Source organism: Paenibacillus sp. WLX1005, from assembly GCF_046603685.1.
GTDB lineage: Bacteria > Bacillota > Bacilli > Paenibacillales > Paenibacillaceae > Saccharibacillus.
Genome location: NZ_CP176756.1, coordinates 1285932 through 1401274 on the forward strand (window position 1 = coordinate 1285932; position 115343 = coordinate 1401274).

101 protein-coding genes, 2 tRNA genes, 3 pseudogenes and 1 riboswitch (2 of these 107 cut by a window edge) are annotated in these 115343 nt (G+C 46.3%); of the genes and pseudogenes, 70 read left to right on the top strand and 36 right to left on the bottom strand.

From position 1 onward, the window contains the following. Together ACE3MZ_RS05535 and ACE3MZ_RS05540 are read right to left on the bottom strand one after the other, a co-directional pair. Nucleotides 1-629: the 5' portion of an MFS transporter gene (locus ACE3MZ_RS05535; RefSeq protein ID WP_411345478.1), read on the bottom strand. It extends 628 nt beyond the left edge of the window; the window shows 629 of its 1257 coding nt (coding positions 1-629); its start codon is at nucleotides 627-629; the stop codon falls past the left edge of the window. Nucleotides 630-1203: 574 nt separating this feature from the next. Then, nucleotides 1204-2166: a S8 family peptidase gene (locus ACE3MZ_RS05540; RefSeq protein WP_411345479.1), complete on the bottom strand. Its 963-nt coding sequence runs from the start codon at nucleotides 2164-2166 to the stop codon at nucleotides 1204-1206. Between the two features lie 507 nt (nucleotides 2167-2673). Here ACE3MZ_RS05540 and ACE3MZ_RS05545 point away from each other — a divergent pair. From ACE3MZ_RS05545 to allB, 5 genes are all read left to right on the top strand, one after another. Further along, entirely contained in the window at nucleotides 2674-3363 is a 690-nt protein-coding gene (locus tag ACE3MZ_RS05545; protein WP_411345480.1) for a GntR family transcriptional regulator, read from the top strand. A gap of 263 nt (nucleotides 3364-3626) precedes the next feature. Beyond that, complete coding sequence (locus tag ACE3MZ_RS05550) at nucleotides 3627-4370, top strand: ABC transporter ATP-binding protein (RefSeq protein WP_411345481.1); 744 nt, start codon at nucleotides 3627-3629, stop codon at nucleotides 4368-4370. Between the two features lie 77 nt (nucleotides 4371-4447). Then, nucleotides 4448-5266, top strand: coding sequence for an ABC transporter permease (locus tag ACE3MZ_RS05555; RefSeq protein ID WP_411346709.1), 819 nt, complete (start codon nucleotides 4448-4450; stop codon nucleotides 5264-5266). A gap of 114 nt (nucleotides 5267-5380) precedes the next feature. Further along, a complete protein-coding gene (locus ACE3MZ_RS05560; protein WP_411345482.1) occupies nucleotides 5381-6454 on the top strand; it encodes an ABC transporter substrate-binding protein in 1074 nt (357 codons plus the stop codon). A 148-nt stretch (nucleotides 6455-6602) separates the two neighbouring features. Further along, nucleotides 6603-8084 (top strand): allantoinase AllB, encoded by a 1482-nt coding sequence (allB, locus tag ACE3MZ_RS05565; RefSeq protein ID WP_411345483.1) that lies wholly within the window; start codon nucleotides 6603-6605, stop codon nucleotides 8082-8084. 342 nt (nucleotides 8085-8426) lie between these two features. Here allB and ACE3MZ_RS05570 read toward each other — a convergent pair whose 3' ends face one another. The 8 genes from ACE3MZ_RS05570 to queC all read right to left on the bottom strand — a co-directional run bounded on the left by ACE3MZ_RS05570 (nucleotide 8427) and on the right by queC (nucleotide 16376). After that, nucleotides 8427-9293 carry a hypothetical protein gene (locus ACE3MZ_RS05570; protein ID WP_411345484.1) on the bottom strand — a complete coding sequence of 289 codons (867 nt, stop codon included), beginning with the start codon at nucleotides 9291-9293 and terminating at the stop codon, nucleotides 8427-8429. Between the two features lie 167 nt (nucleotides 9294-9460). Continuing rightward, nucleotides 9461-9595: a hypothetical protein gene (locus tag ACE3MZ_RS05575; RefSeq protein ID WP_411345485.1), complete on the bottom strand. Its 135-nt coding sequence runs from the start codon at nucleotides 9593-9595 to the stop codon at nucleotides 9461-9463. A 248-nt stretch (nucleotides 9596-9843) separates the two neighbouring features. Further along, nucleotides 9844-10569 (bottom strand): acetolactate decarboxylase, encoded by a 726-nt coding sequence (budA, locus tag ACE3MZ_RS05580; RefSeq protein WP_411345486.1) that lies wholly within the window; start codon nucleotides 10567-10569, stop codon nucleotides 9844-9846. Nucleotides 10570-10614: 45 nt separating this feature from the next. Continuing rightward, nucleotides 10615-12249 carry an acetolactate synthase AlsS gene (gene alsS / locus ACE3MZ_RS05585; RefSeq protein WP_411346710.1) on the bottom strand — a complete coding sequence of 545 codons (1635 nt, stop codon included), beginning with the start codon at nucleotides 12247-12249 and terminating at the stop codon, nucleotides 10615-10617. Between the two features lie 1291 nt (nucleotides 12250-13540). Next, complete coding sequence (queF, locus tag ACE3MZ_RS05590) at nucleotides 13541-14038, bottom strand: preQ(1) synthase (protein WP_367054385.1); 498 nt, start codon at nucleotides 14036-14038, stop codon at nucleotides 13541-13543. A 132-nt stretch (nucleotides 14039-14170) separates the two neighbouring features. Next, complete coding sequence (queE, locus tag ACE3MZ_RS05595) at nucleotides 14171-14989, bottom strand: 7-carboxy-7-deazaguanine synthase QueE (RefSeq protein WP_411346711.1); 819 nt, start codon at nucleotides 14987-14989, stop codon at nucleotides 14171-14173. Between the two features lie 170 nt (nucleotides 14990-15159). Next, complete coding sequence (gene queD, locus ACE3MZ_RS05600; protein ID WP_411345487.1) at nucleotides 15160-15648, bottom strand: 6-carboxytetrahydropterin synthase QueD; 489 nt, start codon at nucleotides 15646-15648, stop codon at nucleotides 15160-15162. Continuing rightward, nucleotides 15645-16376, bottom strand: coding sequence for a 7-cyano-7-deazaguanine synthase QueC (queC, locus tag ACE3MZ_RS05605; RefSeq protein ID WP_411345488.1), 732 nt, complete (start codon nucleotides 16374-16376; stop codon nucleotides 15645-15647). The genes queD and queC overlap by 4 nt, the downstream gene beginning before the upstream one ends. Before the next feature lie 217 nt (nucleotides 16377-16593). Then, nucleotides 16594-16637, bottom strand: a riboswitch (PreQ1 riboswitch). 254 nt (nucleotides 16638-16891) lie between these two features. Here queC and ACE3MZ_RS05610 point away from each other — a divergent pair. From ACE3MZ_RS05610 to ACE3MZ_RS05620, 3 genes are all read left to right on the top strand, one after another. Beyond that, nucleotides 16892-17935 carry an ABC transporter substrate-binding protein gene (locus ACE3MZ_RS05610; RefSeq protein WP_411345489.1) on the top strand — a complete coding sequence of 348 codons (1044 nt, stop codon included), beginning with the start codon at nucleotides 16892-16894 and terminating at the stop codon, nucleotides 17933-17935. Nucleotides 17936-18226: 291 nt separating this feature from the next. After that, nucleotides 18227-18526: a hypothetical protein gene (locus ACE3MZ_RS05615; protein ID WP_411345490.1), complete on the top strand. Its 300-nt coding sequence runs from the start codon at nucleotides 18227-18229 to the stop codon at nucleotides 18524-18526. A 717-nt stretch (nucleotides 18527-19243) separates the two neighbouring features. Next, complete coding sequence (locus ACE3MZ_RS05620) at nucleotides 19244-19843, top strand: hypothetical protein (protein WP_411345491.1); 600 nt, start codon at nucleotides 19244-19246, stop codon at nucleotides 19841-19843. 139 nt (nucleotides 19844-19982) lie between these two features. Here the strand turns inward: ACE3MZ_RS05620 and ACE3MZ_RS05625 are convergent, their stop codons facing one another. The 3 genes from ACE3MZ_RS05625 to ACE3MZ_RS05635 all read right to left on the bottom strand — a co-directional run bounded on the left by ACE3MZ_RS05625 (nucleotide 19983) and on the right by ACE3MZ_RS05635 (nucleotide 22028). After that, the gene (locus ACE3MZ_RS05625) at nucleotides 19983-20663 is read right to left on the bottom strand and encodes a glyoxalase (protein WP_411345492.1); all 681 of its coding nucleotides are present in this window, start codon (nucleotides 20661-20663) and stop codon (nucleotides 19983-19985) included. Between the two features lie 103 nt (nucleotides 20664-20766). Next, the gene (locus ACE3MZ_RS05630) at nucleotides 20767-21474 is read right to left on the bottom strand and encodes an AIM24 family protein (protein ID WP_411345493.1); all 708 of its coding nucleotides are present in this window, start codon (nucleotides 21472-21474) and stop codon (nucleotides 20767-20769) included. A 149-nt stretch (nucleotides 21475-21623) separates the two neighbouring features. After that, complete coding sequence (locus ACE3MZ_RS05635; protein WP_411345494.1) at nucleotides 21624-22028, bottom strand: hypothetical protein; 405 nt, start codon at nucleotides 22026-22028, stop codon at nucleotides 21624-21626. Between the two features lie 447 nt (nucleotides 22029-22475). On the opposite strand from ACE3MZ_RS05635, the gene ACE3MZ_RS05640 reads away from it, so the two are divergent. Both ACE3MZ_RS05640 and ACE3MZ_RS05645 read left to right on the top strand, forming a co-directional pair. Beyond that, a complete protein-coding gene (locus tag ACE3MZ_RS05640; RefSeq protein WP_411345495.1) occupies nucleotides 22476-22640 on the top strand; it encodes a hypothetical protein in 165 nt (54 codons plus the stop codon). A 235-nt stretch (nucleotides 22641-22875) separates the two neighbouring features. After that, a complete protein-coding gene (locus ACE3MZ_RS05645; RefSeq protein WP_411345496.1) occupies nucleotides 22876-23712 on the top strand; it encodes an EcsC family protein in 837 nt (278 codons plus the stop codon). A 327-nt stretch (nucleotides 23713-24039) separates the two neighbouring features. Here the strand turns inward: ACE3MZ_RS05645 and ACE3MZ_RS05650 are convergent, their stop codons facing one another. Continuing rightward, a complete protein-coding gene (locus ACE3MZ_RS05650; protein WP_411345497.1) occupies nucleotides 24040-24576 on the bottom strand; it encodes a hypothetical protein in 537 nt (178 codons plus the stop codon). A gap of 230 nt (nucleotides 24577-24806) precedes the next feature. Here ACE3MZ_RS05650 and ACE3MZ_RS05655 point away from each other — a divergent pair, with 230 nt between their 5' ends. Then, the gene (locus tag ACE3MZ_RS05655; protein WP_411345498.1) at nucleotides 24807-25523 is read left to right on the top strand and encodes a metal-dependent hydrolase; all 717 of its coding nucleotides are present in this window, start codon (nucleotides 24807-24809) and stop codon (nucleotides 25521-25523) included. Nucleotides 25524-25806: 283 nt separating this feature from the next. Here ACE3MZ_RS05655 and ACE3MZ_RS05660 read toward each other — a convergent pair whose 3' ends face one another. Together ACE3MZ_RS05660 and ACE3MZ_RS05665 are read right to left on the bottom strand one after the other, a co-directional pair. Beyond that, on the bottom strand, nucleotides 25807-26220 hold the full coding sequence (locus ACE3MZ_RS05660; protein WP_411345499.1) for an ImmA/IrrE family metallo-endopeptidase: 414 nt from the start codon (nucleotides 26218-26220) through the stop codon (nucleotides 25807-25809). Nucleotides 26221-26319: 99 nt separating this feature from the next. Beyond that, nucleotides 26320-26757 (bottom strand): helix-turn-helix domain-containing protein, encoded by a 438-nt coding sequence (locus ACE3MZ_RS05665; protein ID WP_411346712.1) that lies wholly within the window; start codon nucleotides 26755-26757, stop codon nucleotides 26320-26322. Between the two features lie 436 nt (nucleotides 26758-27193). On the opposite strand from ACE3MZ_RS05665, the gene ACE3MZ_RS05670 reads away from it, so the two are divergent. The 18 genes and pseudogenes from ACE3MZ_RS05670 to ACE3MZ_RS05755 all read left to right on the top strand — a co-directional run bounded on the left by ACE3MZ_RS05670 (nucleotide 27194) and on the right by ACE3MZ_RS05755 (nucleotide 42986). Further along, nucleotides 27194-27646 carry an ArpU family phage packaging/lysis transcriptional regulator gene (locus ACE3MZ_RS05670; RefSeq protein WP_411345500.1) on the top strand — a complete coding sequence of 151 codons (453 nt, stop codon included), beginning with the start codon at nucleotides 27194-27196 and terminating at the stop codon, nucleotides 27644-27646. Nucleotides 27647-27987: 341 nt separating this feature from the next. After that, complete coding sequence (locus ACE3MZ_RS05675; protein WP_411345501.1) at nucleotides 27988-28470, top strand: hypothetical protein; 483 nt, start codon at nucleotides 27988-27990, stop codon at nucleotides 28468-28470. Nucleotides 28471-28853: 383 nt separating this feature from the next. After that, complete coding sequence (locus tag ACE3MZ_RS05680; RefSeq protein WP_411345502.1) at nucleotides 28854-29723, top strand: hypothetical protein; 870 nt, start codon at nucleotides 28854-28856, stop codon at nucleotides 29721-29723. A gap of 46 nt (nucleotides 29724-29769) precedes the next feature. Next, nucleotides 29770-30120, top strand: coding sequence for a hypothetical protein (locus ACE3MZ_RS05685; RefSeq protein ID WP_411345503.1), 351 nt, complete (start codon nucleotides 29770-29772; stop codon nucleotides 30118-30120). 1 nt (nucleotide 30121) lies between these two features. Beyond that, on the top strand, nucleotides 30122-31579 hold the full coding sequence (locus ACE3MZ_RS05690; RefSeq protein WP_411345504.1) for a phage tail sheath family protein: 1458 nt from the start codon (nucleotides 30122-30124) through the stop codon (nucleotides 31577-31579). A 61-nt stretch (nucleotides 31580-31640) separates the two neighbouring features. Next, entirely contained in the window at nucleotides 31641-32048 is a 408-nt protein-coding gene (locus ACE3MZ_RS05695) for a phage tail tube protein (RefSeq protein ID WP_367054442.1), read from the top strand. A 256-nt stretch (nucleotides 32049-32304) separates the two neighbouring features. Further along, nucleotides 32305-32739: a phage tail assembly chaperone gene (locus ACE3MZ_RS05700; protein WP_367054445.1), complete on the top strand. Its 435-nt coding sequence runs from the start codon at nucleotides 32305-32307 to the stop codon at nucleotides 32737-32739. A 207-nt stretch (nucleotides 32740-32946) separates the two neighbouring features. Then, on the top strand, nucleotides 32947-34791 hold the full coding sequence (locus ACE3MZ_RS05705; protein WP_411345505.1) for a hypothetical protein: 1845 nt from the start codon (nucleotides 32947-32949) through the stop codon (nucleotides 34789-34791). Between the two features lie 34 nt (nucleotides 34792-34825). Continuing rightward, on the top strand, nucleotides 34826-35470 hold the full coding sequence (locus tag ACE3MZ_RS05710) for a LysM peptidoglycan-binding domain-containing protein (protein ID WP_411345506.1): 645 nt from the start codon (nucleotides 34826-34828) through the stop codon (nucleotides 35468-35470). Continuing rightward, nucleotides 35467-36450 (top strand): phage portal protein, encoded by a 984-nt coding sequence (locus ACE3MZ_RS05715; protein WP_411345507.1) that lies wholly within the window; start codon nucleotides 35467-35469, stop codon nucleotides 36448-36450. The genes ACE3MZ_RS05710 and ACE3MZ_RS05715 overlap by 4 nt, the downstream gene beginning before the upstream one ends. Before the next feature lie 31 nt (nucleotides 36451-36481). Beyond that, entirely contained in the window at nucleotides 36482-36853 is a 372-nt protein-coding gene (locus ACE3MZ_RS05720; RefSeq protein WP_411346713.1) for a hypothetical protein, read from the top strand. Beyond that, on the top strand, nucleotides 36846-37304 hold the full coding sequence (locus tag ACE3MZ_RS05725) for a DUF2634 domain-containing protein (RefSeq protein ID WP_411345508.1): 459 nt from the start codon (nucleotides 36846-36848) through the stop codon (nucleotides 37302-37304). The genes ACE3MZ_RS05720 and ACE3MZ_RS05725 overlap by 8 nt, the downstream gene beginning before the upstream one ends. A gap of 1 nt (nucleotide 37305) precedes the next feature. Further along, complete coding sequence (locus ACE3MZ_RS05730) at nucleotides 37306-38445, top strand: baseplate J/gp47 family protein (protein WP_411345509.1); 1140 nt, start codon at nucleotides 37306-37308, stop codon at nucleotides 38443-38445. 106 nt (nucleotides 38446-38551) lie between these two features. After that, nucleotides 38552-39151, top strand: coding sequence for a YmfQ family protein (locus ACE3MZ_RS05735; RefSeq protein WP_411346714.1), 600 nt, complete (start codon nucleotides 38552-38554; stop codon nucleotides 39149-39151). Continuing rightward, on the top strand, nucleotides 39151-40404 hold the full coding sequence (locus tag ACE3MZ_RS05740) for a phage tail protein (protein ID WP_411345510.1): 1254 nt from the start codon (nucleotides 39151-39153) through the stop codon (nucleotides 40402-40404). The genes ACE3MZ_RS05735 and ACE3MZ_RS05740 overlap by 1 nt, the downstream gene beginning before the upstream one ends. A 24-nt stretch (nucleotides 40405-40428) precedes the next feature. Further along, nucleotides 40429-40827 (top strand): annotated as a pseudogene (locus tag ACE3MZ_RS05745) (holin family protein); the annotation flags it as partial. A 716-nt stretch (nucleotides 40828-41543) separates the two neighbouring features. Continuing rightward, the gene (locus ACE3MZ_RS05750) at nucleotides 41544-42500 is read left to right on the top strand and encodes a glycoside hydrolase family 25 protein (RefSeq protein ID WP_411345511.1); all 957 of its coding nucleotides are present in this window, start codon (nucleotides 41544-41546) and stop codon (nucleotides 42498-42500) included. A gap of 201 nt (nucleotides 42501-42701) precedes the next feature. Next, nucleotides 42702-42986, top strand: coding sequence for a holin (locus tag ACE3MZ_RS05755; RefSeq protein ID WP_411345512.1), 285 nt, complete (start codon nucleotides 42702-42704; stop codon nucleotides 42984-42986). 387 nt (nucleotides 42987-43373) lie between these two features. Here the strand turns inward: ACE3MZ_RS05755 and ACE3MZ_RS05760 are convergent, their stop codons facing one another. Next, nucleotides 43374-45248 carry a 5'-nucleotidase C-terminal domain-containing protein gene (locus ACE3MZ_RS05760; protein ID WP_411345513.1) on the bottom strand — a complete coding sequence of 625 codons (1875 nt, stop codon included), beginning with the start codon at nucleotides 45246-45248 and terminating at the stop codon, nucleotides 43374-43376. Between the two features lie 478 nt (nucleotides 45249-45726). On the opposite strand from ACE3MZ_RS05760, the gene ACE3MZ_RS05765 reads away from it, so the two are divergent. From ACE3MZ_RS05765 to ACE3MZ_RS05785, 5 genes are all read left to right on the top strand, one after another. Beyond that, on the top strand, nucleotides 45727-47370 hold the full coding sequence (locus ACE3MZ_RS05765) for an ABC transporter substrate-binding protein (RefSeq protein ID WP_411345514.1): 1644 nt from the start codon (nucleotides 45727-45729) through the stop codon (nucleotides 47368-47370). A 124-nt stretch (nucleotides 47371-47494) separates the two neighbouring features. After that, nucleotides 47495-48499, top strand: a complete 1005-nt coding sequence (locus ACE3MZ_RS05770; RefSeq protein WP_411345515.1) for an ABC transporter permease — start codon at nucleotides 47495-47497, stop codon at nucleotides 48497-48499. A gap of 11 nt (nucleotides 48500-48510) precedes the next feature. Beyond that, entirely contained in the window at nucleotides 48511-49407 is an 897-nt protein-coding gene (gene nikC / locus ACE3MZ_RS05775) for a nickel transporter permease (protein ID WP_411345516.1), read from the top strand. Nucleotides 49408-49660: 253 nt separating this feature from the next. Next, nucleotides 49661-51079, top strand: a complete 1419-nt coding sequence (locus tag ACE3MZ_RS05780; RefSeq protein ID WP_411345517.1) for a deoxyguanosinetriphosphate triphosphohydrolase family protein — start codon at nucleotides 49661-49663, stop codon at nucleotides 51077-51079. Between the two features lie 31 nt (nucleotides 51080-51110). Further along, nucleotides 51111-52052, top strand: a complete 942-nt coding sequence (locus ACE3MZ_RS05785; RefSeq protein ID WP_411345518.1) for an MsnO8 family LLM class oxidoreductase — start codon at nucleotides 51111-51113, stop codon at nucleotides 52050-52052. A gap of 637 nt (nucleotides 52053-52689) precedes the next feature. On the opposite strand, the gene ACE3MZ_RS05790 is transcribed toward ACE3MZ_RS05785, so the two are convergent. After that, on the bottom strand, nucleotides 52690-53643 hold the full coding sequence (locus ACE3MZ_RS05790; RefSeq protein WP_411345519.1) for a D-2-hydroxyacid dehydrogenase: 954 nt from the start codon (nucleotides 53641-53643) through the stop codon (nucleotides 52690-52692). A gap of 251 nt (nucleotides 53644-53894) precedes the next feature. Between ACE3MZ_RS05790 and thpR the strand changes: the two genes are divergently transcribed. The 11 genes from thpR (at nucleotide 53895) to tsaD (ending at nucleotide 69089) form a co-directional block, all read left to right on the top strand. Then, nucleotides 53895-54464, top strand: a complete 570-nt coding sequence (gene thpR, locus ACE3MZ_RS05795; RefSeq protein WP_411345520.1) for an RNA 2',3'-cyclic phosphodiesterase — start codon at nucleotides 53895-53897, stop codon at nucleotides 54462-54464. 404 nt (nucleotides 54465-54868) lie between these two features. Continuing rightward, nucleotides 54869-55579 (top strand): cell wall hydrolase, encoded by a 711-nt coding sequence (locus ACE3MZ_RS05800; protein ID WP_411345521.1) that lies wholly within the window; start codon nucleotides 54869-54871, stop codon nucleotides 55577-55579. Between the two features lie 120 nt (nucleotides 55580-55699). Next, complete coding sequence (locus tag ACE3MZ_RS05805) at nucleotides 55700-56386, top strand: metal-dependent hydrolase (protein ID WP_411345522.1); 687 nt, start codon at nucleotides 55700-55702, stop codon at nucleotides 56384-56386. Between the two features lie 645 nt (nucleotides 56387-57031). Further along, nucleotides 57032-61633, top strand: a complete 4602-nt coding sequence (gene gltB, locus ACE3MZ_RS05810) for a glutamate synthase large subunit (RefSeq protein WP_411345523.1) — start codon at nucleotides 57032-57034, stop codon at nucleotides 61631-61633. A gap of 634 nt (nucleotides 61634-62267) precedes the next feature. After that, on the top strand, nucleotides 62268-63401 hold the full coding sequence (locus ACE3MZ_RS05815; RefSeq protein ID WP_411345524.1) for an ABC transporter ATP-binding protein: 1134 nt from the start codon (nucleotides 62268-62270) through the stop codon (nucleotides 63399-63401). Then, the gene (locus tag ACE3MZ_RS05820; protein ID WP_411345525.1) at nucleotides 63394-64182 is read left to right on the top strand and encodes an ABC transporter permease; all 789 of its coding nucleotides are present in this window, start codon (nucleotides 63394-63396) and stop codon (nucleotides 64180-64182) included. Before ACE3MZ_RS05815 ends, ACE3MZ_RS05820 begins: the two co-directional genes overlap by 8 nt. A gap of 476 nt (nucleotides 64183-64658) precedes the next feature. Next, nucleotides 64659-66089, top strand: a complete 1431-nt coding sequence (gene cls / locus ACE3MZ_RS05825) for a cardiolipin synthase (RefSeq protein ID WP_411345526.1) — start codon at nucleotides 64659-64661, stop codon at nucleotides 66087-66089. 105 nt (nucleotides 66090-66194) lie between these two features. Beyond that, the gene (gene tsaE / locus ACE3MZ_RS05830; RefSeq protein ID WP_411345527.1) at nucleotides 66195-66695 is read left to right on the top strand and encodes a tRNA (adenosine(37)-N6)-threonylcarbamoyltransferase complex ATPase subunit type 1 TsaE; all 501 of its coding nucleotides are present in this window, start codon (nucleotides 66195-66197) and stop codon (nucleotides 66693-66695) included. Next, a complete protein-coding gene (gene tsaB, locus ACE3MZ_RS05835; protein WP_411345528.1) occupies nucleotides 66692-67495 on the top strand; it encodes a tRNA (adenosine(37)-N6)-threonylcarbamoyltransferase complex dimerization subunit type 1 TsaB in 804 nt (267 codons plus the stop codon). The genes tsaE and tsaB overlap by 4 nt, the downstream gene beginning before the upstream one ends. A 17-nt stretch (nucleotides 67496-67512) precedes the next feature. Further along, nucleotides 67513-68031 (top strand): ribosomal protein S18-alanine N-acetyltransferase, encoded by a 519-nt coding sequence (gene rimI, locus ACE3MZ_RS05840; protein WP_411345529.1) that lies wholly within the window; start codon nucleotides 67513-67515, stop codon nucleotides 68029-68031. Continuing rightward, nucleotides 68028-69089 carry a tRNA (adenosine(37)-N6)-threonylcarbamoyltransferase complex transferase subunit TsaD gene (gene tsaD / locus ACE3MZ_RS05845; RefSeq protein WP_411345530.1) on the top strand — a complete coding sequence of 354 codons (1062 nt, stop codon included), beginning with the start codon at nucleotides 68028-68030 and terminating at the stop codon, nucleotides 69087-69089. Before rimI ends, tsaD begins: the two co-directional genes overlap by 4 nt. A 627-nt stretch (nucleotides 69090-69716) precedes the next feature. Here the strand turns inward: tsaD and ACE3MZ_RS05850 are convergent. Next, complete coding sequence (locus tag ACE3MZ_RS05850) at nucleotides 69717-71666, bottom strand: ABC-F family ATP-binding cassette domain-containing protein (protein ID WP_411345531.1); 1950 nt, start codon at nucleotides 71664-71666, stop codon at nucleotides 69717-69719. Between the two features lie 482 nt (nucleotides 71667-72148). Here ACE3MZ_RS05850 and ACE3MZ_RS05855 point away from each other — a divergent pair, with 482 nt between their 5' ends. The 8 genes from ACE3MZ_RS05855 (at nucleotide 72149) to groL (ending at nucleotide 78949) form a co-directional block, all read left to right on the top strand. Continuing rightward, the gene (locus ACE3MZ_RS05855) at nucleotides 72149-72811 is read left to right on the top strand and encodes a 5-formyltetrahydrofolate cyclo-ligase (protein WP_411345532.1); all 663 of its coding nucleotides are present in this window, start codon (nucleotides 72149-72151) and stop codon (nucleotides 72809-72811) included. A gap of 125 nt (nucleotides 72812-72936) precedes the next feature. After that, on the top strand, nucleotides 72937-73467 hold the full coding sequence (gene moaC, locus ACE3MZ_RS05860; RefSeq protein ID WP_411345533.1) for a cyclic pyranopterin monophosphate synthase MoaC: 531 nt from the start codon (nucleotides 72937-72939) through the stop codon (nucleotides 73465-73467). Nucleotides 73468-73523: 56 nt separating this feature from the next. Further along, nucleotides 73524-74021: a molybdenum cofactor biosynthesis protein B gene (locus ACE3MZ_RS05865; protein ID WP_411345534.1), complete on the top strand. Its 498-nt coding sequence runs from the start codon at nucleotides 73524-73526 to the stop codon at nucleotides 74019-74021. Between the two features lie 246 nt (nucleotides 74022-74267). Beyond that, entirely contained in the window at nucleotides 74268-74507 is a 240-nt protein-coding gene (gene tatA, locus ACE3MZ_RS05870; RefSeq protein ID WP_411345535.1) for a twin-arginine translocase TatA/TatE family subunit, read from the top strand. Nucleotides 74508-74660: 153 nt separating this feature from the next. Further along, a complete protein-coding gene (tatC, locus tag ACE3MZ_RS05875) occupies nucleotides 74661-75413 on the top strand; it encodes a twin-arginine translocase subunit TatC (protein ID WP_411345536.1) in 753 nt (250 codons plus the stop codon). 72 nt (nucleotides 75414-75485) lie between these two features. Then, nucleotides 75486-76670 (top strand): small-conductance mechanosensitive channel, encoded by a 1185-nt coding sequence (locus ACE3MZ_RS05880; RefSeq protein WP_411345537.1) that lies wholly within the window; start codon nucleotides 75486-75488, stop codon nucleotides 76668-76670. Nucleotides 76671-76910: 240 nt separating this feature from the next. Continuing rightward, a complete protein-coding gene (groES, locus tag ACE3MZ_RS05885) occupies nucleotides 76911-77192 on the top strand; it encodes a co-chaperone GroES (RefSeq protein WP_411345538.1) in 282 nt (93 codons plus the stop codon). Between the two features lie 128 nt (nucleotides 77193-77320). Beyond that, nucleotides 77321-78949, top strand: a complete 1629-nt coding sequence (gene groL, locus ACE3MZ_RS05890) for a chaperonin GroEL (protein ID WP_411345539.1) — start codon at nucleotides 77321-77323, stop codon at nucleotides 78947-78949. Between the two features lie 380 nt (nucleotides 78950-79329). Here the strand turns inward: groL and ACE3MZ_RS05895 are convergent, their stop codons facing one another. Together ACE3MZ_RS05895 and ACE3MZ_RS05900 are read right to left on the bottom strand one after the other, a co-directional pair. Continuing rightward, nucleotides 79330-79749 (bottom strand): LysM peptidoglycan-binding domain-containing protein, encoded by a 420-nt coding sequence (locus ACE3MZ_RS05895; RefSeq protein WP_411345540.1) that lies wholly within the window; start codon nucleotides 79747-79749, stop codon nucleotides 79330-79332. A gap of 375 nt (nucleotides 79750-80124) precedes the next feature. Continuing rightward, entirely contained in the window at nucleotides 80125-80898 is a 774-nt protein-coding gene (locus tag ACE3MZ_RS05900) for a sporulation protein (protein WP_411345541.1), read from the bottom strand. Between the two features lie 283 nt (nucleotides 80899-81181). Between ACE3MZ_RS05900 and ACE3MZ_RS05905 the strand changes: the two genes are divergently transcribed. The 3 genes from ACE3MZ_RS05905 to ACE3MZ_RS05915 all read left to right on the top strand — a co-directional run bounded on the left by ACE3MZ_RS05905 (nucleotide 81182) and on the right by ACE3MZ_RS05915 (nucleotide 83657). Then, nucleotides 81182-82864: a methyl-accepting chemotaxis protein gene (locus tag ACE3MZ_RS05905; protein WP_411345542.1), complete on the top strand. Its 1683-nt coding sequence runs from the start codon at nucleotides 81182-81184 to the stop codon at nucleotides 82862-82864. Nucleotides 82865-82962: 98 nt separating this feature from the next. Beyond that, nucleotides 82963-83433, top strand: a complete 471-nt coding sequence (locus ACE3MZ_RS05910) for a sporulation protein (RefSeq protein WP_411345543.1) — start codon at nucleotides 82963-82965, stop codon at nucleotides 83431-83433. 59 nt (nucleotides 83434-83492) lie between these two features. Further along, complete coding sequence (locus ACE3MZ_RS05915) at nucleotides 83493-83657, top strand: hypothetical protein (RefSeq protein WP_411345544.1); 165 nt, start codon at nucleotides 83493-83495, stop codon at nucleotides 83655-83657. 185 nt (nucleotides 83658-83842) lie between these two features. On the opposite strand, the gene ACE3MZ_RS05920 is transcribed toward ACE3MZ_RS05915, so the two are convergent. From ACE3MZ_RS05920 to ACE3MZ_RS05935, 4 genes and pseudogenes are all read right to left on the bottom strand, one after another. Further along, a complete protein-coding gene (locus ACE3MZ_RS05920) occupies nucleotides 83843-84781 on the bottom strand; it encodes a glycine betaine ABC transporter substrate-binding protein (protein WP_411345545.1) in 939 nt (312 codons plus the stop codon). A gap of 208 nt (nucleotides 84782-84989) precedes the next feature. Beyond that, a pseudogene (locus ACE3MZ_RS05925) lies at nucleotides 84990-85796 on the bottom strand (glycine betaine ABC transporter substrate-binding protein); the annotation flags it as partial. Nucleotides 85797-85998: 202 nt separating this feature from the next. Further along, a complete protein-coding gene (locus tag ACE3MZ_RS05930) occupies nucleotides 85999-86835 on the bottom strand; it encodes an ABC transporter permease (protein WP_411345546.1) in 837 nt (278 codons plus the stop codon). Next, the gene (locus tag ACE3MZ_RS05935; protein WP_411345547.1) at nucleotides 86828-88030 is read right to left on the bottom strand and encodes a quaternary amine ABC transporter ATP-binding protein; all 1203 of its coding nucleotides are present in this window, start codon (nucleotides 88028-88030) and stop codon (nucleotides 86828-86830) included. The genes ACE3MZ_RS05930 and ACE3MZ_RS05935 overlap by 8 nt, the downstream gene beginning before the upstream one ends. Before the next feature lie 459 nt (nucleotides 88031-88489). Here ACE3MZ_RS05935 and ACE3MZ_RS05940 point away from each other — a divergent pair, with 459 nt between their 5' ends. Next, the gene (locus tag ACE3MZ_RS05940) at nucleotides 88490-89041 is read left to right on the top strand and encodes a GbsR/MarR family transcriptional regulator (protein ID WP_411345548.1); all 552 of its coding nucleotides are present in this window, start codon (nucleotides 88490-88492) and stop codon (nucleotides 89039-89041) included. Between the two features lie 412 nt (nucleotides 89042-89453). Continuing rightward, on the top strand, nucleotides 89454-92726 hold the full coding sequence (locus ACE3MZ_RS05945) for a S8 family serine peptidase (RefSeq protein ID WP_411345549.1): 3273 nt from the start codon (nucleotides 89454-89456) through the stop codon (nucleotides 92724-92726). Between the two features lie 162 nt (nucleotides 92727-92888). On the opposite strand, the gene ACE3MZ_RS05950 is transcribed toward ACE3MZ_RS05945, so the two are convergent. The 3 genes from ACE3MZ_RS05950 to ACE3MZ_RS05960 all read right to left on the bottom strand — a co-directional run bounded on the left by ACE3MZ_RS05950 (nucleotide 92889) and on the right by ACE3MZ_RS05960 (nucleotide 95468). Continuing rightward, complete coding sequence (locus tag ACE3MZ_RS05950; protein WP_411345550.1) at nucleotides 92889-93410, bottom strand: hypothetical protein; 522 nt, start codon at nucleotides 93408-93410, stop codon at nucleotides 92889-92891. Nucleotides 93411-93592: 182 nt separating this feature from the next. Further along, nucleotides 93593-93916 (bottom strand): DUF6171 family protein, encoded by a 324-nt coding sequence (locus ACE3MZ_RS05955; RefSeq protein ID WP_411345551.1) that lies wholly within the window; start codon nucleotides 93914-93916, stop codon nucleotides 93593-93595. 64 nt (nucleotides 93917-93980) lie between these two features. Beyond that, nucleotides 93981-95468 carry an alpha-N-arabinofuranosidase gene (locus tag ACE3MZ_RS05960; RefSeq protein WP_411345552.1) on the bottom strand — a complete coding sequence of 496 codons (1488 nt, stop codon included), beginning with the start codon at nucleotides 95466-95468 and terminating at the stop codon, nucleotides 93981-93983. 180 nt (nucleotides 95469-95648) lie between these two features. Here ACE3MZ_RS05960 and ACE3MZ_RS05965 point away from each other — a divergent pair, with 180 nt between their 5' ends. Continuing rightward, nucleotides 95649-96599: an ArsR/SmtB family transcription factor gene (locus ACE3MZ_RS05965; protein WP_411345553.1), complete on the top strand. Its 951-nt coding sequence runs from the start codon at nucleotides 95649-95651 to the stop codon at nucleotides 96597-96599. 161 nt (nucleotides 96600-96760) lie between these two features. On the opposite strand, the gene ACE3MZ_RS05970 is transcribed toward ACE3MZ_RS05965, so the two are convergent. The 5 genes and pseudogenes from ACE3MZ_RS05970 to ACE3MZ_RS05990 form a co-directional block, all read right to left on the bottom strand. Then, nucleotides 96761-98137 (bottom strand): arabinan endo-1,5-alpha-L-arabinosidase, encoded by a 1377-nt coding sequence (locus tag ACE3MZ_RS05970; RefSeq protein WP_411345554.1) that lies wholly within the window; start codon nucleotides 98135-98137, stop codon nucleotides 96761-96763. Further along, nucleotides 98134-98980 (bottom strand): annotated as a pseudogene (locus ACE3MZ_RS05975) (carbohydrate ABC transporter permease). The gene ACE3MZ_RS05970 and the pseudogene ACE3MZ_RS05975 overlap by 4 nt, the downstream one beginning before the upstream one ends. Nucleotides 98981-99050: 70 nt before the next feature. Continuing rightward, the gene (locus ACE3MZ_RS05980) at nucleotides 99051-99989 is read right to left on the bottom strand and encodes a carbohydrate ABC transporter permease (RefSeq protein ID WP_411345555.1); all 939 of its coding nucleotides are present in this window, start codon (nucleotides 99987-99989) and stop codon (nucleotides 99051-99053) included. A gap of 247 nt (nucleotides 99990-100236) precedes the next feature. Continuing rightward, entirely contained in the window at nucleotides 100237-101604 is a 1368-nt protein-coding gene (locus tag ACE3MZ_RS05985) for an ABC transporter substrate-binding protein (RefSeq protein WP_411345556.1), read from the bottom strand. A gap of 132 nt (nucleotides 101605-101736) precedes the next feature. Continuing rightward, a complete protein-coding gene (locus tag ACE3MZ_RS05990; RefSeq protein WP_411345557.1) occupies nucleotides 101737-103251 on the bottom strand; it encodes an alpha-N-arabinofuranosidase in 1515 nt (504 codons plus the stop codon). A gap of 733 nt (nucleotides 103252-103984) precedes the next feature. On the opposite strand from ACE3MZ_RS05990, the gene ACE3MZ_RS05995 reads away from it, so the two are divergent. The 8 genes from ACE3MZ_RS05995 to ACE3MZ_RS06030 all read left to right on the top strand — a co-directional run bounded on the left by ACE3MZ_RS05995 (nucleotide 103985) and on the right by ACE3MZ_RS06030 (nucleotide 112120). Then, nucleotides 103985-104470, top strand: a complete 486-nt coding sequence (locus tag ACE3MZ_RS05995) for a Fur family transcriptional regulator (protein WP_411346715.1) — start codon at nucleotides 103985-103987, stop codon at nucleotides 104468-104470. A 315-nt stretch (nucleotides 104471-104785) separates the two neighbouring features. Further along, a complete protein-coding gene (locus tag ACE3MZ_RS06000) occupies nucleotides 104786-106027 on the top strand; it encodes an SPFH domain-containing protein (RefSeq protein ID WP_411345558.1) in 1242 nt (413 codons plus the stop codon). Next, nucleotides 106027-106779, top strand: a complete 753-nt coding sequence (locus ACE3MZ_RS06005) for a hypothetical protein (protein ID WP_411345559.1) — start codon at nucleotides 106027-106029, stop codon at nucleotides 106777-106779. The genes ACE3MZ_RS06000 and ACE3MZ_RS06005 overlap by 1 nt, the downstream gene beginning before the upstream one ends. Before the next feature lie 68 nt (nucleotides 106780-106847). Beyond that, a complete protein-coding gene (locus ACE3MZ_RS06010) occupies nucleotides 106848-107408 on the top strand; it encodes a hypothetical protein (protein WP_411345560.1) in 561 nt (186 codons plus the stop codon). Between the two features lie 273 nt (nucleotides 107409-107681). Continuing rightward, on the top strand, nucleotides 107682-108863 hold the full coding sequence (gene alr, locus ACE3MZ_RS06015) for an alanine racemase (RefSeq protein WP_411345561.1): 1182 nt from the start codon (nucleotides 107682-107684) through the stop codon (nucleotides 108861-108863). Between the two features lie 224 nt (nucleotides 108864-109087). Further along, nucleotides 109088-109369, top strand: a complete 282-nt coding sequence (locus tag ACE3MZ_RS06020) for a CopG family ribbon-helix-helix protein (protein WP_411345562.1) — start codon at nucleotides 109088-109090, stop codon at nucleotides 109367-109369. A gap of 3 nt (nucleotides 109370-109372) precedes the next feature. Next, on the top strand, nucleotides 109373-109723 hold the full coding sequence (locus ACE3MZ_RS06025) for a type II toxin-antitoxin system PemK/MazF family toxin (protein WP_411345563.1): 351 nt from the start codon (nucleotides 109373-109375) through the stop codon (nucleotides 109721-109723). A gap of 171 nt (nucleotides 109724-109894) precedes the next feature. Continuing rightward, complete coding sequence (locus ACE3MZ_RS06030) at nucleotides 109895-112120, top strand: Tex family protein (protein ID WP_411345564.1); 2226 nt, start codon at nucleotides 109895-109897, stop codon at nucleotides 112118-112120. A 411-nt stretch (nucleotides 112121-112531) separates the two neighbouring features. Here the strand turns inward: ACE3MZ_RS06030 and ACE3MZ_RS06035 are convergent, their stop codons facing one another. Then, entirely contained in the window at nucleotides 112532-112897 is a 366-nt protein-coding gene (locus ACE3MZ_RS06035) for a hydrolase/acyltransferase (protein WP_411345565.1), read from the bottom strand. Nucleotides 112898-113115: 218 nt separating this feature from the next. Between ACE3MZ_RS06035 and ACE3MZ_RS06040 the strand changes: the two genes are divergently transcribed. The 3 genes from ACE3MZ_RS06040 to ACE3MZ_RS06050 all read left to right on the top strand — a co-directional run bounded on the left by ACE3MZ_RS06040 (nucleotide 113116) and on the right by ACE3MZ_RS06050 (nucleotide 113799). After that, nucleotides 113116-113601: a SprT family protein gene (locus ACE3MZ_RS06040; RefSeq protein WP_411345566.1), complete on the top strand. Its 486-nt coding sequence runs from the start codon at nucleotides 113116-113118 to the stop codon at nucleotides 113599-113601. A 24-nt stretch (nucleotides 113602-113625) separates the two neighbouring features. Next, nucleotides 113626-113701 (top strand) — tRNA-Asn (locus tag ACE3MZ_RS06045). A gap of 6 nt (nucleotides 113702-113707) precedes the next feature. Beyond that, a tRNA-Ser gene (locus tag ACE3MZ_RS06050) sits at nucleotides 113708-113799 on the top strand. Between the two features lie 279 nt (nucleotides 113800-114078). Here the strand turns inward: ACE3MZ_RS06050 and ACE3MZ_RS06055 are convergent. Both ACE3MZ_RS06055 and ACE3MZ_RS06060 read right to left on the bottom strand, forming a co-directional pair. Then, nucleotides 114079-114954: a Cof-type HAD-IIB family hydrolase gene (locus ACE3MZ_RS06055; RefSeq protein ID WP_411345567.1), complete on the bottom strand. Its 876-nt coding sequence runs from the start codon at nucleotides 114952-114954 to the stop codon at nucleotides 114079-114081. After that, nucleotides 114951-115343: the end of a DeoR/GlpR family DNA-binding transcription regulator gene (locus ACE3MZ_RS06060; protein WP_411345568.1), read on the bottom strand. The gene runs 393 nt beyond the window's last position; 393 of the gene's 786 nt are visible here — the last part of the coding sequence; its start codon lies off the right edge, out of view; it ends in the stop codon at nucleotides 114951-114953. The genes ACE3MZ_RS06055 and ACE3MZ_RS06060 overlap by 4 nt, the downstream gene beginning before the upstream one ends.

Sequence of the window (115343 nt, forward strand, 5' to 3'; positions counted from 1 at the left end):
GATGTATCGCGCAATGTATTGCCATACCAGCGAGCGATAAAGATTTGTACGATAATTCCTGCTGCCGCCACTCCGGTAAATCCAATCGCGCCGAATTGTCCATATGGTACGAAGATCAGTGACGTTAATAGCGGAGCCAGCGATTGTCCAGCATTGCCACCAACCTGAAAGATCGACTGTGCCAACCCGCGCCGACTACCTGCCGCCAGATTGGATACTTTGGAGCCTTCCGGGTGAAATGCCGCTGAGCCAAGCCCGACAAACACAACTGCAACGAGCACCGCTGTATACGTATCTGCCAGCGCTAACAGCAGCATCCCGGTAAATGTAAACGCCATGCCGATAGGCAACAGCGCTGGTGTCGGTCTTTTATCAGAGAATAGCCCGACAAATGGCTGCATTATAGAAGCGGTAAAGTTAATCGTAAACGCGATCCAGCCAATCTGCGTATAATTGAGATTCATCGTTTCCTTTAAAATCGGGAAAATTGCCGGAATCACAGATTGCATCGAATCATTGAATAGATGCACAAGCGAGATCGCCAGCAGTACGCCAAAAATCGTACGTTTTATCGGTGGCTGAGTGGTCTGCTGTCCGGCAGTCGTTTTGGATAAACTAGAAGAAGACACATGCAAGACTCCTTTGCTATAAATGGATTGGATAGAAACAGCATCTTATGTATGAAGCGTAGGGAAAGCAGTACAGCTGTAAACGAGCAGATGGCTACCTGTCATCGTCGGTGAAGATGGTTTTCAGTATACCAGAATTTTGAGGAAAAATTACAAATTTGTACAAATAAATATATGAATACAGACATATGAACATGACGATTAAATAGATGAAGTAGATACACGGCAGATAACAAGGAATGGATGCAGAAGTAGAGATGCAGTGGAGATGCAAGAGTGGAATGGAAAAGTGGATGTGTAGAAATCATACCTGATACTGTCATCATCTATAAAAAGCCGCAATCCACACAAAACAAAGCCGTAATACATCAACAACATCAACACAATCGGTGATCATAAAAATAGCAGCAAAAAAGCGGAGTATGTAATCATTCTTCGCTTTTTTTGCTGCTATTTTGTACCATTTTACAGAACTCAGAACTCAGAACTCAGAACTCAGAACTCAGAACTCAGAACTCAGAACTCAGAACTCAGAACTCAGAACTCAGAACTCAGAACTCAGTAGTTGATGGGTTCAGCTTTGCAGTATACTCGCTACTCGTTGCGGCTCAAATACTTCTTTCAATTCTTCCAATGCCGTCAAATACAGAAATCCATTTCCTTCCGAGCGCGCTGGATATCCAAGCGGAATCGTGCGTCGTACCAGCTGTGCATACAGCTCCGGCTCACTCAATAAACGCTCAAATTCAGCGTTAGCAATATTTTTGATCAGTGCCAGTGCACCAGATACGTGCGGAGTTGCCATTGATGTACCGCTCAGGGTAGCATAACCGCCGTTCAGATAGGTTGATTGAATATCTTCACCGGGTGCGACCAGATCGACTTCTTTGTTTGTATTGGAAAAGCTCGATGTTTGCCGTGCCAGATTGACCGAGCCGACGCTGATCACTTCATTGTAGTAACCGGGATATCCGTATTCATCGGTATCCGGGTTGGCGTCGCCTTCATTCCCGGCGGCGCATACAACCAGAATATTGTTATCGACTGCCTCTTGAATCGCTTTGTGCATATCAGGTACATCTTCGGGGCCGCCGAGTGACATGGAGATCATATCGACCTTCTGCTCGACAGCGTAACGAATGCCACTGATAATCCATTCATATTGCCCGGAACCTTCATGATTGAGCACTTTGATGATTAGCAGACTGGCTTCCGGCGCCACACCTACAACACCAGTACCATTTGCAATGGCGGCAATTGTACCGGCGACATGAGTGCCATGACCGTTATGATCTTCGTATACGTCAGCATTGCTGTCATCGTCATTGGTAAAATTGCGACCGCCGATAATACGTCCCTTTAGATCGGGATGATCGGTATCGCAGCCTGTATCCAGAATGGCGACGGTGATGCCTTTCCCTTTGTTCTGCGACCATACCTCTGGTGCCTGAATCAAATCCACGCCACGCGGCGTCTCACTTACCTGCTCCGCTTGTGCTTTAACCTGATACGGAATCACACGCATTTGACGTTCCATAATAAAGCCTCCTGTTCTATTGGTTTGTTCCCGACCTTGTATGTGCAATCTGTGTTGAGCTAGAGAGAATGGAAGGAAGTAGCGACATGCAGGATGAATGTATTTCATTACAAAGCATCGGTATAGAGTGGAATGGGTAGATTGAGATATGTCTTTTCTTTGTATAGATGCGTTGTAAACGGACGACGAGAAGGAAAACGGCTTGTCCATGGCATGATCCCTATTCATCGCCAACATCCTGCTAACCATAATTATCCATTCCATGCGTGAAGAAAACAACAAAATGGATCGGAATAGACAGGGAAATCATAGTAATAACAAATGATAAGTTAAAATAGATGACATGAATATTATTTTTAGCAAATAAAACAAAAGATAATGGGATGAATAGTGCATATTTATAGATTATAGTTATTTTATATGTAAACTATATTGACGTTATAAACAGAATCGGACTATAATCCGTGTAAATAAAACATACATGAAACTGAAGAGCGAGGGATATCAATGGCGCTGGAACAGGAGCAGGAGATATATCAGGCGATCAAGCAGGCCATTATTGAGCAGAAGATGCGACCGAATATGCAGCTGGTGGAAGAAGTGTTGGCAGAATCATTTGGCGTTAGCCGTACGCCGGTGCGTAATGTGGTACGACGATTAGCAGCGGAGAAGCTAGTAACGATCATCCCTTACAAAGGTGCATTTGTCTCATGCCCGACGATTGATGAAGCCAAGCAAGTATTCGAGATGAGGCGAGTGATCGAAACGGCAGTTGTACGCAAGGTGTGTGAGCATTTGGGCGATGAGCAATATCAATTGCTACACCAGCTCATTCGGGATGAACACGATGCCCAGCATCACGGTAATATTTTCGCAGCGATTCGCATTACAGGAGACTTTCATCTGCGGCTGGCAGAAGCGTCAGGCAATGAATACTACTCCAGATATTTGGAAGAACTGATCTCGCTGTCTTACGTCATTATCGCCTTGTATGGTGAGCAGAAGACGAAGTGCTGTGACGATCATCAGCTAATATTGGAAGCCATTCGCAGTGGACAGACGGAGCAGGCGGAACAGTTGATGAATGACCATTTGCTAGAGATCGAACAGGCATTGAAGTTTGAAGAGCAATATGAACGACCGTCGTCATTAAGCGATATTTTCCCACATCATGTTCGGATGACAAGCCTTTCTTAAAGGAGGGTACTGCCAGTTTTCCGCTGATTATGAGGATGATTGCTTTCATAATCTGAAGCATCGGCTAGCATTGTCCATCACTGTACACAAGATTGTATACAATCTTGGATTCAAAAGTGACAGGTATTGTATGCAAGATTGCATGGATGGATAAACGACTGAAATTGCTAGGAAGAACTACCAGCTAATCCTAACATCCAATATCGATGTTTGATAAGAATGCCCATCGTCACTGTGTTTAATTTGATGAAAGAGGTGGTTGTATGAAACTGATCGTGGAGCATGTGCAGAAGAAGTTTGGTGAGCGGACGATTTTGGAAGATATTAATCTGACGGTGAACGACAATGAATTTATTTGTATTCTTGGTCATAGCGGCTGCGGCAAATCGACATTGCTCAATATGGTAGCGGGCTATATGTTCCCTGACGAAGGCAGTCTGAAAATGAATGGCAAAGTCATCGAAGGACCTGCAAGAGAGCGTGGCATGGTATTTCAAGATCACGCGCTATTTCCTTGGTACACCGTACTGGAGAATGTAGCGTTCGGACCAGAAGTGCAAGGAACACCAAAGCCGCAGGCACGCGATATAGCGATGGACTTTTTGAAAATGGTCGGTCTGGACGCGTATGCGCATCATTATCCAGCAGATCTGTCGGGCGGTATGAAGCAGCGTGTCGGCATTGCCAGAGCGCTTGCTAGTCATCCAGATGTATTGCTAATGGACGAGCCGTTTGGCGCACTTGATATTCTCACCCGTGATCTGATGCAGCGGGAACTGCGCAGAATCTACGAAAAGCTCAAAACGACGATCCTGTTCGTCACGCACAGCATTAGCGAAGCAGTCTATCTGGCAGATCGCATCGTCGTAATGAAGCATGGAGCGATTGCCGAGATTTTTGAAGTGAATATGCAGCATCCGCGTACGTTTGAGACACCGGGCTTTGGCGAGATGATGGGCAAGATTGAGCGTCTGCTGATGGAAGATGAAGAGGAGGTATTGTTATGAACGAAGTTCCGACAACACTGGGCAAAGGCGGCAAGACATCCCAGCCAGTTCCCGTATCACCACCAGTCGCCAAGAAAATGTCATTGGATCTCAGCGTATGGAAAAGCGCACTCCCATACATATTGTTCTTCGTCATCTGGGAAGCATTCTCGCGCCTTAATATGGAGATCAAGCTGTTCAATCCGCTGTTCCTGCCTGCACCGTCACTGCTGCTGCACGATGGCTGGGCGCTAGCCAAAACCGGTATCATCGTCGATAGTCTGATTGCCAGCTCCATTCGTATCTTCGCTGGATTCGCGCTCGGCGCAGTAGCGGCGGTCATTCTGGCAGTGTTGATCAGCAAGTTTGCTACGCTGGAACGCTGGATTTCACCGATTTTGACATTGATAAGTCCGATTCCGTCGCTCGCCTTGCTGCCGCTGTTCATTATCTGGTTCGGCATTGGTGAATTTCCGAAAATTATGCTGATTGCTTGGACGACCTTTGTACCTGTGCTAGTGAACACGGTGGAGGGCTTCAAATCTGTTCCGTCTACATTGATCCGCTCTGCACTCAGTCTGGGTGCATCAGAGCGCAACGTATTTACCCGTGTAATGATTCCATCCGCTGTACCGAATCTGCTCATTGGCGCACAGATCAGTCTGGGGTTGTCCTTTTCCGCACTGATCGTATCCGAAATGATGGGTGCCGATTCTGGGCTAGGCTACATGATTGTCGATGCGCGCAACTATTTTAAAGTAACGAATATGTTTGTCGCTATCATCCTGATCGGGATTGAATACAGCATCTTCTCCATTCTGCTCAAACTGCTGGAACGTAAAGTACTCAGCTGGCGCAAAGGCGGCATGGGACAAGCTGTGGAGAAAGCCAGAGTGGTAAAATCCGCCAAACGTTGAGTTTGAGTTTGCACTGACTGCACAATCAAGGGAACTATACCATACCGGCATGGCACCATACATCGAGGGTATCCAAATATACAGGTTATGACCATTATTGGAGGGGGAAACAGAATGAAAACAAACTGGTTGAAAATGATTTCCGGCGTAACGATGGCGGCTTTGCTGGCAACAGCGTGTTCAAGCGGAGGTGCAAGCAGTGATACGAGCGCAGCCAACAGCTCGGCTTCGGCGAATAGTGGATTGGAACAAACGGATGTCACATTGGTAGGGGTACGGGATGCACAGATCTCCTCACAGCAGATCATTGCCGATAAACTGGGCTATTTTAAAGAAGAAGGCTTGAATGTGGAGAGCAAGCTGATCGAGAGCGGACCAGACATTGGACCAATGATCTCCGGCGGTAGTGCACCAGTCAGTGTGCAGACGAACTTTATGGACATTATTTTGAAATCGAATAATATTGGCGTCAAAGTTGTTTCACCGTTAGCTCAAATCGCGGGTACACAAGCGGTAGTCGGTTCTGCCAATCTGCAATTGAACTCTGCCAAAGATCTGGAAGGCAAAACGATTGGGATTCCGAACGGAGCAGATGTGAAGATCGCCATCGACAATATGGGCAAAGAACTGGGTGTCGATGTGAGCAAGATCAAATTCGTGAATCTGGCACCAAGTGATGCCGTAGCAGCACTGCAAAATGGTTCGATTGATGCGATGGCAGCATGGGAGCCATTTATCACCAAAGCGATTCAAGGCGGCGGTAAGTTCCTGTTCAGCGGTACGAAGAGCGAATTGCCTGACAAAAAAGGCGATGTGAACTGGATGAGCGTGCATACGACGATGCAAGTGACAGACGACTATTTGCAGGAAAATCCGAATACGATCAAAGCAATCCTGCGTGCATTGGAAAAAGCGACTACGTACATTAACGATCACCGTGAAGATGCCATCAAAATCCTCGCACCAGAGCTTCATCTGACCGAAGACGAGCTGAAGCAAATTATGGATCGCAATGTGTACTCGATGGAAGTGGACGATTCGTATGTAAATGGTAGTAACGGAGCAGCGGTTGGCAACTATCTGTTGTCAGTTGGAAATATTACGTCCATTCCTGATCCAGCATCGTATCATGACCTGAGTTTGCTGGAGCAAGTCGATTCGAAGCTGGTCAAAGCACAGATCAAGTAAGTCGTACGCTATCGTATTACCCTGCAACGCATCTCAGTACTGCACGATACACGATAGAGTGTAAGCAACCACGCAAGAGAACATTATTCAGCCACAATACAGACATAGCAATCGTGATATTCATTTTGCAGAAGGGAGTGTATCTTGTATGGACAAGCTGGATATGATCATTCGAGGCGGAACCGTCGTCTTTCCCGACCGGGTGGAACACTGCGATATCGGTATTCGCGACGGCTGTATCGTACAGATCGGTTCATTGGATGAAATCGATGCTTCTGCTCAACATACTGTCGTAGATGCAACCGGGCTGCATGTGGTGGCAGGCATGATCGATGCGCATGTGCATCTGAACGAACCGGGGCTAGGCGATTGGGAAGGATTCGTTACCGGTTCGTCGGCACTTGCCGCCGGTGGCTGCACGATGTATATGGATATGCCGCTTAATGGCATTCCGCCAACCGTAACGACCGCCGCTTTACAGCAAAAAGTCGCTGCCGCTCAGAACCGCACGTATATTGACTATGCGTGCTGGGGCGGATTGGTGCCGGGGAAGCTAGAGCATCTGCAAGCATTGAGTGACGCCGGAGTATGCGGGTTCAAGGCATTCATGTCTGCACCCGGCGACCCGGACGAAGAAGCGTTCCGCAATGTAGACGATGTGACGTTGTTGGAAGGCATGCGCATCATTGCACGTACCGGACGTATACTCGCACTGCATGCCGAGCATGAACCAACCGTATCGGCGCTGACGGCAGAACGTCTGGCAGCTGGTCAAACAACACCTGCTGATTATACGTCCTCTCGTCCGATCGCCGCTGAAATCGCTGCGGTAGAGCAGGCATTGAGCTATGCAAGGCAAACGGGATGCCGTCTACATTTTGTGCATATTAGCAGTGCGGAAGCTGTACAGATCATTACACAGGCAAAAGGCGAGGGCATGGATGTCACACTGGAAACCTGTCCGCATTATTTAGCAATGACCGATCAGGCACTGGAACATATCGGTGCCACTGCCAAATGCGCACCGCCACTACGCAATGAGTCAGAGCAGGAGCAGCTATGGCAATGTATCGCGCAGGAGCAGATCGATATGATCACTTCGGATCATTCGCCTTGCCCGACTGAGCTGAAAAGCAATGCCGCTCATATGTTTGACGCATGGGGCGGTATCTCTGGAGCACAACATTCGTTGGAGTTAATGCTGGACGAAGGGCATCTGCGTCGCAATGTACCATTGCCGTTATTGACTCGGCTGTTATCGCTACAACCAGCACAGCGCTTTGGGCTTCTTCCCTACAAAGGCGTAATTGCTGAAGGTGCACATGCTGACCTGGTGCTGGTCAATTTACAGCAGGGATATACGATTGAAGCTGAGCATCTGTACTATCGTCACAAGCACAGCCCGTATGTTGGACGCAAGCTAAACTGCCGGGTGGAACAGACGATTAGCCGTGGAACCATCGTATACAATGTACAGCACGGAATGATCGGTCAACCGCAAGGACAGCTTATTTCCATTCCTGCTTCGCAACCGAAGGACACGCAAGAATATCATCTGCATCATCAAAATGAACACCAAGTCGTCCAGAGTACGTATTCTGCAACATCGCTTCAGTACAACCAAAAGTAATGATTCATAATGTAAGCATCACAAAAGAAGCAAAGTCCCAAACAACCAGCTAACGGTTATGTGGGACTTTGCTTTGTTGATCAGCATAATAACCAGACCAAGCAGTCCAAAAAAATGGCAACCCATAGCAGCGAATTGCCCCATACAAAGTTGGTTTTGATTCTTATGATGTTGGCAATCACACTCAACACCAAACCACATGTAAGCACTCTTTTTCCAAGCTTCATACATAGGCTCCTTTATACTTTGATATCGTTCCGTCCTTGTACTGATGTGGCATGCTAACGATTCAGAATGAGTATGATCGCAATATGCAATCATGTTGATCACCTAATTTCAATGTTACATATGCTTTAAGCCATTGTACCGTTTCCCCAACGTTTTGTATCGCATCGTACGGATTTGCTCCAACCGATGGAAATTATCCGCAAACGAGATTCCAGCTGGTTTCAATCCTTCGCCAAAATCGTTCTTATACTTCAACATCGCTTCCGGGTACAATCCAATCACATGAATCTGGTTCCAGTTCGGCGCATCTGGATGCTGCATATAGACGTTCACCGTTTCTAGTGCAATCATACAATAACACCAGCGCTTATGCTCCAATATATAGTTCATAGCAGGTCCATTATTCGTAATCATAATATCGCGAAACTCATCCAAATACGGCTGCTGCACATCTACATACTCCACCGCGAAAAAGGGCTTGAGCTTGCGTTTATGTACATGTTCTGGCGGATACGGAAAGTGCGAAGCAGGCGTACTAACCAACAGCTCTTGACGAACGACCGTAACCAAAGCATCCATTGAGGCAGAGGCAGAGGCAGAGGCAGAGGCAGAGGCAGAGGCAGAGGCAGAGGCAGAGGCAGAGGCAGAGGCAGAGGCAGAGGCAGAGACAGAGGCAGAGGCAGAGGCAGAAGCAGAAGCAGAAGCAGAAGCAGAAGTAGAAGTTTGCTGCTGCAACGCCTGTGCTTGTTCTGCATGCTCCACTCCGATCAGCTCCAGTACATTCCAAGTCGGGAAATCGCCTTCTTTTTCAGCGGTAATACGTAGTGTGTATAGCTCATGACTATGAATCAAACCTTGCTGTACCTGCTGCTGCCGCTGCGGTTGAATATGAGTTTGATAATGATAAAGATATGATTTTAATGTGGAACGCGGCACCAACCGACTTTCCGCATAGTAGAACTGGTTATCCTGTGCTTGCATAACCAAACCTCCCTAATATGAAATGAATAACCTTCTGCACGATCGCTCTTGCTGTCACTGCATTATGTAGTTACGTGATATTGTAGATTATCCTCATTAGCATTAGTGTTATCTCTTTATTGTAAACTGTCCAACAACGGAGCGGATGTCAAACAGACAAACTGTACTCAAATGGTCATTTTCGTCCAAACTGTGAAGAACCAACCGAAGAACCAACCGAAGAACCAACCGAAGAACCAACCGAAGAACCAACCGAAGAACCAACCGAAGAACCAACCGAAGAACCAACCCTCTACTTGCAACCAATCTCTTGTAATGAGGGCTTGCACGACTTCGTACCAACGATGACTCCATAAAAAAGACTCCCTTCCATATTAGAAAGGAGCCTGCACTAATATTATTCTTATTTTCTCTCTCTATCCCTGCATCTATTTATGTTGTCGTACCTGTATCGCCACATCTCAATCGGTCAGCCAGACTACAACAATCCAGCAGAATGCTAACGATTCAGGTCCAGCAAGATCGCAACATGCAATCCATCCATGTATACTCAGGCGCCAGCTCCTGCACCTTCCGCAGTCAGAATCGCCTGTTCCAGATCCGGCGTTGCCAGATCGGCTTTCAGATAGTTGTCGTCGCTTGGTAGTAGTAGATTGAAATGCTCACTGCTGCAAATGGAGATTTTGCATTTCTCGACCACAAAGTCCAGCACATGACCGCCACCATTGCGCTCGTCGTTAATAAAATGCAGATGATACCCGGCTACGCCAATGCCTTGCGCAAATGCTGGTGTCCAGAAACCAGCAATCACACCATTTACCCGGTCAAAATGGAAGGACGATTGCGATTTGGTTACTTCTACAAATGGTTTGTACGGCTTGGTCTGATGCGTTACTGTTCGTGTATTCACCTCACGGAACGTGCCTTCGATCCGAATCGCATGGAAAATATTCGGACTGGATAGGCGATCGTTCAGCACCTCTTCCAGCTGATGACGAGTAAATGTTCCGTTCAATTCAAACGACTGCTCCGGTTCAAAATACGTTACCGTCGAAAATGGCGTCGATTCTTGCAACTCGACTTTACGAGCTGTACTGTTTGGATAGAGATGATAGTACGAGCCGTCAAATGCGATCATTTCCCCGTCCAGCTGATGAAAGGTTCCGATGCCAAAGTCTCCGTATGTTTGCAATTCCTCAAATGTAATCGCTCCGTCGTATAGTCCGCTGAGTAGTGCGACCATGGTGGAAGCCTGATAGACGACATGATTGCTCATTATGATGATCTCCTTTTTATATCAATTATCCGTTTCGTTTGCTTATCAGTTGGTCGTTCCCGGTAGTAGTTTTTGACCCAGTTTGATATTGTCTTTGTAGTCGATCGGTACATCAATCACGACCGGACCTTGTTGCTGCAATGCTTCACGCAGTACCGTTTCCAATTCGCCCGGGGAATAGACACGCATCCCTTTAGCGCCAAAGCTTTCAGCGTATTTGACAATATCCACATCGCCAAAATGCACACCGGATGTACGTCCATATTTCATTTCCTGCTGGAACGCAACCATATCATAAGTGCCGTCATTCCACACAATATGTACCATTGGCGTTTGCAGACGGACAGCCGTTTCCAGCTCCATCGAAGAGAATAGGAAGCCGCCATCCCCGGAAATGGAAACGACTTTCTCATGCGGATTCACCAGTCCTGCGGAAATTGCCCACGGCAGTGCTACGCCAAGCGTTTGCATCCCGTTACTGAACAGCAGGCGACGCGGCTCATACGAGCGGAAGTAACGCGCCATCCAGATGTAGTGAGAGCCAACGTCGCAGGTCACTGTTACATCGTCACCGATCAGCTTACGCAGCGTCTGGATAAAGAACAACGGATGCACGCGGTTGTTATCCGACGAAGTGTAAGAGATATCATCCTGATTCAGTTTGTTTTGCAGCGGAGACAATATATCTTTTGCTTCGGTGGATAGCTTCAGACTTTCCAGTTTGGGCGTGAGAGCTTCCACATTGAGCGCAATATTGCCGATAAGCTCTAGCTGTGGTTGGTAGTCCATATCGATATCGGCTTTGCGGTTATCCAGATGATACACGAGACGCCCGCCGCCTTTGTTCCACAAATATGGATCATATTCAATCGGATCGTATCCGATGGTTAGTACGAGATCGGCTTGTTGCAGCAGCAGATCGCCCGGCTGATTACTGAATAGACCGACTCGACCGTAGAAATGATCGACCAGATCACGGGAGATTGCACCTGCTGCTTGGAACGTTTCTACTACTGGTAGATCAGTGTGGCGAAGTAGTTGGCGTACGGCTGCTGTTACTTCCGGTGTACTTGCTTTCATACCAAGCAGCAGGACGGGGAGTTTGGCGTGACGAATCTGTTCTGCCACTTCGTCGATAAAAGCGGCTGGCGCTGTACCGAGTTGCGGCATACGCAGTGGTGCCAGTTCAAATGGCTGTGCTTCACTCAGCAATACGTCGGTTGGTAAACTGACAAATGCCGCTCCGGGCTGCGAAGAAGAAGCTTCGCGGAAGGCGTTGGTGATCGCTTCGACCACATTGTCGGGATGACCGACTTCGACGCTATATTTGGTTACCGGTGCGAACAGCCCGGCATTATCCATCGATTGGTGTGTACGTTTCAAGCTGGCAGTGCGTGGAACTGCACCGGCAAGAGCAACAACTGGATCACTTTCGGAATTGGCAGTAACTAGCCCAGTGACCAGATTGGATGCGCCCGGTCCCGAAGTTACGAGACATACGCCTGGTTTGCCAGTCAATCGTCCGATAGCAGCAGCCATAAAAGCAGCATTTTGCTCATGGCGACATACGATCAGCTGTGGTCCGCGTTCTTGCAGCACGTCAAATACCGGATCAATCTTCGCACCCGGAATCCCAAAAATATACTGTACATCTTGCGCGATCAGCGCATCTACGACCATATCCGCTCCTGTATTGCGGCGAGTAATAGTCGGATTGGCAGAAGCGGCATCCGTCTGATGCTCATCCGGCATCTGCAACTGATCCGCGGCAACCGATTGATTCTGTTGCGGCCGGGCAGGGGCAGATACCGAAGCGGCAGGTGCCTCCGATTGCTGCAATTTCATTTCCTCTACGTGGGTTTGTTCGGATGTTGCTATTTTTGTACTCAAGCTCTCCATCTCCTTTGATTTTGTAGTTTCTTGCTGGTCATATGCAAAAGAACAGCAGGGTCTGAATACACAATGAAATAGGTTTCTCTTTTTCTGAATATACATGTAAATATGGAAAAGAGTACATATCTATTCTATTCCCATAAAAAGTAAAATCAATAGTTAAAATTTGAATTATTAACTGGAAGCGATAACAAAAAGAGAAGGAGTCCAAGATAGATAACATAGAACAAAGATAGGAGATAGTTCACGCTTACATGAGGAAAAATGAACGAATTTGAATGGAAATGGCTTTTTTTGAGAAATTTATAAGAGGTTTATACAAGTGGAGTAGTATGTAATACATTAAAAAGCGATATACAAGAGTAGATATTCATTTTACAATTTCCAGTTTTTTATTCTGAATTTAATATTGATCAAAGGTTAGGAGGGGCAAATATTATAAATTTCTATCTGTAAGATTCATGTATTCTTCTCAAAAAAGATGAAAAGGTGCAAATATATTACGTATTAAAGCGTAGCACAAAACAAGGTTTGTATATAATATATTTCTTCTTAAATATAATAAAATTGCACTTTGTAGATACATGATATTTCGCACAATATATACATTGAAAGTAGAACGAGCCAAACAAATATGCCACCTATTCAGAATAAACAAAGTACGCAGCAAGGAGTATGTCGGGATTCATCTGTGAGTCGCCCATGTATATGTATGAATGTTGGCGATCACAAGATGAAGTATTTCTATTCAATAATACGGAATCTTTTCATAGGTTACATAAGAAAAACGAATACATAGAAAAGCGCCTGTTGGAATCCGTAAAGTACCAAAAACATCTTGTGTACGATACTTCATCAAACAGGCGCTTATTTAAGCGTCATAATCTATTCTATTCAAATAGTAACTATATCGTGTGTATATCTGTTTACGTCCTCGACATAGAAGAACATACTTTAAACGCAAACGCAAACGCAAACGCAAACGCAAACGCAAACGCAAACGCAAACGCAAACGCAAACGCAAACGCAAACGCAAACGCAAACGCAAACGCAAACGCAAACGCAAACGTGTTACGGCTTAGCGGTTGTCGATCGTCTCCGGGTACATATCGTGGTTCATCATGCGATGTTCTGCCATTTGCTCATACTTCGTGCCCGGTTTGCCGTAGTTGGTGTACGGATCAATCGAGATACCACCGCGCGGAGTAAATTTGCCCCATACTTCGATATAACGCGGGTCCATCAGCTTCACCAGATCGTTGAGGATGATGTTCATGCAATCCTCGTGGAAATCGCCATGATTGCGGAAGCTGAACAGATACAGCTTGAGCGATTTACTTTCTACCATTTTCTCATCTGGAATATAGCTGATATAAATAGTCGCAAAATCTGGTTGACCCGTAATCGGACACAGACTCGTAAACTCCGGGCAGTTGAATTTTACAAAATAATCGCGGTACGGATGCTTGTTGTCAAAGCTCTCCAAAATACTTGGATCGTACTCAAATGTATATTTCGTGCCCTGATTGCCGAGCAACGTCAGATCTTGCATTTCGTTTTCCTGTCTGCCTGCCATGGTGTGCAAAGCTCCTTTTTGTAAATAAAATAGTGTCGTTATATAAATACCGCATAGCGATGGCAGTGGCTGGGTGATACATTATCCTCCAGCATATCCCATGCCCACCATCGCATTGTCCATGATATATCATTACACGCCGCGTTTGTTACCCCAGACGAGCGTATGCAGCTGCGGCAGGATACGCGCATCGTTGAACGCGGGACGCTCCATCGCCTGATCGATCAGCCATTCGTACCGATGTAGCAGGGAGGAGGCGATATCGTCGTCCGCACTTACCACATCAGGATTCCCGGTTTGCATGTAAAAAGGAAGAGAGGGATAACGCTGATGCACCTGCTGCGCATAATCCAGATCGGCTTCGTCGAAAATTACAACTTTCAAGCTGACTGCCTGCTCTACAGCTGGCAACTCATCGCCATCCTCATCTGCAAACATAATTTGCTGCATCATCTGATCTACCGGATTCCGGCGCAGACGACCAACAATATCATCCAGCACATCAAAATCCGTCGTCATACCAGAACTTGGTGGCTTTGGCGAAATAGTCACGTCGTTAATATTCAGCAGCCAATCCTGCCAGCGCGAGCCTTGCGTTTCCACAGCGGTACGGATATTGTGCTGACGCAACAAATGCACTAGCTCGCCGATGGAACCTAGCAATGCTGGATTCCCACCGGAAATGGTCACATGGCTGAAGCGGTCGCCGCCAACGGCTTTCAATTCATCCCATACATCCTGTGCACTCAGTTTACGAATCTGGTCTTTGGCACTGCCATCCCACGTAAACGCCGAATCACACCAGCTGCAACGATAATCGCAGCCAGCGGTACGCACGAACATCGTTTTTTGCCCGATGACCATGCCTTCGCCCTGTACGGTGGGTCCGAAAATTTCCAGTACCGGAATCGTAGCAGCGGCTTTAGGGGATGCATTACGAGCAGATGACATATTCGAGCGATTATCAGATGGCGTAGCGTGACTATTGTCAGTATGGAGTGTGTTCATTTCGCTATGTTTGGCATGCAACGAGCCGGAATCAGGCAGTTTGTTTTCTTTTGTATTGGATATGGAAGCTGTCGCCTGTTCTGTTGCTGGACGAGTATCTTCCCAAACTTTACTCATGAGAACATCCACTCCCGTCTTGCTTCGGCATAGCTGGTCGGTGTCTCATACAGCTGTACGAATTCCGTCCGTCCGCCTTCCACCTGACTGCGATATGGCTCGCTTTGTAGCGCTTGCTCCATTTGTTCAAACAGCCAGACGACCATATTCTCGGCGGTCGTATTCATTGGTGGTAATGTTTCATTCAAATAGCGGTGATCCAGATACGTTTCGATCTGTTCTTTCCAAATGGTTTTGATATCGCCAAAATCGACGACGATCCCATTCTCGCTTGGCATGCCGCTAATGCCGAAGATTACTTTATACGTATGCCCGTGCAGATTCATACATTTGCCTTCATACGCATGCAAATGGTGCGCTGCATCGAACGTGAATTCTTTGTTGACCAGCACCCGTTTGCGATGGTAGCGGAGCTGTTCGTGCGTAATGTCTGTGCCAAACTGCTGTAGCTGCTCGACAATACGAAACGGTCCGGGTTGACTCATGATGATTGTCCTCCTTGTGAAGGAGTGACTTCGGAATCGTCCAGCTCCATCATGATGCGATTGCTGGAGGAGACGGTTGCGCGTTCCTGCATATATTGATCCAGACCAGCTTTGCGCAGTTTGCATGCCGGGCATTCGCCGCAGCCGTCGCCGATGATGCCATTGTAGCAAGTCAGCGTTTTCTCGCGGATATATTGGAAAGCGCCTAGATCGTCTGCCATTTTCCACGTTTCTGCTTTGTCCAGCCACATCAGTGGCGTATGAATCACGAATTGGTGATCCATCGACAGATTGAGCGTCACGTTGAGCGATTTGACGAAAATATCACGGCAGTCCGGGTATCCGCTAAAGTCCGTTTCGCAGACGCCGGTAATAATATGGCGTGCGCCTTTTTGTTTGGCAAGAATAGAAGCAAAGCTCAAGAATAGCAGATTGCGTCCATCTACAAACGTGCTTGGCAGCTCGCCTTCTTCATGTGTAATCTCGATATCTGAGCGAGTCAGCGCATTCGGTGCCAGCTGGTTGAGCAGACTCATATCCAAAATCGTATGCTCCACACCTTGCTCGGCAGCGATTTGCTGGGCGACTTCAATCTCTGCACTGTGGCGTTGTCCATAGTTAAACGTAACAACTTCCACCTCGGCAAATGTTTGTTTTGCCCAGAACAGGCAAGTGGTGCTATCTTGACCACCACTAAATACGACAACTGCTTTTTCATTTTTAAGCATGACAAAATCTCTCCATTTCCTTAAAGGGATAATCAGATAAGCAACGAACCATTCATTTCAAATGTCGTCTCTGTTGTCCTTCGGGAAGCGAGAGATCCATGAACTTGGTCTATAGGCATTTGGACAATGCAAAAACAAACCTGACGATGTGCCGCAAAAATTACGACTGTCTACCATTAAAAATAGGCATTGTCGCAACAGACATATCCATTTCAGGTGGGTTTTAGTTTTTTATAGAGGGAGTTCGCGAACCTCTCCCGCGTAGTACCGTAGCGAACAACGATCAGTGCAATATAGGACTGACGAAGTGCTGTATGGTGCGACGACGGATTTTCTTCTGTTCAGGATGCGGCTCAAAAACCGCTTTACCAGTATAGCATATTTACGTGCCGATGAAAGGAGATTTTGCTTCGATATATCGGGAGTTTGGACGGGTAGTTTGAAACGCGAAAATAAGGAATGAATCTTATGGTATGATATAAATGAGAATATTTATCATTTAGAGGAGGTACATAATGAATGTAACAAATCGTATTCGCCAATCTGCTTATCTCAAAGGAATGACGCTAGTCATGTTAGCGTTTGGATTGCTTCTAGTTGGATGCAGTACACAGTCCGAAGGATCAACATCAAGTAGCGCGCAGTCGAACAATGGAGGTACAACAGCTGAGACGATACAGGTACAGCACGCGTTTGGTACAACTGCTATTCCGGCGCATCCAGAGCGCATTGCTTCGTATAATTTGGAGGATATGCTGTTATCGCTACATGCACCGCTTGTAGCAGCAGTATCCGCAGGTGAAGATTACTATCTGGCGGATCAGTTGGATCAGCTTCACGTACCGATCCTGAATATGAATGGCGGCACGTCCAATCTGGAAGCTTTTATCAACGCAACGCCCGACCTGATCGTCGCAAGTGCTGCGATTGACCAGACGACATATGAGCAATTGAGCCAGATTGCTCCGACGATTGTATATGACCGCGAAAATTGGAAGCAATCCATCGTCGAACTGGGCAACGTATTAGGGTTGGAGCAGCAGGCACAAACCGTGCTGAAGCAGCATGATGAACAGGTGGCTGCAACCAAAAAAGCTGTTACCAAGGCTACTGGCAAAGGCAAAACCGTTGCGTTCCTGCGCACCACTGCTAAAGAAATCCGTTTATACCTGCCGGGTTATACCGATAGCCAAGGAACGGAGCTGCCCGGTTACGGCGGCATGCTGTATAACGATCTGGGTTTTACACCACTGGATACGATCCTTCAATTGCAAAAGCAAAACCCGACCAAACAAAATGTCACCGTATCACTGGAAACATTGCCCGATCTGAACGCCGACTACGTATTTGTCACAACAGGCAGCGCCGGCGGAACGGCCGCTGACCGTCAGCAGGATCAACAGCAATTCAAAGAACTCAGCGCCTCACCACTCTGGCAATCATTACCCGCGATCAAACAGAACCATCTGTTTACCGTCGATGCCCGTCACTGGATCAGCACCGGACCGATTGCGGATGAAATGAAGATGGATGATGTGACAAAAACGTTAGGCATGTGATCGTTTTGAATATATTGTAAGATTCTATCAAGTCAAATCATCAGTTACAGATTGTATAGTCTGTCTGATGATTTGGCTTTATTTTTTGAGGCAAGCCAATGGATGTAGCATTATTATATGAAGATTCTCGAAAACAGTAGTCACAGGAAACGAAAACAAAAGGTTAGCATATCTATATTGATAAAATGCTAAATCTACCAACCATAGCCACAGCCTACCCATTTACGCTATACTGTCATAGGAGAATGTGACTGACACCGAAAATTTACATTATGGAAAGGCGGACATTAGATGCTGACCATTCATATTCGTCATAAGCAACTGGAAAAGCTAGAGGAGCCAGATAAAGGATACTTGGGTCGTGTGGAGCTGGAAGTAGAAGGGCATGCAGAGCCGTATGAATTGACCCTCTTTTCCAAGCGTGGTCATGACTGGGATTACAGTCTGCACTTTTTGAACGAACCTGGTAAAGAAGAAGAGATTGAAGCGGTAGAGCAGATCATCGAGGAAAATGATGATGAATTTGACCGGATTATTGAAGCAATCTGGTCGGTATATCCGGGTGAGGACAAGCCAAAAGATTATCGCTAAGATGACATGGTGATGCACAACGGCAATCCTTTATCATTTCTAAGTAGAGATGTTAAAGTAATTGGTTGCCGTTAAGCTACCATATAGATGTAGATACTATTCAGACAGCAATGATTCGACAAAAGATAGATACATAAAAAATACAATCCAAAAGACATGCGCCTAAAGTTTGGTTTCTATGAAAATAACGAAAAAAAGAGATATCCGCAAAAAACTTAGATTCTGAGCTATATACTTATCATGAGATGACGCAAAATTGCTATATTACACATTTTTTGCCTGTTCAGCTTTGCTCAAGATGGGTATATAAGACTAGCGTTTGCATGTGTGTGTAGTGATAATATGACAAATATCATCATTATTTTAAACACGGTGTCTTTAGACTCAGGATTTTTGGTATGTATGCCTGTTATATTTAGTAATACCCGGATGATACGTAAATCCGAAAGTAGCATGGAATAAGAAACGGTGTGAAAATCAGGTGCAGTTGGGGACAGCAATATTAAAACTGTGCAAGATTGGATACATCGTTTGATTCATACCGGGTCAGTATGGGGAATTGGACATTTGTATTTGCAAATGAAGGATACAACAACACTGTACGCATAAATAGCAGGGTATTTGAACAATCATATGTGTAAAAGAATAGTTCATGCGCGACAAAAAGGGACGTTAAACAATGCCAATCTGATGGATTGTCCAGAGAGGAGATTAATAATGATCAGTTTTTTTCGCAATAAAACGATTCCGTTAGCCGATCAATGGAGCAAATTGCAGGAAGCTGCAATCCAGCTCAAAAATGATATAAGTATAGAGCAAGTAATTCATGGCAATTCGATGTCCTGGTATGAGGAACGACCGTATACCAATCTGTTGATTTCACTCGGGGAGAAAGTGTGCCAAGACGAGCTTGATCTGGATTGCACATATCCGACCGACCAGATCTGGTATGTAGACTTGCAAGAAGTCGAAAGTACGGATCTGTATACGCAGCTTGCGGAACGCCTCGTTGCCATGACGGGCGGCGAACTGAATATGACCCATATTCGCAGTTGTTTGGATCATGAGCATAGCAATGTTATGTTCAGCTTCTTGCATCATGGGGAACGGATGGAATGGGATATTCAGTATTACAGCGAATGGGTAGACAAGTCATTTTTTGACCGGATCATTAAGCTGAATCGCCAACGTGGGGATGAGCGTGAATTTGTGTATATGACACTTGGGCAGCACTTGCTCATTGCCTATATCGACCCACAGCAATTCAAAACATTAAACAAGATCGTAGAACCGAAATTTAATGTTTGGAAACTATGATCCTTATCTGTAGATGAGCATGAGGGGATGGAACGAGAAATACAGCGTTTCATGTCATGAGCGTTCCATTTCATACAGATGCCAAAAAGCACAACCGGATGCAGTGTAGACTGTTATCGGTTGTGCTCTTTTGTGTGCGTTAAGAAGGGAGATACGTACATTCTAGCTTGCCTTCATCGTCGAGATCTAATTGCAGACTATGATCAAATTGGATTGTTAATGGATGGATTTCGGATAATTGATGGGAGAAAAACCAGCGTCGCCCTACAGGGCCGAGCAACAAATATGCATCCATGCTTCCGACAAAATTCAATCGTTGTTCATCGATTAATTCAAGTTGTATAGGCATATTGGCTTTGTGTAACAAATTAGCAGTTGCCAATACGGAAGGAGTCGTGATGTTGATTTCACCAATGCTTTGTATAGAGGCAGGTGTGAAGTCATTCAGATCAGTTGGTGCATGCTGTTGACGGGCGATACATTCTACAATATTTCCAGCGGGATCTTCAAAATAACAAGAATACGAATTGAAGAATTCGGAATGTGTATCATCCTGACCTTCTTCAGTGGATAATGGTGTTGTTTTGGCGATCCAAGCTTTCGCCTGCTCCAGATGATTTGCTGCAATATTGATAGCAAAATGATAAAAAGGTTTTGTTCCGTTTGTCACTTCTTTGAACTCCAACCTACTAGTGCCAAACTGTATCGTAAATCCGGAAGATTGCAACTGTACGATATCTTTGCCAAATACCTGTACATAAAAATCATGCATTGGTTTGATTGCAGCAGTATATAAAATAAGGTGTTGAATGCGGAACATGATATAACACTCCTTTGTAGATACGATTGTACAGGGATGCAAAGCGCAAATTTACCGCAGGTATTCTGGTTAAATGGAGCCAGCAAAGCAACTGGCGAACATATCATTTTATAAAAATACCGCCAAACGGAATCACTTCGCGCAGGATGCGTTTGAACAGGCTGTTATCCTCCAGATGCTCGGCAAGCTCGCCGTTATCGTGTCCAGTCTGGATCAGAACAGAGCCGTGCCCTGTTATTGCCCACTGATATTGCATATGCTGACTGGCGAGATGGTTGCCGTATACGCTCAGCTTGAGCGTGGCATTTTCCGGATAAGCAAGCAGGCTACGCGCATCGACATAGATAGGCTGCGTCGGATGCAGCTTCATATCGATCACCGCACCACGAGTCAGCAGACCGATTTCACCTTCGCCGCCAAACTTCACTTTGATAACGTCACGAGTAATCAGGATGTTTTTCAGCTTGAGCAGTCGCGTTTGCATAGTAATGCCGGACGTATAATAGAACAAATGGCGAAAATCATACAGCAGATCGCTACCAGCATCAATCTGGATAGGAATCAAACTGAATCCGGGCGGCAATGAAGTGACAAATCGGCAAGGACCGGTAAAATCGGCACGGATCAGATTGCGTTTGCGGTACATGCCTTTCACATCCATCAGTCGGTCATTACGTCCAGCTGATGGACCTTCGTAGGCAATAATTTGACTCGGATGCAGCAGATGAAGTTTCTCGGCGTCCGCCAGATTGACGATCACCGCCTGTCCGCTATGCGGAAGTGTTGAGGATTGCTGCCATTCCAGTTGCAAGGGGGTGCCCTCCTTTGTATCCAGTATAAGAAAAGGTAGAGATACATTCATGATCATCATCTGAACAATCATTCATAAGTATAGTAAGACAAGAATACCACGGGCGGTGGAGAGCATACCATTGTTCATGGCAAATAGCCGCCGTATGCTTAACGGCGGCGTAGTCCGAAGCGAACGAGCCGAGTAAAAATGAACCAGAGCAGTACTAGACCGATAGCGGAGAAGAGCAGGATTTTCCAGAAACGAGCGCTGGCTGCACGTTCGGCTTCTGCCTGTTGCAGCTGCTTGATCGTCTGGGACAGTAATTCGTTTTGCTCCGCCAGACGTACATTCTCATCGCGATACGTTTGTATATTTTGCTGAGCCTGATCCAGCTGGTTTTTAGCTTGGTCGTAATTTTGCTTGAGTTCATTCACTTCCTGCGGAAGTTCAGTAAAACTTTGAATGCCTTCCCACCAGCTACTGGCTTGCGCGGCTTGTGCAGGTAGAAGTAGATTGGAACAGAGGAGCGTAATGCTCAAACCGGCGGACCAAATCAGGGATTTCCATTTCATAAAAGATGAATGCCCTCCTTTGCTAGGCAGAAGTAACGTTAATATATACGAAAATAATCATAAAACGATGCTGAATCTCTCATATTTTCATTATACATGTCGATAATATATATTGACATTATTCAAAATGTAGAGTAAAGTATGCTAAATCTTCCATGCACGTCTCTTTTATGTCATGAGATCTGACACTGGCTGCTGGCGAATCCAGTCATCTGATCCTTATGCACGTAATAGCTGACACTGATAGCTAGCAACTTTCTGCTGAATGTTTAACTTGTAGATAGACAGGGTATAAATGATGTGTCCCACCTGTCTCTTTTTTGCAGCCATGATATCTATTAAACCTCCTGATCCTTAGAATAAACGATAAGCAAAGTATAGGCTTTGCATATATAAGCAACAGACCAACAATAACGTATTTTTCAATACACTAGGAGTGAAACACACATGCATGAAACAAACTTTGATCCTAACTTCAAAAAAGTAATGATTACTGTAAATGGCGAGCCAGTCGGCAACGGTCTGGTGATCGACCGTATCACATACGCACCTGTACGCGAGCAAGAGCTTGTCAATGAAGCTGCACCAAAACCGACAGCACCGATGCTGTAAAGGTATAACGTACCCCGAATAAGCGTGCTCATTCGGTAAATGATTGATATACAGGTTATGAAGTACAGTCGCACACCTTTATGGTGCTGCGGCTTTTTCATTTCGATGAATAGGACGACAAGTTGCGGCACAAGATGACACCAAGATGTTTTAACATAGGCGCTTCGGTATAATAGACAGTAGGGCAACACGGATTCAACACTTGGTACATAGACAGAGCTGGAGGGATCAGACGATGGATATACAGGAAACTCGTAAACAACTGGAACACGAACTGGAGCAGGTCAACAAATGGGAGAAGGAACAGCGCGGCACATCGATTTTGGACAAAATCGGTCGCATTCCATTTGCGCTACTGGATCGACTGACACCCAAATTTATTCGTGAAAAATTAGGAGTTGCTCTGAATGAGATCGGACGCTTTATTCAAAATGGCGGCGCCTATCTGATCTCTCCCAAAGGCATTATGCAAAAGCTGGCGACACTTAGCGGGCAAAAGGATGCAGTGTTAAAGCCAAAGGATGTCGCTCAGTTGCCGCTAGAAATTATGGACAAAGCGGCGCTGGACCTGTCTCGCAGTCGCTCGAATCTGGCAGCGCTCGAAGGAGCCGCTTCCGGTATCGGTGGTATTTTTACCATTGCGGCGGATATTCCGGCGATGATCGGCATTTCGCTGAAGGTGCTGCAAGAAATTGCTCTGTGCTATGGATATTATCCAGATGATCCGCAGGAACGTTTATTTATTCTGAAATGTCTGCAATTTGCTTCTTCAGATGTAGTCGGCAAGAAGGCAGTATTGCAGGAGCTTGCTGATTTTGAGAAGGCGGATACGGGTAAACAAGTATTTTCGCAAATTCAAGGCTGGCGTGAAGTAGTCAATTCTTATCGGGATAACTTTGGCTGGCGCAAGCTGTTTCAGGCTGTGCCGATTGCCGGAATTCTGTTCGGATCGTTTGTGAACAAGAATTCGCTTGATAGTGTAGCAGAGGCTGGACGGATGCTGTATCGCAAACGTCGTATTTTGGAAAGATTGAATGAGCTGAATCAACCAGTCACCGGGCAGAACGCCTGATTCACAAAGGAAAACGAAATATAGGATAGAATGAAAAGCCGATATGTGCGCATTTGTGCATGCTATCGGCTTGTTTATTTCCATATGGCGAACATATGTGCTATAATGGACGAAGCATCCAGATGGCAATGGTTGTATTGCCATTTGGCGACGTGTCTGTCATGGTCGCGCATGACGGAACAGATTCAGATAGATTTCGAAATGATGGAACAAATATGAGCAAATTATGGCAACACGTCTATGGAACATTTCCGAAGTGTACGCTTCATCGCAGATTGTCCCCCTGCTGATGTAAAGAGAAGAGCTGCACATATAATGAGCATCTCATCAATGTACAGCTCTGACGACACTGCCGGATGACGTCAAAGCGCCAACCTGCATAGCAAGAATGGTATGATCCGGGTAACCCGGGTGATGCTCGGCAAAGACAATCTCGATCCCTTTGTTATGCCTTGCATTGCACCAGATTTGACGTAGCTTCCCTTGTTCGCGCACACTGGAAGACAGAATATAGCTGTCTGGATCACTAGTGAACGATTGTAATGTATCCAGAAAGGCATTCCAGCTAACCTGGCGTTTGAAATGGTCAGATGTCTGAGAGTAGACAGTCTCGTAGTTACCTTGCATGATGCTGTCAGGCAATTGCTCGGGTGGAAGCGGGTATTGTTCGTTATATACAGGTGTTGCCTGATGATAACGGGATATTGGAACTGGTTGCTGATCAGACTGTTGCTGTCCGCCAAGCGGATGAGAAAGTGTAAGTTGGAGATCGTTGGCTGTGCTTATAGAGCTGCAACCTGCCAGCAGAATAGTGGCGAGTATGCCGCCTGAGGCTATCCAATGCCCTTTCCGCATTTGCTTCATGATAAAGACGCTCCTTATCGCCCGAAACGATATACCGGGCAGTAGTAGATCAGACATGCTGAATATCATCGTGGTGTATCTTAACCATACTACAGATGAGTAAGTGATACGTACTTATATCCAAAATTTAACACTAAGTTTAAAATATTGAAACATTAAATTTACACACATCATCTTGCGAGCGCAGCTGTCGTAACAGCAAGTGTTTTTGAAAGGAAGTTGTATTCATCATGATGGGCAAATCCCATTTTATTATTAGTACAGGGCTGACCGTATCGATCATGACGATGGTTGGTGTTCCTGTTACTTCTGCTGCTGTAGTAGCTGCCGCTGTTAGTTCTTTATTACCCGATATTGATGAGCCGAATTCACTCTTGGTTTCCAAGACATTGTCGGAGCCGATTTTGCGGATTTTGCAGACGATTATGCTAGGTGCAGTAGTGTGGATTTTGTGGAAAGGTTTGCTGGGCATGCCTTGGGATATTGGCATTGCCGTGGCGGTCGTATTCGTAGCCTTTTTGCCGTTACGTTCGTTGCGCAAATTCGTGATGTTTCTGATCGGTGTGGGCATTATATTGTACGGGCATGAGATTGCGCCGTGGAATTATATGGGCGGCAGTCTGCTGATCATTTGTACCTTTTTGCCACATCGTGGATTAACGCATACGATTTATGGCACGGCAGCATGGACAGCGTTGTTATATGGGACAACGGCACATACCGGCAATAGTATCTGGATTGCTGGTGGAGTCTCGTATTTTCTGCATCTGCTAGCAGACTCGTTAACCAACCGCGGAGTGAAGCTACTGCCACCGCTAAAATGGAGACTTCGCTTCAATCTGATGAGCACAGGGACACGTAAAGGTTCGGCAGTAGAGAATGTATGTATTTTGCTAACGATCATTATCGCTGGACTGGTGTTTTTGCCGAAGCTGACTGGTGGTTGAGTTGTGGGATACCAGATACTGCATACTGGTGGATACTGGATATCATGTAATAGATCACAAATGACAGATACCTGATAACAGACAACAGATAAGAGTTGCAAGAGTAGGGACAGCATCGGTAAGACAAGATTAGCTATGTTGAAGAGAATAGTAGTAAGTGAAATATACAATAAAAACAAAAGAAAAAAGCCCTGCCGTGACTGTATCATTCTCGTTTAACAGAGCAGAATGACAGAACAGAAACGGCAGGGCTTTGTAGTTACATAATGGAACGTATGTTCGATTACAGATCAAAAAAATATAGCATTTCACGAGGAATGCCAGTACGCATGGCGAATGCTTCCAATGTCTCGTCGTCACGCTGCTCACGTCCGGTCGTTAGTAGGGTAATGGCAAAAGAGTTTGCCTGACGCTCCATTTTGCCCGGCCAGAAATACGAATGCTCTTCCAAGAAAAAGCGGCTAAGTCCTTTGTGTAAACGGTCGTGACCGAGTTCGTGAGCGCAGACAAACCGCTGCCACTGCGGAGACAGCCCGTGATTGATGACGATAAAGCGCCGTCTTAGTTTGGTGTAGTACAGACCTTTGGTTGATTTGCCAAGATCCATGTAACGAATATGTATGCCGAGCGCTTCAGCAATGTCAAAAGGGCAATTGGTTTGGTATTGATGCACCAGCCTGGCTGCGATATCATCCATCGGTATGATTCACCTCGATATAAGCGTTTGGTTTGGAGCGCCGTTGTCTCCCTAAGAATAGGGCAACCGGGCGCGATGGTGTGCGTGTATAAAACCGGCTTACGATTGGCGCCTGTCATCACCTGCAACAGGTTTGCGTTTGTTCATATGCTTCGCTTCCCAGAATAGTCCGGTTAATACATCCTTGATCCGCTGCTTGTCTTCATCATCCAGCGGAACGCCATCAAACATCAATTCACCATCTTCCTCCAGCATTTTCTTAAAATCACGTTTGTCTCTGGAGCTTGCCCATTCTGGAATCTGCGCAGTCTCCTCCGGATGCAGATAACCGGCATGATCCATCATTTCCGCATAAGGCACATGTAGCGCCTGCGATAGCTTTTCAATCGTTTGCGGCTTGGGAACACCGCGCTTGCCATTTTCGATGCGCGAGATTTGTGAGGTACTGATCCCAGCAATATCGGCGAGCTGATTGATGCTCCAACTTTTTTGTTCGCGTATTTGCTTTAAATAACTTCCAAATGAAGGATTATCCACGGACATAACACCCTTTCTCCAGACACGATAAAAAGAAAGCAATCTACCGATGCATATTGCCGGTTTGCGAATACGTATCACATGTTGTCTTACCATGTTACTATAACCCATTATTGCCATTAGGTAAACAATGGAAATCCACTCTTTGCCAAAAGGCACAAATGCAGGAGCAAGAAGTAGATAAATGAAGATTTTCCCGTAAAAAGCAACTATTTTGGCAGTTTACGATCTCTATACTTTCGTGTTATCTTAAATATACGAAATGCGAACAAAATACGAACATTAACAAAAAATTGGAATTTTATTGTGTTGAAATGCGTAATAACTGGTTATATTTATATCATCATTGCCAAAAGGCAAAGATTGAATAGAGTGAATATGGATGGAATAGATTGAGCTTGAAGTCTTCATTATTATACTAAAGGAGTGTTGTACAATGAACCCTATGATTTCCCTACCGCAATTGGATCGTCGCCAAACTCGTAATGCCGTCGAAGCGGTATTTGAAAAATATCGGATCTACAAAACGATTACGTTTGAAATTCGCGAAACTTCTATGACTGCTTCCTATGAAGCAAGAATGCACGGACCGACTAACGTGACTGGTGACCAGACGGCTGGGGCTGCCATTTATAATGTAGATACACCGGCTGCACGTCGTGCATATTGTGAGCGCGTTGAAGCAATTGTGGATCGGTTGAGCGAACGTGAGCAATTGCTCATTCGGGAACGTTATCTCAAGCAGGATGATGTGTTCGATTATAAAGTATACAGTCACCTGTTCGATCCGCCGATTAGCAAAGACACTTACGTTAAAATTCGCAGCCGTGCTTTTTACAAGCTGGCACTGGCGCTGGCGGATAGCGGCATGATGCGACTGCCTGTCTAAGGTTAGATGCAAGGTGATGTACACAAGGCGCTCCATAGAAGTTTGGAATTTACAATGTCATTCCATTGCTTGGATGTAGTGGAAGAAGATGAGCAATTAGAGGTTTGCCGAAGTGTACAGGCTGTCCCAGGGTGGGACAGTCTTTTTGTTTGTATTGATTCGCAAGCTATGTATACAGGTTATGTACAAGTAAGGCAAAGGACGGATGAATACAATTCCATATTATTTTAGCGGAAAACATAGCATATATTCTGATTTTATGTTATTTTATGGTAAAAATATAGATGATCTTACATACATGTATACAATGTAAATTTATGATAGATAGGGGTATCGGTTCAGTGAAAAGCGAATTACCTGCCGCTGCCATGATGGTGAAGCGGTTCCGGTCTACAACGTATAGCCACCGGGCATGGCTATTTGATAGTACAATCGCAGCGCTATTCGTTAGTCTGCTGGGCGCACTGTATTTGAGCTTTGCTCTGCAACAGACGGTGCTGGCGCTACCAGATCGATTGCAGGAGCATCTGCTGCTGTTTTTGTTTTTCTTTATTCCATTGTTAGTTTATACACTTGTGATTCTTGCCCCGCTAAATCGGGGCTTGCGGACGTTAGTACGACAGGTGCCATTGCAGTTTCTTCTATTTAATATTGTAGCGCTGCCGTTTACATGGCTCATTATTCAGATTCTGCCACTACCAGCAGTAGTAGATTCGCCGATGATGTTATGGTTTATTCCAGTGTTTGCGCTGATCTCGTATTTGTATGCAGGTTTATTTTTGAGTCAGGCGTCGGTGGGGCATGATGAGACTGAGGCGCAATAAATCTTGTTCGGAATTGTATACATGTTGAACTCTAGATTTGAATTCTATATAAATGAAGCAAAATACCCGTCATCTGGCGGGTGTTTTTTGTTAAAAGCCTGATATAGCAGGATCTCCCCGTTTTGATCGCAAAATAGCGCTCTACATCCGCTGCAAAACATCTAATAACCGTCCTTTTTCCGTCTACAACACCGTCTCCATTAGGAGAAATCCAGTGTAAGATTGTATTATCGGAAATGAAGCAAAAGAGCACAAACGACCGAAAGCACATACGCTAATGTACAGGACTGGCATAGGAAGCCGGTTCTTTTTTATGCGGTCATACTGGCTCTTTTCTTCCTCTCCGTTGTTGATGTAGCAGCTATTCATTTTGTAAAAAGGAGGTGAGTATCATCCCTAAGATCAGGGCAACCCTCAAAGCCAAACTGGCTGAGCTGATTCCTGCCTGGTCTGGCAAGGTACTGGATATCCAGTTGCCGGATGTCGGATTGAGCGGCGCCAGTGCAGTCATTACGTTTGCTGAGGAAGTGCAGAAATCGTCATGGGCAGGTTATCGGCGGATTGTGAAAATTTGGCCGTATGCTTTGCCTGGCTCTGGTGGCATGGAGCAGGTGGAAGCCTGGTGCGAGACGTTGATCCAAAAGCTGCATAATACGCGGCTGGTAGACGATGCAGGCGAAGCCTTTACCTGTATATATCTCGGCGCTGCCGACAGCGATCGTACCGAACCGCTAGGTGGATTGGTCACACGACCGATTCGGTTTGGCATTTACGTACCAGAGCCAGAGTCGAATGTCGAAACCGACGTCGACAAAGACCCCTGGCTGACAGCACTTAATAACTGGACCGCGCAGCAGCTTGGCGAGAGCTGGACGATCTATAACGATGCCTGGCCTTCCGGTTATGTGGAGCGCTCGGTGTTGTGGCGGCTGACCAGCATCAGCACCACGGCAACAGGTACGACTGCTTTTGAACTGCGCAAGCAGTGGACGGGTCATATTTATGGGCATAGTGAGCAGGAAAACAAACGTATTGCCGCACAGTTGGTAGAGCGCTTGAATGCACAGGTGAAAATTGTATTGGATAGCGCAACACGCCGTTATTTGACGGTAGGCGAAGCATCTGCTGATGTACAGGCGGATGCTTTTTTGAATGGACAAATTCGCTTGACTCTGCTGCGTCGTGCTCAGCGCGATCTGCCGGATGCACCGCTGGTGCGTGAAGTACACAACAAACCGGTGCTGGACGGCTAGACGTTCTGGCAACGGCATACAAGTAACAGAATCGAGGTGGATGGCATTGGCAACAAGTGCAAAGGGTAGTACAACTACCGCCCGTAAACGTAGCAATACCAAAAAAGCAGACTCCAAAACGGTATCTGCGGGTACACAGAATACATCGCCGGAGCCGAGCGATGAAGCAGTAACAACGGCGCAAGCAGAGTCAACCTCTGTGCAGTCTGTAAGCCATTCGGTTTCCTCAGGTGAGGCGCGCTATCCGCTGGATGAACTGATCCAGCATGCTGGCTCCCTGTTTGGCGTAAAACCGGAAGTCATGCATGGCGTATTCCATGCTGCATCTGGTCAGACATTTACAATCGACGAAGTGAACCAACAAATCCAACAATTTATGAAAGCGAAGGTGGAGTAATATGGCAGGCGGAACTTGGGAAAGTACGAATCGACCGGTATTACCGGGTTTATATATGAATTTTCAGGCGGCAGCAGCTTCTGCAATCCAAGGTGGAGATCGCGGTACAGTCGTTGTACTGGTCAAAGGCAACTGGGGACCGGAGCAGCAATTTGTAGAGATTGGCAGCGAGACTGCAATCAACTCGATCTTCTCCGGTGATAGCGACAACGGAGCAACAGCTTACAGCTCGCTCTATCTGGCACTGCTGGGTAGTCCGAAAAAGCTGCTCGCTTACCGTCTGGCTGACGATACAGCCAAAAAATCAAGCGTTACGCTGAAAGCGGAAGATGTAGCCGTACTGAAACTGGATGCCCAATATACCGGTACACGCGGTAACGGCTTTACAGCAACCGTACAACCAAGCATTACGGATAGCACGAAAAAAGAACTTCGTCTGTACGAAGGCACACGATTGCTGCGTTCGTATGTATCTACAGCGGGTACAGCAGCCGATTTTGCAGCTCAGATCAATGCGGATGAAGACAACACGTATGTAGTTGCATCTGTCGTTGGTAATGGCGGTGTTCCTTCTGACGTGGCAACAGCTGCATTCAGCGGTGGTGCGAGCGGTAATGCTGGTCTGGTGAATGCCGATTATATCGCAGCACAAGAAGCGCTGGAAGGTGAAAACTTTGACGTACTCGCGCTGGATTTTGCAGCTGATTCTGCATTGCTGCAAAGTTTCGCTGCATGGGTAAAACGTGTACGCAGCGAAGGTAAGCTGATTACCGCGGTTGTCGGCGGCAGCGCAGCAGACGATATATCTGCTAAGGCAGCAACTACAGCAGCTACACGCTCGCTGGCACTGAACTACGAAGGCATCGTCAATGTCGGTACAGGCGTGCGCATCGGCACAACCGATTACAGTTCTGCTCAAACAAGTGCATATGTAGCTGGTCTGATTGCCGGTCAACGCCTGAACGAATCTACAACGTATCATGTCGCTCCATTTGACGATGTGACTCGCCGTTGGACTCGCTCTGAGCAGGAACAAGCGGTCAAAAATGGTGTGTTCATTTTCTTCAATGACGGTCGTCAAGTGAAGGCACTGCGCGGCGTGAACAGCCTCGTGATTCCGGGTGCAGGTCAGAACAATGCTTGGAAAAAAATCCGTTCGATCCGCGTTATGGATGCAATCAACACCGATCTGCAACAAGCGGCAGAAGATTCCTATATCGGCAAAGTCAATAACACGGAAGAAGGTCGTCTGGCGCTGATCGGTGCGATGAAGGAATATCTGACCCAGCTGGCACAGAGCAGTGTGATCGAAGCATCTGGCTTCGATGTGATTCTCGACCCGGCATACTATGGTGAATCGCCTGTGCTGAAACCAGAAGCGGATCAAGTATTCCTGCAATGGAATGTGAAGCTGACCGATGTGATGGAGCAGCTATTCGGCACCTTTTACGTGCAATAATTTCTAACTGTAAAGCAAGTCTATTCCAATCAAAACAAACATTCCTGAGGAGGAACAAACTATGTTGGACGCTTCAAGAGTAATTCTCGGTACCCATGGACAACTGCACATCGATGGTGTGTGGCAAACGCATATTAACAAACTGGAAGCAAGCGTGGAAATTGAAAAACGCGAGCTGAATCTGGTCGGCAACGACTGGAAAGTGCACAAAAATGGTATCAAAAAAGGTACCGGCACCATGACCGGTTACAAAGTAACTTCCGATATGATTCAACGCGGTTTCCAAAAATTCGATATCATCTCCAAACTGGACGATCCCGAATCGTACGGACATGAGCGCGTACGTCTGATCCGCTGCATGGCTGACAAAATCCAACTGGCGAACTGGACAGCTGGTGAGGAAGTGCCGGAAGAAACGACCTTTACATTTGAAGGATACGAGCTGCTGGATCCGATCGTTGCGAACTGAAGTTAATGTAATAACAGCGTAATAATAGCGCAGTATGAAAAGATGGAATGCGGTAAATTCGAGAACGATGGATTTGCCGCATGTTTCATTTTTGTGTTTAGTGAATTGTTATGTCTATTGCACTGTTACGTTTGTTTAGATATGACGTATGGTTTGTTGGCTAAGGCGTAGTAAGAACTGTTAACTGTCATTTGTCATGGTTGTAAGGAACCAGTATGGAACGAAATCTATTTTACTTTTCAGGAGGCATTTACCTATGAGTTTGAATGAAAATCTGTCGGAAGAACAAATCTTGGATAGTCTGTTTGAAGCTGCGGATAAGCTGCCAGAGGAAACGGTGCGCATCCAGCGTCTGGATCTGCTGATGACACTGCGCGGTTTGACGTCGAGTAAGGTGGATAGCATTCGTGAGCGTTGCACCGTGCGCAAGACGGTAAAAGGTCGCACGGAGGAGAAAGTGGATACAGAGACGTTCAACGCGCTGCTGATCTCGGAAGCGACTGCTCAATTGGAAGTGAAGGGTCTGGCGCTGAATGGCTGGGGCGATCCACGAATTACGAGTCGTTTGAAACTGTCCGGCGGTGAACAGGCAGTACGTCGTATGCTGCTGGCAGGCGAACTGGATGCCGTCGGTGACAAAGTGCTCGAACTGTCCGGCTTCGGCGTGGAGCTTGAAGACTTAAAAAACTAATCCACACCGGCGGAATCACGACGATGATGTACCACATGTGGGCACGCCATCATCTCCGACCGGGCGACTTCTGGAATTTGCCGAGGGGCGAGCGCATGATGCTGATCGCATTTTCACAGGAGGAAATGGATGCAATGACTCAATCCAATAGATAGTACGCAATCTCTGATCCCATAGAATTTGATAATGATATCAGGAGGTGACGCTATGGCTACAGATATTACAGAATTGCGTAAAAGCAACGGTGAATTAAGGGCGACTGTTCGTTATTTTGATCAAATTCAGCGTGCAAGTGAACGATTAGGTCGAACTCAATATCAAAATATAATGAAGCTAAATAACGAATTGAAGTTTACCGTTCGTTATTTTGAGAGTGCTTATCGTACTGCACTCAAGTTAAGTCGCTTGAGATTGATGCCAACGATCAGCTTAAACGATCAAGCTACTCCGGCACTACAGCGACTACTTCGGAAGCTGCGGAGTGTACAGGACGAAGCGATCAATGCATCAGGTCATTACACAGTAAAGCAAAAATTGGACGTATTTATTAAAGGATTGAAAATTCCACCTCCAGGTCCCGTAAATGTAACAGTGGATTCCAACTCGAATTCTAATTTGTTAGCACTTTTAAGTTCTAGCAAAACAGAAAAAGCAGAAGAACCGAAAAGCTTGTTCGATAAAATATTAGAATGGATTGATAATGCTAATAAAGTTGCAGACTTTATCAGCAATTTAATAGAAATTCCAGAAAAAATAATAAACCTATTTAAAAAAAATAAAGACGACGATTCTGATAAAGGTTCGAATGCAGATCGTGCAGCAAAAGGTAATAAAAAATGTTGCTGTTGTTGTAATGGCAGTGGTGGTAGTGGTGGCAATAGAAATGGTAGAAGAGGATCAAGAAATCGTGGATCTGGTAGAGGTAGCGGACGAGGTTCAAACAGGAATGCACCGCGTCGTGGAGGCAACTCTAATAATCAACGCGATCGTACGCAAAATAATAGTGGGAATAGAGGCGGTAATGGAAGTGGTGGTTCCCTTAGTTTCTCGGATCGGATAAAAAATATAGGCAAAAATGTAGGGCAAAATCTAGGTGACAAATGGAAATCAGCAAAAGGGTTTGTTGGTGGTCAAATGTCAACAGGAAGCGGTCTACTATCTCAAGGAATGAATGGCTTAAAAAATCTAGGTAATAAGGCAAAAGAATTAGCATCTACAGGATGGAACAAAGCTAAATCTATCATTCCACAAGGACAAGGAAATGGAGCTGATTCTGGGTTTTTATCCCGTGGAATGAATGTTCTTAAAAACGTGGGGCAAAAATTCACATCTAGTTTAGGTGGAGGTCGTTTAAGTGGTATAACCGATTTCGCCAAAACTGCAGGTAAAGGTCTTGCAAAAGGTGCAGGTAAAATATTCCGCCCTCTTGGAGCAGTTATGGATATTGCCAGTATTGCTACTGCTACTAGTGGCAAAGAACGTGGAGCAGCAATTGGCTCGATGATTGCCGGAGCTTTGGGGACTATGGCAGGTGGTGCACTTGGTTCTGTCGTTCCAGGAGCAGGAACTGCTATTGGTGGTATTGGCGGAGGTATGTTATTTGGAGCAGCTGGCGACTGGCTTGGTGGCAAAATTGGTGGTTTATTTGACACTAAAAAGGCTGCAGCAGCTCCTGCAGCAAGTATAGCTGCTCCACTAGGAAGCGCCGCAACAGTTAGTGCAGCAGCAACGGTTGCAGCCAAGCCTGCTACTGTTACTACAAGTGCAGCTAACAAACCTGCAACAGGCAAAGACAGCGCTATTCAAATTGATAGCAATCAGATGAATGCAATTTCAAGTTCACTAAAAGATTTTAAAACAGAAGTGACTAATGCTGTCTCTATCAATATTCCGGCTGGTGCAGTCCAATTGACGGTCAAAGAAAACGAATTGGATTATGATGCCCTTGTTCTACAAATTGGTCAACGCGTCGTCAACGAACTGCGCAAATCGATGCAAAATCGTAAATCCAATTCACAAGGCAATACTTCAGCTAAACCAATCATGGCTTAAACACATCTAATCTTACCTAGAAAGGAGGAACACTATGGACATCTACCTGATCGACGGTACACGCAACTTTTTCCACTTCCCAGTCAACCCCGAGGAAATTACCATCTCTCGCTCCAAAGGATACGAAACGATCAACATGCTAGAGTACGGCGAGTTCGACTTTACACTCGGCGATAAAATCAAGGAAATCAGCTTTACTTCCTTTTTCCCAAAAGACTACGACGCATCGTACTGTCGATACAGCACATTGCCTACCCCGCAGGCAGCGACGAACAAGCTGAACAACTTCCTTGTCTCCAAACGTCCGGCACAGCTGGTCATTACCGGCACAGGTGTAAACGTACCTGTCTATCTGATCACCTACAATACGACGTTCCGCGGTGGAGAGCCGGACGATATTTCGTTTGATATCACGTTCCGCACTTGGCGGGATGCCAAAGTACAACAGAAGAAAACAACAAACAACGGCAAAACGACAACCAAATCCGGCTCCCGTACCGATCTCAAGCAAACGGGCAAAACGTACACCGTCAAATCCGGCGATTCATTGTCCAAGATTGCGAAGCTGGAGTTGGGTGATAGCTCCAAATGGAATGACATTTACAAGCTGAATACGAAGGTCATCGGAGGCAATCCGAATGCCATTAAACCCGGACAGAAACTGGTGATGCCGTCATGAGTTACAAGGTCATCGTCAAGGATAAATACGATGTGACACAGCTGGTCGAGACGATTAGCTTGCGCGATTCGCTGGATCAGATTTCGTATCAGGCGAGTGTGCGGCTGGCATTGGACGGCGGTTCCGGCTTGCCTGCATTGACGCCGGGTATGGATATTCGTATCAGCGGCATTCCGTTTGGCGATAAGAACTACCATCCTTTGCTGCATCCGGCAGTCATTTGGGAGATCGAAAGTACCAATAGTGGGACGAAGCGATTGAATATGACAGTATATGATCGCATGATTTATTTGGAGAAATCCGAAGATGAGTATTTGTTGCCAAAAGATCAAACAGCAAGTCAGCGTATTCGCAAATATGCCAAAGATTGGAGTATTACGTTAGGCAATATTCCAGATACAAAAACGAAGCTGGGCAAAGCAGTATACCGAGCACAGACGATTTTCTCAATGCTGTTTGCTGATCTAAAAGAAACAGCCAAATCCGGTGGTCCGATGTTCCATCCACGCATGACAAGTCGTGGATTGGAACTATTTGAGCTGGGCAGCAATAGCAAGGTGCAGGAGCTGGATCGTCTGATCGATCTCACTCAGATGCGCACGCTGGAAGGTGCCGTTACCAAGGTGAAGGTACTGGCAGCTAACGAAGCGACCAATGGCAAAGAAGTACCATCCAAAGTACTTGCCATTGAAGAAAAAGACACCGCTACCCTCGGCACATTGCAAAAGCTAATGAACGACGACCAGATCAAAACCGCGGATGCTGCCAAAAAGTACGCCAAAAATTATCTAACCGGCGTACAGCAGACGTTTACCGTAACTGCACCCGATATGAATACCATCCGTGCAGGCGATGCCGTACTGCTAAGCGGTATGACGCTGATCGTTATGACAGTCAGCCACGATCTCGGCAATCCGGGTACGATGACGCTGGAGCTGGCAACGACGGATTACGTCAGAAGGAGGTATTATCTTGAGTAAAAAAGATCCTTACGGGCATTTTGCCGACGTGATGCGCTCCACGATGTCCAAGCATACGCAGCAGGCAGTTAACGGTCTAGGCGCGGTGCTCGGCACGATGACGTCATCCGGGGTCAAGCTGGACGATTTTAAACATGAAATTCAAGATTATATGATTGCTGAATTGCCGGGAATGCTGGAACTGCCGCAGCGTATTTATACCGGCAGCACGCATGAGCAGGGACAGGGTACATTTCACGGGAATGCCACATTGAGCGATTATGCGTTTGATCCAACTGAAGTGGAAGATGCCGTGTTATACCTGAACAAAGGGCTGAAGCCTGGCGACCGTGTGCTAGCGCTGCGTGTGAACAGTGGCAATGATGTCGTTATTTTATGCAGGGTGGTGAGCGGCAATGGCTAATCTTTTCCCAAGTACTGACGATTTTATCTGGGGAGACGAGCAAAGTGTCATCGACAGTGACAGCAGTACTGTCACCTTTGGTAAAAGCTGGCGCTACGATTATGACGCTGGTGATTTTGTGATGACGCCGAGCGGACGTGTCGCTGTAGCAGATGACAAAGAGGCTTGGGTACAGTGGTGTCACAAAGCGTTGCTGACTCCACGTTACCGGCATGTGATTTATTCCCGTGATTATGGTAGCGAGCTGGAGGAACTGATCGGGACCGGTCAAGGGCGTGCCGTATTGGAAAGCGAAATGACACGCATGATTACCGAAGCGTTGTTGGTGGATACGCGGACGGAAGCGGTGGACCAGTTTACGTTTACGTGGTCGGAAGACCATTGCACGATGACCTGCCGGATTACAAGTGTGCAGGACGATACGGAAATTTTGGAAAGCGAGGTGATCTGAATTGGCAGATTTCCCATACTATCTAGAAGAACAAACAGAAGACAATATTATGCAGCGAATGCTGGACAAAGTGCCTTCGGATATTGACAAATCGGAAGGCTCTTTTATTTGGGATGCGCAGGCACCCGTTGCCTTTATGCTGTCTGAAGCGGCGATCTGGGCGCAGGAATTGCTGCGTAGAGGTTTTGCGAGTACTGCAGCTAGCAGCGATGACAGTTATCGCTCAGAGGAATTGGATCTGCGTGCTGCCGAGCATGGTGTGACCCGGCGGGCAGCTGTACAGGCAGCTGGACACATGACGTTTACCGGCGAAGCTGGCAAAGTCGTGCCTGTTGGGACAGTCGTTGCAACGCAGGCGGACGATGTGTCTGGTGAAGCTTCATTGGAATACGAAACGACAGCAGCAGTTACACTTGATGCTACAGGTAAAGCAGACGTAGCTGTACGTGCATTGGTAGCTGGCAAAAACAGCAATGTACCTGCGGGCGCAGTTACTATTTTATCGACTGCTGTTAATGGTATTACTGGTGTTACGAATGCGGCGGCATTGACTGGCGGTGCCGATGTCGAGACTGATTCATCGTTGCTCGAACGCTTTTATGCGAAGGTGCGCAATCAGGGAACAAGTGGGAATAAAGCGCAATATATGCAATGGGCAGGCGAGATCGCTGGTGTTGGAGCCAGTCGTGTCATTCCACTCTGGAAAGGACCGGGTACGGTTGGGATTTATTTGCTGGATGCTGACAAACGAGCTGCCAATGCAGACATTGTGAGCGCTGTGCAAACGTATATCGATCCAACTCAGGACGGACAGGGCGAAGGTGCTGCTCCAGCTGGACCGATCATTACCGTTATGGCAGCAGAAGAAGTACCGATTCATATCGCTGTGCAATTGACATTGGCAAGCGATGCGTCACTTGAACAGGTACAGGCGCAGATTCAACAAGGCGTTAGTAGTTATTTGAAACAACTGGCGTTTACCGATTCGCTTGTCCGCTATACACGGATTGCAGCGATCTTGCTCGATATCCCGCCAATCATCGACTACACCGGGCTGACTGTGAATGGCACCAGTGATAAAAATATCGAGATCAGTGCTAATCAGGTTGCCGTACTGGGGACGGTGACGGTCAATGGCTGATGAAACACAAATCAATACTGGAGCAAGTAATGATGCTGAAAATAGTGTTCATACTACGAATGAAGTGCAATCCCAAAGTGTAACAAGTACTTTATCTTCAAACATCATATCTGCACAAAGCGGAGCAGTATTAAGTATTGCCAGCGATGCATTTTCCAGTGTGAAAGGCGCTGAGCTATTCTCCTACTTGCCTGCGTATTATGAAACTTCACGTGTGATACGCGCTGATATGGATAGCAAGGGTGCGGAAATGGACGCTTTATATCAAGCGTTGGATGAGACATTCCAGCAATTTTTCGTTCGGACGGCAACGTGGGGCATCGAGCGTTGGGAGAATGAGTTGGGGATTGCGGTAGATGTGACCAAGCCACTGGAGCAGCGTCGTGCGGTAGCTGAAGCGAAGCTGCGCGGTGGTGGTAAGTTTTCCGGGGCTCTGGTGAAAAATGTAGCTGAAGCTTATGATGGCGGAACGGTTGCTGTAACTTTTCAACCAGAGCGCTGGAACTTCACGATCCAGTTTGTTGATACACATGGCATTCCGCCCAATCTGGACGATTTGAAAGCAGCAATCGAAGAGATCAAGCCCGCACATTTGTCGGTAGAATACAAGTTTAGCTATTTGCTAATCAAAGAAATTCATCAGGTCAAAACACTAAGTGACATGGAACTGATCCCATTGTCTAAATTTGCAGGAGGTGCAGTATAATGGCGAGCAATACACCTAATTTGAATTTGCTGAAAAAGAATCCGGCAACGGACGGAAACGATACGTTCAATGTCCAAACGATGCTGAACGATAACTGGGATAAGATCGATACAGCTGTAAAGCAGGTGAAGGATAAGGTCGATACGATCAACGTGCCATCTGCCAGTACGACCCAGGCGGGCATTGTGCAATTGACCAATGCGACGAACAGCACGAGTGAAACACTGGCTCCAACAGCAAAAGCTCTGAAGACGGTTTCAGATGCGGCATTGCCCAAGACCGGAGGAACCGTTTCGGGCACGCTGAGCATTAGTGACCCGAATACAACCCCGCTGATGATTCATAGCCCTGGTAGTAAACGCTGGGTGTCTCATTTGGAATCACCAATAAGTTCAAGTACTACTGGTGGCAGACTGCATCTATCTCCTTCAAAAAGTGTAGATGCTACGGACTGGGATTTTGATAAAGGTATTATGATCAATTCAGATACCGGACGTGTGCGTATTAAAAATGGTGTGGAAGGCGACTTTGTGACTTATAACAATCGCACGTGGCTGAATGCACAAACGAATTTGGGCACTACTCCTTCATACACACTTACTCTTGGTGACTCAGACACTGGATTTAATTGGAATGGCGATGGCTATTTTGATATTAAAAGTAATGGTAGCACAGCTGCATATGTGAATAATGGAAAGTTCATTGTACGTGACGACGGAAATAACTATTATGATGTAGGCAATGATATTCGCGATTTAAAGTCCTCTGGCGCTAATGCTAAAACCAAGCTTGCGGCTGCCGTTAGCGCCAAATCGGTTACTACAACTGCAGATGCTACTTTTGACACGATAGCAAACAATATTTTACAAATCAAAGCTCTAACTATTAACGGAGTACCTGATGTAAACTCTAATAATATTGGTAAAGATGGAAATGGAAATTATCTTTATCAAATAAATAATAATGCATCGTTTGATTGGACGTTTACTCTGCCTAATGTCAATTTCATACCATCTTACGTTTCATTAGGAATAGGGAATATTCAGTGTTTTTATAGTGATGGAAGATACAATAATGTAGGTCTTTCTTACCCGCCAACAAATTTTATTTCAAGTTCTAATAGCAGCTCAGGCATTTCATTTTCAATTGTATCTTTATCAAAAGGCGCTTTAACATTACGTGTAACGGATACTTCGTCGAGTTATACATCTTTTAGATTTTATTTGACCAATTTTACTGCTGTGGGTATATAACATATCGAAAGGAGAAGGAAGGGGATGGGGGAGCCTTGGCCGCAAATCATCAAGATAGTCTCGACGGCATTTGGCGGTGCTGCGGGCTACCTGTTTGGGGGTTGGGATGTGTTGATTAATTTGTTGTTGTTGCTTGTAGTAGTAGATTGGCTGTCCGGTTTCGGAGCTGCCTGGATGCGAGGAGAGCTGAAAAGTCGGATCGGGTTCAAAGGCATTATTCGCAAAGTGACAATTTTTGTTATCGTTGCTGTCGCGCATTTTATAGATCAGGCACTCGGAAGTTTGCGTTACTTCCAAGATGCGGTGATCTTTTTTTATTTGGCAAATGAGCTGCTGTCTGTCATTGAAAATGTCGGCAAAATGGGACTGCCGATGCCGGATATTTTGCGCAATGCGGTACAGATTTTCGAATCAAAACAGACACCGCCTGAAAATCCGAATCTGACTACAGAAGCGCAGCCGGAAGCAGTGAAGGAGAAATTTAGCGAAAAAACCGACGATGCTCATTCAGCACAGTCGGTTGATTCGCCGAACAATGTCACGACAACTGGAAAAGAAACCGTTGCCGATTTCTCCACAAAAGAAGATTCGTCTGATCTGCATCCATCGTCGATCAATGTACATGCTACAGATCCCGACGAAGGTCCAAACGATGCCAATCACCGTTCTTCCTAAAATAATCATCAATGCCGTTATAACGACAGGCATAAAGCAGAGTGAGCGTCGCTTTATGCCTGTTTTTTACAATAACAACCAGATTGCAAAATGATGCTGTCATTTGAGTACCAGATCTAGGATTAGATGCAAACTGTCAAACGACGTTCAATATGATACATCGTCATATACAAACGTACACGTTACTGTATTTCATACAACGGATGATGCAAATGGAATTTTAAAAATATTTAAAAACAGTTCAAAACAGGTTGTACATGTGCATCTTATATTTCCTTATATAATACAGGATGCTTTTCACGACAACATGCAACATGCCAATCATCTGTTCTATGTTAGAACGCAGTCCCATTCTTTTCTTACGCAAACTATGAACACTTACTGCAAAGCAGACAGAACCAGCCGAATCATAACGCATTCATCTAAACGAATGTCATGAACAGACTTGAAAGGAGGATAACACCATGCAATCACGAAGTAGCAACAATGCTCAGGGGATCGATGTATCGCATTGGCAAGGAACGATCAACTGGAGTAAGGTGAAGGCTTCTGGCAAACAGTACGTTTTTATCAAAGCAACCGAAGGAAGCAGCTACCAAGACAAGCAGTTCATCACCAATGTCAAAGGGGCAAAAGCGGCGGGATTACTCGTCGGTGCCTATCATTTTGTAAATGCGACTACGGCAGTAGCAGCGCGACAGGAAGCAACGAATTTTGTGACCCGTCTTAATGAAGCGGGTGGCGTTTCTTCTTTTGATCTGCCGCCGGTGATGGATTACGAGAACAATCCTGGCAATTTGAGCAAAAGTGGCATCAATGCCGTAGCACTTGCTTTTTTGCAGGAAGTGGAGCGACAAGGTGGGCGTAAGCCAATTGTGTATACGGGCAATGCGTTTGCACAGAATTTCGATGTTACTTTTGGCGCGTATGACTTGTGGATTGCCCGTTACAGCAATACGCGCATACCGGATCATAGCGCAGCATGGCAAGAATGGGATTTCTGGCAATATACCGATTCCGGTCAGGTGGACGGGATTAGCGGTGGAGTGGATCTGAATGCTTACCGCGGTACGCTGGATGAATTGAAAGCACGTTATATCCAAAAACATACGGAGCAGGGAGGTGACCAACCGATGACAACTGATGAGCAAAAAGCATTTGCCGCGCTGCAAGCAACCGTTAAAGCACAGGCAGATCGTATCGCTGCCTTGAGCGATAGCCGTGATTTGCTGAAAACCAGCATTAGCAAAATCGACAGCCGGGTACAATCCGTTGAGAAAAATCATTCCATGGATGTGCCGGAATGGGCAAACGAAGCAGTACAAAAAGCAGTTCAAGCTGGCATTATTAACGACCCGGATGGCGGCAGTTATGATTTTTACCGCTTACTCACTGTACTGGATCGTAAAGGTTTGATTTAACTGAAATGACGACAAGCTAGAGTCAATGCTGAACCAAGCGAAGAACCAAGCGAAGAACCAAGTGAAGAACCAAGCGAAGAACCAAGCCTATAGTTAAACATATGATTTATATTTTTCGATCACCTATGTACAAATGAGAACAACAATGAAGATTGACAACAGAATGGAAGCTAAAAACAAAGAACAAAGGAGCGATTCTTCATGGCAAACGACCTGTTAAACAGCGTACTCGCTTTTGCATCTACACTGGCGGTTATTGTACTGGCACTAGTACAACTGGTAAAAACGACAGTGAATCTACCCAAAAACTGGGTGCCGTTGATTGGTACAGTAGTTGGCATTCTGATCGGCGCCGCAGCGTATCCATTTACCGATCTGGAGTTAGTGCCGCGACTATGGGCAGGCGGTCTAGCTGGATTGTCGGCGACAGGATTGTTCGAATTGGCGTTTAACCCGAAAAATGGTACGACCAAAGAGAGCATCTAATCTGTACTGAATAGCAGATAAACTGTCTTTCAGTGAATAGAATTGCATTGCAAGCATGCAAATAGCAAATAGCGAAACAACATATGTATAGAAGTGTAACAGCAGTAAGACAACTACAAGAACTACAAGAACAGCATAAAAGTTAAAAGTAGTACAATGACATTCTAAATTGAGTACTTGGAAAAAAAAGCCTGTATCCCATTTAAGTGGATACAGGCTTTTTGACGTACATATACCTCGGAACTACATATACCAAGATCAATCACAGTTCTAGATCATAGCATCACATACACTGCGTATAAATACTGCATACATACCGCAGCAGCCCAACAACCTCGCAATCACAGCTTGCAATCAATTCCCAATTCTATCTTACAATCAAGAATATTATGAAGCTTTTGTCGCTTTTACAGGCAGCTCAAGCTTTTGACCCGGATAGATCCAATGTGGATTGTTCAGGTCGTTCAGATCGCGCAGTACTTGCCAGGTTGTACCATGACTTTTAGCGATGGAATACAGCGTATCCCCATTTTTTACCACATAGGTGCTGCCATCTGCTACTGGTGGTTTTACCGGAGTAACAGGTTTGGTAGGTGTCGGCTTCGCAGGTGTGGCAGGCTTAGCCGGTGTAGTTGGTGTTGGTTTAGCTGGCGTAGCAGGTGTTGTTTCTTTGCCTGGTGTGGCGGCAGCTTCTACACCTTCGGTGATACGTTTTTCGGCAGTCAGGCTCTTAGTGCCGTTGGCTTGCATGTACTCGATCAATGCTTCATCCAATGTACCGTACGTACCGGTTTGCTGTTTGCCTACAAACATCGTGTACTCGTCACCACCAGCGACCATAAAGTCGTTGGTTGCTACATTGTACGTTTTGGTCAGATCCAGCGGTTTGCCGCCTACGGTAATCGTATGAACACGGCTACCTGCTGGTTTGGAAGTATCGATTTTGTACGTGATACCAGATACATGGGAAAATGCACCTTTAGCTGTCGGGTAGTCAGTCGCTCCATTTTCCAGAGCGGCTTTGATGTCCGCGCCTGTTACTTCAATAGAAATAACCAGGTTACCGAATGGCAGCACGGTAACGATCTCACCTTTGGTCACAGGACCTGCGTCGATCGAAGCACGGATACCACCGCCGTTCGTAATCGCGGCGTCTGCACCGGAAATGGAACGCATGGCATCTGTGATCAGATCGCCGAGGTTCGTTTCACCAGCACGAACTTTCTCGCGCGCACCGTCCAGCAGAACGGACGATTGAGCAACAACTTCATTCAGGATTGGCTCCTGCGAAGCTTTGATCGAATCGATCAGGCTGGCGACTTCGGCATTTGGTTGAACGCCTTCGGCTTGCTTCTCATCAATCGTGTATGCTTCTTTTTTTGTTACATTGCCTTTGTCTACCCACAGATCGATCACACCGAGATGTTCACCATATTCGCCTGTACTAGCGATCAGGGTACCATTTTCAGTCTGCCCGTTTTGCAGCAGTGTATGGCTGTGACCGTCAATGAATACGTCGATACCCGGTACAGCTTTGACGATATCAATACTCGTTTGCTCGGTCGACTGATCCATACCGATATGACCGAGTGCGACGATGACATCGACTTTGCCTTGCAGCTCGGATACCATGTTGCGTGCGGCTTCAGTTGGATCGGTGAACTCTACGTTTTTGACATTGTTTGGGTTGGTTTTATACGCCGTTTCCGGTGTTTCCAATCCGAAGATACCGATCTTCACGCCGTCTACTTCACGGATGATATACGGTTCAAATGGTGCTTTGCCCGTATCCTTTTGAATAATGTTGGATGAGATGACTGGGAAATTTGCCATTTTGGTCAATTCCAGCAAACGCTCGTAACCATAGTCGAATTCATGGTTACCTGGTTCCATAACGGCATATCCCATTTTGTTCATGACCTGAATGACACTTTCGCCGCGTACAAGTGTAGCAAAAGAAGTGCCGTGAACGGCATCGCCGTCATCCAGCAGCAGCGTATTGGGATTGGCTGCGCGATACAGATCCGCCAATCCAGCAATTTTGGCAAGACCCATGGACGGTGATTCTTCCACTGCATGGGCATGCACGTCATTCGTATGTAAGAGAGTGATATGGGTGCCTGTACCGGCATCCTGCTTCATTTGCTGCTGAATACCTTCCACCGTAAACGTAGCAGGTGCAGCCGCGCCTGCGAAGCTAGCAGCATTCAAGGTCATAAATGCTGACACAACCATTGCGAAAATCGTTTTTCCTTTGAACATATTTGTATAATTCCTCCCCTTTTGCATAATTCTCATTTATTTTATCAGCTTTCCGTTAAAAGTGTTACTACATTTATTGCGTATCTATGTAAAAAAGTTAATTTTATGTATGATATATGTAAAATATGTAATAACGATTATTTCGGCAATTTCGTATATAGTATCTTAAAAAAGAAAAAAACACATAGGAAATATACAAGATAAATTACGCATTTTCGACCTAAGTTGAGCAAAACTGCTAAAAAAAATAATAATCTGTCGAAAAACATCATTACGTGTTACATATGAAAATAAATTTCGGTTATTATGTAAAACTTGTTGCCAAAACAAGGTACATAATGTAAATTGAATTCATCCTATGGTCAATTTCGGCAATTTCGACATGGATAACTGTATACATATACATAAAGATAATTAAATAATGTATACCGTGTCGAATTGACCTCCATCTTGTTATTTCAGAAGGGAGTAATGGTTTGTGAAAAAAAGTTGGGCACTTGTACTTACACTGGTTTTATCGTTTGTCTTGATTCTGGCAGGTTGTAGCGGTGGAGGAAATGGTTCATCAACGGAACCGGCGGCTTCGGACAACGGTAGTGAAACCGCTTCCTCTGGTGGAACGCTGATTGTCGGTCGCGGCGGCGATTCGGCGGCACTTGATCCGGCAATTGTAACAGATGGCGAATCACTGAAGATTGCACAGCAAGTGTTTGATCCATTGCTGGCTTACAAAACAGGAACAACGGAAGTAGAACCTGCACTGGCGGAGAGCTGGGAAATCTCCGAAGATGCGCTGACGTATACATTCAAATTGCGTCAAGGTGTGAAATTCCATGATGGCACTGATTTTAACGCAGCTGCTGTTGTATTCAACTTTGATCGTTGGAGCGATCCAAAAAGCAAATACAAATTTGAAGGCGATTCATTCGATTATTATGATTCCATGTTTGGACCAGAAGACGCGCGTGTGATCAAAAGCGTCACTGCCAAAGATGATTATACTGTCGAAATTCAATTGAATAATCCGCAAGCACCATTCCTGCAAAACCTAGCAATGCCAGCATTCTCAATTGCTAGCCCGGCAGCCATCGAAAAAGAAGGCGCCAACTTCAAATCCAGCCCGGTAGGTACAGGACCATTCGTATTCAAAGAATGGAAACGCAGTGACTCGATCACACTGGAGAAAAACAAAGAATACTGGCAGGAAGGTCTGCCCAAAATGGATCAGCTGATTATTCGCTCCATTCCTGACAATACCGCTCGCTTCAATGCACTGCAAAACGGCGAGATCGATATGATGGAAGACCTCAGCCCGGATGATCTGACTACACTGGAAAGCAATCCAGATCTGCAAAAGTTCAATCGTCCACCATTTAACGTAGCATACTTGGGCTTCAATGTTACCAAAGAACCGTTCAACAATCCAAAAGTACGCGTAGCTCTGAACCATGCCGTGGACAAAAAAGGCATCATCGATGCGTTCTTCGCCGGACAGGCGGAAGCAGCGATTAACCCGATTCCACCAACGTTATGGGGATACAATTCCAATATCAAAGATTATGACTACGATCTGACCAAAGCAAAACAATTGCTCGCTGACGCTGGTTATCCAAACGGCATCGACAAAGAATTGACCTTCTACGCAATGCCAGTATCCCGCCCCTATATGCCAGATGGTCGCAAAGTAGCAGAAGTCATTCAAGCGAGTTTTGCCCAAATCGGTGTTAAAGTGAAAATCCAATCTCCAGAGTGGGCAACCTATCTGGACGATTTGAGCAAAGGGCAAAAAGACGATCTGTTCATCATCGGCTGGACGGGCGATAACGGTGACCCGGACAACTTCTTCTACCCACTGCTCGACAAAGACTCCATCGGCGGTAACAACTATAGCCAATATGACAGCGAACCGCTGCACAAGTTGCTCGTTCAAGCACAGCGCGAAACCGATCAGGATGCACGCGCCAAGCTGTACGAACAAGCGCAAGTCATCGTTAAAGAAGATGCACCGTGGGTGCCACTCGTACACTCCACGCCACTGCTGGCAGCGAGTGCTAAGCTGAAAGGCTACACACCATCTCCAACTGGCTCGGAGCCGTATACCGAGATCTATCTGGAACAATAATATGACTGCATCCAGTCGTATGAAGTAAGGGATAACGCGATTTTACAGCGAAAGAGACATGCTGCTATCTGTGCAGTCATGTCCTTTCACTGTCCTAATGAATGTATGGCAGGTGATCAACGAAGTGGGTTCCTACATTATTAAACGTCTGCTAGTCTTGATTCCAGTACTGCTCGGCATGACTATTATCGTCTTCTCCATCATTCATGCGATTCCTGGTGATCCGGCAGAAACGATCCTTGGGGAAAAGGCGACAGAACAATCCAAACAGGCATTGCGTGAACAACTTGGACTGGATCGTCCGCTGCTGGAGCAGTATTTCTCCTATCTGGGTGAGTTGGTGACCGGCGATCTGGGCAATTCGATCCGTACGCGTGCACCAATTAGCGAAGAGATTGGGCCGTATCTGGCGGCTACAGTGGAGCTGACCGTAGCAAGTATGCTATTTGCGATTGTGATCGGTGTGAACGCCGGGATCGTGAGTGCTTGGAAGCATAATTCATGGTTTGACTATATCTGTATGTTGATTGCATTAGTTGGGGTATCGATGCCAATCTTCTGGCTTGGTCTGATGGAGCAGTGGATTTTTGCGAACAAGCTGCACTGGCTACCATCGATTGGGCGGATGAATCAGCGTGATCCTATGGAAGCCATTACGGGCTTTTATGTACTGGATGCGATCATCTCTGGACAATGGAGTCAATTATGGACGATCATCAAACATTTGATCTTGCCATCTGTAGCGCTCGGTACGATTCCGATGGCGGTTATCGCACGGATGACACGTTCCAGTATGCTCGAAGTGATGCAGTCTGATTATATTCGTACTGCCAAAGCGAAAGGAATTTCGCAATTTCTCGTTATTTACAAACACGGGCTGAAAAATGCCTTTATTCCGGTGCTGACGGTCATCGGAATTCAGACAGGTGCCCTGCTTGGTGGCGCGGTACTGACTGAAACGATCTTTGCCTGGCCGGGTGTTGGTCGCTATATTTATGAAGCGATCAGTAACCGTGATTATCCGGTCATCCAGTCCGGCATTTTGATCATTGCCGTTATGTTTGTACTTATCAATCTGCTGGTGGATCTGCTGTACGCCGTGTTTGATCCGCGTATCCAGTACAAGTAAGAGGTGATTACATGACACAGGCTTCACTGGGTACAGGATCGGATGCACCGATCAAAGAAGTAAAATCAGGCCCTTGGCGCGACGGTATTCGGTTGTTTATGCGCAACAAGACCGCTGTGATTGGACTGATTATTGTATTGTTTTTCGTCGTGCTAGCGATATTGGCGCCGCTCATTACAAAATATGAGTATACCACTCAGGTGCTGGCGGATCGCTTACAGGCACCATCAGCACAGCACTGGTTTGGTACAGATGATCTGGGACGTGATATTTTTACCCGTACGATTTATGGTGCGCGTCTCTCGCTCTGGGTTGGTGTACTGTCTGTCATCGGTTCGATTATTATCGGAACGGTGCTTGGTATTTTGGCAGGCTTTTATGGCAAATGGGTAGATATGGTCATCTCGCGCTTTTTTGATATTTTGCTGGCATTTCCGGGGATTTTGCTGGCGATTGCGATTGTTGCTGTTCTCGGACCCTCATTGCAAAATGCGCTATATGCGATTGCTATCGTGAATATTCCGACCTATGGACGGCTGGTACGCTCGCGTGTACTGTCGCTGCGGCAGGAAGAATTCATTACGGCGGCAAGAGCGATTGGCGTGCGTGATGCACGTATTCTGTTCCGTCATATTTTGCCGAACAGTCTAACACCGATTATTGTGCAGGGAACGCTTGGGATTGCGACTGCAATTATCGAAGCGGCGGGGCTTGGATTTCTCGGTCTAGGCGCGCAGCCACCAGAGCCGGAATGGGGCAAAATGCTGTCCGATTCGCGTCAATTTATCCAGACCGCGCCGTGGACGGTGATTTTCCCGGGTTTGTGTATTTTGCTCACGTCGCTCGGCTTCAATCTGATGGGTGACGGATTGCGTGATACCTTTGATCCGAAACTGAAAAATCGTTGAGATGATCCCGCTATATTAAGCGGTTTAGACGTCTTCAATAAGGTCCGGGCCGTGAGGTCCGGATTTTTTTCTTCCTATATATAGGTGTAAAAATAGCGATGTGTACTAGCTACCTTTTGGAGCAGGTCCAAGCGCATATCCATTTCCGGCAAAAGCGACGATTTGCGGAATGAGCTTTTCGGATGCGTAAAAAATGTGTATAATCACTCCAACTGTGAACGTTACAGAAAGCATAAGTACAGGAGAGCAGGATATGGACAAATTTACGAAACTCAAACATATGCGTGAGCATCGGCAGTATGCTGAAGATAAACATGAAGCTTCCCGTGAAGCGTATGAACGTGATTATTCGCGTCTGATTCATTCACCGACCTTTCGCCGATTGCAGGGCAAATCGCAGGTGTTCGGTGCTGGAACCGGAGATTATTATCGTACTCGTCTGACCCACTCGCTGGAGGTAGCACAGATTGCTCGCCAGGCAGCGAAAAGTCTGTTAACCCGCTATCCCGAAATTCAGGAGCAGCAGGCGGATCACCCCGGTCTGATCATTCACCCAGAAGTGGTGGAGTGTGCTTCGATTGCGCATGACTTTGGTCATCCGCCATTTGGTCACAAAGGCGAAGAAGTGCTGGCTGGTATTCTGGATGACTGGATCGCCAGTAAAACGAAAGAAGCGCTGCGCGGACGTTCGGCAACGGAAGAAGAATACGAGCGTGTGTATCAGGAGATGCGTGAGAACTATGAGCATTTTGAAGGAAATGCCCATAATTTCCGACTGGTCATGTTTTTGGAAAAGCGCGAAAATCTGGACGGACTGAATCTATGCGATGCCGTGCTGCTTGGCATTAACAAGTACCCCTATTCTGGCATGGATAACAAAAAAGGATTGTATGAGCGCGAATGGCAATATATTCGCGAGATTCGTCAGCAATGGGGCATTCCTGATCGCAAAACAACACTTGAAGCTCAGCTTATGGATTTGTGTGACGATATTGCGTATTCTGCTCATGATCTGGAAGATGGCATCAAGGCAGGCAAGATCGAGGTACACGAGCATTTTATGAAAGACCCGCATATTCACAAGCTGATTATTGAGAAAATCATGACGCTGGAAGACTGGTTCTGGCAAGGTTGTAAATGGGATGAGATTTCCGCGAAGGTCGATCAGGTGTTAACAGATTATTTGCATATTTGGCGGGAAAAGCTACCAACCTGTGGTATGGATTATTCGCGTACCCGGCGTGAAGTCAAAGCGTACTGGGTAAATCATTTTGTAAGTCAGCTGGGCGTGATTGAGGATGATAGCTGGAAAAAAGTTACCTTTGTACAGGAAGGCTACGAGAATGCAGATATGCTACGCACGGTGAGCGTGCTGAAAAGCTTCGCCTGGGTAACGATGATCCGCGATCTGCGGGTACAGCGTCTACAAAAACGCAGCGAATGGATTATTCGCCGTTTATGGAAAGCATTTATCGATCAGGAAACGTCGATGGCGATTATGCCGTCTGACTGGTTGCAGCGGTTTGAACAGGATCAAGCTAGCGATCAGCCAGTATGGACGTGGGAGCGTATGATTATCGATTATATCGCCGGTATGACGGATGCGTTTGCCGAGAAAATTTATAATGAATTGTATGGATTGAAGGTTGGTTCTATCTATGATGTAGATTGAATCGATGGCAAAGCACGAAAGGAGAGACATCATGACAGAACAACAGACTTCCATTCCGCTAGGCATACTGGATATGTCTCCTGTGCTGGAGCAAGTATCGGTCGAAGAAGCGCTGGAACGTTCAGTACAATTGGCAATTATGGCAGAGCAACATGGATACGAACGATTCTGGCTGTCGGAGCATCATGATATTGCGGCGCTAGCTTGTACAGCACCAGAAGTGCTGATCGCTCATATCGGAGTGCGCACGTCCAGTATTCGGCTCGGTTCGGGAGCAGTGCTGCTGCCGCATTACAGTCCGATGAAAGTAGCGGAGACGTTTCGCATGTTGTCGGCATTGTATCCGGGGCGGATTGATCTCGGTATTGGCCGCGCGCCGGGCGGTTCGGCACATGCGGCGATTGCACTTAGCGGCAATTATCTGGCACATGTAGCAGAGATGCCACAGCTGGTAAGTGATCTGCGTAGCTTGTTACAAGATCAGTATCAAGTAGAAGGCGGCGCAGTGCGTGCTCGTCCACAGACAGCATTCCCACCACAGCTCTGGCTGCTTGGTACGAATCGCAAAAGTGCTGGTCTAGCTGCTGCGCAAGGTGCAGGTTATGTATTTGGTCATTTTATGAGTAGTAGTGACGGTCAGGCAGCGATTCAGCATTACCGCGAGCAGTTTCAGCCTGTTGCCGATGGAGAACAAGCGCGCGTGATTCTAGCAGTCAAAATCATCGCTGCCGATACCGAGGCGCGAGCAACAGGCTTGTACGAGAAATGGAAAATGTCACCTGCTGGTCTGGCAGCAGTCGGTGAGGAGATGCCAGAACCAATCATCGGCACACCTGCCACGCTGCGTCAGCAATTTACCGATTTACTGGAACAGTATCAAGCAGATGAGCTGATGCTGATCTGCCCGCTGGATCAATATGAAGAGCGCATGTATGTGTACGAGACGGCTATAGCTACAATAAAAGGCTTCTAACAGCGCATCGTCATATGAAAGCCCATCAAGCTATCGTTTTATAGCATCCTTTGCAGCTACAATAACAATGCGAATCCGATTGAAATAGCTGGAAATTGGATATCAAGCGATGGTGGCATATTTGTTCATTGTTCTCATGCCAAACTGGATTCTAGTTATCAGAACGCTACGCTGCAAAAGTTAACCCTTTCGTTATTGATTTAGCATTATATTTATACAGCTTATTGAATGAATTGATCACATTATAATGAAGAAACAGGCAGCAACCGGATGACATAAATCGGTTGCTGTTTTTGTATGAAACTGGATAAAGTACTTGCTGTTTGTCAGTTAGGATAAGCTATCTAGCTTGTTTTATGAAAAGTAATTACCGGATAATGATGTTCTTTCTTTATCATATGTAGCAGAGTATATGGACAAAAAGAGCTTCATTTTTTCGCTGCATATCGCCCTGTAATCTATGAGTTATTTCCCAGCATATGGAACAGTATATCGTTATACAAATGCAGCATCCAAAAAGCTCGTTTCTCTATTGAAGGAAACGAGCCTTTTGGGCAGTGATGTCAGCAGCAATACTTCCATTAAATACAGTAATCACCATTTTATCCATTTCATCTTTTTGTTGCGACAAGCAAGATCAGTATCCATGTTCGTAATCAACCAGATTGACTGGCAGCGATTCACCTTTGTGATACGCATTCAGATTGGCAAGGAAAATCTCCAGCACTCGATCCGTATAATACTCGTTGCTGCCAGCAATATGAGGCGTGATGATAACCTGCTCCAGCTGCCAGAGTGGATGATCTTCCGGCAATGGTTCTGGATCGAACACGTCCAGCCCTGCTCCGGCAATGATTCCTTCCTGCAATGCGGCAGTGAGATCATCCGTATTCACAGTTGGACCACGTCCCACATTGATAAAGACTGCGCTGTCTTTCATCCGCTCAAAACGTTCACGATTGAATAATTCGCGCGTATCATCGGTCAGCGGCAAAATATTCACAACAAAGTCTGCATTTGCAAGTGCGTCATCCAGACGATCCATATCGTACATCATATCAAATTCATCCAACGGCTCACCAGAACGGCGAATACCGATAACCTTCATCCCAAAGGCGCGTGCGAGATTGGCAGTACCTTTACCGATATTGCCCGCCCCAGCGATGGCGATCGTTTTGCCATGCAGTTCGCTAAACGTTCCGCTTTCGTCCCATTGATTACGACTTTGATTACGGATAGCGGTATGCAGATTACGTGCAAAGGACAACATATATGCAAAAATATGTTCCGAGATCGGAATCGTATGCACACCGTTAGCGCTAGTCAGCAATACCTGCTTGCGCTCCAGCTTATCAAGTGGCATTTTATCAACACCGGCGGACCAAGCCTGTACCCATTTGACCGGACAATCATCCGACAGGATAAAGTCTTGAAATTTGCGTGACCAGCCGACGATGATTTCCGCATCTGCTAGATCCTGCGATGATGCTTCCTTGACGGGAATCGCAACAATCTCGTCATGAGGAGCGGCTTCGCGGAGCTTTTGCTGCTGCTGTTCATTCAGTTTTTGCAAAAAAACGATTTTGGACATGTGTAAAACCTCCTCCTCGTAGATGACAAACGGGTGATGTTCATGTTCAGGATTGATCATACCAAATTTCGGAAGGGGAGGCGAATGAGGTGGCGGATGTCAGATGATAGCGGTGTGGCAGAGCTTTGTTGCTGCTTTGCACTCTGCGTAAGATTAGTGTATACTATTGGCATTCATGAAGAACGTGTGTTCGGTGCTGTGCGTTATAGGCGAATACTGATTGCACATGTAAACGAAAGGAGTGTTTGCGGATGACGGAACGTGGGCAGGAGCGTGTATTTGCGGCGATTCCTTTGACAGGAGAAGCGCAGCGTGTGCTGGCGGAATGGAGTCGGGAGATGCAGACACGGTATCCTTTTCGTAAATGGACATGGCATGAGGATTTGCACATTACACTGCAATTTTTCGGGGATGTGGATATTGCACAGTTGCCCAAGCTGCATGAAGCGCTGGCAGCGGCAACACAGCAGGTAGAGCCTTTTATGTTAAAGCTGGGGAAGCCGGATACATTTGGTGTACCGGAGCGTCCAAGGGTATGGTGGATTCAGATGCAAGGAGCACTAGATACGCTCAGGCAGTTGCAACAACACGTACAACAGGAGTGCGAACATCTTGGATTCAAGCCGGAGCAGCGTGCCTACACACCGCATATTACAATAGCGCGCAAATATGCCGATTCTACACCATTCGTACCGCTACCATCAGCACAATATCCGAGTTCGGCTCAATGGGTGGCAGATGAAATCGTGCTGTATCATACTCGGCTGGGGCAGATTCCGATGTATGAACCGGCAATGAGATTTCCACTTGGGAAGAGCTGACTATGCCCAAAACTCGCTTTTTGTCAATTTGACAAAAGCATGTTAACTATAATAATATACTTGCTGCTGCAAAAAGGCGGCAATTTGATTGGGGAAAATACAATGACAGCATAGCGAATGCTGCTGCTTTGGGCAGATATCCGGCTGACGGATATTCAAATTAACGTTGGTTCTTTTTCCGGAGCGCGGATGGACTCCGGACGGCGTTGTCAATCGTTCATGATTCAAAATTTGGATGTTGGTGTATTCAAATGAAAGGTCATACGATTACATAAGAGCCAGAGGTATGCCAACAATACTGGAGGACAAAAATGGAGTTTATTAGACGCAATCAGTGGATTACGCCTCTTCTCGGCGTGCTTTTTATATTTATCATGTCCCTTCCATTCTGGATGGACCATAAAATGAGTGCAGGACAAAAATCGTTTACCGAGCTGCCGTCGTGGGGTGCGCAGTCGCACGGTTCTGTTTCCTATGCGCAAAAGGACAGGAGTAGTACCGGTTCCACCTTTATATCGTGGAATCAAACTCACACCAAGAAGCTGATTCAGCAAGGCAAAGCCGAAACAGCCGCCGCTCAGACCCAGCAGGAGAACGGCACCAAGGCGAACACCGCAGTAGCCAAAGTGAAAGCATCGGCAGCCGTGGCAGGTTCGTCCATTCAGCATTCCACCCCCACCCAATTATACTTTACCCGGACAAAGCTGCTTCCCCAGGATCACAAAGCCCAAGCGACCTGGACCTACGCATTGTCGGATAAAGAACGGCTCATGCTTGAACGCATCGTTATGGCAGAAGCCGAAGGCGAACCGTACAAAGGCAAAGTGGCAGTTGCCAATGTTGTCTTAAACCGGCTACGGTCCGCAAATTTCCCCGATACCATCAGAGATGTATTGTACCAGAAATATCAGTTTTCTCCGGTAGGCAATGGCCGTTTTGACCGTGTGAAGCCGAATGCCGATTCCATCAAGGCTGTTCGCGAAGCACTACAAGGTCGCAAGGAAGTTCCGGACAATACGTATTATTTTGTGTCGCTTTCGCTGGCGACTGATTTTGCGATTCCAAATTCACGTACCGTCGTAACGAAGATCGGTCATCATACCTTTTTCAAATAAAGCTTCGAAATGGATACAGCTGTTTATGTAAAAGTTGAAATAGGCAAAGTTACAAATTTGTTTATTTTGGTGATAAAATAAACGGTGGATAATCAATTATATTTCGGAGGTGCTTCATCGATGAAAATTACGTACTATGGTCAATCCTGTCTGCTTGTAGAAGAAGGTGGCAAAACGGTTATTATTGATCCGTTCCTGTCCGGCAATCCGCAGGTGAATGTAGATGTAAAAGATATCAAAGTGGATGCAGTCATTTTGACGCATGGTCACGGCGACCACTTCGGTGACACCGTGGAGATTGCACAGAACAACAATTGTCCCGTTATTGCTGTCGTAGAGCTGGCACAATATGCCGGTGCCAAAGGCGCAGCGGAGACAGTTGGAATGAATCTGGGCGGTTCCAAACAATTTGACGGCTTCAAAGTAAAATACACACTGGCATTCCATTCTTCGTCTAACGAGCTGGATGGACAGAATGTATACCTGGGCGAGCCAGCAGGCATTCTGCTGACGATAGGTGGCAAAACGCTGTATCATGCTGGAGACACAGCACTGTTCGGCGATATGAAGCTGATCGGCGAATTGAACAGCATTGATGTAGCAGCATTGCCAATCGGCGACTTCTTCACAATGGGACCTGAGGATGCACTGTATGCGGCAGAATGGGTAAAAGCGAAGCATGTACTGCCCGTACACTACAATACTTTCCCACCGATTGAGCAGGACGGCGATGCTTTTGTAGCTGAGCTGCAAAAGAAAGGCATACAAGGCAGCGCGTTGAAAGTCGGCGAAAGTGTCGAAATCTAATCTCTGCGTAGATCAAAGGTCAATCAACATGCACTGATGGATCTACGAATAAAGGCTCTGGAAAAAACCGGTATTCTCCCAAAGAGATGCCGGTTTTTTGTTATTTGCGACAGAGTGGATACGCTATGTTGTCTTCTTTTCCGTCTGTTATGCACAAATGATAGGCTTGTTTGGTTATCATGGACCTATTCAAATGAAGAGAGATACGAGAAATATATTGAATTAAATATACGTTTAAATGTATAATCATACAATTATAGTTAATGCGTTACGTTATCACACTAATGCTTTGACGCAAAATAATAATTTATCGCATATATAAAAAGTTTGAATTGCCATCATGTCAGCTCAGTGTTAAAATGTATAAAACCAACGAAGGTTACAACAATATCACATCGCTGAATAAGTGACTTGAACCCGTACGAAATGGATATTTATTCTTCGTGCACCTCTTCAGAACTTATATTCAATGTAGGCTGCTTCCATAATCACTCTCTGTACAATATGTACAAATATTGTAGGGGATACTGTATGGAATGAGCAGCCTGTTTTGTATACCCTACTCGTAACAGCAATTGTTCTTCGTCCGGCCATCCTCTGGCTCGTCTCTTGACCATTCACTTCATAATAGAAAGGTTGCGTATTATGAACATTACAGGTTTGCCTCCAAAGCAGGGTCTATATGATCCGCAGTTTGAAAAAGATGCCTGCGGTATGGGATTTACCGCGCATATCAAAGGAATACCTAGTCACCAGATCGTAGGTCAGGCGCTGACAATGCTCGAAAATATGGAGCATCGTGGCGGCCAGGGCAGTGAACCGAATTCAGGTGACGGTGCAGGGATCATGGTCCAGATTCCGCACCGCTTTTTTGTCCGTGAAGCCGAAAAGGGTGGTTTTGAGCTGCCTGCAAAGGGTCAATATGGTGTAGCGATGGTATTCCTGTCCCGTGACGAGGAGCTGCGCGCACGTCATGAAGATCTGTTAAAAGAGATTATCGAGCAGGAGGGACAGGTGTTCCTCGGTGCGCGTACCGTGCCAACGGATGACAGTACACTCGGTAAAACTGCCAAAGCGGCAAAGCCGGTTGTACGCCAATTTTTCATCGGTCGTAGCGAAGAACTGCGAGATCAAGATGAGCTTGCTTTTGAGCGCAAGCTGTACGTTATTCGTAGACTGGCAGAGCGTCAGATTCGTTATGCGGAAGCAGCGGGCGGAGAAACATTCTACGTGCCAAGTTCGTCTTGCCGTAAAGTCGTTTACAAAGGTATGCTGACGACAATTCAGGTCGGTGAATTTTATCTGGATTTGCGTGATGAGGAGTTTGAGTCGGCGATTGCACTAGTGCATTCCCGTTTCAGTACGAACACATTCCCAAGCTGGGATCGTGCTCACCCGTATCGTTTCATGATCCATAATGGGGAGATCAATACGATGCGCGGTAATGTGAACTGGATGCATGCGCGTCAGTCGCTGTTTGAGAGCGATGTGTTTGGCAACGATCTGGACAAGATTCGTCCGGTTATTAACCCGGATGGCTCGGATACAGCGATGTTTGATAACACGCTGGAGTTTCTGTATCTGAACGGACGGTCCCTGCCGCATGTCGCGATGATGATGGTACCAGAACCGTGGAGCAACCACGATACGATGGACGAGAAGAAAAAGGCGTTTTATCAGTATCACAGCTGTCTGATGGAGCCATGGGATGGACCGGCAGCAATGGCGTTTACCGACGGTATTCAGATCGGTGCGATTCTGGACCGTAACGGGCTGCGTCCTGCGCGTTATTATGTAACCAAAGATGATCGGATTATTCTGTCTTCCGAAGTGGGCGTGCTTGATATTGCCCCGGAAAACATTTTGTATAAAGACCGCCTGCGCCCAGGTCGGATGCTGCTGATCGATACACAGGAAGGTCGTATCGTTGCCGATGAGGAGATCAAGGAGCAAATCGCTGCTGAGCATCCATACGGCGAATGGCTGGAAGAGCATCTGGTGAATCTGGAAGATGTACCGGAAGCCCCAGAAGCGATTCAGCCGGATCACGATAACGTACAGCAATTGCAGCTTGCATTTGGCTATACATTTGAAGAATTACGCAAAGTAATCGAACCGATGGCATCTACCGGTGCTGAAGCACTCGCTTCGATGGGTTACGATGCTCCACTGGCAGTACTGTCAGATCGTCCGCAGCGCCTGTACAGTTATTTTAAACAGCTGTTCGCTCAAGTAACCAATCCGCCGATTGATGCAATTCGTGAGGAGATCGTTACCTCGACAGCAACTTCGCTTGGACCAGAGCGCAACCTGCTTGATCCACAGCCGGAAAGCTGTCGACAGATCATCCTGAATTCACCAATTCTGTCCAACGAAGAATTTGCCAAAGTACGCCATGTACGCCGTCCAGGCTTCAAGGCGATGACAATCCCGATCTTCTTTGAAGCGGAAAAAGGAGCAGAGGGTCTGCGCGCAGCATTAGTTAACCTATGTGAAGCAGCGGATCGTGTCATTGCCAAAGGTCATAATTTCCTGATTCTGTCTGACCGTGGGATGGACAAGGAAAATGCAGCCATTCCGGCATTGCTTGCCGTTGCCTGTCTGCATCACCATTTGATTCGTCAGGGAACTCGTACTCGTGTCAGTCTGTTGCTGGAATCTGGTGAGCCACGTGATATTCACCAGTTCGCTGTATTGCTTGGCTACGGAATCAGTGCAGTCAATCCGTATCTTGCCTTCGAGACGATGCAGGATATGATCAAACAAGGCTTGCTGCGTGGTATCTCACACGAGAAAGCAGTCAAAAACTACATCAAAGCCGTTACCAAAGGCGTTGTGAAAATCCTGTCCAAAATGGGTATCTCTACCATTCAATCGTACCGCGGTGCTCAGATCTTCGAAGCAGTCGGTTTGAAGCAGGAGTTTGTCGATCAGTACTTTACGTGGACACCATCTCGTATCGGTGGTATCGGTCTGGAAGAAGTAACAGCAGAGACGCTTGTACAGCATTACCGCGCCTTTACGGACAAAGACGGCAATGACCGTATTCTCGATGCTGGTGGCGATTATCAGTGGCGTAATGACGGGGAAGATCATTTGTTTAATCCGCAAACGATCCACTTGCTTCAACATTCCGTTCGTACTGGCGATTACAAATTGTACAAAAAATACGCAGCGCTAGTTGAAGGGGAGAACGAGAAGCATCTTACCCTGCGCTCGCTGCTCAAGCTGAAACCAAATGGCGAACCGATTCCATTGGAAGACGTAGAGCCAATTGAATCTATTATGAAACGTTTCAAAACAGGCGCGATGTCCTTCGGTTCGATCAGTAAAGAAGCGCACGAAAGTCTCGCGATTGCGATGAACCGTATCGGCGGTAAGAGTAACAGCGGTGAGGGCGGCGAAGATCCGGCACGTTTTGTACCGGATGCGAATGGCGATTCTCGTCGTAGTGCGATCAAACAGGTCGCTTCTGGTCGTTTCGGCGTAACGTCCAACTATCTGGTGAACGCTGATGAGATTCAGATCAAAATGGCACAAGGTGCCAAGCCTGGTGAAGGCGGACAGCTGCCAGGTCGTAAAGTATATCCATGGGTTGCGGAAGTGCGTCACTCGACGCCGGGCGTTGGTCTGATCTCGCCACCACCTCACCATGACATCTACTCCATCGAAGATTTGGCAGAATTAATCTATGATCTGAAAAATGCCAACCGTCGTGCACGCATCAACGTGAAGCTCGTATCCGAAGTCGGTGTCGGCACGATTGCTGCCGGTGTTGCCAAAGGACGTGCCGATGTGATTCTCGTCAGCGGTTATGACGGCGGTACCGGTGCATCGCCACAAGGTTCGATCCGCCATGCGGGTCTGCCATGGGAACTTGGTCTGGCTGAAACGCAGCAGACGCTGATTATGAACAATCTGCGTGACCGTGTCGTACTGGAAACCGACGGCAAAATGCTGAGTGGACGCGACCTTGCGGTAGCGGCACTGCTCGGTGCGGAAGAATACGGCTTCTCTACTGCACCACTCGTTGCTGTTGGCTGCATTATGATGCGTGTCTGTCAAATGGATACTTGTCCAGTCGGCGTGGCGACACAGAACCCGGAACTGCGTAAAAACTTTACCGGTGATCCGCAGCATGTCGTCAACTTTATGAAATTTGTAGCACAGGATCTGCGCGAGATTATGGCAGAACTGGGCTTCCGTACCGTGCAAGAGATGATCGGTCGTCTGGATCGTCTGGATGCGTCGCAAGCTGATGCACATTGGAAGAAAAAAGGTCTCGATCTGTCCGTGCTGCTGCATGAACCGCAAATGCCAGCAGGTAGCGAGCGCTTCAACGTGCAACAGCAGAACCATCTGCTGGAAGAAACGCTGGATCTGCGCGAACTGCTTCCACTTGCTGCAAATGCACTGGAAACAGGCGAGCCGGTTCAAGCCGAGCTGTCGATTTGTAACGTTGACCGTGCAGTCGGTACCATTCTTGGTAGCGAAGTAACGATGAAATACGGCGCTGCTGGTTTGCCGGATGATACGATTTCCTTTACATTCAAAGGATCAGCAGGTCAAAGTCTAGGTGCATTTATTCCGAAAGGCATTACGCTGCGCGTCGAAGGCGACTCTAACGACTATGTTGGTAAAGGTCTGTCTGGTGGTAAAATCATCGTAAAACCAGATGCGGCGGCTACCTTTGCTGCTGAAGATAATATCATCATCGGTAATACAGCGTTGTACGGTGCAACTAGCGGTGAAGCATACATCAACGGTATTGCTGGTGAGCGCTTCGCAGTTCGTAACTCCGGTGCCAAGGTCGTTGTTGAAGGCGTGGGTGACCACGGCTGTGAATATATGACTGGTGGACGCGTAATCGTGCTTGGTTCGACTGGACGTAACTTTGCAGCGGGTATGTCTGGTGGTATCGCGTATGTGCTGGATCCAAGCCATGACTTTGTTAGTCGCTGTAATCTGGAAATGGTATTGCTGGAAGATATCGAAGAGGCTGACGAGCTGGCTGAAGTTCGCGCCTTGATTGAACAGCACGTTCGTCATACCGGCAGTGAAGCAGGGAAACGTGTGCTGGAAGATTGGGAACACCAATCCAAGGACTTTGTCCGTATCATCCCGAAAGATTACAAACGGATGCTGGAACAAATCCGCAAAGTTCATGAAAAAGGTCTGACTGGCGAAGCAGCATTGCTTGCAGCCTTTGAAGCCAACATGCGTGAACTGGCTCGCTCCGGTGCGTAATTTGTTGGGTGCTCTAACGCTGCTGCTCGCGATATTCGATTGTATGGAATAAACTGGCATCAAGAGGCGTTTGAATATGTAGCGGGAACCGTTACACAATAATGGAAAGAACTGTTGATCTGTAAGCAGCTGTGATGATAAGGCTGCTTATGGATAGAACAGTTCTTTTTTTGTTACGCGAAAAGCTATTTTCAAATTAACGCACTTCGTTAGAGCAGATGGTTTGAAATCGTCCGTTTTGTCCATGCAGTTATGCTTATTTTGGATTGGTTCCATGCTGTGTTACAATAAAACCGCCGAAATTTGACACAGTATACATACACTGGTAGTGTCATTGCGATTGGATTGGCTTGATGAATTTGATTACTATTCATACGGCATGATAACAACGATGAGTCGGTACGCGGAGAACGATAAGGAAATATGAGACGAATGACGATCTGATATGTGTAGAAAGATGAGGAAACGCGAGACGAACGATAAGCTGATTTGTGAAGAACGACAATGCAATACGATGGGAAAGCTAAGATCACTATTGCGCAGAATAACAAGACGATATGAGAAGCGCTGTGAGATGAGAAAGTACGGTTACGAATGTACGTGCATCATATACAGAAAGGGATGAGTACAGACAATGAACAGAATCACACGGCAAACAGGAATCACCATGCCAGTATATAAACATGATGGCGGTAACAATGGTGGCAACGGGTCTATTCCAGAACATATAAGCGAGGCAAATGAACGTAGTTTGGCAAATTCCGATTCTACTGAGTCATTGCCCATGCATCAGAATACTTCAACGACTTCGTCCTCGAACAATGTGTCCGGAGCATTGGACCCCATCGCTGCACCGGTTGTGCAATTTCGTAATATTACGAAGAAGATCGGTTCCAAAACGATTATCGACAATCTAACACTAGATGTGCCGCCGGGCTGCGTGTTTGGCTTTCTCGGTCCCAATGGTTCTGGTAAAACTACAACGATCCGTATGCTGGTTGGTCTGATGACACCGACACAAGGCGATATTTTGATCGAGGGACAAAGTATTCGCACTCATTTTGAACAGGCGATTGCCAAAGTAGGCGCTATTGTGGAGAATCCGGAAATGTACAAATATATGACCGGATATCAGAACCTGATGCAATATGCCCGTATGTCACCAGGCGTGACCAAGGAGCGGATTGACGAGGTCATTCGCTTCGTCGGACTGGTCGGGCGTACCGATGAGAAGGTTAGTACGTATTCGCTCGGTATGCGTCAGCGTCTCGGTGTAGCGCAGGCGCTACTACATCGTCCACGTCTGCTCGTATTGGATGAGCCAACCAACGGTCTTGATCCACAGGGGATTCGCGAACTGCGCGATTATTTGCGTGCCCTGAGCCGAGAAGAAGGTACAACCGTATTCGTATCCAGCCATTTGCTTTCGGAAATGGAATTGATGTGCGACCGCGTTGCTGTGATCAATGGCGGACGATTGGTGGATGTACGTAATCTGCGTCATGATTCTGCGGCAACGGCTCCGGTAGATGAACTGCTGACGGTACGCTTTGAGCTGGATCAGCCGGAGCGAGCAATGCAACTGGCAGCGACAGGTCAACTGGAAAATGGTAGCTGGAAAGTCACTGCTTCGCGGGACGACATCGCTCGCATCAATGCACTGCTAGTTAGCAATGGGATTGCCGTGTACAGCATTGTACCGGAGCGTCAGACGCTGGAAGATCAGTTCCTGGCGATGACACGGGAAGGTGGGCTGCGTCATGACTGATTTTGTCCAATTGATCTGGAATGAAATATTGAAAATTGTGCTGCGCGTATCCAACTGGGTGATGCTGATCTTGTTAGTTGCGCTGTCCCCAGCTCTATTATTACTGTTGAAGTTTGGCGATTATCCGGGAAGCGCACTAATGGCTTTGGAACAGTCATTTGCGATGTTTTTCCTAGTCGTATTGTTTATGCTGATCGTCGCTTCGGAATCAGTCGCTAGTGAATTTACGACCGGTACAATCAAACTGTTGCTGATTCGTCCGTGGCAGCGCTGGAAGATTTTAAGCTCCAAGTTTCTGGCAGTGACTGTATTTTTGCTAGTATTGACGTTGATTTTTACACTGATCAATCTGATCGTTTCGTATGTACTGTTTCCGGCACAGATCGCTGGTGTACCGGATGGGGAATTATCCTCCTATGAAAATAATTTATTGTTGCTGATAGTCTATTCCTTTATTCGTGCGCTGATTTTGGCGACATTCGCATTTATGCTGTCTGCGCTGTTCCGTTCGTCCGCGCTGGCGATTACACTGTCGATGCTGCTGTACTTTTCCGGTACGATTACGAATGGATTGCTGCGTCTGGCATTGAAACCGGATGATTATTGGATTGTAAAATATCTGCTGTTTACCAATCTCGATCTCACGCAGTATTTCTCTGAGCCGACTGGAAGCTTCGGCGTAACGAGTCTGGGCTGGTCACTGTTCATACTTGCAGTCTATTTTGTACTGTTCTTGCTGATCTCATGGCTATCGTTTGCCAAACGAGACGTGCGCTCTTAGGATATACGGTTGTAGATAAGGTTCGGAAAATGTATTAGATCGTTATGAACATCGATGTATACATCATTGTGTAAGCCCATTGATTTGCAGATCATTATGTCAGTCTATGGATTTGTAGATTATGATGTAAGTCCATTCAAAGGTAGTTTACGTGTATCGAACAATAAACAGATTGAACTCAAACAGGCTTCCTGCATAATAAACAGGGAGCCTGTTTTTCTTTTGCGGAAGTCGGTACATACATCACTGTGCCGTAGTCTCTATGCTACTCATTCTCGCTACCATTCCAATACAACGAACAAGCAATTATACCTCTTCTCACCAGTGAATATGACAAAAAACGACGAACGGTGAATCACTTTCTAGTAAGAATGGTTATATGGTAAAAGCAGGCTATCGCTAAATAACCATCTCTTCTGATATGATATTGTTTGCATAGCGAATAAGAAGGGTTCAGCAGGAAAGGAAGCGCAGGTATGATCTGGTTGTTGCTGTTATGCATCATTTTCATTTCTCAAGCAGGTATTATTCTTATTTTGGAATTCCGTTCACCCAGCAAAGCGGTGGCGTGGATGTTTATATCGTATTGTGTGCCGTTTCTCGGCTTTATTATGTACTATTTTGTTGCTCGTAATTATCGCAGTCGTCGTACGATTCGGAAAAAGGGTACGATCATTTTCCGTGAGGTGCGCAGTCGGTTGTGGCGTCAGGCAGCGGTCATTCGTTCTGCTGACGATATGGGCAATCCAGAGTTTCACGAGCAGGGGCGGCTATTTTCCTTACTATCGCATTTGACGGAAAATCCGATTACGTCATGCAGTAAGATTGATGTGCTGACGGATGGAGAGAATACGTTTGCCGCGATGCTGCAAGCATTGGAACAGGCGCAGCATCATATCCATATTCAGTTTTACATTTTCCGTGAAGATGAAATCGGGCAGACCTTTACCGATTTGCTGATTGCCAAGGCGCAGGCAGGTGTCAAAGTGCGTATGATGTGCGACGGATTGGGCAGTTATCATCTCAAGCATACATTTGTGCGTCGGTTGAAAGAAGCAGGCATTGAGTTCTACTTTTTCCTGCCACCGTTTACTTCGTTTATTCAGCGGGAAGTCAATTACCGTAACCACCGCAAAATTCTCGTCATCGACGGTGAAGTAGGCTTTATCGGCGGTTTGAATATCGGGGACGATTATCTCGGGCACGATCCGAAGCTGGGGTACTGGCGCGATACGCATCTGGAAGTGCGCGGAGATACGGTTTACTTTTTGCAAATTGTGTTTCTGGAAGATTGGGAATTTGCATCTGGGCAGCGCTTGACGGATTCGGCGTATTTTCCAGAGCATACGTGTACAGGTAGGGAACGTGCATTAATTGTTGCCAGCGGACCGGATCGCAACTGGAATGCCATTCAGGAAATGTGTTTTAGTGCGCTAGCAGCAGCGAAGCGGCGCATTTGTATTACAACGCCTTATTTTATCCCGGATCAGAGTATTTATTCTGCGCTAAAAACGGCAGCAGTTAGCGGCGTACAAGTCGATATTATTATACCGAAAGTGTCCGATTCGCAGGTTGTGCAATACGCTTCCTTGTCGTATATCGAGGAGCTGATGCGGGTAGGTGTACGGATTCATCAGTACGAAAAAGGCTTCGTGCATGCCAAAGTCGTCATCGTCGACGATCTGCTCGCTTCGGTCGGAACCGCCAATATGGACATGCGCAGTTTGTATAGCAATTTTGAACTGTCTGCCGTGCTGTTTGAGCAGGAAACCATCGAGCGACTTATGCTGGATTTTCGCCGCGATCTGCAAGAAAGCAGCAAAATCAATTATCATGAATTCATCCGTCGTCCACGTACTCAGAAAACGCTGGAAACCTTGTCCCGATTACTATCTCCTTTGTTGTAAAAATGCCATAAAGGGCTAAAGTCGCCGCCGAATATGATATACTGGTCGTACGTTCAATAACAGAATGCTGTTGGCGCCACGTCACAGCATATGATGGAGGATTTCATGGGACAGGCAAGACCAGAGCAGACAGTGGAATACACAAGTCGCCAGCTGGACGATACCAGCCGACTGGCGGCTTTTTTTGCAAAACGAGCATTGCCGGGTGCGATGATTACGCTAGATGGTGATCTGGGCGCAGGCAAAACGCATTTTTCCAAAGCGTTTGCGCAGCATCTAGGTGTACCGGGTATGGTGAACAGTCCGACCTTTACGATCATCAAGGAGTACGAAGGTGCATTGCCTTTTTATCATATGGATGTGTACCGGATCGACGAGGATCAGGCTGCTGAGCTGGGACTGGATGAGTATTTCTTCGGGCAGGGTGTGACACTGGTAGAATGGTCGAGCCGGATTCCCGACCTGCTGCCGGAGCAGCATCTGTCGCTAAAGATTACCGTCAACAGCGAAGATGATAGCCGCACCATCCTCTGTACTGGATATGGAGAGCCGTATGCCGATTGGTGCAATGAGTTAAAACAGAATGGAGTTAGTGACAATTCATGAGTGACATAAAGGAACAGCCGCGTAAGCGGTTTTTGGTTTTGGATACAGCGACAGCATCACAGGCGGTTGCAGTCACCGAGAATGGGACGATTCTGGCAGCTGAGAGCAGTCAGGCAGATCGTAACCATTCGGTCGGTTTGCTGGATCGGATTATTGATGTATTGAACACAGCAGGCGTGTCGCGTCAGCAATTGGACGGTATCGCCGTTGGGGTAGGACCGGGTTCTTATACCGGTATTCGTATTGCAGTGACGACAGCCAAAACGCTAGCATGGACATTGAAGCTGCCGGTTGCCGGATTTTCCAGTTTGGCGGCACTATCGTTAAGCGGATATCATGCAGCGACGATTCAGCCAGCTGTGCAGCCATCGCAGGCGCAAGCAGCGGCTACCGACTGGATTATTCCGCTCATTGATGCGCGCCGTGCGCAGGTGTATACCGGATTGTTTACGTTACATGACGAACAGTCCATTCCCGTATCCTTGGAGCAGGATCGCATCGTACTTATGGAGTTGTGGGTGCAATCGCTAGTTGAGACATATCGTGCATGTGAGCCGTCGGAACGTCCGCGCCATATTTATGTAGTTGGTGAAACGACTGCACATGAACAGCGGCTGACACCATTACGTGAGCTGGTTGGTGATGCGCTGATCGTAGTAGAACATGCACTGGAAGCGCATGAAGCAGGCATGATCGGTGCGGCGGCATTACTGTCCGGTCAGACGGAGCCTGCGCATACCCTTTTACCAAACTATACGCAGCTGTCGGAGGCGGAAGCCAATCTGCTGCGTCAATCCTGAAGAGAGGACGTGCTGGGATGGCGACATTATTCAATCATGACGAAGCAGAGCCGGTGTTCCGTCAGATGACCGTTGATGATCTAGCAGCCATTATGGAGATTGAGCATGAAGCATTTACGCTTCCGTGGACGGAAGAAGCATTCCGTAATGAGCTGACGATGAATCATTTTGCCCGCTATCTAGTGTTGGAACTAGACGAGCATATTATCGGCTATGCCGGCATGTGGACGATTATGGACGAAGCCCATGTGACGAATATTGCGATTCGCGAATTGTACCGTGGCCGTCGTTTCGGTCAGGAGTTGCTGATCAGCCTGATGAAATGGGCGGTAGAGCTAGGTATGATTCGTATGACGCTGGAAGTGCGCGTCAGCAATGAACCCGCGCAAAGTCTATATCGGAAACTGGGGTTCGCCGGAGCTGGCGTACGTCGTGGGTATTATTCGGACAACAATGAAGACGCACTGATTATGTGGTGCGAGCTCTCCACACAGGGAGAGTATGGCAATGAGGAAGGAAGCGTGAACAATTCATGATGCAGCAGGAACACCGGGAATCGGTGTGCAATATATTGGCGATCGAGACGAGCTGTGATGAGACATCCGTCGCGATTGTGCAAAACGGCAAAACAGTATTATCCAATCTCGTATCAAGCCAGATTGAAACGCATAAAGCATTTGGCGGTGTAGTACCAGAAGTCGCTTCACGCAAGCATGTCGAGACGATCAGTCTCATTATTGAGCAAGCGATGGAAGAAGCAGGCATGGAGCTGGATAATATCTCTGCCATCGCTGTTACGGAAGGACCGGGGCTGGTTGGAGCGCTGCTGGTCGGTATTATGGCTGCGAAAAGTCTGGCTTTTGCATTGGACAAACCGCTGATCGGTACGCATCATATTGCCGGTCATATTTATGCGAACAATCTGACAGCAGATATGCAATATCCGGCGTTGGCACTTGTTGTGTCTGGCGGTCATACCGAGCTTGTATTGCTCGAGCGCGAAGGTCAATTTCGATTGATCGGCAGTACCCGCGATGATGCGGTCGGCGAAGCGTATGACAAAGTGGCGCGTGCCCTTGGTTTTCCGTATCCGGGTGGTCCATACGTCGACAATCTGGCGATGGAAGCGAACGATGCAGTCGAGCTGCCGCGTGTATGGCTGGAACCGGGATCGTACGATTTTAGCCTGAGTGGCTTGAAGTCGGCGGTACTGAATGTAGTCAATCAGAAGAAGATGCGCGGCGAAGAACCGATGACTGCGGAGATTGCTCGTGGTTTTCAAGAAGCGGTAGTAGAAGTGCTGGTCGAAAAAGCGATTCGTGCCGTGAAAGCCTACAACGTACGTCAGCTGCTGCTGTGCGGTGGGGTTGCCGTCAACAAAGGGCTACGCCGCGAATTGACAGCACGCTGTCAGCGTGAGCAGATTGAGCTGCTTATTCCGCCATTTGAATATTGTACGGACAATGCCGCCATGATCGGCGCGGCAGCGTATTTGAAATGGAAAAACAATGAGTTTTCCGATCTACGTATCAAAGGAGACCCGTCTCTATCGTTAGAGCAGTGGTCGGTTGGTCAGCCAGTATCGGAATCGTAAGTTGCAAGTAATAGATCATAACCACACATTAACTGAATCTATTCCAATGACAATAACAAAACGAGAAGCACATAGAGCGCGCAATGCTCTCTATGTGCTTCTCGTTTTTTGATGTGTATATTTCGAAATGTACTTGATTCGTGACAAGGATTATGTCCTATCGACATGCTGTTGGAATTTACGATCCCAAGTTAGTCAGATAACATACGTAATTGCATTGTTGAGCAGCTCAGTATATGACTAGTTTGAGTTATTTACACACTTTACGAATACATAAGCTACATTTGTCAAGATGTTAACAAAGTTATCCACATATCCACCAAAATTTGTTTATAAAAGCGAAAATGCTTGCTGGATTAACCTTTTGCAGAAATTTGAAACAGGGGATAGTTAAACACAGCTTCTCTTCGTAAATCTGTGGACAATGTGCATAACTTAGTGGATAAATATGGATTTTATCGAAAAAAGCGATTCTACCAACAAAAAAACGCTATTTATTCGCTCAATATCAGCTTTCTGATTACAATTTTCTGTGGATAAATCTGTTTACAAAATAAATCGCTTGCTTTTACAAAAATCTCATATCTTTTACACATTGATGAACATGTATTGACAAATTGATATTTCTCATTCGGCAGCCAGTGTTTCCCATTCCTCATACGCCTGTTCCAGCGCCTGCTGATGGTCGGCGATGGCTTGCTGACGAGTCTGCACCGCTTCGTAATCCTGATATACGTCCGGTACAGTCAGTTCCTGCTCCAGCACCGCAATCTGATCTTCATGCTGCGCAATCTCTTGCTCCAGCTGTTCCAGACGGCGCTTCCGATTGCGTTCCTCACGCTTGGCTTGTTTGCCTTCCTCGTAGGCGTTGACAGGCACTTTGGCGGCATCAGCAGTTGCCTGTCCATTGCGAGCTTGGGTTGCGGCGGTTGCCGCAGCGGCTTCGGCAGCCAGCTCTAACAGTTCCTGCTTTTTGGCGGTATAGTCGTCAAAGTTACCGAGATATGTCGTTAATCCATCTGGACGCAATTCCAGAATACGCTCTGCCATTTTGTTCAGGAAATACCGGTCATGGGAAATGAACAATAGTGTTCCTTCATAATCAATCAGCGCTGATTCCAGCACTTCCTTACTCACCAGATCGAGATGGTTGGTCGGCTCATCGAGAATGAGTACATTGGCTTCCAACAGCATCAATTTACTGAGCGATACGCGCGCTTTCTCGCCACCGCTAAGCGAAGACACCTTTTTCAGTACATCTTCCCCACTAAACAGGAAATTGCCGAGCACTGTGCGAACACGTACTTCGTCCAGATGGCGGAAGCTGCTCCATACTTCTTCTAGCACTGTGTTGTTAGGATTAAGATGCCCTTGCTCCTGATCGTAGTAGCCAATCTTTGTTTTGGCACCCCATTCGATTTTGCCAGCGTCTGGTGGATGCTGACCAATCAGCGATTTGAGCAGCGTCGTTTTCCCCGTTCCGTTTGGACCGATCAGTGCGACCGTATCGCCACGCCACATCTCAAATGAAATGGGTGAGAACAAGGGCTGCTTATTTTCGTAGGACAATGTTAGCTGGTTCACCCGCAAAACATCCTTACCGGATACAACCGATGTCTCAAATGAAAAGCTTGCCTTTTTCAGATCACCAGCAGGGCGATCCATCCGATCCATTTTCTCCAGTGCACGGCGACGACTTTGTGCGCGCTTGGTAGTAGAGGCACGTACGATATTTTTCTGAATAAACTGCTCCATGCGGGCAATCTCATCCTGTTGCTTCTCAAACTGCTTCAATTCCGATTCGTACTCGGCAGCTTTGATATCGATATAGCGACTGTAATTGCCAGTGTAGCGTTTGGAGCGATGACGCTCGATCTCGACAATGCTGGTGACAAGTCGATCCAAAAAGTAGCGGTCATGGGATACGATCAGCAGCGCACCCGGATAAGCGCGCAAATAATCTTCCAGCCATGCGAGTGTGTCCAGATCAAGATGGTTGGTCGGCTCATCCAGCATCAATACGTCTGGGGATTGTAACAGAATGCGCGCTAACGCAAGTCGCGTCTTCTGCCCGCCGCTTAATGTAGATACTTCGGTATCTTGTGAAAAATCACCAAAGCCCATACCATGCAAAATGCTACGAATCCGCGTCTCCATCTCATAACCACCGCGTTCACGAAACCAGTCCGATTGTGTCGCATAGCGTTCCAGCAGATCGGCATACGCTTTCTCGTCTTCCATGCGGGCAGGATCAGCGATATGTTGCTCCATCATACGCAGCTCGCGTTCCGTATCGATCAGCTCCGCATAGACAGAGCGCATTTCCTCGCCGATCGTATTGCCATGGTGCAGTCCACTATTCTGAGCGAGATAGCCGAGCGACATTTCCTTACTACGGAACACCTGCCCGCTGTCGTACGACATTTCACCTGCCATAATTTTGAGCAGTGTCGATTTGCCAGCGCCATTGACGCCGACCAGACCGATCCGTTCCCGTTCTTCAATTTGCAGATTGATGCCTTCCAGAATCGGCGTAATGCCGTATAACTTCGTAATGCCGCTTGCTTGTAATAACACGTTGATTCATCCTTTCCGGTAGGCAGGGTGTACCTGCATCTATTTCATCATGGAACAGGGCAAAGTTTACAAAATCCCCATTGTTTTTTAATCATTCCTATCAATCTTGTGGTGGTTCATTTCACATATATGGAGTATGCTGAACGAAAAGGCGTATAAATAGGTGACATAAAGTCATACAATTGTTTACGCATAGTACGCGTAGTATTCTGTACATGACCGACATACTCTATTCTCCATCCTGTCTAGTGTACATGAAATGCCGCTTTTTTGCATGATTTATCACCTATTCATAGGTTGCAGTGATCAGGATTACAGCCTGTGATTCCTGATCTGTGAAACGTGATTCCTTCGCTTGATGAAGGGTACATAATGAGATAACGGGAAATTGGTTTTTATACAGGAAAATGTTACACTGTCAGTAGGTGTGACTCAACCCTGTCAACCGTTAACGCAGACATGTCTGCGCAGGGAGGTAGCATATGGAGCACGCTTTGGATAAAAGAATATTGCGCAAGCAACTTCAACAGAGCAGGCAACAATTGGAACCTGCGATCAGAATGAAACAATCGGCGGACATTCGTGCCGCTGCGGAACCATATATTGCATCATTACGTCGTTCGTGCGGAACGTCACCACTGACGATATTTAGCTATCTCGCGTATCGTGATGAACCGGATACGTTACCGTTGCTGGATGATTGCTGGCAGCATCACGATATTGTGTTGGCACCCCGTATTGACCGCACACAGCAAGGCATTTTTCATTTGCACTGCATTACAGGTATTGATGAGGTGGAGCCGGGAGCGTATGGCATCCCAGAGCCAGTATCCACCTTGCCACTCTATGAGCCGTCACAATGGGGCGATATTCAGCTAGTGATCGTACCGGGATTAGGATATGACCGGCATGGTGGACGCATTGGCTATGGTGGCGGATTTTATGATCGGTTTATGGATCGGCTGCTGTCTGTAAGTCCTCGTCGCCCATTACTGGCTTCGCTGGCGTTTGACATGCAGCTGGTAGAGCATATTCCGATGGACGCTCATGATTTTGCGATTGATCTGCTGTTTACGCCGGATGGCGTGATTACAACGGCAGCAGGTAGAGAGTATTTGCTCAATAGCGGAGTATCGTCTGGATAGATTTTCAATGTGAGCGACTACACGTACACCGTACCGTATAACAATTACAGCATACCCGGATCACGGGCTGCTGCTCTGCAAGATAGATACCACATTATGTGTATAGAAATGAAGGTTGATAGATCATGAACGAACATAACGACGATAGTCAATACGAAGGGCTACCCACCTCGGCGGGATCGCTGACACATTTCAATGAACAGGGTCGTGCGCGGATGGTTGATATTTCCGGTAAAACGCAAACGGTACGCATCGCGGTCGCTTCCAGTATGGTGAAGATGCAGCCGTCCACCTTGCAGGCAATCAAGGATCGTCAGATTGGCAAAGGCGATGTACTAGCTGTTGCGCAAGTTGCTGGTATTCAAGCAGCCAAGCGCACATCGGATTGGATACCGATGTGTCATCCGCTACCGCTGACAGGCGTAAACATTACATTTAACGATAACGAACAAGATGAGCTGTACATTGAAGTACAGGTCAAAACGGAAGGCAAAACCGGTGTGGAAATGGAAGCCTTAACTGCCGCTTCCGCTGTAGCTTTAACCATTTATGATATGTGCAAAGCACTGCAAAAGGATATGGTGATTGGTCCGACGCTGTTACTATCCAAAAGCGGTGGCAAAAGTGGAGATTTTGTACGAGAATCGGCGGATTGATGATAGCAACATACAACGATACTAAACGGATGGCATAGAGATGGGAGGGTAAGCGTATGGTTTGGAGAACGGCGATTTTGACAGCCAGCGATAAAGGCGCGCGTGGAGAGCGCGAAGATACAAGCGCACAGGTCATCCGCGAGCTGGTAGAGGAAGAATTGGGCGGTGAGATTGTTGAGTACCGTGTCGTACCGGATGAGCCGGACGAGATTATCGCCGCATTGATTGAAATGACCGAATATTTTAACGCGGATCTGGTATTAACGACTGGTGGTACAGAACTGGCGCAGCGCGATGTTACTCCAGAGGCGACACGCCGGGTCATTCAGCGCGAAGTGCCGGGTATGGCAGAAGCAATGCGTGCTACCGTTATGCAAAAGAACCGATCAGCGATGCTGTTTCGTGGTATCTGCGGTATCCGTGAACGCAGCCTGATCGTCAATCTGCCCGGAACCCCCAAAGGCGTTCATGAACATCTGGCAGCAATTATGGATCAACTGCCAGAAGCGCTACGAATGATTACCGGACAATATCTTCCCGGCGAAGAACGCTGAGTAGCAAAGCACGCTCAGGCACAGATCAGCGATATCCGTATATCGCAATACGACTGGATGAGATAACGATCATGTATACATGGAACTGCTGCTATATACAACATTTTTGAACATGAATGGTTGTATGTTTTTGTATGCAAAATTTTGCGATCTAAGCATGATCCAAAGGTGAATTGCGATGCGTAGTTATGCTATGATAGGAGCACGATAGACACAGTGCTGTCGTATCATGAAGGAGGAATTACTATGTTTAGCGGTGCAGGTATTGGCCCGACCGGATTTATTTTGCTTATTATTCTGGCACTGATTTTGTTTGGTCCGAACAAGTTGCCTGAGCTTGGCCGCGCTGTTGGTCGTACATTCCGCGAATTCAAGGAAGGTACGCGCGATATGATGAAAGACGATGAGACCAAATCCAAGTCCCGTACAGAATCGATTGAAGCGACTGAAGTACAGTCACCGATTCGTCCGGAAGATAAACGTTAATCATACACGTACGATACCAATCGCCATCCCATCCGGTAGCCAGATGGGGGTTTTGTTGATGACGGCGGTTGTACAGCTCTTCCGAATCCCTTCCCCGGCGGAAGGGATTTTCTTTTAACGAAATGTCGCCAGTAAGTAGAAGTGAGGGAGTTCATGAATAAATCGGATAATGAAATGTCGCTGATCGACCATTTGACCGAATTGCGCCGTCGATTGATTATCGTAATCGCTGTGCTGTTTTTAGGTATGATTCTGGGATTGTTCGTCGCTCAACCGGTGTATCAATATTTGGTGTCAGCAGAGACAGCACGGAATCTGGTCTTCCATGTATTTTCGTTTTGGGACGGGATCGGCTTGTATATGAAGATCGCGATGGTGGTAGGCATTGCTGTGACACTGCCATGTGCGCTATATCAAATATGGGCATTTGTCAGTCCGGGCTTACTGTTACAGGAACGTCGGATGGCGCTACGATACATTCCGTTTGTATTCTTGATGTTCCTGATCGGTGTATTGTTTGCTTACTATATTGTATTTCCGATGGCGCTGACCTTCACATCGCAAGTAACCCGTAGCATGGGGCTGGAAGAAACGTACGGTGTCGTGCAATATTTTACCTTTATGTCGAATATCGTATTTCCAGTAGCAGGATTGTTTGAATTGCCGCTCGTGATTATGTTTTTGACTACCCTGCGCATTGTGAATCCAGCATTGCTACGTAAGCTGCGGCGAGTTTCGTACTTTGTACTGGTGCTTGTGGCGGTCGTCATTACGCCACCGGACTTCATATCCGATATTCTGGTAGCCATTCCATTGCTCGGATTGTACGAGCTGAGTGTAGTACTGTCGACGATTGTTCATCGCAAGCAGATTGCACGAGATGAACAGAATATAAATAACGAATAAATCGTTGCTAGCTTGGTAAATTTTGAATTATCATATTAATGTAATCTATTTAAATAAAAAGGGGATATATTTTTGAGAAAGATTGCATTTCTAATTGTTACATTTGCTCTTATTTTTTTGTTGCCGCTCATAGGAAGTCTTGTAAGGTGGCAGGGGCTTCCTCCAGGCTATGGATTGTTTCCCTCACAAAAAGTAATTGAACCACCGGGGTTTAGCGTTAGTTTCTTTGTTTTTGGATGTGCTGTAGCATTGTTTCTTTCGATTTTTATTTTATTTCCGAGATGGTTTGGTTTTAAAAAATTACAATCAATATCAGAACCAAAGAAATCATCTAAAACTAAATTCCCGATATGGTTTTGGATATCAATTCCAATTTTAATTTTATGTTGGTTAACCATGTGGTCTCAAATTCCTTTTTTAAAATTTTTTGAAGCATACACATTTGTACCACTATGGTGGTCTTTTATTTGTATACTGGATGGGATGGTTTACAAGCGTAATCATGGTTTTTCACTTTTATCGCAGAAACCACGTCTATTGCAATTACTAGCTATAGTTTCATGTTTCAGCTGGTTTGCATTTGAATATTTGAACTATTTTGTAGTAGAAAATTGGTACTATCCTAATAAAGATGTATTTTCTAACTTTGGAAATGTATTCTGGTTTTCTTTGTCTTATACTACCGTTTTACCAGCAATTGTAGAATGGTATTTACTGCTTAAAACTTTTCCTAATATAAAAGAACGATATAGTAAAGGACCTAAAATTATTTTAAATAAACCCATTATGGTAACTCTTTACATACTTGGATTAATTCTAGCCGTAGCAATGGGATATTTTCCACATCAATTATTTTTTGTACTTTGGCTTGCATTGGTGCCAATGTTGTCTGCTGCTATGGGTTTGGTTGGTTTATGGAATCCATTTACTTCGATCAAAAAAGGTGATTGGACCTCTATTGTTCTAATCGCAGTTGCAACTGTATTTAACGGATTTTTCTGGGAACTTTGGAATTATGGAATTGAAAAATTCAATAATGGCTCTCCTACAAATCCTAATTACTGGAAATATTCGGTGCCTTACTTAGATAAATTCCATTTATTTTCCGAGATGCCTTTTCTTGGTTACTTTGGCTACTTATTTTTTGGAGTAAATTGTTGGATTATTTGGCTTACAGCAGCATATGTGTTTAAGTTTGATCCTAATTTTGAGCTCTCTTCGAAAGAAAAAACTATTTCCGACAAAATTTCTGCTTGATTTGAATTCAAAACAACCTCCAATTTGCCTACTTATTTGACTTTAAGCCAAAGAGTGAGTAAATTGGAGGTTACTTTTTGTAGTATGAGATAATTGAATTTTACACAAAGGGACTTGAAATCGTCGCTCAAGTTGAGTATCATAAAGTTGGTTGTTAGCACTACACGCTGTTGAGTGCTAATACATAGGTACATCGTTACCTGCTATAACGAATCATTCAAATTAAGGAGGCTATTTTTCATGATCAAACCTTTAGGTGAACGTGTATTGGTAGAAGCGAGTCAACAGGAAGAAACGACTTCATTCGGTATCGTGCTTCCAGATTCCGCTAAGGAAAAGCCACAGGAAGGCACAATCATTGCTGTAGGCAGTGGTCTGCTGAAAGACGGCGTGCGCACTCCGCTGGAAGTAAAAGAAGGCGACCGCGTACTGTTCTCCAAATATGCCGGTACAGAAATCAAGTTCGAAGGTAAAGAATATCTGATTATGAAAGAAAGCGATATTCACGCAATTATCGGCTAATCCCGTTACGTTGCACATAGATGGTTCAAGCCGTTGCTTGAATCCGGCTCGTTACTCACGCAAAATATCCATGTCTCATCATAAGATTGAACCCTATTTTTCCATCATACTGAGGAGGTACTGTTCAAATGGCTAAAGACATTAAATTCAGTGAAGACGCTCGTCGCTCCATGCTTCGTGGTGTGGATGCCCTGGCAGATGCAGTAAAAGTAACACTCGGTCCAAAAGGTCGCAACGTGGTGCTGGAGAAAAAATTCGGTAGCCCGCTGATCACGAACGATGGTGTAACCATCGCCAAAGAAATCGAACTGGACGACGCATTCGAGAACATGGGTGCGCAACTGGTTAAAGAAGTAGCAACCAAAACAAACGATGTTGCTGGTGACGGTACAACAACTGCAACCGTTCTGGCTCAAGCGATGATTCGCGAAGGTCTGAAAAACGTAACCGCTGGTGCGAACCCAATGGTAATCCGCAAAGGGATCGACAAAGCTGTTCGCGCAGCAGTTGAAGAACTGAAAAGCATTTCTCGTCACGTTGAAGACAAACAATCCATCGCACAAGTAGCGGCAATCTCCGCTGCCGATGACGAAGTTGGTCAACTGATCGCTGAAGCGATGGAAAAAGTCGGCAACGACGGCGTTATCACCGTAGAAGAATCCCGTGGATTTGCAACCGAACTGGAAGTTGTAGAAGGTATGCAATTTGACCGTGGTTACATCTCTCCATACATGATCACCGATACGGATAAAATGGAAGCCGTTCTGGACAACCCATACATCCTGATCACTGACAAAAAAATCAGCAATACGCAAGAAATTCTGCCATTGCTGGAAAAAGTCGTACAACAAAGCAAACCACTCGTGCTGATCGCTGAAGACATCGAAGGCGAAGCACTGGCTATGCTCGTTGTGAACAAACTGCGCGGTACATTCAACGCAGTAGCAGTGAAAGCTCCTGGCTTTGGTGACCGTCGTAAAGCGATGCTGCAAGATATCGCTGCACTGACAGGTGGTCAAGTGATCACGGAAGAACTCGGTCTGGATCTGAAATCTGCATCCATCGACCAACTTGGTACTGCACGTCAAGTGCGCGTAACCAAAGAAAACACAATCGTTGTAGACGGTGCTGGCGACAAAGCTGACATCGATGCACGTATTAGCCAAATCCGTTCGCAGCTGGAAGAAACAACTTCCGAGTTCGACAAAGAGAAACTGCAAGAGCGTCTGGCAAAACTTGCTGGCGGTGTAGCAGTAATCAAAGTCGGTGCTGCAACCGAAACCGAACTGAAAGAGCGCAAACTGCGCATCGAAGACGCCCTAAACGCAACTCGCGCTGCGGTTGAAGAAGGTATCGTATCCGGTGGTGGTACTGCCCTCGTGAACGTATATAACGCGGTATCTGCTGTGAATGTAGAAGGCGACGAGAAAACAGGCGTAAACATCGTCCTGCGCGCTCTGGAAGAGCCAATTCGCACCATCGCAGCGAATGCTGGTCAAGAAGGTTCCGTAATCGTGGAACGTCTGAAAAAAGAAGAAGTAGGCATTGGTTACAACGCCGCTTCCGGCGAGTGGGTAAACATGTTCGAAGCAGGTATCGTTGACCCTGCCAAAGTAACACGCTCCGCTCTGCAAAACGCAGCATCCGTAGCAGCAATGTTCCTGACTACTGAAGCTGTCATCGCTGACAAACCAGAACCAGCAGGCGCTGCGGCTCCTGACATGGGTGGTATGGGCGGAATGGGCGGCATGATGTAATGAAAGGATTCTCTTGAATCTTTTCAGCATCACCGCTCCAACCTCTGCAATCGCAAAAAGACTCTCCTGATGATTCAGGAGAGTCTTTTTTGTGCTTGTTTTCAGTTTGTATAAAACGATTGAAGCAGATGTCTTAGCATCTTAGCATACAAAAAAGCTGACACTCAGGGGAGGGTGTCAGCTTTTTATGGTGTCCGGCAGGCATTTGGCAGATGCTTGCCGGAATCTATAGCTTGGCCGATTTTGAAAGGGGGAACTTTCCAATCGTGTATGGGTATAGCTTGAATGTCGAATGTTACAGTTGGATTTCGTTGTTCAGTTTGATGGGGGCAAGCTGAACGATCTATTTCATGGATGAGATGGGTTCCGTTCAAATATTCTTATTTTTGCGGGATAGTCAGTTGTGTTCCAGCAGGCAGCAGGTTGTTGGCAGCAACCAGTTCGTCTACAGTGATACCGTATTGAGCAGCGATTTCAGCAAGGCTGGCACCTTGTGGAACGACAACAGTGACGTTGTTGGATGTTTCAGTCGAAGTAGCTGGTGTTGTTGTAGCAGGTTGTTCAGCAGGAGTTGTTTCTTCTTCTGTACCGAACAGACGATTGAATTCAGCAGTTTGTGCAGCCAGGAATGCAGCGTTATCTGCGCGTTGCTCTTCTTTATCTTTGCGTTTGTCAGCATTGGATTGATCGCTTGTTGCAGCGTAAGCGTGACTGCCTCCGATTGGAGCGGCTACAGCGATGGCACCCAGACTTGCAGCTAAAGTGGCGGACAACAGGATTTTGTTAAATTTTGAACTCATGATAATATCTCCTCTTTTGTTTATATTTATTAAGTATTCATCTTGTTAGTAATGTCTTGGTGTTCCCTTATGAATACATAATACCATAGAATAAAGATGATTGCAATACTAAATAAAAGGTAAATTAATAAAAAGTATAACTACATATTTTGAGAGTAACGTATTCTGCAACTGGATGAATACTTCATCAGTCTGCAATAACAAGATAGTCAATCTCAAAACAGAACGCAGACTCTCAATGGAATCCATTACGAAAGGCTGCGTCTATTGTATAAGATGAAAGCTATAGTTCTAGCATATACCTGGAATGTGTCGACAATATGTCGTAAGTGAAACTTTTTTCAATCTTGATGATTACGACTAGATTGGATACGATCAGCTATTTTGATCGATCAGATACTCCAAACGATCCGCGACATGATGTGCACCGCGGTTCAACTCGGCAGCACTCAGATCAAGCCACGCCTGACGCTCATCCATATCAAATGCACTTGCGAAAAATCCACCTAATCCGCGACCGCGACGATCTACCTCTACAAGCACCTGTAAGCCGTCACCGCGAAACGCCATCATCAATTCCAATTCAGTAATCTGTCCTTTGAAATCTGGTCCCGGGTAAAATTCAATCTCCTGCACATACGGAACACCGAATGGCGCGCGCGACGCATATTCTACACTGGACGCTTTGAAGCGAAAGCCAAGCAGCTCGGTTGCTTCCAATACAGTATCCATATAAGGATGTGGTCTAACCACGATATAATCCTGATCGGTCGGGTCCATGCTCATCTCGATATCCAATCCGGTATGCAGCCACACCTTCTGATTGCCTAGCGTGAGTGGCGTTTGCGGAGGCAGAATAAAGGAAAAAGGGACTTCTGTTTTCTGATTACTTTTTACAACCGTCCGTTCGGAAACTCTGTGTTTGGCGATGGTGTAGTTGACATGATGCTTTTTATCGTCTTCTTCGCGGATATACTGAGTCATCACTTCGATATAGATGTTACCGACTTCCTGATCCACGTTACCGCCTTGAATGTATACCACACCGCGGATTTCACTATTCGGATAATATTCGCGCTGCTCCACCACCGTATCGATTTTGGCAGCACCGACACCAACGCGTGCAAGCATTTTGTTAAAGAATGACATAGACATTTCTCCTTTAAGAATAAATAGTAAGTATGCAATTCTGCCTGTCTGTATATAGCAGGCTCATTAGTTATGGGGATATACGCAGCAAGTTATATAAACGTTTCTAAAAAATCGAAAATTGTCGTTATTTCGTCTATACCGATTGAGTGCAGTGATGTATATGCCGAAAATTTGAAAATAAACCCATATCTATTTAATACTGGTGCGAAAAACCGATATAGCTAAAGAGATGATTGGAACCTTTATACGTACACTGACCATTACCAGGGGGAGTTTATGAATGAACATTAAAATGAAGTTATACGGCGTATTTACGATTATGATTCTCATTGTACTGATTGTTGCTGGCATCAGTGGATATGCAACTCGTTATATGAATACGAGTTATGAGAATCTGCTCAACGGCAGAGTAGAGAACATTATGGGAATCAAGGATTTAAAATATATGGCTGCGGATGAGACCAAATACATGCGTGGTTATTTGCTAACTGGTCGACAAGATCAATTGGATTATTTGAATAAAGCCAAAACCGATATGGCTGCCGAATTGGTAACTTTGCGTACAGTGCTGGCAGATAGCAATCCACAGTTACTTGAGGAATTTGCCACTTTACAAACCGAATATGGAAAATTAACCGATCAGCTGATTGTGTTGAAGCAGGCAGGCGATGAAGCAGCTTACACTCAGATTGTATCGACGCAGTGTGTACCGATGGCACAGAAGCTTGCTGAAAAAGCGCAGCAGATGGAAGATTATGAGCGTCAACAGCTGGATATAGCCAAAGCTGCCAATGCCGCCGTCGTAACGCATGTACTCTGGACAATGGTTATCGCGGTCATCGTTGCGGTATTGATCGGGCTGGCGATTGCAGGGCTGGTTGTGCGTATGTTCTCCAAACCAATTAAAATGGTCGCTGACTCTGCTCGTGAAATTGCGGATGGCAATCTGACCATTCCAGACATTCATCTGAAGTCGCGCGATGAGCTGCACCAGATGGCAGAATCATTTAACCTGATGAAGAATAAACTGCGTGATTTGATGAAAGTCATTTCGATCAGCTCCGAACAAATGGCATCCGCATCCGAGCAATTGTATGCTAACGCCGAAGAAGGTATGAGTGTAGCAGAAACGACTGCCAAAATGGTCAACGAAATTTCCGACTCTGCCGAATTACAGAAAACACAGGTGAATATGAACAATGATCGTCTGGAGCAAGGCGCATCCAGTATCTCGCATATCGTCGATGCTACATCGCAGGTATCGCGTTCCTCTGAGCGTGTATTGAATGAAGTCGATCAAGGCAACCACAATGTGCAGCATACCATTTCGCAGATGAGTGTCATCGATGGAACCGTACAGGAAACTGCCAACTCCCTGTATAAATTGGCAGAGCATTCACAGGAGATTGCTGCGATTGTACAGGTCATTCGTGATATTGCTAGTCAAACAAATCTGCTGTCACTCAATGCGTCGATTGAAGCGGCGCGTGCAGGCGAGCATGGTCAGGGCTTTGCAGTCGTTGCCAGCGAAGTGAAAAAGTTGTCCGATTATTCCAGTCAGTCTGCTGGTCAGATTACGACCAAGATCGAAGATATGATTCAAAATATGGCGTATACTGTATCTAAAATGGAAGAAGGCGCCCGTCAAGTACAGAGCGGTACAGCAGCCGTCCAACAAATGGGGCAAATTTTCAACACTGTTCAGGATACGATTCGTCTGGTCACTTCACAGGTAGAAGAAGCATTCCGTTCTTCCGATGAATTGGCTAATGCGTCCAAGCACATTATGGCAGCAGAGAACAATATCGCAGGCATGTCGGAAAGCATCACATCCCGCTCGGTCAACGCTGCGAATGCATCCAATCAACAAGTAGAAATGATGCGCGAAATCTCGACAGCTGCGGATTCGCTCAGTCAGTTGTCGATCGAGTTGCAAGAGGAAGTACAGCGTTTCAAAATTTGACCTAAACGTATGTTCCCATGACATGCAATCCCGTTTATACTGATACAGTACCGTTATATAATCGTACGGTAGTTATCAAGCAGGAGGAATTGTATGTTATGTCATCGAAGAAAAAGTGGGCGCTGTTAACCGCCGTTGTTGTTGCGATTGTCATGTATCTGATTACTGGTAAGCTGGATTTATCTCATGTAACGGATCAGCTGCAATCATCATCAGGTACAACAAGCACCCGGCAGAGCGGTCAGGCGGAGTACACGCTACAGTTTCCTGCTGACCGTTACCCGAAGACCGCTGCGCATATTCGTGATGCAATCGCTGCTGGCGAATCGGCAATCTGTACGATTGATCGTTCCGGTGCAGACGCCAACCGCAAGCAATCGCTCAAAGGAACACCAACCCGCAAAGGGTATGATCGGGACGAGTGGCCGATGGCGATGTGTAGTGAAGGCGGAGCCGGTGCGGATATACGATATGTCACACCATCAGACAATCGAGGCGCCGGATCATGGATTAGTAACCAATTAGACAATTATCCAGATGGCACCCGCGTATTATTTGAGGTAAAATAATGGGAGAATGGGTAAAAACCTAGTAGTGCATATTTGCAAATGTTGAAGGAGGACGTAACGTGGAAGCGGCGATGACGGCTCTGTTGCCTTTATTTATGGAATTCAATGCACATACCCCTTATATCCTGCTGTATGCAGTGATGATTGTAGCGGCATGTATTGCATTCGGTCTGTGGATCAGAAAGCTGAACAAACATCAGGACGATTCGGATAGCGGTCTATAAAAGACATGCAATCGCAACGTCTGCCGGTGCTGTATAGCGATGCTGCACTTATGATGTATACATCAAGATGCAGCTAAACTATGGTATACCGGCGAATGAAAAAGGTGCATTTCCCCTTAGTATAGAGGGAAATGCACCTTTTTTGTATTCTATGCTTCTACAGGCATAGTCATCACTCACAAAATTTAAGAACCGGAAGAGGAAGTAGCCAGATCCTCAATCGAATCGATATTCATATAAGCAGGAACGACCAGCCCGATGCGTACGCCTTTCATATTCGGACCGAGATCATCCAATTTGGCTTTGTACTGCTTCCAGTACTCAACATGTGTCGTTGGCAGCCAGGCAGCCACGATCGCATCGGTATCGCCATTAGCCAGACCTACATACATCGGGCCAACTTCGACCTGCATCATACTCACATTGTACCCAAGTTTTTCTTTTAAAATATAGGCGATCAGATTCGTACTTACGATCTCGGAATCCCATGCCGGATAGCTTAGTTTGATCGTTTTACCGCTGACTGGTTTGATGCCATCTGTCCATTCCTTGATACGATCAGGATGGGCATCTGCCCATTGTTTCACAGCATCGGCAGGATCAGCACCATCTTGAACAGTAACCATAATCTCCTGCATTTCCTCTGGTGTCCAGAAGAAACGATCTAAAAAAGCATAGGCAGAAGGTTCATCTTGTTTGAGATTTTTGCGGGTTACGGTATGAATCTCTTCACCGCTACCAAATATGTTTTTGGGATCATCGAGATATTTTAGATCGTACTTGTTAAACATCCAGTGCGGAGTCCAACCCGTAACAACAATCGGTTGTTGGGTGTTAATTGCACGTTCTAGCGCAGCAGGCATAGCGGCAGAGGAACTGGATAACAGAGACCAATCGCTCAATCCATATTGTTCCATCGCTTTCCGTGTGGTCTGCATCTGTCCAGCAGCAGGTTCTACACCAGTAATCTGGTAGTTCAGCTGTTCACCAATTGGTTCTGAAGCTGAAGATTTGCTAGAACCGGGTAAGCTTGGAAACGGCTGGCGTTCTGGATTACAGGCAGTTAATAGGATCAACATCAATACGATACAACCAAACATCATTCTTTTTCTGTACTTCACCATGTGCGCACATCGCTCCTTTGAGTGTGTGGAATAGAATAGGTATATTTAAAACAAAAAGCAGCTTGTATCAAGCTGCTTTTTGTTTTTTATTTGTTGTTTCGTGTATTCATTCAATTAGGTGCACCTATTCATCGGAGATGGGTAAGGCACCTTAGTATCCCAATTTATTCCTTTCTTTAGGAATGAATAAAGAAAGAATGAACAGGGATTATTTTTGTTGGTCAGCCAGATCTTCGATCGAATTTACATTCATGTACGATGGAACAACTAGACCGACTTTGACACCAGTCATGCTTGGACCAAGATCATCCAATTTGGCTTTGTATTTTTCCCAGTAGTCGGCGTGAGTCAGTGGCAACCATGCTGCCAGTGTTGCATCAGCATCACCGTTGGCTACACCGGTAAACATTGGACCAGCTTCAACCTGCAATGCAGTAACTTTGTAGCCCAGTTTGTTTTCCAAAATGTATTTGGCAAGGTTGGTGCTGGCAATTTCAGAATCCCATGCTACATAACTTAGGGTCAGTGATTTGCCGCTTACTTTGCTCAAGCCTTTTGTCCATTCGTTTACTTTATCAGCATGTTTGTCTGCCCAGTCTTTGGCAGCTTGTGCTGGATCAGCGCCATCTTGAATGGCAACCATGATTTCTCCCATTTCGTCCGAAGTCCAGGAGAAATGATCCAGGAATTGATATGCTGTAGGCTCGTCCTGCTTCAGACCTTTACGAGCGATGGTATGAATTTCTTCAGCATCACCGTATGATTTTTTGGGATCTTCAAGGTATTTCAGATCATATTTGCTGAACATCCAGTGTGGAGTCCAACCAGTGATGATCACGGGCTGTTGATCACGGATTGCTTTTGCCAGTGTAGCGGTCATGGCGGCACTGGAACCTTCGACCAGTGTCCAGTCGCTCAGACCGTAGTCTTCGATTGCTTTGTGTGTAGCTTTCATAATACCAGCACCGGCATCAATACCGATGATCTGATGATTCACTTGCTCGCCTATAGGGGCAGAAGTATCAGCGGCAGCGCCACTGTTAGGAAAGCTCGGAAACGGCTGGCGGTTTGGATTGCATGCGGAAATGATCATAATGAGCACGATGCAACCTGCCAGAATCCAATTTCTATGTTTTCTCATGAGTTCATGTCGCTCCTTAATCTAAAATTGTTTATTAACGCGGAAAAATGGACAGGCAAAAGGGAAAGCGGCTGAATTAAGCCGCTTTTCTGCGTTTACCATTAAAGAAGCTTTGGGACAGACGGTCAAGTACAATCGCCAGTACGACAACAGCCAGACCGGCTTCAAACCCTTCACCAATTTTGAGCTGACCTACTGCACGATATACAACCGCACCGATACCTTGTGCACCGATCATGGACGCGATAACGACCATAGACAGCGACAGCATGATCGTTTGGTTGATCCCTGCCATAACGGATGGCAGAGCAAGTGGAAGTTGTACTTTAAACAGCTTTTGTCCGCCAGTGGAACCGAAAGCGTCAGCAGCTTCGACCAGTTCTTCGGATACTTGCGTAATACCGAGGTGAGTCAAACGAATGGTTGGTGGCAGGGCAAAGATTACCGATGCGACAACACCCGGTACCACACCAAGGCTGAAGAACGTAACGGCTGGCAGCAAATATACGAATGCAGGCATTGTCTGCATAAAGTCGAGTACAGGCGTAATGATGCGTGCAGCAATTTTACTAGATGCACACCAAATACCGAGTGGTACACCGATAACAATTGAGATCAGAGCCGATGTAACGACAAGACCGAGCGTATTCATTGTTTCTGTCCAGTAGCCAAGATTATAGATCAACAGGAAGCCCAGCGCGGAAAAGAGCGCCATTGACCATCGTCCTGCCATATAACCAAGAATAGCAACAATCGCTACGAACAGGAACGGATGCGGTAGCATGAACAACCAAGTGAAGATGTCCACCACATACGTAATAATATTGGAAATTCCGCGGAATAGGGAAGCCCAGTGGATACTGAGCCATTCCACAATTACATCAATCCAGTTTGCAATAGGAATCTTAGGCATTTAAAGCAACCTCCTCGTTCTGAACTTCTCCAGCCAGTGCACCCAGCAGTGCGCCACGTACGATTACACCTGTCAGGCGTTCTCTTTCGTCGACGACAGCAACCGGCAATTTGGCCGTACTTACCATTTCGAATAGATCGTTCAGCATGCGTTCAGGCTCTACATATGGAACGTCTTTGATCAGGATATCTTCAAGCTTCTGTTGTTGACGAACAGCAGTAGCTGCATCTTCGGCTGTAATAATACCAAGCATTTTTTTGGAGCGGTCAATGACAAACAGATTGGAAATCCCGCGTTCGCGCATCAGTTCCAGCGCAACACGAGGTCCGCGATCCAGTGTGATCGTTTCCGGTCTGCGCATAACATGTGCCGCAGTCAGTACTTTGGACAGATCGACATCTTCTACGAAGCGTTCTACATAAGAGTTCGCTGGTTGGATCATGATCTCTTCCGGTGTACCGATTTGCACGACAGCGCCGTCTTTCATCAGGGCGATGCGGTCACCGATACGGAGTGCTTCGTCCAGATCATGCGTGATGAAGATGATCGTTTTTTTCATTTTATCTTGCAGTTCCAACAGCTCGTCCTGCATATCACGACGAATCAGTGGATCGAGTGCGCTGAACGCTTCATCCATCAGCAGTACTTCAGGATCGTTGGCAAGTGCACGCGCCAGACCGACACGCTGCTGCATACCACCACTCAGTTCATCTGGCATTTTCTCGCCCCAGCCTTTGAGACCGACGAGTTCCAGTGAAGTCAGTGCTTTCTCACGACGCTGAGCTTTTGGTACTTTTTGTACTTCCAGACCGTATTCAACGTTGTCCAGTACCGTACGGTGTGGGAACAGTGCGAATTTTTGGAATACCATACTGATTGTTTTACGACGTACAGTACGCAGTTGTTCTTTGTTCATTTTGCGAAGGTCTTTGCCATTAACGAGAATCTCTCCGGAAGTTGGCTCGATTAAACGGTTGAACATACGCACGAGAGTGGACTTACCACTACCGGACAGACCCATGATTACGAAGATTTCACCTTCGTTAATCTCCATATTGACACGGTTGACACCGACGGTGGTCTGTTTTTCTTTCGCCATTTTTTCTTTGGTCCAGCCTTGCTCCAACAGTTTTGCACCCTGTTCTGCATGTGGTCCAAACAGCTTACTGACATTTTTGATTTCCAGAATAGACATTACATCGTCACCCCTTATATATAGTAGGAAAAGAATGGTCATGCATATTGCACGAGTTAGCCGAAGTTTGTGTATCACCTGCGAAGCGTCAAAACGTCCGGCAACGGATTGAAATTGGAATTTGCTTACTCGGTCACTTATTCAACAGTAATCTACTTAACCAATTTGACGCGAATGAAAACAAGAATATTTTTCATTCCAGTGATATGATTTTCACGATTTGCAACACAACGGGATTAATTGTAGCAAATCTGATTTTGCAAATCAACCGTAAAATCCGTATAATAAGTTTGTACAGAAAAAACTGTACGATGTTTACGATATAAATGCTATACTATGCTATGGAATACTCCCAAATACTCCACTTTACTTTTTTTAATAATTTTTTTAAAATGATGAATGTTCATTTCTTTCGGATTATTTCGTATAAACTGTATATATAGAATGGAGTGTGCAAGCATGAGCTTGGACCAATTAGATGAAAACCAACTGGAAACAATACAAAAGTTGCGAAAGCGAGTGATCGAGGTTATCGGTCGCAACATGGATCTGTACGGCATCTCGCATTCGACCGGTCATCTATATGGCTTGCTTTTTTTTGCTGATCGTCCGATGACATTGGATGAGATGGGAAAAGAAATGGCGATGAGCAAAACTAGCATGAGTACGGGGGTACGCAATCTGCTAGATTTGCATATGGTCAATAAAGTATGGGAAAAAGGTTCACGCAAAGATCTATATGAAGTGGAATATGATTGGTATCAGACGTTTACTGATTTTTTCGTTATCAAATGGCGGAAAGCAGTAGAGAGTAATATGTTAATTCTACGCAAATCCGTGCGGGAGATTGATCGGCTGATTACCGAGTTGGAAGAATCTACTGTGCGGGACGTATTATTAGAAGATAAAAAGAAAATGCAGGAATCAATCAAATACTATCTCTGGCTAGATCGTCTGATCGATGCGATGGAGGAAGGAACGATCTTTGATCTCGTTCCGCGTGAGGAATAAAATAGTAGAGGCGAACGGCACCACATACAAGATGGCACGATTCCAACCTCATTTTTGCTAGAGCATTTGGCGGCTGCATTAATAAACATGCAGAAAGCTGAATGCTTTTTTGTTATGTCATTGGAACGATAAGAGGGCAAAAAAAGGGCGGTTAGGCGGATTTTTTTGTGCGGATTAATAAAATATTACTTGCAGATTATAAGTAACGCAAAAAATATCTATTCATGGATAAAATATCTAGCCAGTGGTCAATTCAGATGATAATATAATGCTACGTAACAAAATCTTCCTAATATGAAGGAAACTTTGAAGAAGGAGGTCAATAAAGCTAACATAGCAATAATCTGGAATATTGCAGGGGTATGCTGCACAGACAACATCTTATTACACTACACGAAATGAGGGACGTAATTTGACGAAATTCCATGTTTTACGCAGGCTGTCCACAGTTTCGATGGCAGCGCTGCTTGCTGCCGGAACGATCTGGACGCCGGGAGCTGCACATGCTGCAACGTTAGGAACTGCCGAATCGCCATACATACTGGAGCAGAAGACACTGCCTGACCATCTGATTGGTCTTAACAGCAGTAGCCAAGAACATGTCATCTCTCCGAATATCAATACCGGCAGCAAAGCGAATATTCGCGTTATTGTTCAGCTGACTACACAGCCAGCTGCTGTTGGTGAATATGCGTCCCAGCTTGGATTACAGTCGCTTGCCGCTGAATCTACAGAAAGTACGGTCAACAATCAGCAGACGGATCTCGTGAGCCGTGCAGTAGCCAAAGGAATCAATCTGCACGTCAATTATCGTTACAACACGGTACTGAATGGGATGGAGATCACAATTCCAGCCAATCAGATTCCACAATTGGCGGAGCTGGATGGAGTCAAATCCATTTATGAGAACAGCACGTATTACACGATTCCTGTACAGGACCCTCCATCGCTGACGGCAACGCAAGCTACATATGATGCTTCCCCGTTGTCCCTGATCGGTGCGCAGACCGCATGGGCAAAAGGCTTGACGGGTAAAGGTGTCAAAGTCGGTGTTATTGATACTGGTGTCGATTATTACCACCCCGATCTGAAAGACGCTTACAAAGGCGGTTATGATTCCGTAGACAAGGACAAAGATCCGTATGAAGATCGTCCATTGTCGGTAGAAGAAGATCCGTACGGTACTGGCTTCTCCGGCACATCGCACGGTACACACGTATCTGGTACCATTGTCGGTCGTGCTGCCAATACAACCAGTGATATCGTACAAAAAGGGGTGGCGTACGGAGCAGACCTGTATGCTTACCGCGTATTGTCCCGTAACCCACAAACCAATCGTGCGTCCGGTTCTTCCGCACAGGTAATTGATGGTATCGAGCATGCAGTCAAAGACGGCATGGACGTAATCAACTTGTCACTCGGTTCCGATTCCGAGAAAAATGTAAATTCTCCGGATTCCGTAGCGATCAACAATGCTGTATTGAGCGGTGTAACTGCGGTAGTAGCGAACGGTAACGCAGCGACAGCTGGATATTACTACTACTCGATGGGTTCACCAGCGAGTGCACAGCTCGCCATCTCGGTTGGTGCATCGTCTACTCCGTATTCTCTCTATACAGCTAGCGTAACAGCTTCTGTATATGGCAGCACGAAGGCAGCGGCGGCTTCCGAAGCTTCCAGCGTGAACTATCTGGATGGCAACGGTCCAACCGTTAGCCAAAATGTGTACGATGATGCACAGAGTTATGGTCTGAACGTGATGGGCTGGCAAGTAGCCAAAGAAGACTTTGCTTCCATTCTGGGTACGAAAGCACTGGATGGCGTATATGTCGGTCTGGGTGCAGAAGCAGACTATGATGGCAAAGATGTAAAAGATAAAGTAGTACTCGTATCGCGTGGTAACTTGCCATTCGTCGAAAAAATGGCAAATGCACACAAACATGGTGCCAAAGCGATCATCATTTTCAACGGTAATGCCAAAGCAAGCAATGCCACTGAAGCTGATCTGTCGGAAAGCATCTCCGGTCGTGATGGTCATATCGGTTCCACTGCCTTTATCGGCGAAGGTTTCGACTATGTGCCAACATTCGATCTGGCTGGTAAAGAAGGACGCGCACTGGCACGCAAAGCGCTGAGCAGCAACAATGGCGAAGTTTCCTTTGCTTTTGGCAGCAGCTATCCGAAAACAGAAGTACCGGGCGACTACATGGCAGACTTTAGTTCCCGTGGTCCGAACCAGGATGGATTGCTCGGTATCAAGCCAGATGTATCTGCACCAGGTGTCGGTATCCGCTCCTCAATCCCGGCTTATGGCAAATACATCAAAGATGCTTCGTACGCACAAGCGTATGAGCGTGAAAACGGAACAAGTATGGCGTCTCCGCACGTAGCTGGTATGGCTGTGTTGCTGAAGCAAGAACATCCAAACTGGACACCATTTGATATTCGTGCGGCACTTGCCAACACGGCGGATAATCTGTCCGATCCAAGTGGTACACAGTATGATGTATATTCTCAAGGTGCAGGTCGCGCCAATGTAGGCTCTGCCGTTTATACACCAGCAGTATTGCAAACGGTCGAAGATATCACAATTCTGGACAAAAACTGGAATAAAACAAAAGTAACGAACTACAATCCATCCGCAGCCTTTGGCGTATTGACAGCTGGTGGCGATGCGGTAGATAAAACACTGCAATTGAAAAATACGTCCGGTTCGTCCGTTACGTACAAAGCGAGCGTGAAGCTGCATGCGAATGTTACTTCCGATCCGTACGCACCAACAGCTACGCCGGATGTAAGTAAACTCACCGCTTCCCTCAAAGGGGTAAATGCTGACGGTTCTGTAACAGCGAGCGCAGGCAATGCATCACAATTCTCATTGTCGGTACAAGCAGCATCTACCGCAGCAGAAGGAGCATACGAAGGTGAAGTTGTACTGACAGCTGCCGGTTATCCGACACTGCATCTGCCATTCGTCGCTCATGTTGGCAAAAACGATCCAGATAGCGGACTTGGTTTGCAAGAAGTAACTGTTAGCCAGCCGAAGATTACGCTGAACGGCAAACAGGATTCTACGAATGTAGGTTTCCGCTTGCTGACTAGTGATACAAACGTATTGGAACTGTATGCATACAATCTGGAAGACGAATATGTAGGAACTCTGGCACAAGCGGTACAAACGCCAACGGAACAAGGGTATCCAGTATTCGCACCAGGGCATTACCAGTTCAGCAATGTAGATAACGTCTATATCGGTCAGGACGATACAGGTAAGCCTGTTTACAAAGTACTGGGCAAAGGCGTGTACAAACTGGAACTCGTTGCGTACAACATCGACTCCAGCGGCAATGTTAAACAAAGCACACTCAAACGCGCCTATGCTTCTTACCGCGTAGACGGTACAGAAAAAGACCGCATCAATACAGCTGCCAGAGCGTTTAACTACATTCTGGATGGCAACAATGTATTGGGTCAACCAGTACTGAACCTGCCGCAAGACGGTCGCGTAGAGTACAAAATCTTGTCTAGCAGTGACGTGAAATACGTAGATAACAATGGTACGCTGATCAAATATCCGTATACCGATTACCGTATTGCTCGTCTGCAAATTCAACTCACTTCCGTTGCCGACCCGACTGTGAAAAGAACGGTGAACGCACTGGTGAAAATCAACAAACCCAAATGATCATACGTACAATAACTGAAATGAACTAAAAAGACCCTTCAGGATGTCAGGCAGCTGCTATATAGCAGCTTGCCTATGCCTGAAGGGTCTTTTATTTCTCCGTATTCGAAGAGGACATATTCCATACAATCAAAGTTGTCTTTTGCATGGTGAAGCCTATCTTTATTTTACGCCGAGTTGAGTATACAACAGCGTTTGCTGATGTACAGCTTCGGAGTATTTATCATGCTCTGGCTGTTGCAAAATGAACGTCAGATCGTCGTGGAAATCTTGCACCATATATCCTTCCGGCAGATCTTCAAACAAGCTGTGAAAATCAACTTCCGGTAGTTGCTGAGTACCTTCCGCTGCTCGTTGCAACCAGTCGATCCAATCGGTCAGCGATAATACACCAGTCATATATAGATCTTCCTGCAAGCTGATAGCATCCTGCAAGCGCTCGTAATCTTCCGCTGCCTGATGCAATGCAAAGGCTTGGATCACGACGGTATACAGCGCATCTGCGGCTTCGGCAATTTCACCGTGTAACGGTTGCTCTAGCTGCTCGTGGAAATCTTCCAGCTTCAACTGACCGCCTTCATCGTACAACAAGGGTACGACTGAGCATTGATGTACAATATCGATCAGTGTATCTTCCTGCAATGTATGTTCCTTGTACAATTGTTCCAATTGATGTGCTGACATGAATACCCTCCATAATATCGGCAGACCTGTTACAGCTTGCCGGGCGCGTAATTGATGAGTGTTGTTAACATAGTGCTGTTATGCAATCATAACTCGTAACGATTATACACTACACGGTTGCAGGATGCTCACCCTATTGGAGAATATACATATCTATCAATCGTGATTGATCATTCTGGTGATTATACCCACTGTGCACCATAGGGCGACGGACAACGACTAGCTACTAGCCGCGTGCGAATATGCACCAGACAACCACAATGTTTGCAGGTGGTACCGAATTGCAGGGAAGGGCAAGACATACAGGTGTTAAAACGTTCCTGTTGTAGAGCAGGATTTGCTAGTTCATGTTCCTGCTTGCCTTGCATAGCGATGGCTACCAACTGCTCAATTTTTTCCTGAGACAGCTGGGGGCTGCGGTTACAGCCTTTACAGCCAGCATCCACAGGCGGTGAAGAAGGATGACGAAATGGATCATGATGAGAGGGAGCAGGTTGTGAGTTCAATGCTTGCTAGACCTCCTCTGAATAGCAGAATAGGTTAAAATGAACCCCATCTTACAAGATAACATCAAGCTTGCGACAGAGTGATCGCAGCGACCGAAGCCGCCGGTAGCTCAAAGCTCAGTATACCTTCTGCCGACAACGTTACTTCAAGCGATTGCGGAGCAACACGATCCGGTTGGTCAAACGTATTGTGTGCATCCAGTGCATCACCAGCAATCACTTGTGCTGTAGCAGTGTAGGAGCCAGCGCCATCCAGTTGGCATTGAAATGCTTCTGATTCGTTATGGCTCAGGTTGCAGACGGTGATATGAATATGACCGTGCGTATCACGCGAAGCAGCCGCACTGATTTTGGGAATGGATTGTGCGCCGAATTCGTATGATGGGCTATCGAATTGCAGATCCAGTCGTTCGCTATCCTGATGCACCTGATACAGATTGAATACATGATACGTTGGCGTGAGTAGCATACGATCGCCTTCGGTTAGCACCATGGATTGCAGCACATTAACCATTTGAGCGATATTTGCCATTTTGATACGGTCAGCGTATTTGTAAAATAAATGGAGATTGACGCCAGCAATCAGTGCATCACGGATCGTATTTTGCTGATATAGGAATCCCGGATTGGTGCCTGGCTCCACATCCGTCCAGATCCCCCACTCGTCGATGATAAGACCGACCTTTTTATCTGGATCGTATTTGTCCATAATTTTGGAATGTTTGATGATTAATTCTTCCATGAATAACGTGTTTTTCAGCGTACGGAACCATTCGGTTTCGTTGAAGCCAGTGGAAGGGCCTTTGACTGGGAAAAATTCGCCACTTGGCAATGTATAATAGTGCAGACTTAGCCCGTTCATATGCTGAGCCGCTTCACGCATCAGCACTTCAGTCCATTTGTAATCGTCGACGTTGGGACCGCAGGCGATTTTATAAATTTGGTTGTCGCCATAGTTCCGTACATAGGTGGAATAATGACGATACAGATCAGCGTAATATTCCGGGCGCATATTGCCGCCGCAGCCCCAGTTTTCGTTGCCGACGCCAAAGTAGGTGATCTTCCATGGTTCATCGCGACCGTTACGGCGGCGCCAATCTGCCATCGGGGACGTACCGTCCTGCGTCATATATTCAACCCATTGCTGCATTTCGTGCACAGTACCGCTGCCTACGTTGCCGCTAATGTATGGCTCTGTATCCAGCAGTTCACACAGTCGCAGGAATTCATGCGTACCGAAATGGTTATTTTCCTCAACACCGCCCCAATGGCTGTTTACCATGCGTGCGCGTTCTTCCAGTGGACCTACGCCATCTTTCCAATGATATTCATCCGCAAAACAACCGCCCGGCCAACGTAGCACCGGAATATGTAAATTTTGAAGCGCTTCCAAAACGTCGTTGCGAATACCGTCCGTATTTGGAATAGGAGAGTCTTTGCCAACCCATAGTCCTTCATAAATACAGCGTCCTAGATGTTCAGCGAATTGACCGTGGATATGACGACTGATGATGACATTTGTTTCGTTTGTGTTCACATTCATATTAACCATTGGAATAATCCTCCTTTAGTAGATAAAGCGTTGATTAGACAGGGATGGAAAGGAACAGAACGGTAGTTGAATATAAGATTTGAGAATTTCGAGCAGAAACGTTTGTATTTTTATTAACATAAGGATATAGTGATAAGATAAATATAAATGTTACACACTTGCCAACGGAGGAGCTTGAGTATGAATCTGGACATTTCAGAAAAATCATTGCCTGTGTATGAAGCCCTAGCCAGCAGTGTACGCCACAAAATCATTCAACTGCTTGCCGAACGTCCAATGAATATCCGCGAATTGGCGGAAGCGGTAGGATTAACGAGCGCCATCGTATCCATGCACGTCAAAAAGCTGGAAAAAGCGGCAATCATTTCAACCAATATGCAGCCTGGCAAAGGCGGCGTGCAAAAAGTGTGTATGCTACAGGTAGAAGAAGCGAATATTATTTTCCCTAACAAGGTCGAGCATTTGCGTCAATATCATGAAAGCGAAATCTCGATCGGGCATTATACCGATCTTCAAGTGGAACCAACGTGCGGACTGGCTTCAACCGACAATTTTATCGGTCAGGTAGACGATACGCGTTACTTCTTTGATGCGGAACGGTTTCAGGCAAAAATTCTCTGGTTCAGCGAAGGATTTATTGAGTATAAAATCCCGAATTTCCTATTATCGACCGAGAATCCGCTGGAGCTACTTATTTCACTGGAAATCGCTTCGGAAGCGCCGCTTACCGATAATCGGTTTCCGTCGGATATCACCTTCTATCTGAATGAAGTCAAGCTGGGTACATGGACCAGTCCCGGCGATTATGGAGACAAGCGCGGGAAATACAATCCGCCATGGTGGCCGGATATCGTCAACCAGTACGGTCTGCTCAAGCATCTACAAGTGACCCGTGAAGGGACTTATATGGATGGCATCAAGATCTCCGAGGTCAATCTGGATCAAGTGAATGTGCGTGATCGCCAGTGGAGTCTGAAGATCGCCGTTGAGACGACTTCGGAGCATGTAGGTGGATTGACGTTGTTTGGACGCGGCTTTGGTAACTATAATCAGGATATTGTATTCCGACTGTATTACGACAAAATCGTGCGTCAATCGCTGCAACAAGCCGAAGAACAACCTCAACCATAACCATCATAGCACAACCGCAAGCAACATAAATACTATCATAATCGGCATATTCGGTGGCGCTTACATTCTATCATGTATACACCAGTACAGAGTGCAATCAGTAGCCGATAAGATAAGGCAAGAGGGGCGAACGAATGACGTTCAGCCCCTTTTGTGCATATCTATTTGGTATTGTATTGTTGCTTTGCCCAGACCGCATATCCGTTATCGTCATATCCGGTGCCTGTAATGGTCGTACATTCTCGTTCCCAATCCCAAGAGGGCAATAGCTTCAATATTGTATGTCCGATCGGTACAAAGCCTGCTTGCCCGTCTTGAGCAGCTGCCTGTGCACTGTTCCATTCCAATACCAGTGTACGTGCATTGTCGAGAATCCATGTACCGTATCGCTCGCCAGCAGAGACGGTTCCATCACCGTTCAGAGTAAAAGGAACAGCTTGTGCCAGATCCGATTGTTGTGGGTCAAAGGTAATCCATTCCCAATGACCAATCAAGGCTGTTGCATCAAAATCCTGTTCCTGCTCGCCAGTATATCGCTCTGGGGAAACGACAGGCCAACCGTCTTCTGTCCATAACATCTTGCGGATATGCAGATACGGCCAGCTTTTGTCCTGTTCACCGCGTGCATGATGCACAATGTAATAATCATCTCCATCGCACAGCACGGAGTTATGCCCCGGTGCAATCCAGCCTTCGCCTTCGCTAAAACGATAGCCGCCAACGATTTTGCGTCCAATATCGTGCTGCGGACGATAATCCAGATCACTCATCACTCGCCCATGCTGATCGATATAAGGCCCGTCAATATTGTCAGCCCGTGCCACGCGTACATTGTAATCCTTGAACAACGAGTCATACGATACAAACAAATAATACTGCTTAAACTCTGGATGATACACAATATACGGCCCTTCAACCGCACCATCCACCGTTTGTTTGTCACGTCGTGCCAGCAGCGTACCGAATCCCTCTACAGACGGCTTACCCGTCTGTTCATCCAGCGGCAAAATATGAATGCCGCCGAAGAAGGAGCCGTATACCATCCATTGCTGACCATCAGCATCACGCAACACTTGAGCGTCGATCGCATTGGGACCATCGCCTGGCTCCGTACGAATGACAGAACCACGGTCGATCCACGGACCTTCCGGTGAATCACTTTCCATCAATCCGATCATAGAGCGAGTACTGCCAAACGTAGAAGCCGAGTAATACATCCGATACAGATCGCCGACCTGCACGACATCTGGCGCCCATAGATTGACAGATTGTGCCCATTCAGCGGCGATTTCTGGAATACCAGGCAGCGCATAACCAACCCATTCCCAGTGAATCAGATCCTGAGAGCGACGTACCATCACGCCCGGTGTTAATTCACCGCCAACTCGCACATCGGTCGAATAAATATAATATCCGTCTTTTGTTTTTAAAATGCCCGGATCATGGGCGTTGTTAATATTCCAACGGGATTCATCATCCAGAATCGATTGATCATACAGCTTGTATGATGGTGGAGCAGAAGGAAACAAAATACTCATCCTTTCACTCCAGAAATCGCAACCGATTCGATAATTTGACGCTGGAAGATCAGGAAGATGATCAGAATCGGCAGCAACGATACAACAGATGCCGCCATGATCAGCGGATAGTCACTTTGAATCGCATAGCTGGCGTTAAAGTTAGCGATAACGAGCTGCAAGGTTTGAATTTCTGGCGAGTTCAAATACAGAATCGGCGGCAAATAATCATCATCCAGAGATTCCCATAAACCAGAGGATCAATTGGGCAGCAATCGCTGGTTTGATCAGCGGCACGATAATGCGTGCATAGATACCGAAGTAAGACGTACCGTCGATTTTGGCGGCTTCAATGATCGCATTGGGAATGCTGTACAAATATTGACGCAGGAAGAAGATCATGATGATATTTCCGAACAATCCCGGTACGATCAGCGGCAGCAGCGTATCTACCCATGTCCATTGCGAGAACATAATAAACTGCGAGATCATAACTGCTGGATACGGAATCATCATCGCGGACAGCAGCATCAGGAAGATATGATTTTTGTAAGGAAAACGCAGTTTGGCAAACGAGAACGCCGCCAAACTGGATGTCAGCGTACCGACCACGGTCACACTGACAGCAACGATCAGACTGTTGATAATCCCGTTCATCAGTGGTCCAGCTGTCCAGATTTCCGCATATTTAACGAAATTGAATGTTTCCGGGATCCACTGTGGCGGTAGGGCGAAGACAGCTTCGCGATCCTTGAGCGAGGTGGAGATCATCCACAGCAGCGGCAAAATCATAAAGACGGCACCGAGGCATAACGCGATAAAGATGATAACATTGGTTATTTTATGCTGTTTGCTGTATACCATGTGTACACACTCCTTCTCAATCCATGCTTGTGTTGTTTATGCCAGTAGCCTTGTATCTATACACTTCCAATCAATCCACATCAAAGGAAGAGCTTTCGTTCATTTTGAACTGTACCAGCGTAACGATGAAAATAAATAGTCCGAGTACAACCGCCATTGCGGAAGCGTAGCCCATTTGCAGATTTTCAAATGCTTTTTGCCAGATATAGAATACGACCGTTGCGGAGGAGTATTCTGGTCCACCGGTTGGTGTCATGATGTTGATTTCAGTAAAGATTTGCGATCCGCCGATGATGTTAGTCACGACGAGGAAGAACGTAACCGGACGTACCATAGGCCAGGTGATATGACGGAACATACTGAATCCGCTAGCACCATCCAGTTCGGCAGCTTCATAGTACGAACGCGATACACTTTGCAGTGCTGCCAAATACAGCAGCATGGAGTAACCAAGACCTTTCCAGATTGTCATCAGGATAATCGCTGGTTTTACGGTCGATGTGTTGGCAAGCCAGTTAGGGCCTTTGATGCCGAACAGCTCAAGGAATTGATTGACCAGACCGTAGTCACCGTTGTAAGCCCATTGCCACAGGATGGAGATAGCAGCGAGTGAAGAGATAACTGGTACATAATAAATCACGCGGAAAGCCGTTGTCCCCGGAATTTTGCGATTTAAACCAAGTGCAAGCAGCAGAGAGAGCAGCAGCCCGATCGGAATTCCGATCATCAGGAAAAATGTATTGTACATGGATGTATAGAAGAAGTTGTCGGTAAACAATACTTTATAGTTGTCCAGACCGATAAAGTTCATTTGACCCAATCCGTTCCAGTCGGTAAACGAACCATAAATCGAATACAGTGCCGGATACAGCGTGAACAGCAAGAAACCAATGACAGGCGGGAGGATAAACAGATAGCCGTAAATTTTTTCTTTGCGGTATAGACTAGAGCCTTTTTTCATCACACGAGTTTTGCTGCCTTCCTGAAACAGATCAGAAGTCGCTTTCATCAATTTCACCTCTACTATTCTGAAATATTATTTCCTCATGAGTCACCGTAGCGGAATACAAATGAGGTTAGCTTTCCGCCTTGCTCTAAGTATGTTGTCATAACCTGTTTTGCCGAAAACTAACGTCATGTGCACTCCTTGCACAACATAGTTGCGGATGATGTGTCACTTCAAATGACGGAAAGGAAAAGACGGTCATGCCTGCATGATGGAAGCTGCGCACGCACGGCATGACCGATGGAAATTATTACTTGCTTGCTTTTGCCTTAGCTTCTTTGGCTTTGGTTTCTGCGGCAACTGCTTGATCCAGCAATGCCTGCATTTTTGGTTGTTCTTGTTTCACGTAATCGGCAGCAGTTACTTTGCCGTCCAGTACAGGTTGCAGGTCGGTGAAGAACAGGTCATACCATTCTGCGTTGTACGTGTACTGTCCTGGCAGTGGTCTGCCGTACTCGTTGACGATTTGCAGGTATTCTTCTTTGTTTGCAGGCGGTTCGGATGTGTTGGATGCCCATTCTTTTGCCATGTCTTGCAAGTTCGGAATTTGTACGCCTGAATCGACGAGTGATTTTTGTCCTTCTGGTGAAGCGGACAGGTACGTTACCAATTTGGCAGCCAGCTCAGGCTTGGTCGTTTTGTTAGAAACGCCGATACCGAGACTTCCCACCCATGAAGCGGTTTTGCCAGTGGAACCGGCAGGGAATGGAATAATGTCATAGTCGAATTTCAATTCACGTTTGAATGTGCTCAGATCCCAAGGTGCTACCGGGAAGAAAGCCAGCTCGCCTCTCATCCAACGTTGGTACGTATCGAGTGTTTGGGCTTGTTCAATCGCTGGTGTAATTTTGTATTTGTTTTGCATATCAGCGAAGAATTGCAATGCTTCAACGAATTTTGGATCGTCGATTGTTACCTTCGTATGTGTGTTATCCAACCAGTCTGCACCGTTGCTCCATACGAATGGTTGCAATGTCCATTGTGCGTTCAGACCAGTACCGAATTGATCGAGTTTGCCGTCACCATCAGTATCCTTAGTCAGCTGTTGGTTGACTTTGATAAACTGATCCCATGTATACGGTTTGTCTTTGTCAGGTATAGGGATTCCCGCAGCTTCGAACATTGTTTTGTTGTAGCCGAGTGCGAAGGGACCCAGATCTTTTGGCAGACCATAGATTGCGCCTTTGCCGACTTCAGTGCCATCATAACGGTACATGTTTACGCCGTCTGGCCACATGTTAGCAAGATCCACATTGTCTTTGTTCTCGATATACTGTGTAATATCAAGCAGAATATTGTTGTTCACATATGCTTTCAGGTCAGCTGGATTGTAGAAAAATACGTCCGGAATGCTGCTGTTACCTGTGATCGCAGCTTGCAGCTTGGCAGCGTACTGATCGGGGTTTGTTTGAATAACTTTTACGCTTACACCAGGGTTATCCTTTTTGAATTGCTCAACGACAGCGGTATACGCTTTTTGCTCATCTGGTCCGCCGCGGAACATAAAGGTAAGCTGATTCGGATCGGAGCTTCCTCTGGTGCCGCCACAACCAGCTAGTGCTAGTGAGAACAGCAGCAGTGAGGCCAGAATGATAAAAGCACTTTTTTTGCGAAACATAAAACGACCTCCTCATAATTGGTGAATCATTCCGTACGATAGATCATTCATTGCAATAGGATAAATCAATCTAAATAAGCAAGATCAGGAAAAAAAGATAATGATAACGCATACATAACTGATCTGAAAGGATTAGGCTTTACGCAAACGAATCACATTCCACGATGCTTTTGGCAGACGGGCTGTCAGGATACCATCGTCCAATGTAGATTGACCACGGTTATGCGGTTTGACTTTTTCTTCATCAGCCGTATTGACCGCTTTCAGATCATCATTTTCTAGTACGAGATATTCTTCGACCGTATAGCCTTCAAAGGAACGTACATCAATCGTGACATCAAGCGCATCGGTCAGATGACGATTGACAGCAAAGATCGTCAGATAATCGTTCTCTTCATCATGCACAACCGCGCTGTCTAAGTAAGGCACATCCGTATAATCCTTGGCATCGTATGCCGGAGAATTGATTACAGGTTTGAGCGATACACCGCGTCCATAAACGGAAGCATGCATATAAGGATAGAAAATCGTCTGTCTCCACGAACGTCCGCCAGTTTCGGTCATAATCGGTGCGATGACGTTGACCAGCTGGGCGAGACATGCCATTTTGACACGATCCGCACGACGGAGGAAAGTAAGCAGCATACTGCCAACCAACAGCGCATCTTCAAAGTTATAAATGTCTTCCAGCTGCGGTGGTGCAATGCTCCAAGGGTCCATTTTGCTATCCGCTTCGTTGGAGTGATACCAGACATTCCATTCATCAAAGCTCAGATACATCGTTTTTTTGCTGCGCTTTTTCGCTTTGATATAGTCGCAGGTCGAGATAACAGTGTGGATGAAATGATCCATATCGACCGAGCGTGCCAAATAGTTGGCAGGATCATTATCTTGATTGCCATAATATTGGTGCAAGGAGATGTAATCGACTTCATCATACGTGTAATCCAGTGTAGTCGCTTCCCATTGTGGGAATGTTGCCATACCGGTGTTGGAACTGCCGCAGGCGACAAGTTCGATAGAAGAATCAACTTGGCGCATCGCTTTGGCTGTTTCCAGTGCGAGTTTGCCGTAATCTTCTGCGTTTTTATGTCCGATTTGCCAAGGACCGTCCATTTCATTGCCCAGACACCATGTTTTGATGTTATGCGGATCGGAGTAACCGTGCTGCTTGCGCAGATCGCTGTAATATGTACCGCCGGGATGATTGCAATATTCGAGCAGGTTGCGAGCTGCATCAATACCGCGTGTTCCGAGATTGACTGCCATCATAACGTCAGAGCCGATCTCTTTTGCCCATCTGGCAAATTCATTCGTTCCGACTTCATTTGGTTCTATCGTTCTCCATGCGAGTTCCATACGTTTCGGACGCGATTCCACCGGTCCGACGCCATCCTCCCATTTGTAACCGGATACAAAATTGCCACCCGGATAACGAATGATCGGCACCTGAAGCTCGCGGATCATTTGTTTTACATCGTCACGGTAGCCATGCTCGTCTGCCTGCGGATGAGAAGGATCATAAATGCCCCCATATACAGCGCGACCGAGATGTTCAATAAACGAGCCATAAATCCGTTTGTCTACTTCGGCAATGCGAAAAGATTTGTCAATAATCATGTTGGCTTTGATACTGGATTGCGACATGTCGTTCATCCTTTCATTTAACCTCATGCAATAATGGATGACTGAAGATCAAGGCTTGTTAGGGATATACAGTTTTTACATTCCGAATGTATCACACAATCATTTATCAGTCAATAATAATATTAATTATTAACATTTATATTAACTAAAAGTGAAATGTAAAGGATAGCATGTTAGATGCCGGGAAGAGGAGAGTAATTGGGAGTTTTTTGAAGGGACGACCATTGTATGGAAGGATGAATTAAACATAGCCGGAATTGCTTGTAACGTCTGTACGATAATATGGAAGAAGAATGAATAGTGTAAATCACGATTTGTAAAGTGAATTCCTTGCATCTGTATTAAAAAAATGACGTCTTAAAAACGAAACTTTTGCAGGAGAACGATTATTTTTCTTCTTTATAAGAGAAATCATATGGCAACGTTCCATATGCCTATTTACAAACAGATGATACTTTGGGTATTATAGACTTATAATTATTCTAAGTATAAATCTGATCATGAACACTTAGAATAAACACAGCCTTACGCCCTGTGCGTGAATATACAGATGCCCATCTTCATTTATAGTATAATTGTCAGACATGACCGATACGTCAGAACGGTAGTGTACTTGCCGGTACAATGACCTATCGTAAATAGAAACAATGAAATGACGAATATGGTGAATACACAATCAATCATTGGACGGACTGTGCAAAATAAACCGGAAGGTGTGAATAACATGATGATGCTGACGGAACAGATCGACCGGATTAAGGAACGTTTGAAATCCAAAGGTTATAAACTGACGCCACAGCGCGAGACGACAATCCGGGTATTACTGGAACACCAAAAAGACCATTTGAGCGCAGAAGAAGTCTTTTTACTCGTAAAGGAGAGATTCCCGGAGATCGGTATGGCCACCGTCTACCGGGTACTCGATTTGCTTAATGAACTGCAAATCGTACAGAAGGTCAATTTTGGAGATGGTGCCGCTCGTTTCGATCTGCGTGCAGCCAATAGCCCTCATTTACACCATCATCTGATCTGCACACGCTGCGGCAATGTGGAAGAGATTATGGATGACTGGCTGCTGGCGCTGGAAAAACGGGTAGAGCGTGAATACGGCTTTACCGTTACCGATCACCGGCTTGATTTTCAAGGTGTATGCTCTGCTTGCCAAGCAAAAGAACGCGAAAAAAATAAAGGCGGTAAAAACTGCCAAGCAGTATCCTGAAAGTAAAGGTAGGAGCGTCGATTATATTGGCGCGACTTCCATAGGTACGTCATCAAAGAGCCTGTACAGGCTCTTTTTTGCTGTGGTGGTTACAATTTTCAGTTATATAGCCGACATATAGATGAAAAGACTATTTTTGACATGATAGATGATAGATCAATCATAAAATCAATTCTGCTCAAATCAAAGCATGACATACTAGCAAATATTGAGAAGATCGATATGGTAATGAAAGTAACGAATCATTGCAACGGCAAGCAATCCTTATACGTACAAGCAGTATAAAGTTACATATATAGAAAAGGGGAAGTAGATATGGCTCTTGTTGAAGTTGTGAAGTACGATGGTACACCCGATGTATATGCATGGAAATATCCGAATGACGAACTGAACACATGGACGCAATTGATCGTCAACGAATCGCAGGAGGCGATCCTGTTCAAGGGCGGACAAGCATTTGATACATTTCAGGCAGGACGGCATACGCTGAGTACGATGAATATTCCACTATTGAACAAAGTTGTTAATTTGCCATTTGGTGGAGAATCGCCGTTCGCAGCAGAAGTGTGGTATATCAACAAAGTGAGCAATCTGGATCTGAAATGGGGCACCAATGCACCGATCCAATTGCAAGACCCTAAGTATAAAATCATTATTCCAGTGCGTGCCTTTGGTCAGATGGGCATTATGATTGAGGATTCGCGCAAGTTTCTTATCAAGCTGGTCGGTACATTGTCCCGATTCGATCTGTCGGATATTTCTCGCTATTTCCGCGGCGTCTTGTTAATGAATATGAATGAATGTATTTCCTCTTATTTGGTCCATCGGCAGATTAGTATACTGGATATTAACGCGTATATTAGCGAAATCTCCGCATTTGTCAAAGATCGCATGGCGCCGGTATTTGCTGAATATGGCATTCGTATTCTGAATGTATTTGTCGATTCGGTCAATACACCGGATGATGATCCTTCAGTAAAACGGCTGCAAGAAGCGCTGGCACGCAAGGCAGAAATGGATATTATCGGTTACACCTATCAGCAGGAACGCAGCTTTGACACGTTAGAAGGCGCAGCCAAAAACGAAGGTAGTCTACAATCTGGCGTCATGGGTGCCGGGTTGGGCTTAGGTATGGGCTTTGGCATGGGTGGTCCGCTCGGTCAGACGATGGGGCAGGTCAGCCGGGTGATGGATGTGAATCGTAATGATGTATCCGGTGGTGCACCAGCTGCTAAGACACAGCCATGTAACAATTGTGGTCAGCCGCTAATTGCTGGCTCCAAATTTTGTCATCATTGCGGCGATGCCTATTTGGCTTGCGAACATTGCGGTGCGGATAATCCAGAAGGTGCAGTGAATTGTCATAGCTGTGGCAAAGGTCTATCTCATCCATGTGGTCAATGTGGTGCTTCACTGAAAGCAGATGCGAAATTTTGCCATGAGTGCGGTGCACCTACTTCCATGACATGTAGCAACTGTGGACAACCGATGCAGCCCGGTCAGAAATTCTGTATGGAATGCGGACATCAGGCGCCACAACAGGGAGGACAAGCCTGATGAGTCGAAACAAAGGAATCACCGTAATTGTATCGTTGTATGCACTGACATTAGTGGTCACTATTGTCGGCTTCGCGCTGCTTAGTCATATACTGATCGTAGACAGTGTATTTTGGATTTCGCTGACTGCGCTGTTACTGGCGGAGACGCTATTCTGGTCGCTGGCTGCTTGGGGATCGCTGCGCGGTGAGCAATTCGCATCGACCGTACCTGCTTTCATGGCCCAAATCGTTGTAGCTGGTATATATGCAGTACTGGTCATTGCTTACATGCTCATATTGTGGTTGCTGTTCCATGTATCAGCTTCCTTTTATGGTTGGTTGCAACTGGCAACGTTTGTAGTAGTAGCAGGAGTGATTGCGTTAATCAGCTGGTTTATGCAGTCGGAGCGCCATGTCGATGAGCAGGATCGCATGCAGCGAATGGGCATTGCCGATATTCGTCAAGGTCTGGGTGAAGCTAGTTTGCATATCCAGAATTGGCAGGAACCGTACCGCGCCGAAGTCCGTCGTCTGCTGTCGGAGCTTGAAGATAGTGTTCGTTTCAGTGATCCAGTTACCCATCCCGAAGTATGGAAAGAAGAGGAACGACTGACCGATGAAGTGCATCAGCTGCGGGATCAGATGATGCAAATGCCGAATGGAGATGAGCAGCAGGTGAATGTTCAATTGGATCAATTGCGTCAGCATTTTCAGTTAGCACATGAGATACTTCGTCAACGCAATGCTCGACTGGCAGTTGCCAAATCGTAAATTCTGGCGAATCCTATAGAACATATATCATGTAGAAATATAGAATTTTACAAAAGGGGAGATATGCCATGCTGGCAGGAGGAATCGTCTGTATTATTGTATCGCTTCCTTTGATCATGCTAGGTTTCTTTGGTTTGTTAGGAACGTTGCCGGAAGACCCCGGAACCGCAATCGTGATAGCGATGGTGTTTGCATTACCGGGAGTTATTTTAATGACGATTGGTGTGCGGTTGATTCGGAAAAGCAATGTGCAAGCCAAACTGCAATATGAGCAAATGATAGCAGCGCAAAATTGGAATCGTGGCAATACAGCAGCTTCTAGCGATGATTATCATTATCCTCCACCGCAGCCTGATGTTCATTCATCAGGTGGGCAATATGGAGCGCAGCGACGAAACGAATCGTACAAAATCTATGATCCGCTTGATCCGCGCACCACTGCGTATATGAATCAACAGGTGAGACAAGCACCATCCTCATCAGCATCGTCTCATTCTGCAAATGCTGCTGCGAATATCAGTCCGGAATCCAAAACAGTTGATTGTCCCGGCTGCGGTGCTCCTCAAACGCTGGCACCGCATCAGAGCCGCGAATGTGAATATTGCGGTACCATGGTCGCTTACAAATGATTTCAGGATACTTTAGCACTTTAATGTAAATTTCCTAAATTGCAAAATACCCGCTTCTATTCTGAAAGAAGCGGGTAAATACTACAAACAAGGCGAAACCGCACAGACATCTGCTGGACGGCTGTTCGCCTTTTCTAGGTGGAATTTGAAATGTAGTACCAATAACGGTTAAGCTTTTGTTGTAGGCTCTGATGCAATTGACAGGTATCCGACTTCCGCATTAACATAGTGATATTGCCCGGATGGGCAAAAACGGATAGAAGGTGACTGTAAGTGCAACAGCAATATCGACCAACAAGAGCCGAAATTAATCTGGATGCGCTGCGTATCAACTACGAAGCGTTCCGTCAAGCTTTACCGGATACGACTTTATTGATGCTTTGCGTCAAAGCGAGTGCCTATGGGCATGGAGCTGTCGAAGTATCCAGAGAGCTGGAACGACTTGGGGCAGATTATTTAAGCGTTGCGTTTCTGGATGAAGCGATTGAGCTGCGTCAGCATGGCATCAACCTGCCCATTCTCGTGCTTGGGTATACCGGGCCAGAAGCGGTGGCGGTCGCTTATGAGTATGACGTTACATTAAATGTATTTACGGAAGACGTGCTAGAAGCGATTGCCGGACTGTCTGTGGAACCTTCCGGACGCAAGCTCAAAGCTCATATCAAAATCGACAGTGGAATGGGACGACTGGGACTGTTTCCAGATGAAGCACCTGCTTTTATCGCAAAAGCATTTCAGGTGCCGACGTTGGAAGTCGAAGGCATGTTTACCCATTTTGCTAGAGCAGATGAGCACAACAAAGATTATACACTGATGCAATACGAAAATTTTCAACGAGTGGACCGGGAATTGCGGAACATGGGTTATACTATCCCTGTAATACATACGGGGAACAGTGCTGCCGCGATGGACATGCCTGAATTGTCTCCACAGATGATTCGGCTCGGAATTGCATTGTATGGGCTGTATCCTTCGACCGAAGTGAACCAGCAGGCGATAGAATTAGCCCCGGTCATGACACTTAAAACGGGAATATCGTATGTGAAGACACTGCCGACCGGTGCGGGTATCAGCTATGGCACTCGCTATTTTACCGACGAGCCGGAAGTCATCGCTACACTCCCAATCGGTTATGCCGACGGATATTCACGCTTAATGAGCGGAAAAGCCGAAGTGCTGATCCGCGGACGCCGTGTTCCAGTCGTTGGCACCATTTGTATGGATCAGTGTATGGTATCACTCAAATCTTTTGCTGATGAAGCAAAAGAAATCCAAATCGGCGATGAGGTTGTCTTAATCGGCCGTCAGCAGGATGAATTCATTCACGCTGATGTGCTTGCTTCTTGGCTCGGAACCATCAATTACGAAGTCGTCTGCATGATTGCTTCCAGAATACCACGCCTGTATTACCGCGATGGTATACCCGTTAGTCGCTGTAACCCCCTTCTAGGATAGAAAATATTTTTCGTCTAATGGAAGGAAACGGAAATTTCAGCGCGAATCTTACATAATGTGATGAAAAGTCTGTACGAGCGCCTTCATTGTGGTTTATAATGATGGCAGCAAAGTAGCCATATGCACTGTGCCTATGGTCAGACCATAAACTTGGATTCGCATTATGAAAATGCCGTTACACAGCTAAGGGGTATAGCTGAAAAGGTTTTGGGGGTGCTGGACAGTTGGACAACATGCAGAACGTGCAAGGGATTACGATCCATTTACCGGATCAGCTTTTGCAGGAAGTCGATGGGATCGCAGCTTTGGATAATTCCGACCGCAATGAGGTTATCAGAAAGGCAACGAAAGTGTATCTGACGGAGCGCAAGAAACGGATTGTCCGTGAATCGATGCAGCGTGGGTATATGGAAATGGCCAAGATTAATCTGAGAATCGCTTGTGAAGCATTCTATGCGGAGGAAGAAGCGGACATCACTCTGGACCGCTTAGTTAGCGGGGTGTAGACATTGATCGTAAAGCGTGGCGATGTATTTTTTGCAGATTTATCGCCCGTCGTCGGTTCTGAGCAGGGTGGCGTGAGACCGGTTCTGGTGATCCAGAATGATATCGGTAATCGCTTCAGTCCGACGGTCATTGTGGCGGCGATTACGGCGCAGATTCAAAAAGCCAAATTGCCGACGCACGTGGAGATCGACGCGAAGTCCCATGGGTTTGACCGGGATTCCGTCATTTTACTAGAGCAGATTCGTACCATTGATAAGCAGCGTTTGACTGACAAAATCACACATCTGGATGAGGAGACCATGCGTAGAGTGCATGATTCTCTCCAGATCAGTCTGGGCCTGATAGATTTCTAAAGGCTTACGGCGAGCAATTAGACCCGGTGGATGCACCGGGTTTTTTGCGTCTTCCCATGCAGGGTAACAGGAAGATAAGGTATGGTTTGAGATCATGCTCAACTTTTGAGATAATATATCTATTGAACACTTGGTTCTCCGCATGATCGGAGAGTGGAAAGAGGGATCAGATTGTCTGAACAAAACGTAATTAGTGAAGCACAGGCGAAAGTCAGTGAGCAGCAGGTTCGTGAACGGATTGTCCGGCAGATTGCCGACGAGCTGCACATTTCGCAAAAACAAATTCGTACAACCATCGATCTGCTGTCGGAAGGCAATACGATTCCGTTTATCGCCCGTTACCGTAAGGAAATGACTGGCGAATTGGATGAAAATCAACTGCGCGATATTGAAGAACGTCATCAATATTTGCGTAATTTGCAGGAGCGCAAGGAAGAAGTACTGCGTATTATTAGCGAGCAAGGCAAGCTGACAGAAGAGCTGGCTGCTAGCATTCAGAACGCTGCCAAATTGCAGGAAGTAGAAGATCTGTATCGTCCGTATCGACAAAAGCGCAAAACGCGCGCTAGTGTTGCCCGTGAGAAAGGTCTGGATCCGCTTGCAGAATGGATCATGAGCCAGCCCAAGGCGCCAGAAGCATTAGTGAAGGCTGCTGACTATATTGATGCTGACAAAGGCGTAGAAGACGCTTCACAGGCGTTACAGGGAGCTATGGATATTATCGCGGAAAACATCTCTGACGATGCTGTTATTCGTACATGGGTGCGTCGCTACACGATGGATCATGGACTGCTCGTAACCGAAGCACGCAATGCAGATGAAGAATCCGTATACGAGATGTATTACAGCTATCGCGAGCTGGCGAAAAAAATGCCACCGCATCGTATTCTGGCAATCAACCGCGGAGAACGCGAAAATGTGCTGAAGGTGCAGCTGGAAGTAGCGCCGGAATCTATTCACCGCTATATCGAAAAGCGGATCGTCAAGGGACCCTCTGCTGTGCAACAGCTGCTTGGACATGTAGTCGAAGATGCGTACAAACGTCTGATCGCACCTTCGATTGAGCGCGAAGTGCGTACTGAATTGACTGAAAAAGGCGATGAGCAAGCGATCTCGATCTTTGCTGGCAATCTGCGCAACTTGCTGCTGCAAGCACCGATCAAAGAAACGCGCGTACTCGGCGTCGATCCAGCATTCCGTACCGGTTGCAAACTCGCTGCTGTCGACGAAACCGGCAAACTGCTGGAAGTAGCAGTGACCTATCCAACACCACCAGTGAACAAAAAGCGTGAAGCAGCAGATATTTTCCGCCGAATGATTGATCAGTACGAGGTAGAGTTGATTGTCATCGGCAACGGTACTGCTTCCCGCGAAACAGAGCAATTTGTCGCCGAGCTGATTCAGGAGATCAACGAGCGCAAGCTGGCTTACCTGATCGTCAGTGAAGCCGGAGCGAGTGTATATTCTGCATCCAAGCTGGCGCAAGAAGAATTCCCAGATCTGGATGTGGCACAACGCAGTGCGGCTTCAATCGCTCGTCGTGTACAGGACCCGCTCGCTGAACTGGTCAAAATCGATCCAAAAGCGATCGGTGTCGGTCAATACCAGCATGACGTATCGCAAAAAAATCTGGAAAACTCGCTCAAAGGCGTGGTTGAATCCGCAGTAAACCATGTCGGTGTCGATGTGAATACAGCGTCGCCATCGCTCTTGTCTTATGTGGCAGGGGTGAACGCGACGATTGCCAAAAACATCGTGAAATACCGCGAAGAGAACGGCCGCTTCACCAGTCGCAAGCAATTACAAAAAGTACCGCGTCTTGGTGCCAAAACATTGCAGCAGTGCGTCGGTTTCCTGCGTATCAAAGGCGGCGACAATCCGCTTGATTATACCGGCATTCACCCGGAAACATACGATGCTACACTGAAGCTGCTACAATCACTAAATATCCAGCCAGAGCAACTGGGCAGCAGTGAAGCTGTATCTGCACTTGCGAGTGTGGACGCGGAGCAAACTGCCGCTGCACTGGACATCGGTGTACCAACGCTGCGCGATATTCTGGACAGTCTGCAACGTCCGGGTCGCGACCCGCGTGACGAGCTGCCATTGCCGATTTTCCGTACCGACGTGCTGAAGATCGAAGATTTGACACCGGGTATGGAGCTGCAAGGGACAGTGCGCAACGTGATCGACTTTGGTGCCTTTGTCGATATTGGTATCAAAAATGACGGTCTGGTGCATATCTCGCAGCTGAGCGAAGGATTTGTCAAACACCCGATGGACGTTGTCTCAGTCGGAGATAACGTAACGGTCTGGGTACTGAATGTTGATCTGAAAAAAGGCAGAGTCGGTCTGACCATGCGCAAATCGTCTGCCGGGCAAGCTTCAGGACAATAACAACCATAAACGTATAAGTACAGCGTACGTAGTAAGAGTGTTTCGAACGCCAAGAGTATTTCAAGTAACCGAAGCGCGAACAACACCATAAATCGTGCCCTCTACCTTATGCTATGGGTATTGTCGATTTCATCTAAGATATCCAATCGGCAAATATAAAAGGCTGCATCTCTTCATGAACAATCTCATGAAAGAATGCAGCCTTTTTGTTGCGCTACTGTAACGCATGTCTACAATTTGCACATACACATACACATACACATACACATACACATACACATACACATACACATACACATACACATACACATACACATACACATACACATACACATACACATACACATACACATACACATACACATACACATACAGTCAGCAGGCAAACCATCTAGTTATCAAATCGCAAGATTACACCTGCTGTTCTTCCCATTCCTCATACCACTGTTCCAATTGCGCCTGAAGCGCGCGGATTTCCGTTAGTAGCGAGATCAGCGGATACTCTTTTTCCTGCAACGAAGCAAACGATTGCTCCAGCGCATTGATATAATCCAATCCGCCAACAATGCTCGCTTCGTCCTGCAACAATTCGAGCTGACTGCATTCCGCTACCGCGCGTGGTAGAGCAGGTACATTGGTCGCTGTCAGTTTGCTGATTTCCTTATGTAAACGAAGATTCAGCGCACTCAATTGATACGCATAATCGGCAGGCATCTCCACATATTCGAGTTGTTGATCCTGCTGTAAAATAACATAACGCATACGAGATGTAGTCATTCGTAATTCTCCCCTGTATGAAATTGCTGCCGATGATGACAGCCTATCGTTACAATAAAACAGTGCCAAACTACAGTTTGTACTTGAAGTGTAATGCATAACAAAGTTAAAATTCAAGAGAAGATAACGATTTGCTTTGCTTTTCTGAAAGGAGCGCATTGCGAATACAAATCATCGTACATTCGGAACAATCATATCAAAGGAGCAGAGCGGGTTTCATGACTAACGAAGAGCTACAGGCATGGGTAGAGCAACTATCTCTTGAGCATTTTGACCGACCATTTCTGCATCATGCTGTATTCAACGGACGGCTCCGTACGACAGGTGGGCGCTATTTTCTGCGTAGCCACAATATCGAGATCAACCCGCACCAATTACAGGCATTTGGACGCGAGGAAGTAGAGAAGATCATCAAGCATGAGCTGTGCCATTATCATTTGCATATTACAGGACGTGGTTATCAGCATAAAGACCCAGAATTCAAATACTGGTTGCAGCGTGTCGGCGGCGGACGCTATTGCCAGATCCCGCCGGAGATGATGGGCGGCAAGCGTAAAGAGATGTACCGCTATCGATTGCTGTGCCGCGACTGCCAGACCCAATACTTGCGTAAACGCCGAATGGACCCGACACGATATCGTTGTGGCAAGTGTGGTGGGAAACTTACATTAGAGTCGCTTGACTTGCCGCGGGAAACATGGTAATCTATTTTTTGTATTGATCAACGTTCCCTGATAGCTCAGTTGGTAGAGCACTCGACTGTTAATCGAGTTGTCACAGGTTCGAGTCCTGTTCGGGGAGCCATTTCTTGGAGAGATACCCAAGTGGCTATAAGGGGACCCTCTGCTAAGGGGTTAGACTGCGTAAGCGGTGCGAGGGTTCGAATCCCTCTCTCTCCGCCATATGAATTTTACGATTCATGTAGCAATATTAGCAGCATACATAAGCAGTAGAAGAGTCGACGATGTCGGCTCTTTTTTTGTTCATTTGTATGCTTGAATATAGACCATCGATACATCAAGGAATGAACACATAAATTTCCGCAAGCAGCCGTTAACTACATAAGCAAGAATATGAATTAGAATTGTAAGTCAACAGCCCCTTGATCTGTATAGAGCAGTACACAGATCAAGGGGCTGTTGTTGATTAGTTTATATTGATATTACTTACACCGTTTTCGTTCAAGACAATGGAACATTCAATCCAAGCGCTTTGTAAATGGCATGCGCCACACCGTCTTCTTCATTAGTGCGTGTCACTTCATCCGCAATCGCTTGTACTTCTGGTTCGGCGTTGCCCATCGCCACGCCAAGCCCGGCGAGTTGGATCATGGATACATCGTTGAAGTTGTCACCGATTGCCATAGTCTGTTCCAACGGAATATTGTAATGCTCCGCCAGATGTTGAAGCGCTGTGCCTTTGGAAGCATTTTTATGTTCTAGCTCAAAGTTGAAATTACCGGATACGACCATCGTCATATCGTCGCGATTAGCAAAGTGCTGACGTCCAACTTCCAGTTTGGCAGGATCTATAGAGAGCGAGAGGATGTTGTAAAACTCTGCGTCTTGCGGAATATCTTGGTACGTATCAACACGAGTCATTTTCAAACGAGCGCCCATCGACTGCATCGCTTCTAGCATTTGCAAATAGGTCGGGTCCGGGTTAGTACTCAGCAGACGATCAACTTCAACTGCGAGCAGCTGATGACCACTACCGATCGTATAGATACCACGACTCGTATGCGCCTGATAGTAATAGTCATTGCTCTCCAGCCATTCTAGCACTTCCTCAGCCTGTTGACGCTCCAATGGCAGTGAGAACAGATGCTCGCGATGCTCATTATGGATAACCGAACCGTTCGAAGAGATAACCGGTGTCACCAGTTCAGCAGCATCAAGGAAGTTACGTACATTGTTGTGTTCACGTCCAGTTGCAATACTCACGATAATGCCTTCTTGCTGAGCAGCGAGAATGGCAGCTTTGTTCACTTCATTAATATAGCTGTGACCGCTTAATAATGTTCCATCCAGATCGATAGCGATTAATTTGATATTCATATTGTCAGCTCCTTTGTAAATAATGGATCAGCGACCCATAGTTCGACTTCATATTTATCCAGCAATTCTTGAATAGCAGGATCGGGCGAACGGTCGGTAATGATCAGATCGACTTCGGACAAATCGGCAAATTTATAAAAAAGTTCGCGTCCGAATTTGGAATGATCCGCCAGCACGACGACCATCTCTGCCTGCTGCATCATTTTATGCTTGATTCGTCCTTCCTCCACCGTCAGCGAAGTGAGTCCTTTGGCAGAAATACTGCCGACTCCGATAAACGCGCGTTCGGCAAAATAATGCGATAACGTTTCAACCGCCGCTGATCCGTAAACGTAACGATGCTGCGATTGCAGTTGCCCACCAAGCAAATGTACAGAAATGTCCTGCTT

Bases quoted from the DNA above. Each gene is read 5' to 3' on its own strand.
- ACE3MZ_RS05740 (WP_411345510.1), top strand. From the start codon at position 39,151: ATGGCGAGCAATACACCTAATTTGAATTTGCTGAAAAAGAATCCGGCA.
- ACE3MZ_RS05895 (WP_411345540.1), bottom strand. From the start codon at position 79,749: ATGAGTTCAAAATTTAACAAAATCCTGTTGTCCGCCACTTTAGCTGCA.
- ACE3MZ_RS06040 (WP_411345566.1), top strand. From the start codon at position 113,116: ATGACTAACGAAGAGCTACAGGCATGGGTAGAGCAACTATCTCTTGAG.
- ACE3MZ_RS05720 (WP_411346713.1), top strand. From the start codon at position 36,482: ATGCGCTCCACGATGTCCAAGCATACGCAGCAGGCAGTTAACGGTCTA.
- ACE3MZ_RS05650 (WP_411345497.1), bottom strand. From the start codon at position 24,576: ATGAAGCAAATGCGGAAAGGGCATTGGATAGCCTCAGGCGGCATACTC.
- ACE3MZ_RS05815 (WP_411345524.1), top strand. From the start codon at position 62,268: ATGAACAGAATCACACGGCAAACAGGAATCACCATGCCAGTATATAAA.
- ACE3MZ_RS05805 (WP_411345522.1), top strand. From the start codon at position 55,700: ATGAAAATTACGTACTATGGTCAATCCTGTCTGCTTGTAGAAGAAGGT.
- ACE3MZ_RS05970 (WP_411345554.1), bottom strand. From the start codon at position 98,137: ATGAGTATTTTGTTTCCTTCTGCTCCACCATCATACAAGCTGTATGAT.
- ACE3MZ_RS05855 (WP_411345532.1), top strand. From the start codon at position 72,149: ATGGAGCACGCTTTGGATAAAAGAATATTGCGCAAGCAACTTCAACAG.
- ACE3MZ_RS06000 (WP_411345558.1), top strand. From the start codon at position 104,786: ATGGCTCTTGTTGAAGTTGTGAAGTACGATGGTACACCCGATGTATAT.
- ACE3MZ_RS06010 (WP_411345560.1), top strand. From the start codon at position 106,848: ATGCTGGCAGGAGGAATCGTCTGTATTATTGTATCGCTTCCTTTGATC.
- ACE3MZ_RS05910 (WP_411345543.1), top strand. From the start codon at position 82,963: ATGTCATCGAAGAAAAAGTGGGCGCTGTTAACCGCCGTTGTTGTTGCG.
- tsaB (WP_411345528.1), top strand. From the start codon at position 66,692: ATGAGTGACATAAAGGAACAGCCGCGTAAGCGGTTTTTGGTTTTGGAT.
- ACE3MZ_RS05620 (WP_411345491.1), top strand. From the start codon at position 19,244: ATGATCAGTTTTTTTCGCAATAAAACGATTCCGTTAGCCGATCAATGG.
- ACE3MZ_RS06035 (WP_411345565.1), bottom strand. From the start codon at position 112,897: ATGACTACATCTCGTATGCGTTATGTTATTTTACAGCAGGATCAACAA.
- ACE3MZ_RS05655 (WP_411345498.1), top strand. From the start codon at position 24,807: ATGATGGGCAAATCCCATTTTATTATTAGTACAGGGCTGACCGTATCG.
- rimI (WP_411345529.1), top strand. From the start codon at position 67,513: ATGGCGACATTATTCAATCATGACGAAGCAGAGCCGGTGTTCCGTCAG.
- gltB (WP_411345523.1), top strand. From the start codon at position 57,032: ATGAACATTACAGGTTTGCCTCCAAAGCAGGGTCTATATGATCCGCAG.
- ACE3MZ_RS05660 (WP_411345499.1), bottom strand. From the start codon at position 26,220: ATGGATGATATCGCAGCCAGGCTGGTGCATCAATACCAAACCAATTGC.
- queF (WP_367054385.1), bottom strand. From the start codon at position 14,038: ATGGCAGGCAGACAGGAAAACGAAATGCAAGATCTGACGTTGCTCGGC.
- ACE3MZ_RS05800 (WP_411345521.1), top strand. From the start codon at position 54,869: ATGAGTGCAGGACAAAAATCGTTTACCGAGCTGCCGTCGTGGGGTGCG.
- queD (WP_411345487.1), bottom strand. From the start codon at position 15,648: ATGAGTCAACCCGGACCGTTTCGTATTGTCGAGCAGCTACAGCAGTTT.
- queE (WP_411346711.1), bottom strand. From the start codon at position 14,989: ATGTCATCTGCTCGTAATGCATCCCCTAAAGCCGCTGCTACGATTCCG.
- ACE3MZ_RS06005 (WP_411345559.1), top strand. From the start codon at position 106,027: ATGAGTCGAAACAAAGGAATCACCGTAATTGTATCGTTGTATGCACTG.
- ACE3MZ_RS05905 (WP_411345542.1), top strand. From the start codon at position 81,182: ATGAACATTAAAATGAAGTTATACGGCGTATTTACGATTATGATTCTC.
- ACE3MZ_RS05700 (WP_367054445.1), top strand. From the start codon at position 32,305: ATGAGTTTGAATGAAAATCTGTCGGAAGAACAAATCTTGGATAGTCTG.
- tatC (WP_411345536.1), top strand. From the start codon at position 74,661: ATGAATAAATCGGATAATGAAATGTCGCTGATCGACCATTTGACCGAA.
- ACE3MZ_RS05645 (WP_411345496.1), top strand. From the start codon at position 22,876: ATGGATATACAGGAAACTCGTAAACAACTGGAACACGAACTGGAGCAG.
- thpR (WP_411345520.1), top strand. From the start codon at position 53,895: ATGACGGAACGTGGGCAGGAGCGTGTATTTGCGGCGATTCCTTTGACA.
- ACE3MZ_RS05545 (WP_411345480.1), top strand. From the start codon at position 2,674: ATGGCGCTGGAACAGGAGCAGGAGATATATCAGGCGATCAAGCAGGCC.
- groES (WP_411345538.1), top strand. From the start codon at position 76,911: ATGATCAAACCTTTAGGTGAACGTGTATTGGTAGAAGCGAGTCAACAG.
- ACE3MZ_RS05920 (WP_411345545.1), bottom strand. From the start codon at position 84,781: ATGGTGAAGTACAGAAAAAGAATGATGTTTGGTTGTATCGTATTGATG.
- ACE3MZ_RS05990 (WP_411345557.1), bottom strand. From the start codon at position 103,251: ATGTCGCAATCCAGTATCAAAGCCAACATGATTATTGACAAATCTTTT.
- cls (WP_411345526.1), top strand. From the start codon at position 64,659: ATGATCTGGTTGTTGCTGTTATGCATCATTTTCATTTCTCAAGCAGGT.
- ACE3MZ_RS05935 (WP_411345547.1), bottom strand. From the start codon at position 88,030: ATGTCTATTCTGGAAATCAAAAATGTCAGTAAGCTGTTTGGACCACAT.
- ACE3MZ_RS05695 (WP_367054442.1), top strand. From the start codon at position 31,641: ATGTTGGACGCTTCAAGAGTAATTCTCGGTACCCATGGACAACTGCAC.
- ACE3MZ_RS05760 (WP_411345513.1), bottom strand. From the start codon at position 45,248: ATGTTCAAAGGAAAAACGATTTTCGCAATGGTTGTGTCAGCATTTATG.
- ACE3MZ_RS05670 (WP_411345500.1), top strand. From the start codon at position 27,194: ATGAACCCTATGATTTCCCTACCGCAATTGGATCGTCGCCAAACTCGT.
- ACE3MZ_RS05750 (WP_411345511.1), top strand. From the start codon at position 41,544: ATGCAATCACGAAGTAGCAACAATGCTCAGGGGATCGATGTATCGCAT.
- ACE3MZ_RS05635 (WP_411345494.1), bottom strand. From the start codon at position 22,028: ATGAAATGGAAATCCCTGATTTGGTCCGCCGGTTTGAGCATTACGCTC.
- ACE3MZ_RS05570 (WP_411345484.1), bottom strand. From the start codon at position 9,293: ATGCAAGCACAGGATAACCAGTTCTACTATGCGGAAAGTCGGTTGGTG.
- ACE3MZ_RS05940 (WP_411345548.1), top strand. From the start codon at position 88,490: ATGAGCTTGGACCAATTAGATGAAAACCAACTGGAAACAATACAAAAG.
- ACE3MZ_RS05950 (WP_411345550.1), bottom strand. From the start codon at position 93,410: ATGTCAGCACATCAATTGGAACAATTGTACAAGGAACATACATTGCAG.
- ACE3MZ_RS05625 (WP_411345492.1), bottom strand. From the start codon at position 20,663: ATGTTCCGCATTCAACACCTTATTTTATATACTGCTGCAATCAAACCA.
- ACE3MZ_RS05980 (WP_411345555.1), bottom strand. From the start codon at position 99,989: ATGAAAGCGACTTCTGATCTGTTTCAGGAAGGCAGCAAAACTCGTGTG.
- budA (WP_411345486.1), bottom strand. From the start codon at position 10,569: ATGAGCAATCATGTCGTCTATCAGGCTTCCACCATGGTCGCACTACTC.
- ACE3MZ_RS05820 (WP_411345525.1), top strand. From the start codon at position 63,394: ATGACTGATTTTGTCCAATTGATCTGGAATGAAATATTGAAAATTGTG.
- ACE3MZ_RS05615 (WP_411345490.1), top strand. From the start codon at position 18,227: ATGCTGACCATTCATATTCGTCATAAGCAACTGGAAAAGCTAGAGGAG.
- groL (WP_411345539.1), top strand. From the start codon at position 77,321: ATGGCTAAAGACATTAAATTCAGTGAAGACGCTCGTCGCTCCATGCTT.
- ACE3MZ_RS05780 (WP_411345517.1), top strand. From the start codon at position 49,661: ATGGACAAATTTACGAAACTCAAACATATGCGTGAGCATCGGCAGTAT.
- ACE3MZ_RS05555 (WP_411346709.1), top strand. From the start codon at position 4,448: ATGTCATTGGATCTCAGCGTATGGAAAAGCGCACTCCCATACATATTG.
- ACE3MZ_RS05560 (WP_411345482.1), top strand. From the start codon at position 5,381: ATGAAAACAAACTGGTTGAAAATGATTTCCGGCGTAACGATGGCGGCT.
- moaC (WP_411345533.1), top strand. From the start codon at position 72,937: ATGAACGAACATAACGACGATAGTCAATACGAAGGGCTACCCACCTCG.
- alsS (WP_411346710.1), bottom strand. From the start codon at position 12,249: ATGGTCGTAGATGCGCTGATCGCGCAAGATGTACAGTATATTTTTGGG.
- ACE3MZ_RS05540 (WP_411345479.1), bottom strand. From the start codon at position 2,166: ATGGAACGTCAAATGCGTGTGATTCCGTATCAGGTTAAAGCACAAGCG.
- ACE3MZ_RS05930 (WP_411345546.1), bottom strand. From the start codon at position 86,835: ATGCCTAAGATTCCTATTGCAAACTGGATTGATGTAATTGTGGAATGG.
- tsaE (WP_411345527.1), top strand. From the start codon at position 66,195: ATGGGACAGGCAAGACCAGAGCAGACAGTGGAATACACAAGTCGCCAG.
- ACE3MZ_RS05865 (WP_411345534.1), top strand. From the start codon at position 73,524: ATGGTTTGGAGAACGGCGATTTTGACAGCCAGCGATAAAGGCGCGCGT.
- ACE3MZ_RS05900 (WP_411345541.1), bottom strand. From the start codon at position 80,898: ATGTCATTCTTTAACAAAATGCTTGCACGCGTTGGTGTCGGTGCTGCC.
- ACE3MZ_RS05725 (WP_411345508.1), top strand. From the start codon at position 36,846: ATGGCTAATCTTTTCCCAAGTACTGACGATTTTATCTGGGGAGACGAG.
- ACE3MZ_RS05790 (WP_411345519.1), bottom strand. From the start codon at position 53,643: ATGTCCAAAATCGTTTTTTTGCAAAAACTGAATGAACAGCAGCAGCAA.
- ACE3MZ_RS05610 (WP_411345489.1), top strand. From the start codon at position 16,892: ATGAATGTAACAAATCGTATTCGCCAATCTGCTTATCTCAAAGGAATG.
- ACE3MZ_RS05985 (WP_411345556.1), bottom strand. From the start codon at position 101,604: ATGTTTCGCAAAAAAAGTGCTTTTATCATTCTGGCCTCACTGCTGCTG.
- queC (WP_411345488.1), bottom strand. From the start codon at position 16,376: ATGCTTAAAAATGAAAAAGCAGTTGTCGTATTTAGTGGTGGTCAAGAT.
- nikC (WP_411345516.1), top strand. From the start codon at position 48,511: ATGACACAGGCTTCACTGGGTACAGGATCGGATGCACCGATCAAAGAA.
- ACE3MZ_RS05705 (WP_411345505.1), top strand. From the start codon at position 32,947: ATGGCTACAGATATTACAGAATTGCGTAAAAGCAACGGTGAATTAAGG.
- allB (WP_411345483.1), top strand. From the start codon at position 6,603: ATGGACAAGCTGGATATGATCATTCGAGGCGGAACCGTCGTCTTTCCC.
- ACE3MZ_RS05550 (WP_411345481.1), top strand. From the start codon at position 3,627: ATGAAACTGATCGTGGAGCATGTGCAGAAGAAGTTTGGTGAGCGGACG.
- ACE3MZ_RS05755 (WP_411345512.1), top strand. From the start codon at position 42,702: ATGGCAAACGACCTGTTAAACAGCGTACTCGCTTTTGCATCTACACTG.
- ACE3MZ_RS05640 (WP_411345495.1), top strand. From the start codon at position 22,476: ATGCATGAAACAAACTTTGATCCTAACTTCAAAAAAGTAATGATTACT.
- ACE3MZ_RS05710 (WP_411345506.1), top strand. From the start codon at position 34,826: ATGGACATCTACCTGATCGACGGTACACGCAACTTTTTCCACTTCCCA.
- ACE3MZ_RS05715 (WP_411345507.1), top strand. From the start codon at position 35,467: ATGAGTTACAAGGTCATCGTCAAGGATAAATACGATGTGACACAGCTG.
- tsaD (WP_411345530.1), top strand. From the start codon at position 68,028: ATGATGCAGCAGGAACACCGGGAATCGGTGTGCAATATATTGGCGATC.
- tatA (WP_411345535.1), top strand. From the start codon at position 74,268: ATGTTTAGCGGTGCAGGTATTGGCCCGACCGGATTTATTTTGCTTATT.
- ACE3MZ_RS06055 (WP_411345567.1), bottom strand. From the start codon at position 114,954: ATGAATATCAAATTAATCGCTATCGATCTGGATGGAACATTATTAAGC.
- ACE3MZ_RS05785 (WP_411345518.1), top strand. From the start codon at position 51,111: ATGACAGAACAACAGACTTCCATTCCGCTAGGCATACTGGATATGTCT.
- ACE3MZ_RS05690 (WP_411345504.1), top strand. From the start codon at position 30,122: ATGGCAGGCGGAACTTGGGAAAGTACGAATCGACCGGTATTACCGGGT.
- ACE3MZ_RS05960 (WP_411345552.1), bottom strand. From the start codon at position 95,468: ATGGTTAATATGAATGTGAACACAAACGAAACAAATGTCATCATCAGT.
- ACE3MZ_RS05965 (WP_411345553.1), top strand. From the start codon at position 95,649: ATGAATCTGGACATTTCAGAAAAATCATTGCCTGTGTATGAAGCCCTA.